At 68.3% G+C, this 110,229-nt stretch carries 103 protein-coding genes, 2 tRNA genes and 1 pseudogene (2 of these 106 only partly in view); 44 read left to right on the forward strand and 62 right to left on the reverse strand.

What is annotated here, in order from left to right; all coding sequences use genetic code 11:
- Both MLJ35_RS12415 and pgsA read right to left on the reverse strand, forming a co-directional pair.
- Nucleotides 1–578, reverse strand: the 5' portion of a protein-coding gene (locus MLJ35_RS12415) for an AI-2E family transporter (RefSeq protein ID WP_243384610.1). Its footprint begins 457 nt before the window's first position; the window shows 578 of its 1,035 coding nt (coding positions 1–578); it begins with the start codon at nt 576–578; its stop codon lies off the left edge, out of view.
- A complete protein-coding gene (gene pgsA, locus MLJ35_RS12420; protein ID WP_243384611.1) occupies nt 575–1,147 on the reverse strand; it encodes a CDP-diacylglycerol--glycerol-3-phosphate 3-phosphatidyltransferase in 573 nt (190 codons plus the stop codon). Before pgsA ends, MLJ35_RS12415 begins: the two co-directional genes overlap by 4 nt.
- An 89-nt stretch (nt 1,148–1,236) precedes the next feature.
- Between pgsA and MLJ35_RS12425 the strand changes: the two genes are divergently transcribed.
- The 3 genes from MLJ35_RS12425 to MLJ35_RS12435 are packed head-to-tail and all read left to right on the forward strand — an operon-like array spanning nt 1,237 to nt 3,804.
- Nucleotides 1,237–1,482 (forward strand): FeoA family protein, encoded by a 246-nt coding sequence (locus MLJ35_RS12425; RefSeq protein ID WP_243295881.1) that lies wholly within the window; start codon nt 1,237–1,239, stop codon nt 1,480–1,482.
- The gene (gene feoB / locus MLJ35_RS12430; protein WP_243384612.1) at nt 1,482–3,653 is read left to right on the forward strand and encodes a ferrous iron transport protein B; all 2,172 of its coding nucleotides are present in this window, start codon (nt 1,482–1,484) and stop codon (nt 3,651–3,653) included. The genes MLJ35_RS12425 and feoB overlap by 1 nt, the downstream gene beginning before the upstream one ends.
- 7 nt (nt 3,654–3,660) lie before the next feature.
- Nucleotides 3,661–3,804 carry a hypothetical protein gene (locus tag MLJ35_RS12435; protein ID WP_243324314.1) on the forward strand — a complete coding sequence of 48 codons (144 nt, stop codon included), beginning with the start codon at nt 3,661–3,663 and terminating at the stop codon, nt 3,802–3,804.
- A 4-nt stretch (nt 3,805–3,808) separates the two neighbouring features.
- Here MLJ35_RS12435 and MLJ35_RS12440 read toward each other — a convergent pair whose 3' ends face one another.
- Nucleotides 3,809–4,681 (reverse strand): radical SAM protein, encoded by an 873-nt coding sequence (locus MLJ35_RS12440; protein WP_243384613.1) that lies wholly within the window; start codon nt 4,679–4,681, stop codon nt 3,809–3,811.
- Entirely contained in the window at nt 4,682–5,416 is a 735-nt protein-coding gene (locus tag MLJ35_RS12445) for a hypothetical protein (protein WP_243384614.1), read from the reverse strand. It lies immediately after the preceding gene.
- A 95-nt stretch (nt 5,417–5,511) separates the two neighbouring features.
- Between MLJ35_RS12445 and MLJ35_RS16165 the strand changes: the two genes are divergently transcribed.
- Nucleotides 5,512–6,840: an NfeD family protein gene (locus tag MLJ35_RS16165; RefSeq protein ID WP_243384615.1), complete on the forward strand. Its 1,329-nt coding sequence runs from the start codon at nt 5,512–5,514 to the stop codon at nt 6,838–6,840.
- On the forward strand, nt 6,837–7,601 hold the full coding sequence (locus MLJ35_RS12455) for a slipin family protein (protein ID WP_243384616.1): 765 nt from the start codon (nt 6,837–6,839) through the stop codon (nt 7,599–7,601). The genes MLJ35_RS16165 and MLJ35_RS12455 overlap by 4 nt, the downstream gene beginning before the upstream one ends.
- Here the strand turns inward: MLJ35_RS12455 and MLJ35_RS12460 are convergent.
- Nucleotides 7,585–9,213 carry a SpoIIE family protein phosphatase gene (locus MLJ35_RS12460; protein ID WP_243384617.1) on the reverse strand — a complete coding sequence of 543 codons (1,629 nt, stop codon included), beginning with the start codon at nt 9,211–9,213 and terminating at the stop codon, nt 7,585–7,587. The genes MLJ35_RS12455 and MLJ35_RS12460 overlap by 17 nt on opposite strands.
- Before the next feature lie 192 nt (nt 9,214–9,405).
- Between MLJ35_RS12460 and MLJ35_RS12465 the strand changes: the two genes are divergently transcribed.
- The 3 genes from MLJ35_RS12465 to MLJ35_RS12475 all read left to right on the forward strand — a co-directional run bounded on the left by MLJ35_RS12465 (nt 9,406) and on the right by MLJ35_RS12475 (nt 15,829).
- Nucleotides 9,406–10,002 (forward strand): DUF2239 family protein, encoded by a 597-nt coding sequence (locus tag MLJ35_RS12465; protein WP_243384618.1) that lies wholly within the window; start codon nt 9,406–9,408, stop codon nt 10,000–10,002.
- A gap of 32 nt (nt 10,003–10,034) precedes the next feature.
- Nucleotides 10,035–10,388 (forward strand): GIY-YIG nuclease family protein, encoded by a 354-nt coding sequence (locus MLJ35_RS12470; RefSeq protein ID WP_243384619.1) that lies wholly within the window; start codon nt 10,035–10,037, stop codon nt 10,386–10,388.
- 566 nt (nt 10,389–10,954) lie between these two features.
- Nucleotides 10,955–15,829, forward strand: a complete 4,875-nt coding sequence (locus MLJ35_RS12475; protein ID WP_243384620.1) for an SUMF1/EgtB/PvdO family nonheme iron enzyme — start codon at nt 10,955–10,957, stop codon at nt 15,827–15,829.
- 864 nt (nt 15,830–16,693) lie between these two features.
- Here MLJ35_RS12475 and MLJ35_RS12480 read toward each other — a convergent pair.
- Nucleotides 16,694–16,770 (reverse strand) — tRNA-Met (locus tag MLJ35_RS12480).
- A gap of 92 nt (nt 16,771–16,862) precedes the next feature.
- Here MLJ35_RS12480 and MLJ35_RS12485 point away from each other — a divergent pair.
- The gene (locus tag MLJ35_RS12485; protein WP_243384621.1) at nt 16,863–18,809 is read left to right on the forward strand and encodes a M1 family metallopeptidase; all 1,947 of its coding nucleotides are present in this window, start codon (nt 16,863–16,865) and stop codon (nt 18,807–18,809) included.
- Nucleotides 18,810–18,826: 17 nt separating this feature from the next.
- Here MLJ35_RS12485 and MLJ35_RS12490 read toward each other — a convergent pair whose 3' ends face one another.
- Nucleotides 18,827–19,786, reverse strand: a complete 960-nt coding sequence (locus tag MLJ35_RS12490) for a hypothetical protein (RefSeq protein WP_243384622.1) — start codon at nt 19,784–19,786, stop codon at nt 18,827–18,829.
- Between the two features lie 50 nt (nt 19,787–19,836).
- Here MLJ35_RS12490 and pyrF point away from each other — a divergent pair, with 50 nt between their 5' ends.
- Genes pyrF through pnuC form a run of 3 tightly spaced genes read left to right on the forward strand, consistent with a single transcriptional unit; the run spans nt 19,837 to nt 21,712 of the window.
- Entirely contained in the window at nt 19,837–20,562 is a 726-nt protein-coding gene (gene pyrF, locus MLJ35_RS12495; protein WP_243324353.1) for an orotidine-5'-phosphate decarboxylase, read from the forward strand.
- On the forward strand, nt 20,562–21,104 hold the full coding sequence (locus tag MLJ35_RS12500) for a hypothetical protein (RefSeq protein ID WP_243384623.1): 543 nt from the start codon (nt 20,562–20,564) through the stop codon (nt 21,102–21,104). Before pyrF ends, MLJ35_RS12500 begins: the two co-directional genes overlap by 1 nt.
- Nucleotides 21,104–21,712, forward strand: coding sequence for a nicotinamide riboside transporter PnuC (gene pnuC, locus MLJ35_RS12505; RefSeq protein ID WP_243384624.1), 609 nt, complete (start codon nt 21,104–21,106; stop codon nt 21,710–21,712). Before MLJ35_RS12500 ends, pnuC begins: the two co-directional genes overlap by 1 nt.
- Here pnuC and MLJ35_RS12510 read toward each other — a convergent pair.
- Nucleotides 21,693–23,348 (reverse strand): B12-binding domain-containing radical SAM protein, encoded by a 1,656-nt coding sequence (locus tag MLJ35_RS12510; RefSeq protein ID WP_243384625.1) that lies wholly within the window; start codon nt 23,346–23,348, stop codon nt 21,693–21,695. The two genes, pnuC and MLJ35_RS12510, sit on opposite strands and share 20 nt — an antisense overlap.
- A gap of 139 nt (nt 23,349–23,487) precedes the next feature.
- Here MLJ35_RS12510 and purL point away from each other — a divergent pair, with 139 nt between their 5' ends.
- A complete protein-coding gene (purL, locus tag MLJ35_RS12515) occupies nt 23,488–25,800 on the forward strand; it encodes a phosphoribosylformylglycinamidine synthase subunit PurL (RefSeq protein ID WP_243384626.1) in 2,313 nt (770 codons plus the stop codon).
- 47 nt (nt 25,801–25,847) lie between these two features.
- Entirely contained in the window at nt 25,848–26,360 is a 513-nt protein-coding gene (locus MLJ35_RS12520; RefSeq protein WP_243384627.1) for a hypothetical protein, read from the forward strand.
- Between the two features lie 25 nt (nt 26,361–26,385).
- On the opposite strand, the gene MLJ35_RS12525 is transcribed toward MLJ35_RS12520, so the two are convergent.
- Together MLJ35_RS12525 and MLJ35_RS12530 are read right to left on the reverse strand one after the other, a co-directional pair.
- Complete coding sequence (locus MLJ35_RS12525; protein WP_243295931.1) at nt 26,386–26,574, reverse strand: hypothetical protein; 189 nt, start codon at nt 26,572–26,574, stop codon at nt 26,386–26,388.
- Between the two features lie 88 nt (nt 26,575–26,662).
- Entirely contained in the window at nt 26,663–26,857 is a 195-nt protein-coding gene (locus MLJ35_RS12530) for a hypothetical protein (protein WP_243324360.1), read from the reverse strand.
- Between the two features lie 126 nt (nt 26,858–26,983).
- Here MLJ35_RS12530 and MLJ35_RS12535 point away from each other — a divergent pair, with 126 nt between their 5' ends.
- Both MLJ35_RS12535 and MLJ35_RS12540 read left to right on the forward strand, forming a co-directional pair.
- Nucleotides 26,984–28,594 (forward strand): amidase, encoded by a 1,611-nt coding sequence (locus MLJ35_RS12535; protein WP_243384628.1) that lies wholly within the window; start codon nt 26,984–26,986, stop codon nt 28,592–28,594.
- A 97-nt stretch (nt 28,595–28,691) separates the two neighbouring features.
- Nucleotides 28,692–29,171 (forward strand): Ada metal-binding domain-containing protein, encoded by a 480-nt coding sequence (locus MLJ35_RS12540; RefSeq protein WP_243384629.1) that lies wholly within the window; start codon nt 28,692–28,694, stop codon nt 29,169–29,171.
- Nucleotides 29,172–29,250: 79 nt separating this feature from the next.
- On the opposite strand, the gene MLJ35_RS12545 is transcribed toward MLJ35_RS12540, so the two are convergent.
- From MLJ35_RS12545 to MLJ35_RS12565, 5 genes are all read right to left on the reverse strand, one after another.
- On the reverse strand, nt 29,251–30,108 hold the full coding sequence (locus MLJ35_RS12545) for an AraC family transcriptional regulator (RefSeq protein WP_243324370.1): 858 nt from the start codon (nt 30,106–30,108) through the stop codon (nt 29,251–29,253).
- A 136-nt stretch (nt 30,109–30,244) separates the two neighbouring features.
- Nucleotides 30,245–30,943, reverse strand: a complete 699-nt coding sequence (gene purQ / locus MLJ35_RS12550; protein WP_243384630.1) for a phosphoribosylformylglycinamidine synthase subunit PurQ — start codon at nt 30,941–30,943, stop codon at nt 30,245–30,247.
- Nucleotides 30,943–31,179, reverse strand: a complete 237-nt coding sequence (purS, locus tag MLJ35_RS12555) for a phosphoribosylformylglycinamidine synthase subunit PurS (protein ID WP_243324373.1) — start codon at nt 31,177–31,179, stop codon at nt 30,943–30,945. Before purS ends, purQ begins: the two co-directional genes overlap by 1 nt.
- A 217-nt stretch (nt 31,180–31,396) precedes the next feature.
- A complete protein-coding gene (locus MLJ35_RS12560; RefSeq protein WP_243384631.1) occupies nt 31,397–31,798 on the reverse strand; it encodes an MGMT family protein in 402 nt (133 codons plus the stop codon).
- Nucleotides 31,799–31,802: 4 nt separating this feature from the next.
- The gene (locus MLJ35_RS12565) at nt 31,803–32,165 is read right to left on the reverse strand and encodes a DUF2203 domain-containing protein (protein ID WP_243324377.1); all 363 of its coding nucleotides are present in this window, start codon (nt 32,163–32,165) and stop codon (nt 31,803–31,805) included.
- Nucleotides 32,166–32,193: 28 nt separating this feature from the next.
- Here MLJ35_RS12565 and MLJ35_RS12570 point away from each other — a divergent pair, with 28 nt between their 5' ends.
- From MLJ35_RS12570 to MLJ35_RS12600, 7 genes are all read left to right on the forward strand, one after another.
- A complete protein-coding gene (locus MLJ35_RS12570; protein WP_243384632.1) occupies nt 32,194–32,880 on the forward strand; it encodes a hypothetical protein in 687 nt (228 codons plus the stop codon).
- Nucleotides 32,877–34,034 (forward strand): lipid-A-disaccharide synthase, encoded by a 1,158-nt coding sequence (lpxB, locus tag MLJ35_RS12575; protein WP_243384633.1) that lies wholly within the window; start codon nt 32,877–32,879, stop codon nt 34,032–34,034. Before MLJ35_RS12570 ends, lpxB begins: the two co-directional genes overlap by 4 nt.
- A 132-nt stretch (nt 34,035–34,166) precedes the next feature.
- Complete coding sequence (locus tag MLJ35_RS12580) at nt 34,167–35,378, forward strand: hypothetical protein (RefSeq protein ID WP_243384634.1); 1,212 nt, start codon at nt 34,167–34,169, stop codon at nt 35,376–35,378.
- A gap of 140 nt (nt 35,379–35,518) precedes the next feature.
- Entirely contained in the window at nt 35,519–36,379 is an 861-nt protein-coding gene (locus MLJ35_RS12585) for a hypothetical protein (RefSeq protein ID WP_243384635.1), read from the forward strand.
- Between the two features lie 53 nt (nt 36,380–36,432).
- A complete protein-coding gene (locus MLJ35_RS12590; RefSeq protein ID WP_243384636.1) occupies nt 36,433–36,918 on the forward strand; it encodes a hypothetical protein in 486 nt (161 codons plus the stop codon).
- Between the two features lie 60 nt (nt 36,919–36,978).
- Nucleotides 36,979–37,584: a TlpA family protein disulfide reductase gene (locus MLJ35_RS12595; RefSeq protein WP_243384637.1), complete on the forward strand. Its 606-nt coding sequence runs from the start codon at nt 36,979–36,981 to the stop codon at nt 37,582–37,584.
- Between the two features lie 91 nt (nt 37,585–37,675).
- Nucleotides 37,676–38,200, forward strand: a complete 525-nt coding sequence (locus MLJ35_RS12600) for a dihydrofolate reductase family protein (RefSeq protein ID WP_243384638.1) — start codon at nt 37,676–37,678, stop codon at nt 38,198–38,200.
- Between the two features lie 24 nt (nt 38,201–38,224).
- Here MLJ35_RS12600 and MLJ35_RS12605 read toward each other — a convergent pair whose 3' ends face one another.
- Nucleotides 38,225–38,668, reverse strand: coding sequence for a cupin domain-containing protein (locus MLJ35_RS12605; RefSeq protein WP_243384639.1), 444 nt, complete (start codon nt 38,666–38,668; stop codon nt 38,225–38,227).
- Between the two features lie 216 nt (nt 38,669–38,884).
- On the opposite strand from MLJ35_RS12605, the gene MLJ35_RS12610 reads away from it, so the two are divergent.
- Nucleotides 38,885–39,400 (forward strand): hypothetical protein, encoded by a 516-nt coding sequence (locus MLJ35_RS12610; protein WP_243384640.1) that lies wholly within the window; start codon nt 38,885–38,887, stop codon nt 39,398–39,400.
- Here MLJ35_RS12610 and MLJ35_RS12615 read toward each other — a convergent pair.
- The 5 genes from MLJ35_RS12615 to MLJ35_RS12635 form a co-directional block, all read right to left on the reverse strand.
- On the reverse strand, nt 39,387–40,604 hold the full coding sequence (locus MLJ35_RS12615) for a hypothetical protein (protein WP_243384641.1): 1,218 nt from the start codon (nt 40,602–40,604) through the stop codon (nt 39,387–39,389). The genes MLJ35_RS12610 and MLJ35_RS12615 overlap by 14 nt on opposite strands.
- Before the next feature lie 68 nt (nt 40,605–40,672).
- Nucleotides 40,673–41,233 carry a hypothetical protein gene (locus MLJ35_RS12620; protein WP_243384642.1) on the reverse strand — a complete coding sequence of 187 codons (561 nt, stop codon included), beginning with the start codon at nt 41,231–41,233 and terminating at the stop codon, nt 40,673–40,675.
- 130 nt (nt 41,234–41,363) lie between these two features.
- A complete protein-coding gene (locus MLJ35_RS12625; RefSeq protein WP_243384643.1) occupies nt 41,364–42,179 on the reverse strand; it encodes an energy transducer TonB in 816 nt (271 codons plus the stop codon).
- Nucleotides 42,176–42,574 carry an ExbD/TolR family protein gene (locus tag MLJ35_RS12630; protein WP_243384644.1) on the reverse strand — a complete coding sequence of 133 codons (399 nt, stop codon included), beginning with the start codon at nt 42,572–42,574 and terminating at the stop codon, nt 42,176–42,178. The genes MLJ35_RS12625 and MLJ35_RS12630 overlap by 4 nt, the downstream gene beginning before the upstream one ends.
- 130 nt (nt 42,575–42,704) lie before the next feature.
- Complete coding sequence (locus MLJ35_RS12635; RefSeq protein WP_243384645.1) at nt 42,705–43,532, reverse strand: TetR/AcrR family transcriptional regulator; 828 nt, start codon at nt 43,530–43,532, stop codon at nt 42,705–42,707.
- A gap of 130 nt (nt 43,533–43,662) precedes the next feature.
- Here MLJ35_RS12635 and MLJ35_RS12640 point away from each other — a divergent pair, with 130 nt between their 5' ends.
- On the forward strand, nt 43,663–44,076 hold the full coding sequence (locus MLJ35_RS12640; RefSeq protein WP_243384646.1) for a response regulator: 414 nt from the start codon (nt 43,663–43,665) through the stop codon (nt 44,074–44,076).
- Between the two features lie 165 nt (nt 44,077–44,241).
- Nucleotides 44,242–47,745: a serine/threonine-protein kinase gene (locus MLJ35_RS16025; RefSeq protein WP_275976535.1), complete on the forward strand. Its 3,504-nt coding sequence runs from the start codon at nt 44,242–44,244 to the stop codon at nt 47,743–47,745.
- Here the strand turns inward: MLJ35_RS16025 and MLJ35_RS12655 are convergent.
- The 5 genes from MLJ35_RS12655 to MLJ35_RS12675 form a co-directional block, all read right to left on the reverse strand.
- Nucleotides 47,735–48,055 carry a hypothetical protein gene (locus MLJ35_RS12655; protein ID WP_243384647.1) on the reverse strand — a complete coding sequence of 107 codons (321 nt, stop codon included), beginning with the start codon at nt 48,053–48,055 and terminating at the stop codon, nt 47,735–47,737. The two genes, MLJ35_RS16025 and MLJ35_RS12655, sit on opposite strands and share 11 nt — an antisense overlap.
- Nucleotides 48,056–48,201: 146 nt before the next feature.
- Nucleotides 48,202–49,056 (reverse strand): MBL fold metallo-hydrolase, encoded by an 855-nt coding sequence (locus tag MLJ35_RS12660; RefSeq protein WP_243384648.1) that lies wholly within the window; start codon nt 49,054–49,056, stop codon nt 48,202–48,204.
- Nucleotides 49,057–49,179: 123 nt separating this feature from the next.
- Nucleotides 49,180–51,147 (reverse strand): alpha-ketoacid dehydrogenase subunit alpha/beta, encoded by a 1,968-nt coding sequence (locus tag MLJ35_RS12665; protein ID WP_420843045.1) that lies wholly within the window; start codon nt 51,145–51,147, stop codon nt 49,180–49,182.
- Between the two features lie 186 nt (nt 51,148–51,333).
- The gene (locus MLJ35_RS12670) at nt 51,334–52,332 is read right to left on the reverse strand and encodes a sensor domain-containing diguanylate cyclase (protein ID WP_243384650.1); all 999 of its coding nucleotides are present in this window, start codon (nt 52,330–52,332) and stop codon (nt 51,334–51,336) included.
- 70 nt (nt 52,333–52,402) lie between these two features.
- Nucleotides 52,403–52,945 carry a NifU family protein gene (locus tag MLJ35_RS12675; protein ID WP_243288689.1) on the reverse strand — a complete coding sequence of 181 codons (543 nt, stop codon included), beginning with the start codon at nt 52,943–52,945 and terminating at the stop codon, nt 52,403–52,405.
- Nucleotides 52,946–53,016: 71 nt separating this feature from the next.
- Between MLJ35_RS12675 and MLJ35_RS12680 the strand changes: the two genes are divergently transcribed.
- The 3 genes from MLJ35_RS12680 to MLJ35_RS12690 are packed head-to-tail and all read left to right on the forward strand — an operon-like array spanning nt 53,017 to nt 55,953.
- Nucleotides 53,017–53,685 carry an adenine nucleotide alpha hydrolase gene (locus MLJ35_RS12680; protein WP_243384651.1) on the forward strand — a complete coding sequence of 223 codons (669 nt, stop codon included), beginning with the start codon at nt 53,017–53,019 and terminating at the stop codon, nt 53,683–53,685.
- The gene (locus MLJ35_RS12685; protein ID WP_243384652.1) at nt 53,682–55,175 is read left to right on the forward strand and encodes an SDR family oxidoreductase; all 1,494 of its coding nucleotides are present in this window, start codon (nt 53,682–53,684) and stop codon (nt 55,173–55,175) included. Before MLJ35_RS12680 ends, MLJ35_RS12685 begins: the two co-directional genes overlap by 4 nt.
- A 1-nt stretch (nt 55,176) precedes the next feature.
- Nucleotides 55,177–55,953, forward strand: coding sequence for an inositol monophosphatase family protein (locus tag MLJ35_RS12690; RefSeq protein WP_243384653.1), 777 nt, complete (start codon nt 55,177–55,179; stop codon nt 55,951–55,953).
- Nucleotides 55,954–56,100: 147 nt separating this feature from the next.
- Here the strand turns inward: MLJ35_RS12690 and MLJ35_RS12695 are convergent, their stop codons facing one another.
- The 12 genes from MLJ35_RS12695 to MLJ35_RS12750 all read right to left on the reverse strand — a co-directional run bounded on the left by MLJ35_RS12695 (nt 56,101) and on the right by MLJ35_RS12750 (nt 70,144).
- A complete protein-coding gene (locus MLJ35_RS12695; RefSeq protein WP_243384654.1) occupies nt 56,101–58,146 on the reverse strand; it encodes an OPT family oligopeptide transporter in 2,046 nt (681 codons plus the stop codon).
- A 9-nt stretch (nt 58,147–58,155) separates the two neighbouring features.
- Nucleotides 58,156–59,934 carry a M1 family metallopeptidase gene (locus MLJ35_RS12700; protein WP_243384655.1) on the reverse strand — a complete coding sequence of 593 codons (1,779 nt, stop codon included), beginning with the start codon at nt 59,932–59,934 and terminating at the stop codon, nt 58,156–58,158.
- 116 nt (nt 59,935–60,050) lie between these two features.
- On the reverse strand, nt 60,051–61,700 hold the full coding sequence (locus MLJ35_RS12705) for a dipeptidase (protein WP_243384656.1): 1,650 nt from the start codon (nt 61,698–61,700) through the stop codon (nt 60,051–60,053).
- Between the two features lie 35 nt (nt 61,701–61,735).
- On the reverse strand, nt 61,736–63,739 hold the full coding sequence (locus MLJ35_RS12710; protein ID WP_243384657.1) for a M13 family metallopeptidase: 2,004 nt from the start codon (nt 63,737–63,739) through the stop codon (nt 61,736–61,738).
- 49 nt (nt 63,740–63,788) lie between these two features.
- Complete coding sequence (locus MLJ35_RS12715; protein WP_243384658.1) at nt 63,789–65,813, reverse strand: M13 family metallopeptidase; 2,025 nt, start codon at nt 65,811–65,813, stop codon at nt 63,789–63,791.
- A gap of 32 nt (nt 65,814–65,845) precedes the next feature.
- The gene (locus tag MLJ35_RS12720; RefSeq protein ID WP_243384659.1) at nt 65,846–66,307 is read right to left on the reverse strand and encodes a DUF4442 domain-containing protein; all 462 of its coding nucleotides are present in this window, start codon (nt 66,305–66,307) and stop codon (nt 65,846–65,848) included.
- A gap of 15 nt (nt 66,308–66,322) precedes the next feature.
- Nucleotides 66,323–67,303, reverse strand: coding sequence for a class II fructose-bisphosphatase (glpX, locus tag MLJ35_RS12725; RefSeq protein WP_243288679.1), 981 nt, complete (start codon nt 67,301–67,303; stop codon nt 66,323–66,325).
- 31 nt (nt 67,304–67,334) lie between these two features.
- Complete coding sequence (gene cutA, locus MLJ35_RS12730; RefSeq protein WP_243288678.1) at nt 67,335–67,661, reverse strand: divalent-cation tolerance protein CutA; 327 nt, start codon at nt 67,659–67,661, stop codon at nt 67,335–67,337.
- A 375-nt stretch (nt 67,662–68,036) separates the two neighbouring features.
- A tRNA-Pro gene (locus MLJ35_RS12735) sits at nt 68,037–68,113 on the reverse strand.
- A 48-nt stretch (nt 68,114–68,161) separates the two neighbouring features.
- Nucleotides 68,162–68,569 (reverse strand): DciA family protein, encoded by a 408-nt coding sequence (locus MLJ35_RS12740; RefSeq protein WP_243384660.1) that lies wholly within the window; start codon nt 68,567–68,569, stop codon nt 68,162–68,164.
- Complete coding sequence (locus tag MLJ35_RS12745; RefSeq protein WP_243384661.1) at nt 68,566–69,684, reverse strand: CaiB/BaiF CoA transferase family protein; 1,119 nt, start codon at nt 69,682–69,684, stop codon at nt 68,566–68,568. The genes MLJ35_RS12740 and MLJ35_RS12745 overlap by 4 nt, the downstream gene beginning before the upstream one ends.
- Nucleotides 69,685–69,736: 52 nt before the next feature.
- Nucleotides 69,737–70,144, reverse strand: coding sequence for a BrxA/BrxB family bacilliredoxin (locus MLJ35_RS12750; RefSeq protein ID WP_275976547.1), 408 nt, complete (start codon nt 70,142–70,144; stop codon nt 69,737–69,739).
- A gap of 93 nt (nt 70,145–70,237) precedes the next feature.
- Between MLJ35_RS12750 and MLJ35_RS12755 the strand changes: the two genes are divergently transcribed.
- Genes MLJ35_RS12755 through MLJ35_RS12765 form a run of 3 tightly spaced genes read left to right on the forward strand, consistent with a single transcriptional unit; the run spans nt 70,238 to nt 73,205 of the window.
- A complete protein-coding gene (locus MLJ35_RS12755) occupies nt 70,238–70,783 on the forward strand; it encodes an NADPH-dependent FMN reductase (protein ID WP_243384663.1) in 546 nt (181 codons plus the stop codon).
- Between the two features lie 37 nt (nt 70,784–70,820).
- Complete coding sequence (sppA, locus tag MLJ35_RS12760) at nt 70,821–72,593, forward strand: signal peptide peptidase SppA (protein ID WP_243384664.1); 1,773 nt, start codon at nt 70,821–70,823, stop codon at nt 72,591–72,593.
- A gap of 3 nt (nt 72,594–72,596) precedes the next feature.
- The gene (locus MLJ35_RS12765; RefSeq protein ID WP_243384665.1) at nt 72,597–73,205 is read left to right on the forward strand and encodes a MarC family protein; all 609 of its coding nucleotides are present in this window, start codon (nt 72,597–72,599) and stop codon (nt 73,203–73,205) included.
- Here MLJ35_RS12765 and MLJ35_RS12770 read toward each other — a convergent pair.
- The 6 genes from MLJ35_RS12770 to ffh form a co-directional block, all read right to left on the reverse strand.
- Nucleotides 73,202–73,687, reverse strand: coding sequence for a PaaI family thioesterase (locus MLJ35_RS12770; RefSeq protein WP_243384666.1), 486 nt, complete (start codon nt 73,685–73,687; stop codon nt 73,202–73,204). The genes MLJ35_RS12765 and MLJ35_RS12770 overlap by 4 nt on opposite strands.
- A 16-nt stretch (nt 73,688–73,703) precedes the next feature.
- Nucleotides 73,704–74,249 carry a ribosome maturation factor RimM gene (locus tag MLJ35_RS12775; protein ID WP_243384667.1) on the reverse strand — a complete coding sequence of 182 codons (546 nt, stop codon included), beginning with the start codon at nt 74,247–74,249 and terminating at the stop codon, nt 73,704–73,706.
- Nucleotides 74,250–74,504 (reverse strand): KH domain-containing protein, encoded by a 255-nt coding sequence (locus MLJ35_RS12780; RefSeq protein WP_243324443.1) that lies wholly within the window; start codon nt 74,502–74,504, stop codon nt 74,250–74,252. It abuts the gene before it with no gap.
- Between the two features lie 164 nt (nt 74,505–74,668).
- On the reverse strand, nt 74,669–74,911 hold the full coding sequence (rpsP, locus tag MLJ35_RS12785) for a 30S ribosomal protein S16 (protein WP_243295982.1): 243 nt from the start codon (nt 74,909–74,911) through the stop codon (nt 74,669–74,671).
- 57 nt (nt 74,912–74,968) lie between these two features.
- Nucleotides 74,969–76,453, reverse strand: a complete 1,485-nt coding sequence (locus tag MLJ35_RS12790; RefSeq protein WP_243384668.1) for a tetratricopeptide repeat protein — start codon at nt 76,451–76,453, stop codon at nt 74,969–74,971.
- Between the two features lie 12 nt (nt 76,454–76,465).
- Nucleotides 76,466–77,824, reverse strand: a complete 1,359-nt coding sequence (gene ffh, locus MLJ35_RS12795) for a signal recognition particle protein (RefSeq protein ID WP_243384669.1) — start codon at nt 77,822–77,824, stop codon at nt 76,466–76,468.
- 103 nt (nt 77,825–77,927) lie between these two features.
- Here ffh and MLJ35_RS12800 point away from each other — a divergent pair, with 103 nt between their 5' ends.
- From MLJ35_RS12800 to MLJ35_RS12815, 4 genes are all read left to right on the forward strand, one after another.
- On the forward strand, nt 77,928–79,922 hold the full coding sequence (locus MLJ35_RS12800; protein WP_243384670.1) for a thioredoxin domain-containing protein: 1,995 nt from the start codon (nt 77,928–77,930) through the stop codon (nt 79,920–79,922).
- A gap of 119 nt (nt 79,923–80,041) precedes the next feature.
- Nucleotides 80,042–81,772 carry an NAD-dependent malic enzyme gene (locus MLJ35_RS12805; RefSeq protein ID WP_243384671.1) on the forward strand — a complete coding sequence of 577 codons (1,731 nt, stop codon included), beginning with the start codon at nt 80,042–80,044 and terminating at the stop codon, nt 81,770–81,772.
- A gap of 507 nt (nt 81,773–82,279) precedes the next feature.
- Entirely contained in the window at nt 82,280–82,651 is a 372-nt protein-coding gene (locus tag MLJ35_RS12810) for a BlaI/MecI/CopY family transcriptional regulator (RefSeq protein ID WP_243324453.1), read from the forward strand.
- Nucleotides 82,651–84,402, forward strand: a complete 1,752-nt coding sequence (locus MLJ35_RS12815) for a transglycosylase SLT domain-containing protein (protein ID WP_243384672.1) — start codon at nt 82,651–82,653, stop codon at nt 84,400–84,402. Before MLJ35_RS12810 ends, MLJ35_RS12815 begins: the two co-directional genes overlap by 1 nt.
- Nucleotides 84,403–84,461: 59 nt before the next feature.
- On the opposite strand, the gene MLJ35_RS12820 is transcribed toward MLJ35_RS12815, so the two are convergent.
- The 5 genes from MLJ35_RS12820 to MLJ35_RS12840 all read right to left on the reverse strand — a co-directional run bounded on the left by MLJ35_RS12820 (nt 84,462) and on the right by MLJ35_RS12840 (nt 89,654).
- Nucleotides 84,462–84,662: a hypothetical protein gene (locus MLJ35_RS12820; RefSeq protein ID WP_243288661.1), complete on the reverse strand. Its 201-nt coding sequence runs from the start codon at nt 84,660–84,662 to the stop codon at nt 84,462–84,464.
- Between the two features lie 166 nt (nt 84,663–84,828).
- Nucleotides 84,829–85,323: a crossover junction endodeoxyribonuclease RuvC gene (ruvC, locus tag MLJ35_RS12825; RefSeq protein ID WP_243384673.1), complete on the reverse strand. Its 495-nt coding sequence runs from the start codon at nt 85,321–85,323 to the stop codon at nt 84,829–84,831.
- A complete protein-coding gene (locus tag MLJ35_RS12830) occupies nt 85,320–87,584 on the reverse strand; it encodes a ribonuclease R family protein (protein ID WP_243384674.1) in 2,265 nt (754 codons plus the stop codon). The genes ruvC and MLJ35_RS12830 overlap by 4 nt, the downstream gene beginning before the upstream one ends.
- A 29-nt stretch (nt 87,585–87,613) precedes the next feature.
- Complete coding sequence (locus MLJ35_RS12835) at nt 87,614–88,501, reverse strand: hypothetical protein (RefSeq protein WP_243324457.1); 888 nt, start codon at nt 88,499–88,501, stop codon at nt 87,614–87,616.
- 331 nt (nt 88,502–88,832) lie between these two features.
- Nucleotides 88,833–89,654 carry a hypothetical protein gene (locus MLJ35_RS12840; protein WP_243384675.1) on the reverse strand — a complete coding sequence of 274 codons (822 nt, stop codon included), beginning with the start codon at nt 89,652–89,654 and terminating at the stop codon, nt 88,833–88,835.
- Between the two features lie 38 nt (nt 89,655–89,692).
- On the opposite strand from MLJ35_RS12840, the gene MLJ35_RS12845 reads away from it, so the two are divergent.
- Nucleotides 89,693–90,697: a glycosyltransferase family 9 protein gene (locus tag MLJ35_RS12845; RefSeq protein ID WP_243384676.1), complete on the forward strand. Its 1,005-nt coding sequence runs from the start codon at nt 89,693–89,695 to the stop codon at nt 90,695–90,697.
- Here MLJ35_RS12845 and MLJ35_RS12850 read toward each other — a convergent pair.
- Nucleotides 90,684–91,040 (reverse strand): cytochrome c3 family protein, encoded by a 357-nt coding sequence (locus tag MLJ35_RS12850; protein ID WP_243384677.1) that lies wholly within the window; start codon nt 91,038–91,040, stop codon nt 90,684–90,686. The genes MLJ35_RS12845 and MLJ35_RS12850 overlap by 14 nt on opposite strands.
- Nucleotides 91,041–91,352: 312 nt before the next feature.
- Here MLJ35_RS12850 and MLJ35_RS12855 point away from each other — a divergent pair, with 312 nt between their 5' ends.
- Nucleotides 91,353–92,351, forward strand: a complete 999-nt coding sequence (locus tag MLJ35_RS12855; RefSeq protein ID WP_243384678.1) for a PstS family phosphate ABC transporter substrate-binding protein — start codon at nt 91,353–91,355, stop codon at nt 92,349–92,351.
- 176 nt (nt 92,352–92,527) lie between these two features.
- Here the strand turns inward: MLJ35_RS12855 and cysS are convergent, their stop codons facing one another.
- Nucleotides 92,528–93,976, reverse strand: coding sequence for a cysteine--tRNA ligase (gene cysS / locus MLJ35_RS12860; protein WP_338028459.1), 1,449 nt, complete (start codon nt 93,974–93,976; stop codon nt 92,528–92,530).
- Between the two features lie 50 nt (nt 93,977–94,026).
- Here cysS and MLJ35_RS12865 point away from each other — a divergent pair, with 50 nt between their 5' ends.
- Nucleotides 94,027–94,671, forward strand: a complete 645-nt coding sequence (locus MLJ35_RS12865) for a GAF domain-containing protein (protein WP_243384729.1) — start codon at nt 94,027–94,029, stop codon at nt 94,669–94,671.
- Here MLJ35_RS12865 and MLJ35_RS12870 read toward each other — a convergent pair.
- Both MLJ35_RS12870 and MLJ35_RS12875 read right to left on the reverse strand, forming a co-directional pair.
- Nucleotides 94,659–95,051 (reverse strand): acyl-CoA thioesterase, encoded by a 393-nt coding sequence (locus tag MLJ35_RS12870; RefSeq protein ID WP_243324467.1) that lies wholly within the window; start codon nt 95,049–95,051, stop codon nt 94,659–94,661. The genes MLJ35_RS12865 and MLJ35_RS12870 overlap by 13 nt on opposite strands.
- Nucleotides 95,052–95,115: 64 nt before the next feature.
- Nucleotides 95,116–95,463, reverse strand: coding sequence for a hypothetical protein (locus MLJ35_RS12875; RefSeq protein ID WP_243384680.1), 348 nt, complete (start codon nt 95,461–95,463; stop codon nt 95,116–95,118).
- 168 nt (nt 95,464–95,631) lie between these two features.
- Here MLJ35_RS12875 and MLJ35_RS12880 point away from each other — a divergent pair, with 168 nt between their 5' ends.
- Nucleotides 95,632–96,039, forward strand: a complete 408-nt coding sequence (locus MLJ35_RS12880; RefSeq protein WP_243384681.1) for a thioredoxin family protein — start codon at nt 95,632–95,634, stop codon at nt 96,037–96,039.
- Nucleotides 96,040–96,139: 100 nt separating this feature from the next.
- Here MLJ35_RS12880 and MLJ35_RS12885 read toward each other — a convergent pair whose 3' ends face one another.
- From MLJ35_RS12885 to MLJ35_RS12925, 9 genes are all read right to left on the reverse strand, one after another.
- The gene (locus MLJ35_RS12885; protein WP_243384682.1) at nt 96,140–97,684 is read right to left on the reverse strand and encodes a vWA domain-containing protein; all 1,545 of its coding nucleotides are present in this window, start codon (nt 97,682–97,684) and stop codon (nt 96,140–96,142) included.
- Between the two features lie 3 nt (nt 97,685–97,687).
- Nucleotides 97,688–100,963 carry an Eco57I restriction-modification methylase domain-containing protein gene (locus MLJ35_RS12890; protein WP_243384683.1) on the reverse strand — a complete coding sequence of 1,092 codons (3,276 nt, stop codon included), beginning with the start codon at nt 100,961–100,963 and terminating at the stop codon, nt 97,688–97,690.
- A gap of 3 nt (nt 100,964–100,966) precedes the next feature.
- The gene (locus MLJ35_RS12895) at nt 100,967–101,923 is read right to left on the reverse strand and encodes a VWA domain-containing protein (RefSeq protein ID WP_243384684.1); all 957 of its coding nucleotides are present in this window, start codon (nt 101,921–101,923) and stop codon (nt 100,967–100,969) included.
- On the reverse strand, nt 101,920–102,696 hold the full coding sequence (locus MLJ35_RS12900; protein ID WP_243324477.1) for a hypothetical protein: 777 nt from the start codon (nt 102,694–102,696) through the stop codon (nt 101,920–101,922). The genes MLJ35_RS12895 and MLJ35_RS12900 overlap by 4 nt, the downstream gene beginning before the upstream one ends.
- Nucleotides 102,697–102,740: 44 nt before the next feature.
- Nucleotides 102,741–103,505 carry a DUF58 domain-containing protein gene (locus MLJ35_RS12905; protein ID WP_243384685.1) on the reverse strand — a complete coding sequence of 255 codons (765 nt, stop codon included), beginning with the start codon at nt 103,503–103,505 and terminating at the stop codon, nt 102,741–102,743.
- A gap of 50 nt (nt 103,506–103,555) precedes the next feature.
- The gene (locus MLJ35_RS12910; protein ID WP_243384686.1) at nt 103,556–104,986 is read right to left on the reverse strand and encodes a DUF4139 domain-containing protein; all 1,431 of its coding nucleotides are present in this window, start codon (nt 104,984–104,986) and stop codon (nt 103,556–103,558) included.
- A 197-nt stretch (nt 104,987–105,183) separates the two neighbouring features.
- Nucleotides 105,184–105,606 carry an SRPBCC family protein gene (locus tag MLJ35_RS12915; protein WP_243324490.1) on the reverse strand — a complete coding sequence of 141 codons (423 nt, stop codon included), beginning with the start codon at nt 105,604–105,606 and terminating at the stop codon, nt 105,184–105,186.
- Between the two features lie 77 nt (nt 105,607–105,683).
- On the reverse strand, nt 105,684–106,355 hold the full coding sequence (locus tag MLJ35_RS12920) for a YggS family pyridoxal phosphate-dependent enzyme (protein WP_243384687.1): 672 nt from the start codon (nt 106,353–106,355) through the stop codon (nt 105,684–105,686).
- Nucleotides 106,352–107,050, reverse strand: a complete 699-nt coding sequence (locus tag MLJ35_RS12925) for a zinc ribbon domain-containing protein (RefSeq protein WP_243384688.1) — start codon at nt 107,048–107,050, stop codon at nt 106,352–106,354. Before MLJ35_RS12925 ends, MLJ35_RS12920 begins: the two co-directional genes overlap by 4 nt.
- 212 nt (nt 107,051–107,262) lie before the next feature.
- Between MLJ35_RS12925 and MLJ35_RS12930 the strand changes: the two genes are divergently transcribed.
- The 4 genes and pseudogenes from MLJ35_RS12930 to MLJ35_RS12945 form a co-directional block, all read left to right on the forward strand.
- The gene (locus MLJ35_RS12930; RefSeq protein ID WP_243296006.1) at nt 107,263–107,550 is read left to right on the forward strand and encodes a co-chaperone GroES; all 288 of its coding nucleotides are present in this window, start codon (nt 107,263–107,265) and stop codon (nt 107,548–107,550) included.
- 92 nt (nt 107,551–107,642) lie between these two features.
- On the forward strand, nt 107,643–109,268 hold the full coding sequence (gene groL, locus MLJ35_RS12935; RefSeq protein WP_243384689.1) for a chaperonin GroEL: 1,626 nt from the start codon (nt 107,643–107,645) through the stop codon (nt 109,266–109,268).
- A 167-nt stretch (nt 109,269–109,435) separates the two neighbouring features.
- A pseudogene (gene groEL / locus MLJ35_RS12940) lies at nt 109,436–109,612 on the forward strand (chaperonin GroEL); the annotation flags it as partial.
- Between the two features lie 569 nt (nt 109,613–110,181).
- Nucleotides 110,182–110,229, forward strand: partial view of a 4Fe-4S dicluster domain-containing protein gene (locus tag MLJ35_RS12945; protein ID WP_243324503.1) — the 5' portion only. Its footprint extends 732 nt past the window's final position; 48 of the gene's 780 nt are visible here — the first part of the coding sequence; it begins with the start codon at nt 110,182–110,184; the stop codon falls past the right edge of the window.

Consider the following 110,229-nt stretch of genomic DNA (forward strand, 5'->3'; position numbering starts at 1 on the left):
CGCTGGTGGATGGCTCCGGCCATGCGGTCCATGCGCTCCCGGTGCCGCGGGGGCGCCAGGCTCCGGAGGTTGGTGACGAGCCGGGGACCCTCCAGCAGCAGGTAGTAGAGGATCAGGGGGACGAGGATGAGGGCCAGCAGGTCGAGGAAACACCCCAGGAGGCCGCCGCCCGTGGCGCGGAGGCCGCGAAGCAGCAGTCCCGGATCCAGGCCCTCCAGGCCGCGCTCCAGGCGGGCCTGCCAAGCCGGGTGGGCCTGGAACCAGGGCAGCAGCCTTGCCTCCAGGGCCTGTTTCCAGCCCGGCAGGGAAGCCGCGAGGCGCTCGCCCTGGTCCGCCAGCCAGGGCACCAGGATCATCAACAGGCCACCGACCACGACCACGAAGCCGCTGAGCACCGCCACCACGCTCCAGGGTCGGCCCAGGCGCCCGGCCAGGCGGTCCACCAGGGGGCCCAGCAGGTAGGCCAGGACCATGGCGAAGAAGAAGGGGGCCAGGGCCCGCCGCAGCAGCCAGAGGGCCAGCAGGGCCGTCGCCGCGGCCAGGGCGAAGCGGAGGGGAATTCGGCCCCGGTCCGTCATCCCGCGGCGGCGGTCCGGGTGGCCCGCACGAAGTAGTGGATGCCCGAGGCCAGCACCAGGGCCGCCACCACCCAGTACATCTCCGGCAGAAAGGGGTCCATCCAGGGCCGGTAGCCCAGGGCATTGAACAGCAGGCCCAGGGAGACGGCGACGAGCTGGGCCGCCGTGCTCACCTTGCCCAGGAGGCTGGGGTGGAACTTGCTGTCGCTGAGACGGTCCACAGAGGCGAAGGCGTAGAAGGAGATCACCAGGTCCCGCGTGATGGCGAGCATCGCCACCCACACGGGGATGGGCGCGGCCATGCCCTGGGTGCGCCAGGCCAGGAGCACGAAGGCCGTGGTCATGAGCAGCTTGTCGGCGGCCGGATCCAGCACGGCGCCCAGGTCCGACCCCTGGTCGAAGGCCCGGGCGATGAGCCCGTCCAGCAGGTCGGTGAGCCCCGCCGCCCCGAAGATGATGAAGGCCTGCCAGTGGTGTCCGTACCAGACTGCGATGGCGAAAAAGGGGATGGCCAGGATCCGCAGCAGGGTCAGTGCATTGGGCAGGGTCAGGGGGCTGGTCGTGGGCATCGGATCCAGTTTAGACGGAGATCACATCCTTTGACTTAGACCTTGTAGCACCCTAATGGGGAGTTAGACTATGGTCTGGAGTTGAGATTATGACTCAGAATCTATCAATCCCGCTGAGCGACCTCCAGCCGGGGGACCAGGGGGAGGTGATCCAGGTCAAGGCGCAGGGTCAGATCCGTCAGCGCCTGCTGGAGATGGGCTTCATCCGGGGCGCGCGCCTGAGGGTGGAGAAGCTGGCCCCCCTGGGCGATCCCATGGAACTCGTGATCAAGGGCTACCACCTGTCGCTGCGACGGGACGAGAGCGCCTGCATCCTCGTGCACCGGGTGGCCTGATGTCCCTCACCATCGCCCTGGCGGGCAATCCCAACTGCGGGAAGACCACGCTGTTCAACGCCCTCACCGGGGCCCGCCACCACGTGGGCAACTGGCCCGGCGTCACGGTGGAGCGGCGCAGCGGCGCCTTCGAACAGGATGGCCTCACGCTGGAGGTGGTGGACCTTCCCGGGACCTACTCCCTGGCGGCCCGCAGCGAGGATGAGCGGGTTGCCGCCCAGTTCCTGGCCTCCCCGGAGGTGGACCTGGTCCTGAACGTGCTGGACGCCTCGAACCTGGAGCGCAACCTCTACCTCAGCACCCAGCTCCTGGAGCTGGGCAAGCCCGTGGCCTTCGTCCTCAACATGGTGGATGACGCCGAAAGCCGGGGAGTCCACATCGACGTGGCGGCCCTGGAGACCCTGCTGGGCGGCCCGGTCATCCCCACCGTGGGCAACCGGGCCCAGGGCATCCCCGAGCTCAAGGCCCTCCTGGCGGTGCTGGCCCGCGGCGAGTCCACCCGCTGCCGCCGCATCACTGTGGACTATGGCCATGATATCGAGGGCGAGCTGGCCAAGCTCGAGACCGAGATCTGCCGCGATGAGAAGCTCGAAGAAGCCATGCCGCCCCGCTGGCTGGCCCTGCAGCTGCTGGAGAACAATGCCGAGGCGAAGCGGCGGGTGGCGGAGAGCCACGCCAGCGAAGCCATCAGCCAGCAGCTCACGAAGAGCTTCGCCTTCCTGGAGCCCCACCTGGGCGCCGATGGCGCGACCCTGATCGCCGAGCGCCGCTACGGCTTCGCCCACGGCCTGGTGAAGGAGGTGGCCACGGCGCCGGACGAGGGCAGGACTCCCACCGCGAGGCTCGACGCGGTGCTCACCCACCGCTGGCTGGGCATTCCCATCTTCGTGGGCATCCTGGCCCTGGTCTACTCGGTGTCCTTCATCCTCGGGAAGATCCCCCAGGATTGGATCGCCGAGGGATTCAAGGCCCTGTCCGACTTCGCCGGGGCCCACCTGCCCGCCGGCGAGCTGACCAGCCTGCTGGTGGATGGCGTGATCCCCGGCGTGAGCGCGGTGATCGTCTTCGTGCCCGTGATCATGATCCTCATGGGCTGCATCGCCTTCCTGGAGGACACGGGCTACATGGCCCGGGCGGCCTTCATCATGGACCGCCTCATGCATGTCATGGGCCTCCACGGGAAGAGCTTCATCCCCCTCATCATGGGCAGCGGCTGCAACGTGCCGGCCATCCAGGCCGCCCGCACCATCGAGAGCCGGCAGGACCGTCTCATCACCATCCTCGTCACGCCCCTGGTGAGCTGCTCCGCGCGCCTCCAGGTCTACATCGTCATCGCCGGGACCTTCTTCACGCCCTTCAAGGCGGCCCTGGCCATCATCGCCATGCACTTCCTGGGCCTGGGCCTGGCCGTCCTCATGGGCCGCATCCTGCGCAGCGCGTTGTTCGCCGGCCCGAGTTCACCCTTCGTGATGGAGCTGCCGCCCTACCGGCTGCCGGTCCTGAAGGCCACGCTCATCCACATGTGGGAGAAGGGCTCGGTCTTCCTCACCCGCGCCGGCACGACCATCTTCGCGGGCGCCACGCTGATCTGGTTCCTCTCGCGCTATCCCGGCATCGCCAACCAGGAGTGGACCGCCCAGTACCAGGAGCAGCGGCAGGCCGTGGCCGCCCTCAAGCTGCCCGGGGCCGAGGAGGAGGACCGCCTCCGGGCCCTCCAGCTGGCCCACGAGAGCCGCATCGTGAACACGAGCCTGGCCGCGCGGCTGGGCCAGAAGGCCTCCCCCCTCCTTCGGCCCATCCTCGATCCGGAGCACAAGCGCGCCGAGGCCTGGAAGGATGTCATCGCCCTCACCGCCGGTTTCGTCGCCAAGGAGATTGTGGTCTCCACCATGGCGGTCATCCACCAGGCCAGCGACGAGCCCAAGGCGGGCGAGCGCCTCAGCCCGCTCCAGGTATCCCTGCGCGACAACTCGGGCCTGAGCCCCCTCACGGCCCTGGCTTTCATGGTGTTCACGCTCATCTACACGCCCTGCCTGGGCACCGTCGCCATGATCCGCCGCGAGGCGGGCAGCTGGGGCTGGGCGGGCTTCACCATCGCCTACGGCCTGGTCCTGGGCTGGGGCCTGGCCTGGGTCACCGTGGTCGCCGGCCGCGCCCTCGGCTTCGCGTGAGGCGCCCATGAACCTCCAGCTCGTCCTCGTCGCCTCCGCCGTCAGCTGGTCGGCCTTCTACTTCCTGCGCGGCGCCTACCGGGACCTGAAGGCGGGAAACGCGTGCTCCCACTGCAGCTCCGGCGGCTGTCCCGCCGCCCGGCGGCACTGATCGGCTAGAGTCCTCGCGCCCATTCGGGCCGGAGCGGAATGTGGCCTTCGAGCGCGGCGTCGACGGCGGCCAGCATGGCCTCCCGGTCCCGGGGCAGGCGGCCGCCGATGGGCAGGTAGTTCGAGGCGTGGTTGGACCGGAAGATGGCGTTGCCGGGGCGGGCCTCCTCCAGGAACCACCGCAGTTCCCTCAGGAGCCCCGGCAGGTCCGGGAGCTCGAAGCGTCCCTGGTCCTCCAGCGCGGCGAGGGGGGTGTGGGGGACCACGGTCAGGGTCAGCGTGGAGAGGAAGCGGGGATCCATGGCCGTCGCCAGGCGGCCCGAGGCGCGGGCGTGCGCCTCGCTGCGTTCGCGTCCACCCGCGCCCAGCAGGAACATCAGGGATTGGTCCATTCCCGCCTCCCGGGCCTTTCGGGCGGCCTCGACGTGCTCCTCCGCCGTGGCCCCCTTGGCGATGCGGCGGAGGGTCTCGTCATCGCCGGACTCCGGGCCGAGGTAGAGGAGGGACAGGCCCAGCTCCCGGAGCCGCGCCAGCTCCCGGGGCGACTTCTCCAGCAGGTTGCGCGCCGTGGCGTAGGTGCTCACCCGCCGCAGGCGGGGGAAGCCCGCGGCGAGGGCCAGGAGGATGGGCTCCCAGTGGTCCATGTCCATGGCCAGAGGATCTCCGTCGGCCACGAAGACATGCCGGACGTCCTCCGCGAAGCGGGCCCCGGCCTCGGAGATGTCGGCCAGTACTTCCTCCAGGGGCCGCTCCCGGTACCGCTTGCCGCGGTACATGGCGCAGTAGGTGCAGGCGTTCCAGGAGCAGCCCAGGGTGGCCTGGAGAATGAACGACTCGGCTTCGCTGGGCGGGCGGAAGAGGGGCTCGTCGTAGCGCACTCAGCAGCCCCTCCGCCGGGCCTCGGACACCAGGTCCAGGGCCAGGTCCACCGGGTCCACGGGAAGGTGGGGCAGGCCGGCCACGAAGCCCGGGCGGCCTGCACGGTCATCCAGGGGGGCCTGCGGGCAGAGGGTCTGGAACCGGGTGGTCAGCAGGGCGAGGTTGGCCAGCGTCGCGGGCCGCATGTCCGGGCCGAGGCAGCGGTAGTCCATGCCGTGTTCATAGACCATCAGGTCCGGCTGGCCATCTCCGCGCTGGACCAGGAGGAAGGGCTCCTTGGCGTGGGTGGTGCGCTCCTCCACCTTCTCGACCTTCTTGGTCAGCAGGAGCCCTCCGCTGAGGACGGCCTTGCCCAGGTCGAAGCGCCTCTCCTTGGTCTTGAGGACCTCGGTGGTGCTCTGGGTCCGGGCCCCCCGCTGCAGGAGGCGAACCGCGTCCAGGGGGCAGGCGTGGATCTGGCCCTTCGCGTCCACGGCCCGGAAGCCTCCCGGCTCCCAGTCCAGGCTCCGCACCACCAGGCGGGTTCCGTCCGTGGGAACGGCGGAGGGTTCGGCCGCCCAGGCGAGGAAGCCCTCCGCCACGAGGGCCGCCGCCAGGCCTTCGCCGTCCGGCGTGGCCCGAGCGAGGATCCGGGGCAGGGTGCCCGCCAGCATCCGCGCCGCGTCCGGCAGGGCGAGGCCTGCCAGGCGCGCCGCCCGGGCCACGGCCTCGGGAGTTCCAGGAATCCGACCCACCGCCACGAACATGGGACGAGTATGAGGCCGGCTGGACCCGGTTGATAAACTGGATGCGTTCCCGCGAGGTCGCTGTGCGAACTGGTCGCGGAAGGGTGAGATCCCCGGCGTGCCTGGCGGCCTGGCTCCGTCGGGTGGCCGCCTCGGCGCTCGTCGCCCTGACCGCGTCGATGCTGTGGGCTCCCGGTGCGCCGGAGCGGCGTGTCTGCGTAGCCCGGATCCAGGGCACCATCGGGCCGGCCACGGCGACCTACGTCGCGCGGGCCATCGGTGAGGCTGCGGGCCAGGAGGCCCAGTGCCTGGTCCTCCAGCTCGACACGCCCGGCGGGCTCCTGGACTCCACAAAGGAGATCATCCAGAGCTTCCTGCGCTCCCCGGTGCCCACCGTCGTCTATGTCTCCCCCCAGGGAGCCTGGGCCGGCAGCGCGGGCTGCTTCATCACCATGGCCGCCGACGTGGCGGTCATGGCGCCCTCCACCAGCATCGGCGCGGCCCATCCCGTGGGGATCGGCGGGGGCGAGAAGCAGGACGAGGTGATGAAGCAGAAGCTGGAGAACTTCGCCGCCAGCTACCTGGAGGCCATCGCCGGCAAGCGGCACCGCAACATGGAATGGGCCCGGGCCTCGGTGCGCGAGAGCGCAGCCATCCCCGCCGACAAGGCCCTGGAGCTGAATGTGGTCGATCTGATCGCCGAGGACCTGCCCGACCTGCTGCGGCGGCTGGATGGCCGGGAGGTCGGGGCCCGGCGGCTGGAGACGGCCGGGGCGACCGTTGTCGAGATCCCCCTGTCGCTGCGGGAGAGGGCCTTCCAGGGCCTCGCGCATCCCCAGGTGATGCTGATCCTGATGCTGGTCGTGGTGTACGGCATCATCGGGGAGCTGACCAGCCCCGGTGCGATCCTGCCCGGCGTGGTGGGCGTGATCGCCCTGCTCCTGCTGCTGTACCTGTCCTCGGTGCTGCCGCTGAACATCACGGGCCTGGCGCTCGTCGCCGTGGCCCTCGTGCTGTTCACGATCGACGCCTTCGCGCCGACCCATGGGGTGCTCACGGGGGGCGGGGTGATCGCGTTCTTCCTCGGGCTGTTCATGCTGTTCGACCGGAGCGAGCCCTTCCTGCGGCTCTCGCTGATGTGGCTGGTGCCAGCCACCGTCGTGACGGCCCTGTTCTTCATCTTCGTGGCTGGCGCGGGCATCCGCGCCCAGCGGCTGCCGGCCAGGGCCGGCGCCCAGGCGATGCTGGGCCGGACCGTCCCGGCCGTGGAACCGATCGACGCCTCCCGAGGGAAGGTGTTTCTCGAAGGCGAGTACTGGGATGCCGTCAGCGCCGTGCCCATCGCGGCGGGGCAAGTCGTGGAGATCGTGGCGCTGAACGGCCTGACTCTGACGGTGAAACCCGTGGGGACTTCCGAGGAGGAGCGGCCATGAACACCTATGTGATGTACCTGGGACCCTGGATCGTCGTGCTCGTGGCGCTGGGACTGATCGTCCTGCCGCAGGCGGCCCGCATCCTGCGCGAGTACGAGCGGGGCGTGATCTTCCGCTGGGGCAAGCTCAAGGGCTCCAAGGGGCCGGGCCTGATCTTCCTCATCCCCTTCATCGACCGCATGGTGCGGATGGACCTGCGCGTGGTGACCATCGACGTGCCCAAGCAGGAGGTGATGACCCGCGACAATGTCCCGGCGACCGTCGATGCGGTGGTCTACTTCCGCGTGGTGGATCCACAGGCGGCCGTGGTCAAGGTGGAGAACTTCCTTAAGGCCTCCTCCCTGATCGCCCAGACCACGCTGCGCAGCGTGCTGGGCCAGTCAGAGCTGGACGAGCTGCTGTCACACCGGGAGATGATCAACCTCAAGCTCCAGGAGATCATCGACCGCCAGACCGAGCCCTGGGGCGTGAAGGTGAGCACCGTGGAGGTGCGCGACGTGGTGCTGCCCGACGGGATGAAGCGCGCCATGGCCAAGCAGGCCGAAGCCGAGCGGGAGCGGCGCGCCAAGGTCGTCAACGCCGAGGGCGAGTTCCAGGCCGCGGAGAAGATGGTGCAGGCCGCCGCCATGATGGCGGAGCAGCCCATCTCGCTCCAGCTGCGCTTCCTCCAGACCATGGTGGAGATCTCCAGCGAGCACAACACCACCAGCTTCATTCCGCTGCCCAGCGAGCTGTTCCGGCCCTTCATCCAGAAGGGCTAGCGGTCCGTCGGAGCAGGAGGATGGTGCGGTCGTCGGTGAAGGGGGCGCCCTTCGCGTGGGCTTCCAGGTCAGCCATGAGGCCGGCGTCGATGGCATCGAGCCCCAGGGCCAGGCTCGTCCGCAGGAAGGCCTGGAGGCGATCCTCGCCGTACTCCTCGCCGCCCGGGGCCGCGACTTCCGTGACGCCGTCGGTGTAGAGCGCCAGAAGATCGCCGGGCTCCAGGCGGAAGGAGCCGGAGCCGTAAGGCTGTCCCGGCAGCATGGCCAGGGGCAGCCCCTGGGATTCCAGGGCCCGGAAGGTCCCGTCGGCACTCACCAGGTAGCCTGGGTTGTGGCCCGCGTTCGTGTAGGTCACCTCGCCGGTGGCGGGCTCGAAGAGGAGCAGGAAGGCCGTCACGAACCGCTTCCCGTCCGTGTGCCGGGCCAGGGACCGGGAGAGATGGAAGGCCAGATCATCCGGCGGGATGTCCCGCTCGCCGAAGGCTTCGAGGAAAGCCGAGAGGCTCGCCATGAGGAGCCCCGGCCCCAGGCCCTTCCCGCTGACGTCGGCCAGGGCGAGGAGCCAGCGGCCATCCTCCCGCAGCCACCATCCGAAGAGGTCGCCGCTCACCTGGCGGCTGGGCAGGTTGTTGCCATGGAGCTCGTAGCCCGGGATCTCCGGGGGCAGGCCGGGAAGGAGGCCTTGCTGGATGTGCCTGGCCAGGTCCAGTTCCTGGTCCAGGGAGCGCCGTCTCTGGGCTTCTTCCTGCATGCGGACCTGCTCCAGCTTCGCCGAAGCCAGATGGGCGAAGGTGCTGGCGAGGCCCAGGTCCTGCTCGGTGAAGGGGGGACGCGGGGCCTTGGCGTCGAGGTAGAGCAGGCCGAGGATGGCGCCTTCGAACTCCAGAGGCGCCACGATGGCCGTGGAGATGCCGCTGAGAAGCAGGGACGGGCTCCCGGTGCCCGCCTCGACATCACGGAACAGCACGGCCTGGCGCCGCGCCAGGGCGGATTCCACCAGATGCGTGGAGAGGCTGATGGGGGCGTGCCCTTCGCTGGCGCGGGAGGCCACGGACTTCAGGTTCCCGTCGGGGCCCGATAGGAGGATCGCCGCCCGCCAGGGATGGAGCTGGTTCCAGAGGTGATCCAGCACATGGTCGAGGAGCGTTCCGGGCGGCACGTCCTTGATGAGCTCCAGGCTGAGGTCCTGGAGGTCCCGGATCACTGCCCCCATGCGGTCCGGTGCGCCCGTGGGCAGCCAGGTTCGCCAGGCCTCGTCGATGGGAAGGACCACGCTCGACTGGGGCGAGGATCCGCTCTCGTCACGGAACCGGACCTCGGGACCGAGGGTTCCGCCTGTCACCCGGATGTGGATGGACCCGAGGTGCACCTCGTCCCCGCCGCGCAGGGGACGGGGGGCATGGACCCGCTCGCCATTGATGAAGGTGCCGTTGCGGCTGTCGAGATCCTCCAGGAAGGGAACGCCCCGATGCATCACGATCCGGGCGTGACGGCGGCTCAGGGCCCCATCGGCGATCACCACCTCGTTCTGGTGCGAGCGGCCGAAATGCCAGGCCCGGCCCTCCTCCCCCTCCAGCGGGAGCGGGTCGAGCCCCGGAACATGCAAGGTCATGGCAGCCATGGCGGCAAGGATTGTGTCCGAGTCATCCGGCGTACGCCACGGTGAGTTTCGAGAAGGTCCACCTTTTTTTGCATCCACCCTCGTGGTGGTCTGGCAAAAACCGGTGCGGATAATTTTATACGGATGATATTGTGGAAATATTTTAATACGGGTAATAATAGACAGCCAGGAAAGGATACCCTCATGCCCGATCGCACCCTGACGCTCTGCACCGCCTTCGACGGCCCGCGCCGCATCGCCTCCGGTCTGCTGGGACAGGTGGCCGTGGCCGTGAAGGCCTGCGTGGATGGCGGCCAAGCGAAGGATGTGGCGCCAAGCGTGCTGGTGTTCGACGATGAAACGGGCCGCGTCATCGACCTCGACCTGCGCGGAACGCCCGAGGATGTGGTCGCCCGCCTCTGCGGCCCGCCGGAACAGCCGGAGAAGCCGCGAGGAAGGGGCCGGCCCAGGCTTGGCGTCGTGCCAAGGGAGGTGACCCTCCTCCCACGGCACTGGGAGTGGCTCGGCGCCCAGCCCGGCGGGGCTTCGGTGGCCCTGCGCAAGCTCGTGGAAGAGGCCCGCCGGGCGGAGACGGCCGGCGAGCGCCGGCGCCTGGCCCAGGAGCGCGCCTACCGCTTCATGGCGGCCATGGCCGGTGACGCCCCCGGGTACGAGGAGGCCCTGCGGGCGCTGTACGCCGAGAACTCGGCGGCCTTCGAGACGCACATCCAGCCCTGGCCGGAGGACATCCGGGAGCATGCGCGGAGGCTCGCGCAGGCGGCATTCGTGTCCGAACCCTGACGGCGCGGACCTGGGACACGGGAGGAAAGGACATGGACGGATCCTTCGATCGGAAAGCGGCGCTTCGGGCCTACAAAGAGCGGAAGCCGCGCCCCGGCATCTATGCGGTGCGCCACCTGGCGTCGGGCCGCGCGTGGGCCGGCGCGAATCCGAACCTCGACACCACCCGGAACGGCCTGTGGCATCAACTGAACCAGGGCCGCCACCTGGACCGCGGGTTGCAGGCGGCCTGGAACCAGCACGGCGAGGCGGCCTTCGAATACGTCATCCTCGAAGTCCTCGAAGAAGAGATGAGCCCCCTGGTCCTCAAGGAGACGCTGAAGGCCAAGAAGGCCGAGTGGACGGCCCTCCTCGCCGAAAGCGAAGGGGCCCCAGGAAACGCCTGACAGCCGGCGGCTGAAGCTCTGAGCTGTCCTTCCGCTCGCTGCGTCCGCAGCACGATGCGAACTGAAGCGCTTCGTGGGGTGGAGGCCCGCCCCACCACACGCCCCCTTTTCGTGACCGGATCCCCAGGGGGCTTCCGGGTCTCCGCCTCAACCCGGCCTGTCATCAGAATCCAACCATCCCATTCCCATCACACCCGAACAGCGCACGGGATTTCTCGCTGGATCCCCACGGAACTTCAGTCAGGAAGTCGTGCGAAGACCCACGGGCGTCTCGGGCACAGCCATTCAGGATCCTGAATATCAACCTCAACGGTCGTTGATGCAGGATCTACGGCTAAGGCTCAATTATTAATTTGAGATCGTTTTGGGTACAGCTGCATGAAAAAAACTTCAGGTGTATGGATTCTTTCCATGATCGATAACTCATTAATTTCATTAACATTCCTTGACGAGGCCTCGGTCAGAATTCACTGTATTCAACAAACCAGGAGCCGGTCATGTTTATGGCAGCGCAGCGGCCACCACGATCCATCAAGGGTGGGTCATCATCCTTCTCCTGGCATTCCGTGGGGCTGTTTCTGGCCCAGGCGGTACTAGCCCTGGCCATGGCCTGCGGAGGTGGTGGCGGAACGCCCCCCCCAAACACGGCCCCCCTGATCACCACCCACCCAGCCAGCCAGACCGTGAACGCCGGCAGTGCAGCCACCTTCACGGCTGCGGCCAGCGGCACGCCTGCCCCCACCTTTACCTGGCAACGCAGCAACGACGGTGGCACCAGCTGGACAGCGATCCCCGGTGCAACCAGCGCGACCTATACCACCGCCGCCACTGTCAAGGCGGACAATGCCGCCCAGTTTCGCGCCGTGGCCACCAACAACGTTAGCCCGGAGGCCACCAGCACCGCGGCCACGCTGACCGTACGGTGGCTCGCCATCACCACCCAACCCGCCAACGCGAGTGTGACGGCCGGTGCCACGGCCACCTTCACCGTGGTGCCGGATGCCAGCCCGGTCGCTACCTATCAGTGGCAATCCAGCACGAACGGAACCACCTGGGCGAACGTGACCGGCGGCACGGGCGCCACGAACGCCAGCTACACCACAGCCGCCACCTCCTTGAGCGACACAGGCACCCAGTATCGTTGCGCCTTGACCAACGCCGCTGGGACACTCAACAGCAGCGGGGCCACGCTCACGGTGATCGCGGCTCCGGTCATCACCAGCTTCGTCGCAGCCAAGAGTCCCGTGACCACCGGGAACGGCACGACATTGACGGCAGTGTTCACGGGTGGAACGGGCACGGTGGACCACGGCATCGGCGCCGTGACCAGCGGTGTTGCCGTGCCCACGGGCAATGTGGCGACCACAACGATTTTCACCCTGACCGTGACCAACGCAACGGGCACCGCCGTCACCCTGCCAGTGACCGTGACCGCGGTGGCCGCACCGACGACTCCCGTGGTCACGGCCCCGGCCAATGTGACCGCCAGCCAGGCGGGCTACACCGCATCGGTCCCGGCTCAGGCGGCCGGCAGCACCTATGCCTGGACCCTCACGAATGGAAGCATCACGGCCGGCGCCACCACGACCAGCATTACGTTCACGGCGGGGGCATCCGGCACCGCCACGCCCTCCTGCATCGTCACCAATGCCGCCGGGACGGCCTCCACGGCCGGAACCGCCACCTGCGCCATCGTGGCCGCACCGACGACTCCCGTGGTCACGGCCCCGGCCAATGTGACTGCCAGCCAGGCGGGCTACACCGCGTCGGTCCCGGCTCAGGCCGGCAGCACCTATGCCTGGACGATCACGAATGGAAGCATCACGGCCGGCGCCACCACGACCAGCATCACGTTCACGGCGGGGGCATCCGGCAACACCACCCTGTCCTGCATCGTCACCAATGCTGCCGGGACGGCCTCCACGGCCGGAACGGCCACGTGCGCCATCGTGGCCGCACCGACGACTCCCGTGGTCACGGCCCCGGCCAATGTGACCGCCAGCCAGACGGGCTACACCGCGTCGGTCCCGGCTCAGGCCGGCAGCACCTATGCCTGGACGATCACGAATGGAAGCATCACGGCCGGCGCCACCACGACCAGCATCACGTTCACGGCGGGGGCATCCGGCACCGCCACGCCCTCCTGCATCGTCACCAATGCTGCCGGGACGGCCTCCACGGCTGGAACCGCCACCTGCGCCATCGTGGCCGCACCGACGACTCCCGTGGTCACGGCCCCGGCCAATGTGACCGCCAGCCAGACGGGCTACACCGCGTCGGTCCCGGCTCAGGCCGGCAGCACCTATGCCTGGACCCTCACGAATGGAAGCATCACGGCCGGCGCCACCACGTCCAGCATCACGTTCACGGCGGGGGCATCCGGCACCGCCACGCCCTCCTGCATCGTCACCAATGCCGCCGGGACGGCCTCCACGGCTGGAACCGCCACGTGCGCCATCGTGGCCGCACCGACGACTCCCGTGGTCACGGCCCCGGCCAATGTGACTGCCAGCCAGGCGGGCTACACCGCGTCGGTCCCGGCTCAGGCGGGTAGTACCTATGCCTGGACCCTCACGAATGGAAGCATCACGGCCGGCGCCACCACGACCAGCATTACGTTCACGGCGGGGGCATCCGGCAGCACCACCCCGTCCTGCATCGTCACCAATGCCGCCGGGACGGCCTCCACGGCCGGAACCGCCACGTGCACCATCGTGGCTGCGCCGACGACTCCCGTGGTCACGGCCCCGGCCAACGTGACCGCCAGCCAGGCGGGTTACACCGCGTCGGTCCCGGCTCAGGCCGGTAGCACCTATGCCTGGACCCTCACGAATGGAAGCATCACGGCCGGCGCCACCACGTCCAGCATCACGTTCACGGCGGGGGCATCCGGCACCGCCACGCCCTCCTGCATCGTCACCAATGCTGCCGGGACGGCCTCCACGGCCGGAACCGCCACGTGCACCATCGTGGCTGCGCCGACGACTCCCGTGGTCACGGCCCCGGCCAACGTGACCGCCAGCCAGGCGGGTTACACCGCGTCGGTCCCGGCTCAGGCCGGTAGCACCTATGCCTGGACCCTCACGAATGGAAGCATCACGGCCGGCGCCACCACGTCCAGCATCACGTTCACGGCGGGGGCATCCGGCACCGCCACGCCCTCCTGCATCGTCACCAATGCTGCCGGGACGGCCTCCACGGCTGGAACCGCCACCTGCGTCATCGTGGCCGCACCGACGACTCCCGTGGTCACGGCCCCGGCCAATGTGACCGCCAGCCAGGCGGGCTACACCGCATCGGTCCTGGCTCAGGCCGGCAGCACCTATGCCTGGACGATCACGAATGGAAGCATCACGGCCGGCGCCACCACGACCAGCATCACATTCACGGCGGGGGCATCCGGCAGCACCACCCCGTCCTGCATCGTCACCAATGCCGCCGGGACGGCCTCCACGGCTGGAACCGCCACGTGCACCATCGTGGCCGCACCGACGACTCCCGTGGTCACGGCCCCGGCCAATGTGACTGCCAGCCAGGCGGGCTACACCGCGTCGGTCCCGGCTCAGGCGGGCAGCACCTATGCCTGGACCCTCACGAATGGAAGCATCACGGCCGGCGCCACCACGACCAGCATTACGTTCACGGCGGGGGCATCCGGCACCGCCATCCTGTCCTGCATCGTCACCAATGCCGCCGGCACGGCCTCCACGGCCGGAACCGCCACGTGCACCATCGTGGCCGCGCCTGCCATCACCAACTTCACCGCAAGTGGCGGCCTCAGCACCATCACCATCACCAACGGATTTAGCACCACCCTGTCGTTCACCTTCAGTGGAGGCACGGGTTCCATCGATCAGGGCGTGGGCTCCGTCACCAGCCTCGGAACAAAGAATGTGAGCCCGACAGTCACCACGACCTATACCCTGACCGTGGACAATGGTGTGAGTACCCCCGCGACAGCCCAGGTGACCGTGAATGTGGTGGACCCGCCGGTGATAACCAGCTTCACGGCCGCGGACTCGCTCATCGCTCCGGGCACGAGCACGACCCTGACCGGAGCTTTCACCGGTGGAACAGGTTCTGTTGACCATGGCGTCGGTGCCGTGACGACCGCGGTTGCCGAGACCACGGGCAACCTGACGACCACCACCACCTTCACCTTGACTGTGACCAACACGGCGACCACTCCCGCAACGGCCACGGCCACGGCCACCGTGACCGTGGGCAACACCCTCACCGTGAACATCACGGGTCTGGGCAGCCTGCCAGGCAATGTGGTTGTCACTGGACCCAACGGCTACACCAGCGCGGTGCTTACCGCTGCCACGCAAACGCTCTCGGGCCTGGCAGACGGCGACTACATCATCACCCCCGCTACGGTCACGGACCCGAGCCAACCTGGCCAGGGGCGAGGCGTCGATGGCACCGGCACGCCTGGGACCTTGGGACCCGCCAACCTTCAGCGCTACCCTGCCGTGCTTTCGCTGACCCAGACCCTCGCCCTCGCGGGCACCAATACCGCGACTGTAGGCGTGGACTACCCCGCCCCGTACCTGACCGTCACGGTGCCTGCGGACCCGATGGTGCCGATCCTCAGCACCTCGATCGACCTGGTCCTGGTCCCGGCGGGAACCTTCACCATGGGCGAAACGGAGTCTGTTGTCGGGTCAGATCCCTCGACGCAGCCTTCACATGGCGTGACCTTGGGCAAGGCGTTCTACATCTCGAAGGCGCCCTGCACCCAGGCCCAGTGGGTGGCCATCATGAACAACAACCCCGCGCATTTCACAACGGGCAATGGATTCCCGGATCCGGAGGAGCTGACTCGGCCTGTGGAAACGGTGGACTTCGACGCCATTACCACCCCCAGTACGGGCTTCCTGGACATGCTGAATTCGGCCGCGGCGTCGGTTCTGACGGGCCCGCTAGCAGGCAGTTCCTTCCGTCTGCCCACGGAAGCTGAGTACGAATACGCCTGCCGGGCCGGGAGTGGATCCACGGTGCTGAACGTCCCCGATCCCTTGAACAATAACTATTATTTCGGTTCCTATGATCCAGGTGGCGGAGACCCGGCCGTCATCCTGCTCGTCCAGCAGTACATGTGGCATTCCGGCAACAGCAACCTGACCACTCAGCCGGTAACCAAGAAACTCCCCAACGCCTGGGGCCTGTACGACATGATCGGCAACGTGTGGGAGCTCTGCCGGGATGATTGGCATGCCGATTATTCCGTCACGGGAGCGGGCATCCCCCCGCTCCCGGTTGATGGCAGTGCCTGGCTGGATGCCACGCCGAACATCCAGCACTCGTACAAGGGCGGTTCCTGGGCTGGCACCGCGAGCGATGGCCAGTCCAAGCGACGTGGGGCCTATCCCATCAATCCAGTTCCCACTCCCGCCAATGAATACGCAGGTTTCCGCCTGGTCCTCCCGCTGCCTTGATGCCTGCCCCTCTGGCCCCGGCGCACTTGCGCCGGGGCCGGCACAGGTCTGAGGCCTTCCTGAATGTCCGATCCCCGTTGGTTCCCGGCCTCAGTCCCTGGCCGGGGCGAGCGGGGATCAGGACTTTCGACTGATGTTGCGGTTCCCACCAAAGGCCGCCCACCCACTCGGGCATGTTGGGCAGCGCACCGCCACGCTCGGCCCATTCCGCCATCTGCATCCACATCTGGGCTCGGCTGTTCTTGAACCTGGGATCAATGACGGGGCCGTGGAAGTGGATGCAGAAGGGGTTGCATCCAGCCGCCCTTATGTTCACCACCAGAAGCGCCTGAATGGAGGTTCCTAGCGCATCGCCGCACCCGAGGCCTTGTGGTCATGCGGTTATAAAACAACCATGGCTCAATGGTGGCGGCGTTCTTGATTGGTAGCTGGGGCAGGATTTGAACCGTTGCCACCAACGAATCGCACCTGTATCCGCTGCGACAGCTCCCGGGCTGCCTTCGCGTGGCGCTTATCGGACGACTGCCACTCGCAGGTCCGAATCCAGCGGCTGTCCGCCTTTCGCGCCGACCCATGCGATCTGGATTTGAACTGGTCCCGCTGCGCGGCCCCGGGTCTTGCTCCGGCAGGACATCTGGTCCTGCCTCCGCAATCCCACTCGCAGGCCCAAATCCTGCCCGTCTCCGCCTTTCGCGCCGACCCATGCGATCTGGATTTGAACTGGTCCCGCTGCGCGGTCCCCGGTCTTGCTCCGGCAGGACATCCAGTCCTGCCTCCGCAATCCCACTCGCAGGCCCAAACCCTGCCCTTCCGTTATAGGCGTACGCAAAGACCGGAGCACTCGGCTCCGGTCATGTGTTCGATTGGTAGCGGGGGCAGGATTTGAACCTGCGACCTTTGGGTTATGAGCCCAACGAGCTACCGGACTGCTCCACCCCGCGGTAGGAAATCAAGTGTAGCAGGGATCTGGGGCGTGGCAAGGACGCAGGCTGGGCGGGAGTTGGTAGACTCGACGGAGGTTCTGGAGGATTCGATGGGACGCCGCATGGTGGCTGCGCTGGTGCTGTTCGCGGCCCTCGGGCTGGGCGCGGCGCCGCGCACGTGGACGCCCGAGAAGTGGTTCGACAAGCCGAAGTCGCCGCGGATCGCCAACTATCGGATCGACGCGGTGCTGGACTTCGAGCACAAGACACTGGAGGCGACGGAGACGCTGTCGTGGCGGAACACCGGCACGGCGCCCACGCAGGAGCTGCCGCTGCACCTGTACCTCAACGCCTTCAAGGGGCCTCAGAGCCTCTTCGTGCAGGAGAGCGGCGGGCGCCTGCGCATGGACCACCAGGACCGGCCCACGGAGCCGTCGTCCTGGGGCTATTGCCGCCTCATCAGCGCCCGGATGGAGGGCCGCGACCTCCCCGGCCACGCGGGCGAGGACGAGACTGTCCATTGGCTGAAGCTGCCGCGCGCCGTCGCGCCCGGGGAGACCATCCAGGTGGAGATCGCCTGGGAGAACCGCTACCCCAAGGTCTTCGCGCGCAGCGGATGGTCGGAGGACTTCCTCATGTCGGGCCAGTGGTTCCCCAAGGTGGGCGTCTACCAGGGCGATCAGTGGAACTGCCACGCCTACCACGCGAACACCGAATTCTTCGCGGATTTCGGCGTCTACGACGTGTCCCTGTCCCTGCCGAACGCGCTGGGCCTGGCCCATACGGGAACCCAGACGAACTTCGTGACGGAGATCGAGCAGGATCCCAAGCGGCCCTTGAACGTGATCTGGCGCCTGCACGCGGAGGATGTCCACGACTTCGCCTGGGCGGTGATGCCCCGGGAGAGCTGGCGGAACCCGGCCATGTTCGAGTATCGCGGCGTGCAGGTGTTCTACTACGCCGCGGACCGCAACCGGGGGAACTTCCAGCGGCAGCGTCGGGCGGTGGAAAACGCTCTCCGCTGGAGTGAGGAGTGGTTCTTCAAGTACCCGTACCCCACGCTGACGGTGATCGATACCCCGAAGGATGCCTCCGGGGCCGACGGCATGGAGTATCCGACCCTCATCACCGCCGGCTCGCTGCCGTTCGATCCCATCCAGCAGCGGTTCGTGCCCGAGGTGGTGTCCGTCCATGAGTACGGGCATCAGTACTTCTACGGCATGCTCGCTAGCAACGAGTTCGAGGAGCCCTGGCTGGACGAAGGCTTCACCAGCTGGTTCACCCGCAAGGCCATGGAGCGAAGCTACCACAGCCTGCTGGGCGGGCGGAGGTTCCAGATCCCCACGGAGTTCCTGGAGTGGTCGGGGTACTGGTCCCTGCCGTCCGCCGACCCCCTCACGCGGGCCGGCTTCAAGACGATCAACCTCCGCAGCTACTTCGTGACGGCCTACGGCAAGCCCACCCTGGTGCTGGACCAGCTGGAGGCCATGCTGGGCAGGCCCGTGATGGAGCAGGTGATGCGGACCTACGCCCAGGAGATGGCCTTCCGGCACCCCACCCGGCACGATTTCCTGCGGATCGCGGAGCGCGTGTCCGGCCGCGACCTCTCGGCCTTCTGGCGGGACTTCGTGGAGGGCACGGAGGTGCTCGACTACGCCATCCGCTGCGTGAAGAGCCGCGAGGTCACCCAGGGCGGCTGGCTGTTCTCGGACAAGGCGCCGGTCTTCGCGGCTCCGCAGCCGGCGGCCCCGGGCCGGGTGGGCTCCATCACCCTGGAGCGGAAGGGCGGGCTGAAGGTGCCGATCACGCTCTGGGTGCGCCTGGAGAACCGCGAGGAACAGCGGCTCGTGTGGGACGGCCAGGACCGGTGGATCACCTACGAGTTCGATTCGCCCGTGGCTGCCGCCGTGCTGGATCCCGACGGCAACTATCCCATGCTGAAGGACCGGCTCCACGCCAGCTACACGCCGAGGCCGATCAAGCGCGGCTTCTACTACTGGTCGCAGATGGCCTGGGGCGCCGTGGCGGGGTGGCTGCAGGGCTGCGGGATCGGCTAGGGCATCCGCCAGCCAGCCTAGGGATTCCGTGGCGCCGCGTCCCCCATGCGGACCGTTCGGATGTTCCCCTGTCCATCCAGGTCGATGAGGATGGGGAACCAGGCCAGGCCCAGGACCTCGAAGGCGGCCCGGCTGGGGACGTAGTACGCGGTCCGGCCCGCGGTCCGGAGCCGTGCGGACAGCGCCTGGGCCTCGGCCGCCAGCCCCTCGGGGATGCTCGCGCTGCGCTCGTCCATGCCCGCTTCCAGGCTGGGGATGACCCAAGCCACATCCGCGGGCAGCTCCGGCCAGGGGCCCTCCCCGGCCGGGTAGATCCAGATGCGGCGGGCGCCCAGCTGGTCCAGCCTCAGGTCCTGGTACTCCTGGCCGGGAAGCGTCCACAGTCGCAGGACGGGGGAAGGTCCGCCCAGCATGCCGAACAGTCGCTGGAACTGGGAAAGAATGGGCTCGGCCGGCTCCTCCGCCCGGGCCTTGAGCGCGGCGAGCCGGGCCTCGTCCTGGTCCGCCAGGGCCCAGCAGAGGGCATGGCGCAGGGCGTAGCCCCGGGTGAGGGCAGGCCCCTTCGACAGCAAGCGATCTTCCCAGACCTGCCGGATCGCCGGCGTGAACCGGCCTTCGCGGACCTGGGCCTTGCCCCACCGCCACAGGGCCAGGGCCGTGCCGGCCTGGCGGAGGGGCAGGGTGGTCAGGTTCTTGGCCAGCCGGGCCTGGGGCGCATGCATCAGGGTCCTCAGGGCCTCCGCCTCCCGGCGGGCGGCTCCAGGCGGAAAGGGGTCGGCAGGCGGCGCCGCCAGCGGGTCGAAGGTGGCCGCGGCCTGGAGCCACCGGTAGGCGGCAGCCCCGGGGCCCCGCGGGGCGGCAGGCAGGGGGCGGCCCCAATCGTAGGCGTCCAGCGCCTGGTCCTGCAGCTGGGCGGCCGTGGGCGGCGCGGGACGGACCTCGGCGGGGGGCGTGGGCGGCGGAGCGGTCAGTGGCACGGGGTCCCCTTGGTGGCAGAATGGTCCTCCGCATCATACGGGAGTCCTCCTTGAACTCAGCCCCCTCACCTCTCACGCCTCGGGACCGCCTCGTGGTGGCCCTGGACCTGCCCACGGCCGGGGAGGCCCTGGCCATGGCGGAGCGGCTGGCGGGCCGCGTGGGCATGCTGAAGGTGGGGCTGGAGCTGTTCTGCGCCGAGGGGCCCGCCTTCGTCCGGGAGCTTCAGAAGCAGGTGCCGGTATTCCTGGATCTCAAGCTCCACGACATCCCCACCACCGTGCGCCGGGCCCTGGAGGCCGTGCTGAAGCTGGATCCACGCCTGGTGAATGTCCACGCCCAGGGGGGCCCGGTCATGCTCGAGGCGGCGGTGGAAGCCGTGCGCGCCCACCGCGCCGCGGGCGGCCGAACAGAGCTGCTGGCCGTGACCGTGCTCACGAGCCTGGACCGGGAGGCCCTGGCGGCCCTGGGACACGCGGGACGACCCGAGGACCTGGCGCTGGCCTATGCGAAGCTGGCGCACCGCGCCGGTTGCGACGGCGTGGTGTGCTCGGCCTGGGAGGCCGCCAGCATCCGCGAGGCCTGTGGCGAAGCCTTCCACCGCCTCACGCCGGGCATCCGTCCCGCCGGCGCCGCCACCCAGGACCAGGCCCGCGTCATGACGCCGGCGCAGGCGCTGAAGCAGGGCGCCACCTGGCTCGTGGTGGGGCGGCCCATCACCCACGCTGCGGATCCCGCCGCGGCGGCGGAAGCCATCGTGGCGGAGATGGAAGCCTGATGAGTGTCGGCTCGCCCCTCGTTTACAGACCCTCCTTCGCCCAGCGGGCCATGGCCGTGCTGCTCTTCGCGGGCTCCTGGCTGGTGGGCGTGCGCGCCCTGGCCCAGATCTTCGAGCGCCTCCCCGTGCTCCGGGCCTCCATGAAGGTGGCGGAGGCCGCCGGCGACCCCACCTGGTCCTTCTGGGTCGCCCTGGTGGCGGCCGTGGGCGCCGTGGTGGCGGGCGGCCTCCTGCTCATGGCCACGCTCCTGGGCCTGCTGCTGGTGGAGGGGTCCCAGGTGCTGGTGGATGAGCTGGGCCTCGCCGTGGAGCACAACGCCCTGCCGGCACCCCTGGCCCGGAAGCTGGGGGCGGGTCGCCTGCTCTGGAAGCGCATCACCTGCCTCGAGCGCTCCGGCCCCTTTTTCGTGGTGAAGGGGGGCGGCGAGCCGGGTCACCCCGGCCCCGGTGATCCCACCCTGCGCTTTCTCATGGTGGACCAGCTCGAGCGGCTGGTGCTGACCATCCTGGAGCGCAGCCCGAACCTGAAGCACGAGGACTGATGCCGGGCGGGATGGAGGTCTTCGGTTTCCTGACGGGCGCGGCCTGCGTGGCGCTGCTGGTGCGGGAGAACATCTGGAACTGGCCCATCGGCATCGCCAACAACCTGGTGTTCATCGCGTTGTTCTACCGTGCGGGCCTCTACGCGGATGTCGGGCTCCAGGTCTTCTACGTCGCCATCTCGATCTACGGCTGGTGGAGCTGGCTGCACGGGGGACGGGACCACGGGGCCCTGACGGTGAGCCGCATCCCCCCGCTTCCGGCCGTCCTGCTGGCCCTGGCGGTGGCCGCCACCACCGCCGCCCTGGCCTGGCTGTTGCGCCACTTCACCAACAGCACCGTGCCCGTGCTGGATTCCCTCATCACCGCCCTCAGCCTCGCGGCCCAGTTCATGATGACCCGCAAGTGGCTCGAGAACTGGATGGTGTGGATCGCAGCCAACTGCCTCTCCGTGGGCCTGCTGATCTACAAGGGGCTCTACGTCACCAGCGGCCTCTACCTGGTCTACCAGGTGCTCTGCGTCCTCGGCTGGGTGGCCTGGCGGCGTGCGCTCCGGGCCGGGATCGCCGTACCGGGGCAGCCCCTGGAGGCTACATCTTCGGCCGGCTGAGGTAGGCCTCCGCGCCTTTCATCTCGGCCGTGGGGCCGTGGGCGGGCTTCTTCGCCCGGGTCCTGTGCCGGTTCAGGCCCCAGAGCGAGGCCAGCTCCGTGGCCTCGGGGTTGCCGGGGGCCAGAGCCAGCACTTCCGCGAGGTCGGCGCGGGCCTGGTCCGCCCGGCCCAGCTTCTCCCGCAGCAGGGCCCGCTTCATGAAGCCCCAGGGATTGGCCGGCTCCTTGGCGATGATCTCGGCGTACTCCGCCTCGGCCTCGGTGAAGTGGCCCTCCTCCTCCGCGGCTTCCCCGCAGAGGAGGTTGGTGACGGCGCAGAAGCCCAGCCAGGCCTTCTGCTCGGCGAACTCCGCTGGGCTGAAGCGCGACTTGGCCCGGGCCCGCTGGGCCTCGCGGTCGATGTGGCGCAGGGCCTTCTCCGTGTGGGCGTCCACCCGGGCGAAGATCTCGGCGTCGCCGCTGGCCCGGTAGAAGTCCTTCCGGATGCGGCCCTCGGCCCGGTACTGGTCGAACATGCGGGTGCCTGGATACAGCGCCAGGGGGCTGATCTGGCAGTCCTGTGGCCGGGTGTCCCGGATGAAGGCGGCGGTCTCCTCCACATCGGCCCAGGTCTCGCCGGGGATGCCCGTGATGAGGTAGATGCCCAGGTTCATGCCCACCTTGCGCACCAGGCCCAGGGCCCGGCGGGCGTGCCGCAGGTTGGTGCCCTTGTCCAGCAGCTGGAGCACGCGCTCGCTGCCGTGCTCCACGCCGAACTGCATGAACTCGCAGCCGGCCCGCTTCATGGCCACCAGGCGGTCCTCGTCCACGAGGTTCACGCGGCTCTGGCAGTTCCAGAGCGGGTGCAGGCCGCTCTCCTGGATGCCCTTCATCAGCGTCAGCACGCGGTCGCGGTTGGCGGTGAAGGTGTCGTCCCGGAAGCTGAAGTAGGTGAGGCCGTGTTTCTCGCGCAGCAGGCGCATCTCGCGCAGCACCGAGGGCGCGCTGCGGAAGCGGATGGACGTGCCCCAGAACTCCGGCGTGTTGCAGAAGTTGCAGGTGGCCGGGCAGCCCCGGCTGGTGCTGAGGTAGGCCAGCTGGCCCACGTCGTTGAGGAAGTCCGCCTCCAGGTGTTCGGCGGGGATGCCAATGGCGTCCAGGTCCTCCAGGGGCGGCTGGGGCAGGGTGCGGCCGTCCCGGAGGATGAGGCCCGGCGTGCGGGCCCAGAGGTCGGACCCGGGGGCGGTCTTGAGGCGCTCCGCGATGCCCAGCAGCACGGCCTCGCCCTCGCCCTGCACGATGGCGTCGAGGGCCGGGCAGTCCTCGAAGACCTCGTCGGCCAGGTGGGTGGGATGGGGGCCGCCCGCCAGGAGGATGGCGCCGGGGCAGGCCTCCCGGGCCCAGGTCAGCAGCTCGTAGGAGCGCTTGCGGTTGAAGGTGAACATGGAGACGCCCACCACCGCAGGGTTCTGGACCCGCAGGTACTCGAGGATCTCTTTGCGCCCCTTGCCGCTGAGGTTCGCCACGCGGCAGGGCAGCTCCCGGGACTTCAGCATGGCCTGGAGGTAGCCCAGCCCGATGGGCAGGAAGGTCATCCACTCGTCCCCGAAGCCGCTGCGGGGGGCGCTGTAGGCGAGCAGGGTGCGGGGAGGGGTCATGGGCTCCAATGGCGCGACTTTCCAGTGTACGGAAAGGGATTCCCGAGGGAAGCGGACATTCCTCGGCTGAGCCTCGGACGGATGTCAAGCCTCGTCCGGAGAGCCCGGAACCGCTAGAATCAAGGCTTCCGGAGCCTCCATGTCCGTTGCCCACGAACCGGCCGTCACCGAATCCCTGGCTCTGGAGCTGGGCCTGTCGAAGGATGAGTGGCAGGTGCTCCTGCGCCTGCTCGACGGCCGCATGCCCACCTACCCCGAGCTGGGCGTGTTCAGCGCCATGTGGAGCGAGCACTGCTCGTACAAATCCAGCCGCGTCCACCTGAAGAACCTGCCCACGGAGGGCCCCCGCGTCATCCAGGGTCCCGGCGAGAACGCAGGCGTGGTGGACATCGGCGACGGCTGGGCCGTGGCCTTCAAGATGGAGAGCCACAACCATCCGAGCTTCATCGAGCCCTACCAGGGCGCCGCCACCGGCGTGGGCGGCATCCTGCGCGATGTTTTCACCATGGGCGCCCGGCCTCTGGCCAACCTGAACAGCCTGCGCTTCGGAGAGCTCGACGCGCCCCGCATGAAGGGTCTGGTGAAGGGCGTGGCCGCGGGCATCGCGGGCTACGGCAACTGCATGGGCATCCCCATGCTGGGCGGCGACTGCGCCTTCGACGGCAGCTACAACGGCAACATCCTCGTGAATGCCTTCACCCTCGGCGTGCTGCGCAGCGACAAGATCTTCAAGGGCTTCGCCTCGGGCGTGGGCAACAAGGTGATGTACATCGGCTCCAAGACGGGCCGCGACGGCATCCACGGCGCAAGCATGGCTTCCGCCGAATTCGGCGAGGGCAGCGAGGAGAAGCGGCCCACGGTGCAGGTGGGCGACCCCTTCACGGAAAAGCTGCTGCTCGAGGCCTGCCTGGAGGTCTTCCAGACCGACTGGGTCATCGGCATCCAGGACATGGGCGCCGCGGGCCTCACCTCCAGCAGCTTCGAGATGGCCAGCCGCGCCGGCACAGGACTGGAGATCCGCCTGGACCAGGTGCCCCAGCGCGAGGAGGGCATGACGCCCTTCGAGCTCATGCTCAGCGAGAGCCAGGAGCGCATGCTGCTGGTGGCCCGACCCGGCTGCGAGCCGAACATCATCCAAGTGCTGCACAAGTGGGGCCTCGACGCCTGCGTGGTGGGCGAGGTGACCGACAGCGGCCGCTTCATCGGCAGCTGGCACGGGGAGCCCGTCATCAACCTGCCCATCCAGCCCCTGGTGGACGCCGCGCCCAAGTACGACCGGCCCCGCCAGCGCCCAGGCTACCTGGACGCCGTGAACGCCGCGCCCCTGCCATCGGACCTCAAGCCCGCCGAGGTGGAGCGCACCCTGCGCCAGGTCCTCGCGGCGCCCACCGTGGCCAGCAAGCGCTGGATCTTCGAGCAGTACGACGGCACCGTGCGCAGCAACACGCTGCTCGGCATGGGCCGGGGCGATGCGGGCCTCATCCGGGTGAAGGACGAGCAGGGGAAGGACACGGGCAAGGCCGTGGCCATGTCCAGCGACTGCAACAGCCGCTTTTGCTACCTGGATCCCTTCTGGGGCGCGGCCCACGCGGTGGCCGAGGCCTGCCGCAACCTGGCTTGCGTGGGCGCCGAGCCCATCGGCCTCACGGACTGCCTCAACTACGGCAACCCCGAAAAGCCCGAGAACATGTGGACCTTCGAGCAGGGCTGCCTGGGCATCCGCCAGGCCTGCCTGGCGCTGGATGTGCCCATCGTCAGCGGCAACGTGAGCCTCTACAACGACACCGAAGGCCAGAGCATCGCCCCCACGCCCATGATCGCGGCGGTGGGCCTCATCGAGGACTGCGCCGGTCCCGTGGATGTGGCCGCCGCCGACGCCACGGCCCTCTCCAAGGTGGGCAACCGCCTCTGCGGGTCCGGCTTCCGCGCCGCCCACGACGGCATCTTCCTGCTGGGCGAGACGCGCGACGACCTGGGCGGCAGCGAGTACCTGAAGCTGCGCACCGGCAAGGTGCAGGGCGCCTGCCCCGAGCTGCGCCTGGACGAGGAGCTGCGGCTCCAGGCCTGCGTGCGCGAGGGCATCCGCCTGGGGCTCATCCGCAGCGCCCACGACACCAGCGAGGGCGGCCTGCTGACAGCGGTTCTGGAGAGCGCCTTCGGCGGGAATGATGGAGAAGGCATGGGCTGCCAGCTGATGCTCTCGAAGGGGGCCCTGCGCCTGGACAGCCTGCTCTTCGGCGAAACGTCCGGCCGCATCGTGGTGAGCGTGAGCCCGGAAGCCGAGTCCAGCCTGGCCACCCTCTGCGCCGCCCACCGCGTGCCCGTCGCCAAGATCGGCGCCACGGGCGGCGCCCGCATCACCCTCGCCGTGGATGGCCAGCCCGTGCTGGACGCGGATGTTGCCGAGCTGAAGGACCTCCATGCCGGGGCCCTGGAGCGCGCCCTGGGTTGACAGGGGGCCGCAGCCCCGGAAACCCTGGGACATTCCCCGGGGGCCCCATGCGTCTGCCCATCCTGCTTTGTTTGGCTTCCACGCTCCTTGCGGCAGGCGTCCCGCAGAAAGCCGCAAAGGCCAAGCCCTCCGCGGCCGGCGTGGAAGCGACCCGCCTGGAAGCGGAAGCCAAGCGGGCCAAAGCTTCAGCGGAGCGCCTGAAGGCCAGCGCGGCCAAGGCGGAAACGCAGGCCAAGACCGCCGCCGCCAAGGCCAAGGATGCAGAAACCCGCGCAGCGGACCTTCAGATCCGCGCCTCGGAGGCCCGGGCCAAGGCGGCGGAGGCCGAGGCCAAGGCTGCCTCAGAGCGGGCGAGCGCGGCGCGCGTGAAGGCCCGGGAGGCCCAGCAGCGGGTGGCCAGCCTCAAGGGGGCCAAGGCGAAGCCAGGCAAGTCCGCCAAACCTGCCGCGCCGGTGGCCAAGCCCGAGGAGGCGCCGGCCACCAAGGCTGAGGTGGCGCCCAAGGCGACTCCCAAGTCAGAGCCCGCGCCCAAGCCCGAGCCGGAAACGGTACCCAAGTAGGGTCCCCTGGGGACCCTGGCCCGACTCAGATCCCCATGGCGGCCGGAGCTTTGAGCTTGGCCGCGATCTTCTGCATCAGCTCCTGATCTGCCTTGAGGGTGGCCTTGAAGGCGGCGTGGTCCGTGTGGTGGATCTCCCGCCGGATCTCGTCGAGGCTGTGGTCCAGCATCCGCATGAGGAGCTCGGTTTCCTTGGCATCCAGGTAGAGTTCCATGGTCCCTCCCGCCGGCTTGGCCGCGTCCCGGTGGGCCGTGGTCGCGGCCAAATATCAGGTCCCGGCGGCTCTGATGCCAGTCCCGGGCCTAGGGCCGGCCGCCCAGGATCCGGGCCGGGAGCAGGAACAGGCCCTTGATGAGCCCGAACACCCCCTCCACCGCGAAGCCCAGGAGCCGGAAGGGCAGGAGCAGCAGCCAGACCAGCGGGTAGAGGATCAGCGCCAGGAGCGCCAGCGGCCAGCAGACCACCAGCAGAATGAGCCAGAGCAGGAATGCGGCCATGGAAGCCTCCCGGGGCCAGCATGGGGCCACCCGGTCCGTCATGACGGCTGGGACCGGTCAACGCTCGTGGCGGACCGGCCGGCCGCGGGAGGATATGATCCACTGACACCCACCCAGAGGAAGCCCATGCCCCGCCGAGATGATTCCCTGTCCCTTGATCGCCGCGCCTTCCTCGGGGCCGGCCTGGCCACGGGCGCGGCCGCCCTGGTCGGCGGCGACCTGAAGGCGGGTCCGGCCCGCAAGGGCCTGGTGCTGGAGGAGGCCACGGTGGATGCCCTCCAGGCGGGGATGGCGGACGGACGCTGGACCTCGGTGGAGCTGGTGAGGCGCTACCAGGCGCGCATCCGCGCCCTGGACCAGGCGGGGCCGAGGCTGAATTCGGTCATCGAGCTGAACCCCGACGCCCTCGCCATCGCGAAGGCGCTGGATGCCGAGCGGAAGGCGGGGAACCTGCGCGGGCCCCTCCACGGCATCCCCGTGCTCATCAAGGACAACATCGACACCGCGGACCGCATGAAGACCACGGCGGGCTCGCTGGCCCTGGCGGACGCCCCAACCCCGAAGGAGGACGCCTTCGTGGCGAAGCGCCTGCGGGACGCGGGGGCGGTGATCCTCGGCAAGACCAACCTCAGCGAGTGGGCCAACTTCCGCTCCACCCGCAGCAGCAGCGGCTGGAGCGGCCGGGGCGGGCAGACCCGGAATCCCTACGCCCTGGACCGGAGCCCCAGCGGCTCCAGCTCGGGCTCCGGGGTCGCCGCCGCCGCGAGCCTCTGCGCCGTGGCCGTGGGCACCGAGACGGACGGGTCCATCGTGAGCCCTTCCAACGCCAATGGGCTGGTGGGCGTGAAGCCCACGGTCGGCCTGGTGAGCCGCAGCGGCATCATCCCCATCTCCAGCACCCAGGACACGGCGGGGCCCATGGCGCGGACCGTGCGGGACGCGGCGCTCCTGCTGAATGCCCTGGTGGGCGCCGATCCGAAGGACGCCGCCACCGGCGATTCCGCCGCCCGCCGGGAGAAGGACTACACCCAGTTCCTCGCCGCCGAGGGCCTCAAGGGGGCCCGGCTCGCGGTGGCGAAGAACTTCCTGGGCGTGCATGCCCACGTGGATGCCGTCATCCAGCCCGCCCTGGAGCTGCTGAAGGCCCAGGGGGCCGTGCTCGTGGAGGTGGAGCTGAAGACCGCCGCCTACGATGAGGCCGAGTACGAGGTGCTGCTGTACGAGTTCAAGGCGGGCCTCAATGCCTACCTGGCGGGCCGGGGCGGCGCCGTGAGGGACCTGGCGGGGCTCATGGCCTTCGACGAGCGCGAGAAGGCGCGGGAGATGCCCTTCTTCGGCCAGGAGATCGTCCTGCAGGCCCAGGCCAAGGGGCCGCTGACGGATCCCGCCTACCGGAAGGCCCTCGAGACCTGCGCCCAGGCCCGGAAGGACATCCTGGGCCTGCTGGAGAAGCACGCGGCGCAGGCCCTGGTGGCGCCCACGGGCGGACCCGCCTGGCTCATCGACCACCTCAACGGCGACAGCTCGGGCTTCAGCTTCTCCAGCCCCGCGGCGGTGGCGGGCTGCCCGCACATCACCGTGCCCGCCGGGTTCGCGGCGGGCCTCCCCCTGGGCCTGTCCTTCGTGGGCGCGCCCTGGCAGGAGGGGACCCTGCTGAAGCTGGCCTACGCCTATGAGCAGGCCTCCAGGGCCCGCCACCCGCCGCGCTTCGCACCGTCCTGCCGCCTGACCCGCTGACTGCCCCGCTGACAGTCCCGATGGCAGTCCTGTTGGCCTGCCCGTTGACAGCGGAGATTCGGAAGACCACGCTGGTCCTCCCATTCAAGGAGCATCCATGAACCGCGCCCTGTTCGCCCTCCTGCTGGCTGCCTCCGTGATGGTCGCCGCCCAGGCTCCCCAGCCCAAGCCCGCCGAGCCCAAGACCGCCGCCGAGAAGAAGGCCGAGAAGAAGGCCAAGAAGGCCGAGAAGAAGGCCAAGAAGGCTGAGGAGAAGAAGAAGGAAACCGAAGCCAAGGCTGCCGCCGCGAAGCCCGCGCCTGCTCCTGCCGCGAAGCCTGCGCCAGCTCCGGCCCCCGCCGCTGCCCCCGCGCCCAAGCCGGCCCCTGCCGCTGCTGCCGCTGCCGCCGCCAAGTCCACCGCCCCCAAGGCCGCCGCGGTCTCCACGGCCATCGTGGCCAACAAGGATTCCAAGATCTACCACCGCGCCGACTGCAAGCTGGCCGGGAAGATGAAGGAGGCGAACAAGGTCACCTTCACCTCCGCCGCCGAGGCCGACAAGGCCGGCTACAAGGCCTGCAAGGTGTGCAAGCCGTAAGGGCAGTCTTCAGTCCTGAGTCCTCAGTTCTCATGAAAAGGGCGCCGGTTGGCGCCCTTTTCATGAGCAGGGCTGCACCCTACTTCTTCGGGAACTGCCGCTCGTAGGCTTCCTGCGCGTACTCGCTGGGGGGGACGCCGAAGCGGCGCTTGAAGGCGCGGGTGAAGGCGCTGGCGTCGTAGAATCCCAGGATCTTCGCCACGTCGCTGGGGCGCTCGCCGTTGGCCAGCAGGGTCACGGCCCGCTGGAGGCGGCGCTCGATGAGGTACTGGTGGGGCGTGGTGCTGGTGGCCTCGCGGAAGAGGCGGATGAAGTGGTCCGGCGTGCAGCGGGCCATGGTGGCCAGCTCGGGCACGCTGTTCTTGGAGCCGATGTGGACTTCCATGTGGTCCAGCACCAGCTGCAGGGTGGAGCGGTTCAGGCGGTAGGGGAAGCGGCCCCGGTCCTCCTTCTCCGTGAGGCGGGACAGCTCCGCACCCAGCAGGATGAGGAAGAGCTCGCGCGTCATCAGCTGAACGCCGTCGGGGTTGGACAGCTCCTGGGTGAAGATGCTGAACAGCTGCTTGAGGCTGAGGCTGCGGAGCACCGCGAAGCTGGATTCCTGCCACTTGCGTGGCGGGTTCTGGAGCGACGACAGCAGCGGCTCAGGGAAGGGGCCCTCCATGAACAGCGCCGTGAAGCCGAAGGGCGCGTTCGCGTGGTGGCGCTTCAGGGTGTGGCCGAAGCCGGGCAGCAGCAGGGCCAGGTCGCCGGAGCGGATGACGCCCTCCTCGCGGTCCTCGCTGGTGCAGACGCGCACCGCGTGCGTGGGCTGGAGCAGCGTCCACGCGTCTCGCGCGGGCAGCAGCTTCGCGGGCACGGGGTCGCGCTTGAGGACCGCCAGGCGGAGAGGACCGCTGGTGAAGGTTTGGAGATTTTTGGCTTCAGGTGTGCTCATGGCTCAGGAAGAAACAGAGGTGCCCATCGGGGCCATTCGGAAGGATGACAGGAAAACTTCCCGTCAAGCGTGAAAATTTCACAAGCCCATCCGGTTTTTTTTCCACGATGAGGGCAAGATCCCATCCCGACCCGGTTCAGACCTTGCTGAAGGCCGCTTCCAGGCTCCTGAACATCCCCATGCCGCCCGTGGGGCCCAGCTTGGGGTCCACCGCCCGCTCGGGGTGGGGCATCATGCCCAGCACATTGCCTTTGAGGTTCACGATGCCGGCAATGCCGTTCATGGCGCCGTTGGGCACGTGGTCCGCGCCGATCTCGCCCTGGGCCGAGCAGTAGCGGAAGGCCACGCCGCCCCGGGCCTCCAGGTCCGTCAGCTCCGCGGGATCCAGGGTGAAGTTGCCCTCGGCATGGGCGATGGGCACCCGGAAGACCTCGCCGGCCTTCATGGCCCGGGTGAAGGGCAGGTCGGCCCGCTCCACCCTCAGGTGGACGTCCGCGTGGATGAAGCGCAGGGACTCGTTGCGCAGCAGGGCGCCGGGCAGCAGCTGGGCCTCGCAGAGGATCTGGAAGCCGTTGCACACGCCCAGCACCAGGCCGCCGTTGTTGGCGTGGCGCTTCACGTCGGCCATGATGGGCGCCAGGGCCGCGATGGCGCCGCAGCGCAGGTAGTCGCCGTAGCTGAAGCCGCCGGGGATGAAGACCAGGTCCGTGTTCTCGGGCAGCCGCGGATCCTGGTGCCAGACGGGGATCGTCTCCCAGCCCAGCACGGTGCCGCAGGCATGGAGGGCGTCGTGGTCGCAGTTGGAGCCCGGGAAGACCGGGACGGCCACGCGCATCACAGCACCTCGATGGAGGCCTTCTCCATCACGGGATTGACCAGCAGCTTGTCGCACATGGCCTGGGCCTTGGCCTTCACCTCGGCGGGGTCGGCGCCCGGGATGTCCATTTCGATGAGCCGGCCGATGCGGACATGCTCCACCTCGAAGGCGAAGCCGTGCAGCCCCTGCTCCACCGCCTTGCCCTGGGGATCCAGGATCCCCGGCTTCAACTGCACCGATACGCGCACCTTCATGGAGCCCTCCGCCCTCCAGTGTACCTGACCGGCCGCCTGAAAGGCCCACCACGAATGGCACGAAGACGCCCTGCGGGCGCGGGAAGTCCACGAATGGGTCCGACGCAGCCGGAAGATCCGCGCCGAAGCCTTGGAGTCGCCTTCGTGTTCTGGTTTCCGCCTTCGTGACCTTCGTGGAGATCCCTTGCGCGTAGTCGGGCGAAGGCCGGGGGCCAGATCAGCGTTTGCCCTTTGTCGTTCTTGTGGCAGGCGTTTGCTTCCGCTCCACCCCATCCCACCGGTGGACCTCCAGGTCCAGGTTGCCCTGGTCGTCCACCTCGATGCCCTCGTCCCGCAGGCGGCCGATCTGCTCCATGGCGCCCCACCAGCGGCCCCGGCTGGGCACATAGCCCCGGCTGTTCACCACGCGGTGCCAGGGCAGGTCCGTGCCCTCCGGCAGGCCCGAGAGCACCATGCCCACCTGGCGGGGGCGCTGGGGGAAGCCCGCCAGCAGGGCCACCTGGCCGTACGAGGCCAGGCTTCCCTTCGGGATGCGCGCCACCACCGCCAGGACGGCCGCGCGAAAATCCCCGGGCGGCGCGTCGGGTTCGATGCGCTTCGTGGGCCTGGGTCGGGGCATGCGCTCAGGCCTGCACGCCGGGCCGCTGGTCCGCGGGGACGCGGGAGCGGAACCCACCTTCGTAGCTGTGCCAGTGGTCGAGACCCTCCTCGGGGTAGGCCCAGCACCAGTAGCCGTCGCCGGCGTCGAAGTCCACCAGCCACAGGCCCTTCACGTCGGCCTCCAGGTCCTGCATGCTCTGCTGCCAGGACTTGACCAGCACCTGCAGGCGCTCGCGCAGCTCCTCCACCCGGCGCCCGTCCCGGGCCTCTTCCGCCTGGGTGAGCTCCTCGGCGAGGCTTGCGGCCAGTGTGTAGACAGGTTCCGTCAATGCCTTCACTTGCGGCATCAGGGCCCGCGCTTCGTCCAGGGTGAAAATGCGGCCCATGGCACCTCCGATGCTCCATGATAAGCCGATGCGGTTCGTGCCCCAGATCCCTTCCCACGTTGATCCCGGTCCCTGGGTCCCCCTGGCGCCCCTGACCCTGCGGTGGGAGGGCGGCCTGCATCCCGACTGGTCCACCCTTGCGCGCCGGGGCCTGGCCATCCACGCCGTCCATCTGTCCGGCGAGTCGCCGGTGGAAGACGGGCTCGCGGTGCTTCACGCCTCGCTCGGCCCGGATTTCCTCATCGTGCCCGCCGTCCGCCCGCAGACCCGCGAGGCGGGCTTCCGCCTGCTGGGCCACCTGGAGACCCTGCTGGAGGCCGCCAGCGGCCGCGGCGCGAAGATCGCCCTGAGCATCGAGGGCGGGGCCGAGGCCGCCGTGCTGGACCTGCTGGCCCAGGCCAAGGCCGACGCCGTGGGCTTCTGCTGGCACCCGGGTACCGTGGACGCGGCGCGCCTGGCGGACCGCCTCTGGTGCGGCGTCTGCGGGCCGACCTCGGACCTGCGCCCGCTCCAGAAGCTGGGCTACCGCTGGGACATGGCCCTGCCCACTGAGGATCCCGCCTCCTTCCGGGCGCAGGCCGCCGCCCTGGCGGCCGCCCACCCCGAGGTGATCTTCCCCGAGGAGATCCTGCCTCCGGGCCTGGACCGCGCGGCCGAGCCGCCGGAGGGTTTCGCCTTCGGTCGGCACTGGGGTCCCACGGGGAACCGTTCATGACGAAGACCCTGCTGGTCATCGCAGGCGAGGATTCCGGCGATCTCCACGGCGCGGAGCTGCTGCGCGAGCTGAAGACCCGCCGGCCCGACCTGCGCCTCGTGGGCGTGGGCGGCCCGCGCATGAGCCCCTTCCTGGACCGCAAGCTGGCGGACGTGAAGGATCTCGCCGTGGTGGGCTTCGTGGAGGTCATCAAGCACCTGCCGCGCCTGAACCGGCTGTTCAAGGCCATCCTGGCGGCCGCGGCGGAGGAGCGGGTGGCCGGCGCCCTGCTCATCGACTACCCGGGCTTCAACCTGCGGCTGGCCAAGGCCCTGCGGAAGCAGCTGCCCGCGGTGACCCTGCACCAGTACGTGTGCCCCCAGGTGTGGGCCTGGAAGAAGGGGCGCATCCCCGAGCTGGGCACCGTGCTGAACACGCTCTACTGCCTCTTCGACTTCGAGCCCGAGCTGTTCCGCGGCTACCCCGTGGACGCGCGCTTCGTGGGCCACCCCCTGGTGGAGGTGGTGAAGCCCGAGTGCGACCGCGCCGCCTTCTTCGCCGAGACCGGCCTCGACCCCGCGCGGCCCCTGGTGGCCCTGCTGCCCGGCAGCCGCAAGGGGGAGATCGAGCGCCTGCTGCCGCCCATGGCGGAGCTGGCCCGGCGCTGGCGCACGGCCCAGTCCGAGGTTCAGTCCGAGGTCCAGTGGGTGCTGCCCGTGGCCCCTACGCTGGACCCCGCCTTCGTGCGCGCGCACCTGGGCCCAACGCAGGATCCGGCCCCCGTGACGCTGGTGCAGGACCGCCCCTACGCCGCCCGCGCCCACGCGGACGCGGCCCTGGTGGCCTCCGGCACCGCCACCCTGGAGACGGCCCTGCTGGGCACCCCCTTCGCCATCGTCTACAAGCTGAACGCCCTCACCTACGAGATGGCCAAGCGCGTCGTGAAGGTCCCCTACTTCGGCCTCGCCAACGTCGTGGCCCGCCGCGAAGTGGCCCCCGAGCTGCTCCAGGCCGAGGTGAACCCCGAGCGCCTGGGCGTGGAGCTGGCGCGGCTGCTGGAGCCCGAGGTGGCTCGGCGCGTGCGCGCCGACCTGGGCGAGGTGCGCGGCCACCTGGGCCAGCCCGGCGCCGCCGGCCGCGTGGCCGAGGACCTGCTGGCGAAGCTCCAGGGCTGAAGGGCGCTGGCAGAACTGCCTGAGAACTGGATCACCGGCTGGGTGATCCCTATTTCCCACACCAGTCAGGGGACGGGTGGGACGTTACCGTTCGCCCCTGGTTTTGCCACCGTTCGGCGGGGAAAGGACCCCGTGATCTACAATGTCGGTATCGTTCCTTCATCCATATTCAAACGACGGGCTCGAGATGGGTGTGGTCGTCGAATTCAAAAGTTAGATTTCGTGAAAGGGCCTGTCATGAATGTTGAACGTCTCCACGCCATTGCCGCGGCTCTCCAATCAGACCTTTCGACGACATCTGCTCTTCCATTACTTCAACAACTTATCTCTTCGCTTTCCAACCAAATAAATCAGCCAAACCAGCCGCAATTCCAACAACAGACGAGCCAATATTTAGAGCAACTCACCAATGCGCTCAAGAGTGCGAAAGTAAATCAATTCAGCCCAACCTGGATTCAAGTCTTGCAGGAGATTAGCGCTTGGGACGTTGTTGGACTGAATCTAGCACGAGAAATATCAAACATTTTCAATCGCAATCAAATTACACCTTCTATGGCACAACAAGAACTACAAGAGCTATTCAATCGATTGCAGTCAGTGTCAAGCGGCATTGATCAATTTCTTGCTGGTGTAAAGATACTTAAAATTGGATCAGAAATCTTAGAGCCTGGAGATTGCGAACTCGGGGTGCTCATACCACGCTCATTTGTTGATAATCGTCTTGATCACTTCGCAGAAGAATTGGAAGAGCTAAATAGGATCTTCGGTGTATTTTCTGAACTTTCCACTGGCAGTCGACCAGGCTTTGAAATTAAAACAATTTCATCCACGGATCTTACTGTATATCTCGAGGCTACCGCTCTAGTGGGGGCCTGCGTCGCGACTGCAATAGAAAGAATAATTGCCCTCTACAAGTCCCTGCTTGAAATACGGAAACTTCAAGGTGAGCTAGCGAAGCAGGGCCTGGAAAAGGAAAATCTGAAAGGTATAGAAAAGCATGCAAATGGGATGATGGCCAATGGTATCGAAGCACTTATAAAAGAACTGCTTGCTGAATATATGCCGACTGGTGATCAGGGAAGAGTGAATGAACTTTCCATAGAGCTTAAACTTGCACTAAGCAAACTGGCTGATCGCATTGATCGAGGGTTTAACGTCGAGGTTCGGATGGAAAAGCCTAAGAAACAACCGGATTCAACTGGTAATGATCAGGATGAACAGGCGTTGTTGGCCGCGAGTTACTCCAAAATCGCCGCGGCATCCAAACAGCTTCAATTTCTTAAGCTTGAGGGCGAACCTTTACTCAAGCTATCTGCGAAAACGGGAAAGACAACCAAAGAGTGATCCGCGGAAATCTAATCTTGCACTCAACTCGGACCCCGCCTGAATTGTCTCTCGCTCTCTCAACTGCTCGCTCCCTCGTCTCCTCGCCTCGGCTCACGGGGCCGGCTCGCTTCATTCGTCAGGCCATCTGGAGATAGGACATGCTCAAACAGCCCCTCCGAATCCTGTTGGCCTGCGCCTCCACGTTTGGTATTTGCCAGGGATTACCGAGTCAATTAAAGCTGGGTGGGTTCCAGTTGGGCCAGGTTGCCAGGGTGACCGAAACTGCCTTGGGGAAACCCTATGAGGAGCGGACCACCTCGGATGGCTGGCTGATCAAAGCCTTCTGGACCTCCGAAAAACACGATCACCTGCTGATTTTCGAGTTCGCGGCGCCCAAGAAGGATCGCATCACCGCGATCCAGATCTTCGGGAAGCCGACGCCGGGGGACGGAGGCCTCGCCGGTCTCACGCTCGGCTCGACTGAAAGCGAGGTGTTCAAGTCGCTCGGGCCACCCAGATCGAAATCGAAGTACATGGATGACGGCATCGAATATACGCGCCTCGACTACGCCGATCGAAATTACAGCTTAGAGCTCAATCATGATGGCTTGGTGGTCAGCATCAGGATTCTGGGATTCGATGGCTTCTCGAAAGAGGTTCCGCCTCTACCCACCGCTGAAGGCTTGAAGAAGATCATGGCAAAGCAGGATCCGGCGGCTCTGGAAGCCATGCTTACGCCAGATTTCGAATTTTATAGGGGCGACAATATCATTTCTTATAATGGTCCCTCCGAACATGAAATTCGCTCCAATTCCAAGATCAAAGAGGCCATCTACGGCCCGCTGGGTCTCAATGAGGCACTGTCAAGAAAAGACGCCCAGGAAGACCCCCAGATCAGGCTCTCCGAGAGCGGTGTCTTCCATGTCATCAAATTCCCGAAGAGTGCTGTTCTTAATGAGATCGTCTTCGCTCTGTTTGCAGGTAGTTGGCGAATCTATGAAGTCAGCTTCAAGTCGTAGCACCCAAGCCTGACCATCCACTCGAATTGCACCGCGCCCGCAAAGGATCTTCCATGGATGACCTGTCCAATCCGTACGCCCCGCCGGAAGCCCTGCTCGCAGAGCCAGGCGCCGAGGTCGCCTCCGAGCGACGGCCGATCTACACCCCGTTCCAGGTGCGCCTGGCCTCCTTCGTCGGTGGCCCGTTCGCGGCGGTGTTCACCCTCCATCAGAACTTCAAGGCGTTGCAGGACACCCAGGGCCAGCGCCTGACGCTGTGGCTCGGGATCGCCTTCAACGTGGCGCTGCTGGCCTTGCTGCCCTTCCTGCCCGAGCGCTTCCCGCGGCAGTTGATTCCGCTGCTCTATTCCATCGCGGCCGGCGGCATCGCCAGCGCCAAGCAGCTTTCCAAGGCGCAGATTGAGGCCTCGGAGCGGTACCAGCGCCGCTCCGGATGGAATGTCACCGGCGTCGTTCTCGTCTCACTCATCGCCTTCTGTCTCGTGGTTTTCCCCCTGTACATCCTCCTCGACCATTGGGGCCTCTTCCCGCCCGGTTGACCGGCCGCCTGGCCGCATCTGCCACTCCCTGGCACCCGACCCATCCCGAAAGGCATCTCCATGGCTTCCACACGACTTCTGCTGGCCGCGGGGCTTTCGACGTTGGCGCTCCTGGGCCAGACTCCGGCCGCTTCCAGCCCCATCGGGACCTCCGCCGCCACCGTCCAGGCTTCGCAGGGGTTGCGCCCCGCCGAGGCGTTCAAGGCCCGGATCGGCCAGCCGGTGGGTGAGGTCCAGTTCACGGACCTGGATGGGAAGGCGTGGTCCCTGGCGGCCCTGCGGGGGAAGGTGGTCTACCTCAATGTCTGGTTCACGGGGTGCCCGCCCTGCGTGAAGGAGATCCCCGACCTCAACGCCCTTCACGCCCGGCTCGGATCCCATCCGGACCTGGTCATGCTGGCCCTGGCCTACGACGACGAGTCGAAGGTTCGGGCGTTCCTGAAAACCCGGCCCTTCCAGTTCCCCGTGGCCTGCATCCCGTTCGCGGCGCTCAAGCAGCTGGCCATGTCGGGCTCCAGCGTGGCGTTCCCGACGCACCTGATCCTCGACCGCCAGGGGAACCTCGCCGTGGCCAGCACCGGCGGGAGCGAGCAGGTCAGCCGGGACCTGGCGTACTCCCTCGGCCAGGTGCTTGGCGCGCCGGCAAGCCCCTCGACCGGGCGCTGAGGTCCCGATCCGGGCGCTGGGAGGCGCCTGGCCGCAGGCAAATCCGGTCACTTTTACCCACTCAGCGCCACCCAAAGAGGTGGAGGGCCTGATGACGGTATCCGTCTTTGTGGGGACGAGCGTGGACGGGTTCATCGCCCGCCTGAACCACGACCTGGACTGGCTGCCGGAGGGGGGCGGGGAGGCGCACGGCTATGAGGAATTTCTCGCGGGGGTCGATGCCCTGGTCATCGGCCGCAAGACCTTCAAGAAGGTGCTGACCTTCGACCCCTGGCCCTATGGCTCCAAGCGGGTGGTGGTGCTGAGCAGCCAGCCGCTCCGGCTGCCGAGTGCCATCGGCAGTGCGGTCGAACAGATGGCGGGCTCGCCGGCGGAGATCGTGGCCCGGCTGGCGGCCAGCGGGGCCACGAACCTCTACGTGGACGGCGGCATCACCATCCAGCGGTTCCTGCGGGCGGGGCTGGTGGACCGCCTCATCATCACCCGGGTTCCCGTGCTGATCGGCGAGGGCATCCCGCTCTTCAGCACCCTTCCGCACGACATCCACCTGCGCCACGTCGCCACCCGGTCCTTCCCCAGCGGCCTGGTCCAGAGCGAGTACCAGGTGCTCCGCTGACCGGGTGGCGCGCCTCAGCTCGGCTTAGTGGCCCGCCGGCTTGTTGTCGTACTTGCCGGGCTGCTCGACGTAGACCACGGCCCCGTCGGGCTGGCTGTTCGAGTGGGGAAGGTTCGCCGGGATGAAGACGTAGGAGCCCGGGCCGTAGGGCTGCTCGTGGTCGGGGTCGCTCCCGTAGCGGAAGGTGCCCGACACCACCACGAGCCTCAGGGCGTTGGAATGAGCGTGGACGGGGCTCTTGCTGGCCACGGGGAACTTGACGAAGCCATGCCAGGCCCCCTTGGCATGGAGGCCCTCCACATCGGCCACCATCACGCCGACGCCCTTGGCCGCCAGGTCCTCCCACGGGAGCTTGTCGGCGGCCAGGGTGACCTCCCCGCTGCGCTTCTTGCCGTCGCGGGCGAGGGAAAGGGTGCCGGCAACCAAGGCCGCGGAAAGCACGACCAGCCCGGAAGGTGAGATCTTCATTGCTTCCTCCTGGTAGAAAGCCCGCATGGGCTGTCAGACGATAATCCTCCGCCTTGGTTGTCGCAACAGGCGAATTTCCGATGGCAGGGGCGGATTCCCCACCGGGAGGGGGGATGAAAAAGACCCTTCCAGAGGCGATGCTCTGGGCGCTTGTGATGGGCCTAAACCCATCCCGGACTTGGAGCATCCTAAAGGTGGATGCGCACGGAGGTGCCCATGCTTCCCAGTCTGTTGATGCTTCCCATGGCGGTCCTCCAGGCCCCGGCGCCCCTGCCGGTGGTGGAGGCCAAGGACCTTCCCAAGGCCCCCCGGGGCCCCATGACTCCCCATCGCCCGGATCCCGGCGGCGAGGCCAGCATCCTGGGCGAGACCCGGCACGGGGCCCGGAAGGGGCCGTCCATCCCGGCTCTCCAGCTGCCCGCGGGCAGCGTCCGGGTGATGGACAAGGTCCCCGACATGAGCGGGCGGCGGGCCTTCGCCATCGAGGTGCCCGCGGGCGGCAAGGTGAAGGCCCAGGTCGTGGAGGGCCGGAAGGCCTGGTTCCGGGTGCTGGCCGTGAACGCCTGGGGGCGCGACGAGCCGGGGCTGCTCCAGAACCGGATCCCCACCGGCGAGCCCCAGGCCACGTACGAGAACCCCAGCAAGGAGACGCGCACCATCTACTTCATCGTGGACACCCTCGACGCCAACATGGTCGGCGAGCCCTACACGCTGGAGGTCACCCGGAACTAGGGCCGGCCTTCGGCGGATCCCCGGGCAGGTGCTGGAATCGGAGGGGGAGGGCGTCACGGAAGGCCTTCCGCAGGCTTTCGGGGGCGCTGCGCCAGGCCTTCAGGGCGGCGGCGCGGGTGGGGTAGGCGCCGTAGCAGGCCTGCCACCAGCGGAAACCGTCCGGCCGCACGTAGGGCAGCACCAGCACGTCCGGGGTCTTGGGGCCCGCGGCCCTGGCCACCACCTTCAGGCCCTCGGCGCGGCCGGAGACCACCAGGCGCAGGGTCCAGGCGCCCGGCGGCGCGGCGGCCCGCTGGGTGGCGCCCCGGTGCAGGGCCTCCGGGAGGTCCATGTGCTCCAGCGGCTTCACGGCCTCTTCCGGATCGGCCAGGTCCTTCTCCGTGAGCACGCGGCGCGGGGCTTCGACCTGCACCTCGAGGCTGCGGGAGGAGCCGCCCATGAGGTTGCTGACGCTGAGGGTGTAGACCGTGGTCTTATCGGGGACCACGGCGATGCTGGACTGGCCGTCCAGCTCGAGGCCCCCGGGCTCGAGGCGCACCTTGGCGTCGCCCTGGCAGATCCACTTGAGGTCCACCTGTTCGCCGGGCTTCACCACGGTGCGGCTGGCCTCGAAGCTGCATACGCTGGCGATGGGCGTCTGGGCCGCCGCCGTGGGCCGGTGGCCCAGCACCGCCACCTCCAGTGTGCGGCTCTGGCCACCGGCGGCGTTGTTGGCCGTGATGGTGTAGCGGGTGCTCTCCAGAGGCGTGACGGTCACCTCGCTCTTGCCGTCCAGCTCGAGCCCGCCGGGCTCCAGGCGCACCTTGGCGCTGCCCGCGCATTCCCACTTCAGCACCACGGGCTCGCCGGGCAGCACGGCCTTGGTGCTGGCGTCGAAGGCGCAGATGCGGGCGGCCTCGCCCAGGGGCATCCCGGGCGTCACGCGCACTTCCGCGTGGCCGAGCTCGGCGCTGCCAGACCCGGCGCCGGGCCCGGCCTCGAAGAGGCTGTACCTCGTCGTATAGGAAGGCCGCACCGTCACCTGGGACCGCCCTGGCAGGATCATGCCGCCGGGTTCCAGGCGCACCTGGGTCGACTGGGGGCAGGTCCAGGTCAGCAGCACGGATTCGCCCGGGCGGATTTCGCGCGGCTCGGCGGTCACGGTGCAGGGTGGCTGGGCCTGAAGAAACCCGAGGGCCGCTGTCATCCAGAGGGCTGAGCGCATCAGGGGAGTTTAGTGCACCCGTCCCCCTGGTGCCCTGGCGTTTTGTCAGACGTCACCGGTTCGGGTCCCTACATCCGCAGGCTGGTTTCCGCGGCCACGCCCGGGTCCTCCAGCAGGGTCTCGAGCAGGAGCAGGTACCACCCGATGGCGGACAGCAGGGCGGGGTCGGCCAGGCGCCGGTGGGGCTGGGAGATGTCCACCAGGGCGAGGGGGGTGTCCTCAGGGGCCGACCGGCTGGTGCCGTCCGGGTTCAGGGTGAGCTGGACCAGCGGCAGGCCGTCCGCGTCCAGGAAGGCCGCGCCGGGGTGGATGCCTTCGATGCGGACCCAGTCGAAGGTTTCGTCACCCTGGAAGACCAGCTTCCCGTTTCCCACCAGGTGGGGATGGAACATGGCCAGGTCTGTCTTGGAGCCCGCCTGGCGGAGGGTGACGGAACTGGCCGGGAAGCGGCTGTGCTTGAGGGTCCAGGATCCGCCGGAGGTTTCCACCCTGGCCAGGGTGAGATCCTCCGGAAGGAAGGCGAGGGTGGCGGCGGTCCCCTCCTTGGTCTCCAGGCTGAAGGTGGGGCCGGCGGCGCCGGTCTTCTTCCAGGCAAGCGAGGTGGAGGCGAGGTTGATGAGCGCTGGCATAAATCCCCCTTTCTGGGGCGCTGATGCGCACACCCCAAAGGTAGGCCCGGAACGGCCCCCTGGAGGGGCGGAGAGGGGGTGTCCGACCGACCCGCTTCAGGCGGGCCCGGTGGCTGGTCGGGGTTCCTGCTCAGTTCCCCAGGTACGTGAACCAGAACCGCACGCCCAGATACGAGCCGTCGTAGCCGTCCGGCAGGCGCTGGAGGGGCGCGGCGCGGAGGACGGCCATGCGGGCGCTTTCGTCCATGGCGGCGTTGCCGCTTGGGATCTCCACGCGCACGCGGTCGAGGCTGCCGTCCCGGGCGATGCGGAAGTAGATCTGCACGCGGCCCTGGGTGCTGGACACGCGGTTCCAGTTCGAGGTGATGCGCGCCTGGACCTGCTGCAGGTACCACACGAACGGGAAGTTGCCGTCCACCCCGCCCACCAGGCCCACACCGCCCTGGACGCCGGAGGTGGGGTTCAGGCCCGGAATGCCGGAGCCGGCGCCGAAGGCCGCGCCGTTGCCGGAGCCCACGGCCCCCGCCACGGGGTTGGGCGAGGCGGTCTTGCCCTTGGCGGCGGTGGTGCCCGTGCCGGTACTGGCGGTGTCCTTGCTGTCGCCCTTGGCGGCGGATTTGGTGGTCTTGGTGGCGAAGGGATCCGGGGCCGTGGCCGAGGGCGTGGTGTCCCGCACAGGGGCCACCTGCTCCACGCGCCGCAGGCGCTCGCCGGTCTTGCCCACCTCCATGGCGTCGGAACCGCCGGACTGGCCGCCCATGGCCGCGGGCAGGTTCACCCAGGTGACCTTGACCTCCTCGGCCTTCTCGCCGCCACCGCCCCGGGGCCAGAAGAAGGCCACGCCGATGGTCAGGTGCAGGGCCAGGCTCAGGGCCAGGCCAGGCCCCCAGCGGAGCTCGCCCAGGTGGGCGCGGCTGCGGAGGTAGGCCTGGAGGTCCTGGCTCATTTCGTTCCGGCGGCGGGCGCGGCGATGGGGGCGGCGGCGGTGACGAAGCCCACCTGGGTGAAGCCCGCCTCGCGGATGGCGTCCACCACCTGGATGACGCGGCCATAGGGCACGTTGTGGTCGGCCCGAACCAGCACGGGACGCTTGCCGCCGGACTGGGCCTTGGCCTTGAGCTGGTTGGCCAGCACGGGCAGGGCCATGAAGGCCTGGTCGAACTGGAGGCGGCCGTCGAAGGTGATGGAGACCGTCAGGGCCTCACTCTCCAGGTTCCGGCCCGTGCGGCTCTCCGGCAGCTTCACGTCCACGCCCGTCATCATCATGGGGGCCGCGATCATGAAGATGATCAACAGCACCAGCATGACGTCGATCAGGGGGGTCATGTTGATGTCGGCCATGGCGCCGCGCCTGCTGCCTGGGGTGAATGACACGGGGACCTCGCACGTCTGCGTACCAGTCTACCGCCTGCCAGGTCTGCTGTCGGCGCGGCTGGATCCCATGGCGCTTGGCGCCTGATCGGGCAGGGGCCTATCCGGACCGCTGGCGCTTGAAGATCCGGGCCAGGATGGCCTCCCGCCTGGCGGGGCCGACCGGGGCCCCGGTGATGGCCACGGGGGCGGGAGCCTCGGCGACGAACGGGTGGTCCCCGCTCACCGGGGTCTCGCGCCTCAGCCCGGACTGGAGGATGGGCCGGAGGAGCTTCCGCGCCATGGATTCGAGATCCCCGAGGGGGCACGCGGGGTGGGTCAGGGCCACATCGGCGACGCCACGCACCACGTGCAGGCTCAGCTGCACGACCGGTCCCAGGGCCTGCCCGGAGAAGCGGCTTCCGTAGCGCAGGAGAATCTCCTGCCGCAGGGCCTCCTCCAGGCCCTCCGCATGGGTGGCCAGGGAACCCAGGCGATGGGCTTTCAGGTAGGCGTTCACCGTCGCATGGAGCTGCAGGTTCTCCTTCAGGTTCCCCACCGTGGCCCGTGCGAGGGCGGCGCTGAGCGCCCTGGTGATGCCCTCGGCATCCGCCAGAGATTCCCACGCCACGGTCTGGACGTGGCTGCGGAACGCCCGCTCGTCCGCGCGCCGGAGCCGGTCGAAGAGGGCGATGGCCACGTCATCCCGCCCTGCGGGGAAGTAGTTGTACAGGGTCTGGTTGCCCACACCGGACAGGGCGAGGATGTCCCGCAGGGTGATGGCGTCGGCGGGGAACTGGCGGAACAGGCCCGCCGCCGCCTCGAGGATGGCCGCGTACGATGCCTGGCCCGCGTGCTTGGGTTCGAGGCCCCGCAACAATCGCATCCGCTCGTCCATGACGAGACCCCCCCTCTCCAGCGCCCCCACCATACGGTTGGCGAGGCCCATGGTTTCTAGAACGGCTGTTGGGGTCGTCAACGTAAATGCCGATAATCACAAGACTAACGGCCAGGGTGACCCTGGAATCGAGGCATTCGGGCCCTAACGATAGACTGGACAACAGATCGATGAGACCCCCATGCCTGCAGTCGGGAAACCCGAGCCTGACCCGGAGACGGCTTTGCCTGCCGCGTGCGTAGCCGCGCGCACCGTGGTCCTCCTTGTGGATGACGACGCCTCCATCCAGGATTCCGTGGGCGCCCTCCTGGGTTTCCTGGGCTTCGAGCCCATCATCGCCGCCACGGGCGAAGCGGCGCTGGACCTCCTGGAGGGAGGACTCCAGCCCGCCGTGACGATCCTGGACATGGACATGCCCGGCCTGGGGGGCGCCGGCACGCTGGCGCGCCTCCGCGCCCTCCGTCCGGACCTTCCGGTGGTGATCTCGACCGGCCGCGTCAACCTCGCCGTCCTGGAGCTGGTGCGGCGCTACCCCGGGGTGAGCCTGATGCCGAAGCCCTTCAGCCTGGCCGACCTCAAGGGCCACCTCGCCTGAGGGCGGGGCGGGTGGGAGGAGACGGTCGCATCCATAGGTGCGGATGTCTGTCGCATGGTCTTAAATTGACAAATTGACTCTTGAATTAGAGTGGGTCTAACGTGCCATGATTCGATTCTGAATATCGGTCTCTGCCGCCAACTTCACGCCCTGGGAGCTGTGCAGATGGATGAAGACCCGAAGGCGCGCCAGCTGGATCCCCTGGGGTCCCGGGCGGAGACCCTGGACAGCCGCGAGCCCGAATCCGGGCCCGGGCCCGGGCCCGTACCCGGGAGCGGCCTGACCCTGGATGCGCCCCTTCCCGCGGCCGGATCCGGACCGCCGCCCTTCCCGGTGCCGGGCTGGGACCGCTACGAGTGCCTGGGCTTCCTGGGGCAGGGCGGCATGGGCAAGGTGTTCCGCTGCCGCGACAGGCGCCTGGGCCGCATGGTGGCCATCAAGTTCGTGCGCCTGGACGATGACCGGCACCTCGCGCGCTTCATGCTGGAGGCCCGCGCCCAGGCCCGGGTGGACCACGACCACGTGTGCAAGGTCTTCGAAGTGGGCGAGGTGGAGGGCCGGGTCTTCATCGCCATGCAGTGCATCGGCGGGCGGCCCTTCGACCTGGCGGCCGCCGAGCTGTCGCTGGAGCAGCGGGCCATGGTGGTGCGGGACGCGGCCCTGGGCGTTCAGGAGGCCCACCGCGTGGGGATCATCCACCGGGACCTCAAGCCCTCCAACATCATGGTGGAGCGCACGGAGGACGGCGCCCTGCGCACCTTCGTCATGGACTTCGGGCTGGCCCGGGACTGGGACCAGAACGTCACCGAGACGGGCGCAGTGCTGGGCACGCCGTCCTACATGTCCCCCGAGCAGGCCCGCGGGGAGGTCTCGCGGCTGGACCGGCGCACGGATGTCTACAGTCTGGGCGCCACGCTCTACCAGGCGGTGACGGGGCGGCCGCCGGTCACCGGGGCCAACGCGCTGGAGATCCTGGGGGCCATCGCTGCCCATGAGGTGCCGTCCATGCGCGGGCCGGGCCTGGATATCCCGCGGGACCTGGAGGCCATCACCCTCAAGTGCCTGGAGAAGGAGCGCGGCCATCGCTACGAGTCGGCCCGCGCCCTGGCTGAGGACCTCGACCGCTTCCTCGCCGGGGACCCGGTGCTGGCCCGCCCCACGGGACTCTGGTATCGCGTCCAGCGCAAGCTCCGCAAGCACCGGCAGCTGGCGGCCGTGGGCGCTGTGGCCGCGCTGGCCGTGCTGGTGGCCCTGGGCGTCGCGGTGAAGACGCGGCGCGACGCCGGCCGCCGGGAGCGTCTCGCCCAGCAGTTCACCGAGGCCACCGCCCGCATCGACGCCACGGCCCGCTACTCCGCGCTGTCGCCGCCCCACGACATCCGACCGGACCTGCAGGCGGTGCGGGACCAGATGACCCGGCTCCAGGCCGACATGGCCCAGGCCGGCGCCATCGCCAACGGGCCGGGCCACTACGCCCTGGGCCTGGGCCACTGGACGCTGGATGACGTGGAAAAGGCCCGGGAGCACCTGCAGATGGCCTGGGACGCGGGCTACCGCGCGCCCCGCGCGGCCTACGCCTTGAGCCTCGTCCTCGGCCGGCAGTACCGGGACCAATTGCTGGAGGCGGAGCGCATCGCCTCGAAAGATCAGCGGGAGGCTCGCCTCCGCGAGGTGGAACGGACCTTCCGGGATCCCGCCCTCGCCTTCCTCCGCCAGGCCAAGGGCGCGGACGTGCCCTCCCCCGCCTACCTGGAGGCGCTGCTGGCCTTCTACGAGGGGCGGCTGGACGAGGCCCTGGCGCGGCTCGCGGCCCTGGGGACGGAGCTGCCCTGGTTCTACGAGGCCCCGCTGCTGCGCGGCTCCCTGCTGCAGGCCCGGGCTTGGCAGACGTGGAACCGGGGCGACCGCGAGGGCGCGCACCGGGACTTCGAGGAAGGCCGCCAGGCCCTGCGAGCCGCCACCGTCACGGGGCGGAGCGTGCCTGCGGTGTACGCGGCGGAGGCGGACCTGGAGAACAATGCGTTCTTCATGGAGAAGTACGGGCAGGGGGATGTCCAAGGGCCCTTCGACCGCGGCATGGCGGCCCTGGGCACGGCCCTCCGCCTCCAGCCGGACCATGTGCCGTCCCTGATCCTCATGTCGGCGCTGGAACGGAACCTCGCGGACACGCAGGTCCTCCAGGGCCAGGATGCCCAGGCCCTCGCCGGCTCGGCCCTGGCCGCCGCCGAGAAGGCCGTGGCGACCGGCCCCGCCCGGGCAGATGCGCGGATCGCCCTGGGCCAGACCTGCTACGTGCTGGGCAACGCCCGGTTCCAGCGAGGCCTCGATCCCACGGAGGCCCTTGCCCGGGGGCTCTCGGCCTTCGGGGCCCTCTCGACCGAGAAGCGCGACTACACGGTCTGGAACCACCTGGGCCTGCTGAACCAGAAGCTGGCCCAGTACGAGGACGGTCGCGGCCAGGACGCCTCGGTCCACCTGGACGCGGCCATCGAGGGCTTCCGCACCGCGGCCCGGATGGAACCCCACCTCCTCCCGGCGTGGATCAACCTGGGGGTGTGCCTCGAGCAGCGGGCCACCAGGCCCGGCGCCTCCCGGGCCGAGGCGGACCTGAGGGAGGCGGAGGAGGTGCTGGAGCGGGCCCGAACCCTGAATCCCAACCACTTCGTGCCCTACTTCGTGCTCGGCCAGGTCCACCTGGACCAGGCCCTGCGCAGCCGGGCCGAAGGCGGGGATCCCCGCCCGATCCTCCTGCGCGCCCGGGAACGCTCCCGCCAGGGACTGGCCATCAATGCCGCCATCCCCAACCTCCACAACAGCGAGGGGATGGCCCTGGCCTATCTGGCGCAGGAAGCCTGGGACCGCGGCGAGGACCCGGCTCCCCTGATCCGGGAGGCCAAGGCCTGCTACCGGCGGGCCATCCAGGCGGCTCCAGGCCAGTCGTACGGCTACCAGAACCTCGCCGATGTGCTGATCACCGAAGGCCGCTGGTCTCTCGATCCCCGGCCCCTGACCGAAGCCGAAGCCGCCCTGCGGAAGGGCCTGAACGTCGCACCGGGCAACCAGGAGCTCCTGACCGAGGCGGGGTGCTGCGCCGCGGTCCGGATCGAGCAGGCGGTGTCCACCGGGCAGGATCCCGCGGCCCAGGTGCGGGCGGGGGAGACCGCCCTGGCGCGGGCCCTGGCCATGGATCCGAAAGCTTCCAATTCCTGGCGGTACCTGGGCGAGCTCCGGGCGGCCCAGACCCGGTGGAGGGTGGCCCGGTCCGTGGCCTCGGCGGCGGATTTCGCCGCGGCCCGGGAGGCCTTCGACCGGGCCCTGGCCATTGATTCCAGGTCCCAGGAAACCCGGCTCGCCCTCGGGACGCTCCTGCGGGACCAGGCGGCCTGGGCGCGGGGACGGGGTGAGGACCCCTCCGCCTTCCTGGCGGAGGGCAAGGTGCAGGCCGAGACTCTGCTCAGGGCCCGGCCCCGCTGGGCCTCGGCCCTGGCCCTCGGGGCCACCCTGCGGCTGCTCGAGCTGGAAGGCGGGGCGCCGGCCGCCGGCGGAGCCCGCTCGGTCCTGCAGGATCTGGCCGCCGCCGAGGGCGAGAACCGGCATCTGGCGCCGTCCCTCGCCCCCTGGGTCGCCCGGCTCCGGCGGGCGGGAGCCTCGGCCGCCCTCAGCCGGTGACGGTGATGGTGCCGGCGTTGGGGACGGCCCTGAGGCCGGAGGGGGTATCCACCGAGTAGTTGCCCAGGTTGGCGTTGGCCTGGATGGCGTAGGCGTTGGGCCCGCTGGCGTCCGCATCCACCGTGCAGGTGGTCGTCCCGAAGAGGGTCGAAGCGTCCACCGTGGAGCCGGGCGCGGCCGTGATGGTCACCGAGGTGGGGGCGTTCGGTCCGCTCTGCACGAAGTGGACGCTGTCCACGGCGCGCTGCCCCGAGACGAGCGAGGGGTTGCAGCCGCCGTTGCCGTTGATGTTTATCTGCTTGGTGGCCATGACGCCTCCAAAGAGAAAAATGGGTGGGAGGGATGCCAAGGGCCCAGGGTGGACCCTGGCTGATCGGGTGTGGCGATCCAGCCTAGTCCCATCCTGGAATAAATCGAATCAATTTGTTTGGACAGCCGGTTTGTGCCCCTCTGGGACTACACCTGGACCGGAGCCACCACGTACTTCCCCTTGGCGTCCCGGCTGACGGTGCCGGCAGGGAACTCGGGATCGTGCTCGAAGACGCACACCGTATCCGTGCCGGTCACCTCGTCCAGCAGCTTCTGGCGCTCGTTCACGCAGGTCACCACGTCCAGGTCGTAGCCCATGCACCAGGCCGGCTGGATGTGGCGGGCCGTGGGAATGAGGTCCGCCAGGTAGACCAGGCGCTTCCCGCCGCCTTCGACGATGACGTTCTGCAGGCCCTCGATGTGGCCGGGGGCGGGGCGCACGGAGATGCCGGGCAGCAGCTCGGCGATGCCGTCCACGGTCTCCAGCAGGCCCGCGGCTTCCAGGGGCTCCCAGTTCTGGGGCAGGTAGCTGGCCTTCACGCGCAGGTGCGGGTGCTTCGCGTCGGCCAGATCCTTCGCCTGCACCACGTAGCGGGCATGGGGGAAGCTGGGGACGGGCTTGCCATCCGCGCCGAGGCGAGTGCTGCCGCCCGCGTGGTCGAAGTGCAGGTGGGTGAGGATGCAGAGGGTGATGTCCTCCGGCTTCACGCCGTGCTTCGCCAGGTTCGCGTCCAGCACGCCCCGGCCCTGGAACTTGAAGCGGGCCATGAAGTCGTCGCTTTCCTTGTCGCCGTTGCCGTTGTCCACGAGGACGACGTGCTTCTTCCCGCCCGCCTCGCCGCGGATCAGCAGGCAGTTGGTGGCCATGAGGATCTGGTTCTCCTCGTCGGCGGGGTAGAGCTTGTTCCAGACCACCTTCGGCACCGTGCCGAACATGGCGCCGCCATCCAGCCGGAAGGTGCCGCCGCTGACGATCTGGACATCCCAGGGACCGAACTGCATGGAGACTCCTTCAGGCAACAGTTGGAGCCGCGAATGGCGCGAAAGGGAGAAAGGGCAAAGGCCCATGCCTTGGATGCTTTTCGCGTGCCCGCCGGGCTTCGCGTTTTTCGCGGTCGCTTCTTCCTAGAATGCCAGGACCTTGCGCGCGGCGGCCAGCACCTTGTCGGCGTTGGGGAGGACGGCGCGCTCGAGGATGCGGTTGAAGCCCACGGGCGTGAACTCGGAGCCCACGCGCTCCACGGGCGCGTCCAGCCAGACGAAGCACTCGGAGGCGCAGATGGCCGCCAGCTCGCCGCCGAAGCCGCCGAAGACCTTGTCCTCGTGGGCGATGAGCACGCGGTGCGTCTTCTTCACGGATTTCAGGATGGCGGGCGTGTCCAGGGGGCTGAGGCTGCGGAGGTCGATGACCTCGGCGGACTTGCCTTCCTTTTCCAGCTTGGCCGCGGCTTCCAGGGCGAAGTGGACCGGCGTGCCGTAGGCGAGGATGGTGAGGTCCGTGCCTTCGCGGCGGACACGGGCCTTGCCGAAGGGCACGGCGAAGTCTGGCGGCACCACGGCCTGGGCCATCTTCGCGTTGTAGAGGAACTTCGGCTCGAGGTAGAGGGTGGTGCCGCGGCTGCGCAGGGCGGTGCGCAGCAGGCCCGCGGCGTCGTCGGCGAAGGCGGGCACCACCACGCGGATGCCGGGCAGGGTGGTGAGCCAGCCTTCGACGTTCTGCGAGTGATAGAGGCCGCCGCCGATGTAGCCGCCGGAGGCCAGGCGGATGGTGACGTTGGGGGCGAACTGGCCGTTGCTGCGCCAGTAGTCATGGCTGCACTCGACGATCTGCTCGGCGGCGGGCCAGATGTAGTCGGCGAACTCGGCGCCTTCCACCACGACGCGGATCTTGTCGTCCAGGCGGGAGAAGCCGTTGGCGGTGCCGACGATGAAGTCCTCGGCGATGGGGGCGTTGAAGACCCGCTTCTCGCCGAACTCCTGCTGCATCCCTTTCGACACGTTGAAGATGCCGCCCTTCTCCTTGTTGGCCATGTCCTGGCCCCAGATGAAGGTGTCGGGGTTGTGGCGGAATTCCTCCTTCAGGGTCTGGTTGAGGGCGGTGATCACGCTGACGGGGCTGCCTTCGGCGTGGTGCGTGCCGTCCGGGTACTGTGCGGAGATCCAGCCTTCGGGGATGACGAAGTCGTAGATGGTGGCGGGATCGGGGTTCGGCGCGGCCATGGCCTTGTCGTGGGCTGCCAGGTAGCGGGCCTGGTTTTCGGTCTCGATGGCCTTCAGCTCCTCCTCCGCGAGGCCGTGCGCCAGGCAGTAGGCGCGGAAGCGGGGCAGGGGATCCTTGGCCTTGGCCTCGGCCCGCTCCGCGTCGTCGCGGTAGAGCTCGTGGCGGTCCGAGTTCGAGTGGCTGCCGATGCGCACGCACATGGCGTAGACCATGGCAGGGCCCTGGCCGGTGCGGATGTAGGCGATGGCCTCCGCCATGGCGCGCATGGAATCCAGGAGGTCCAGCCCGTCGCACTTGATGATCTTCAGGTTGGAGTAGCCGCTGAAGTTGTCGCAGAGATGGTCGTTGGCGCTCTGGTCGTGCTTGGGCACGGAGATGCCGTAGCCGTTGTCCTGGACCACGAAGACCACAGGCAGCTGCTCGCGGTCGGCGCCGTTGATGCTCTCGGAGCAGTAGCCTTCGGACAGGGAGGACTCGCCCTGGCTGCAGAACACCACGCTGTCGCGGCCGTAGTACTTCACCGCGCGGGCGAGTCCCACGGCGTGCTGGGTGTGGTTGCCCGTGAGGCTGGACACGTTCTGGATGCCGATGGACGGCTTCGCGAAGTGGTTGCTCATGTGGCGGCCGCCGCTGGCGGGGTCGGTGGCCTTGGAGATGCCGTTGAGGATGATCTCCTCGGGCGTGAGGCCCGCGGCGAGGCAGGTCATCATGTCGCGGTAGTAGGGGAACAGGAAATCCTGGCCGGCGCGGAAAGCCAGTCCGGCGGCCAGCTGGATGCCGTCGTGGCCGGCGCACGGGGCGTGGTACGACCAGCCGATGGCCTGCTTCAGGTAGTTCGGCGCCTTGTCGTCCAGGATGCGTCCGAGGTGCATCAGTTCGTACCATCGGGCGAGGTCCTCGCGGCTGGGGGCGCCCTGGCCCTCCAGCGCGTTGAGGGCCGCTTTCACCAAGGTCGGAGTTTCCAACATCCACCTCCACGGGGCCGGGTTCCACCGGCTGTGCCAGAGCTTTTCATCTTCCCATGGACCTGCCTGACGGGCCAGCGTGCGTGTCGCCGTTCACCCTCGGCGATGGCTCCAGATCAGGCTCGTGCCTTCGCGATTGGCTTCAGTGAAGGCTTTGCCGACGCGCGTCAAAGCCGACTTCAAGGTCATGTCGTCATCGCCGGGGAACCACAGCGTGGCCCCGGTGGGATGCTCGCCCACGATCCCGCGAAGCCGCGCGAGCAGGACCTCCGTACCTTCCTCGCTGGTATGGGGCATGATCAGCAGGTACTGGTCCGCCGACAGCTCGATGAGCAGATCCTCGCCCCGCAGATGGGAGGCGGCGGCGGCCAGGCGGCCGCGGGTGCCCGTCACCAGAGGCTGGGACCAGAGGGCGAGGGCGATGGGTTCCTTGCGGCGGCGGGCCATGAACAGCGAGGCGCGGAGCCAGATGTCGAGGTAGCGGCGGTTGGGCAGGCCGGAGCGGGCGCTGTTCAGCGCGCTGTCCTCCACGATGGCGCCGCTGAGCTCCAGCGCGTCCAGGGCTCCCCGGAGCTCCTGCTTCATGCTCTCGGATTCGAGGGTGCGCGCCATGAGGTGCCCCATGGCTCGGATCAGCTCGGTCTCGCCGCGGTCGAAGGCCCTGGGGGCATGGCACTGGACACACAGGGTGCCCACCACGTTGTCGCCTTCCTTCAGGGCCACGCCGGAGTAGGCGCGGATGCCAAGCTCCAGGTAGCCGGGGCTCTTGCGCCAGCGCGGTTCCAGCGAGGCGTCCCGGATGGTGAGCGGGCGGTCCGGGTGGGCCATCACCCACGGACAGTAGCCCTTCTCGGGGGCCTCGAAGATGCCGTTCATGCCGGCGCCATCCGCCACGGCCCACCAGAACACTTCGTAACCCAGCCCCGTGATCCGGGTGAGCAGGGCACGATCCACGTTGAGGCGGTCCACCAGCAGGGCGAGGCCATGCTCGAAGAGCCGGGCCGGATCCTCCCGGCTGGCGTTGAGCAGGTCCGCCAGCGCGGCAAGATGGTTTCCCTTGGCGCTGCGACGCTTGACAGCCTTTCCAGGCACGCGTGTCTCCAGAAGGTACCTTTAGGATGCCGGAGTTTTCCCATGGCGCAAGAGCCGAGATGGGGTGCTTCTACCAGCTCACCACGCGGAGGCTGGGGCTGATCTCCTCTTGGAGCAGCCCCTCGATGTAGCGCAGGGTGCCGCTGGTGGAGGAGGGGCAGGATCCGCAGGCGCCGTGGTAGCTGATCTGGAGGGTCTGGCCGTCGAAGGAGATGACCTCCAGGCCGCCGCCGTCGCCCGCCAGGCCGGGGCGGATGCGGGAGTCCAGCAGCTGGTTGATGCGCTCCAGCGTCGCGTCCGCGTCGCCGCCCGGCGTCAGCGCCACATCGCCGGTGTCGTTCTCGGGCAGCTTCAGGTCCTCGATGGATTCGCAGATGGGGTCGATGAGGTCGGTCCACTCGGCCGAAGGATCCTTGTTCACGGTGACGAAGCGGTCCATGTAGAACACGGAGGTCACCTTGCCCAGGGCGAAGAGCGCCGAGCCCAGCGGATCACCCACCGCCGCCCCGAAATCCTTGAAGGACCGGGACCCGGCCTTGAGAATGGCCGGATGCACCAGGAACTTCAGCGCATCGGGATTGGGCGTGGGTTCGATGTTGATGACCTTGGGCATGGAAGGCTCCCAAGAAAGTTTACCAAATTCGTCAGGATTTACGAGGGCCCATACTTGGACCCGGAGATCCCATGACACGGACGAAGGTCCTCCTGAGCTGGTCCAGCGGCAAGGACGCCGCCTGGGCCCTGCACGCCCTCCGCCAGGCCGGGGACGTGGACGTGGTGGGCCTCCTCACCACCACCAACGAGGCCTTCGGACGGGTGGCCATGCACGCGGTGCGGGAATCCCTGCTCGAGGCCCAGGCCGAGGCCGCGGGCCTGCCGCTCTGGAAGGTGCCGCTGCCCTGGCCCTGCCCCAACGAGGCCTACGAGGCCCGGATGGCCCAGGCCTGCGCCAGCGCGGTGGCCGAAGGCATCGGTGCCATGGCTTTCGGGGACCTCTTCCTGGAGGATGTGCGGGACTACCGCATCCAGAAGCTGGCCGGGACGGGCCTGGCGCCCTTGTTCCCCATCTGGAATCCGGATACGGCGGGGCTTTCCCGGACCATGGTGGCCGCGGGCCTGAAGGCCACCCTGACCTGCGTGGACCCCCGGGCACTGGACGCGGCCTTCGCGGGGCGGGCCTTCGACGCCGGCCTGCTGGCGGACCTGCCGGCCGGCGTGGATCCCTGCGGCGAGCGGGGCGAGTTCCACACCTTCGCCTGGGACGGCCCCATGTTCCGGCATCCCATTCCCATTCATCGGGGCGGCGTGGTGGAGCGCGATGGCTTCGTCTTCGCGGACCTGGTGCCCGCATGACCTCGTCACAGCCCACGGGCGCGAGCCTGATGGATCCCGGCCGGCCGCTGATTCTCGTCACCGGCGCCACGGGCTACATCGGCGGGCGACTGGTGCCCCGCCTCCTCGCCGCCGGCCACCACGTGCGCTGCATGGCCCGCAACCCCGACCGGGTGGCGGGCCGGCCCTGGCCGGGGGTGCAGACGGTGAAGGGGGACGTGAGCGATCCGGCCTCCCTGGCGGTGGCCCTGGAGGGCGTGTCGCAAGCCTACTACCTGGTCCATGCCATGAGCGAGGACCGGCCGGACTTCCGCGACCGGGACCTGGGGCACGCCCTGGTCTTCGCGGCGGCCTGCGCCAAGGCGGGCGTGCAGCGGATCATCTACCTGGGCGGGCTGGGGGATCCCAAGGGCCACCGGAGCGATCACCTCGCCAGCCGGCAGGAGGTCGGGGCGGCCCTCGGTTCCACGGGCGTGCCGGTGCTCGAGTTCCGGGCCGCGGTCATCGTGGGCAGCGGCAGCGCCAGCTTCGAGATGATCCGCCACCTGACGGAGCGCCTTCCCGTCATGATCACGCCGCGTTGGGTGAACACCCGCTGCCAGCCCATCGGCGTGCGCAATGTGCTGGGCTACCTCACCGAGGCCCTGGAGCACCCGGACGTGTCGGGCATCTTCGAGATCGGCGGCCGCGATGTCCTCGACTACCGGCGGATGATGCTGGGCTACGCCGAGGCCCGGGGCCTGCGCCGCTTCATCATCCCCATGCGCGTGCCGCTGCCGATCCTGTCCGCCCTGTGGGTGGACCTGGTCACGCCCATCCCGCTGGTCCTGGCCAAGCCCCTCATCGAAGGCATGACCACCGAGGTGGTGGTGCGCGATCCCCGAGCTCTGGAAGTCTTCCGGGTGCGCCCCATGGCCTACAAGGAGGCCTTGGCGCTGGCTCTGCAGCGCCTGGACGAGGATGCGGTGGAGACCACCTGGGCCACCAGCCTCTCCCGCGAGCAGGAGGAGGAGGTCCTGGGCTCCCACGAAGGCATGTTCCTGGAGCGCCACCACCGGCACGTCAAGGCTCGGCCCCACGTGGTGTTCGAGACCTTCTGCGCGCTGGGCGGCGAGAACGGCTGGCCCGCCGGCAACTGGCTGTGGCAGATCCGCGGCTTCCTGGACCGGCTGTTCCGCGGCATGGGCATGCGCCGGGGGCGACGGCATCCGCGGCAGCTCCGCGTGGGCGATCCCGTGGACTTCTGGCGCGTCGAGGCCGTCGAGGAGGACCGCCTTTTGCGCCTGCGGTCCGAGATGAAGCTGGACGGCCACGCCTGGCTCCAGTTCACCGTGCGGCCCGAGGGGGCGGGCTCGCGCCTGGAGCAGACCGCCTTCTTCGAGCCCCATGGCGTGCTCGGCCTGATCTACTGGTACGCGATGCTGCCCTTCCACCTCTTCGTGTTCCCTGGCATGGTCCGGGCATTGAAGAAGCGGGCCGAGACCGCTGCGACAGGAACTGAGAGGTCATGACATGTACGACGCGCAACGGGAGGCCTGCCTGGCCGCGGCCCAGGCCGGAGGGAAGGTGCTGCTCGGCTACTTTCGGAAGCTGGATCCGGCCACCATCACCGAGAAGACCAAGAATGACGTGGTGAGCGAAGCCGACCGCGCCGCCGAGGCCGCCATCCATGCCGAGCTGGACTTCCGCTTCCCGCAGTACGGGTTCCTGGGCGAGGAGGGCGGAAGCCACGGCAGCGCAGACATCCGCTGGATCGTGGACCCGCTCGACGGCACGCTGAACTTCGTCCAGGGCTTCCCCCACTGGTGCGTCTCCGTGGCCCTCTGGGATGCGGAGGGCCCGGTGGTGGGCTGCGTGCTGGATCCCCTGCGGGATGACTGCTTCCTGGCCGTGCGAGGCCTCGGTGCCACCTGGAACGGCAGGCCCATGCGCGTCTCGCAGCAGGCGGGCCTGGACGGTGCCTTCATCGCCACGGGATTCGCCTTCCAGCTGGGCGAGCGCTGGCCCGCCTTCAACGCCGCCCTGGGCCGCGTCTTCCCCCGCGCCAAGGGCATCCGCAGGGCCGGCAGCGCCGCCCTCGACCTGGCGCATGTCGCCTGCGGCATCTTCGACGGCTACTTCGAGCTGGGCCTCAAGCCCTGGGACCTCGCCGCCGGCGTGCTGCTGGTGCAGGAGGCCGGCGGCGCGATCACCGATTGGGAAGGGGGCCAGAGGTGGTTCGAGAGCGGGAACCTGGTGGTGGGCACCCGGGGCGTAGCGCAGGATCTGCTGGAGACTCTGGAGGGCTGAGCGACTTCGCGGGAAGGCGTGATGTAAGCGGAAGGCGGCCGAGGAACAGAGAAAAGCGGAGGAAAAGCAACCCAGAAACCTTTTCTCCGCTTTCCTCAGCTTCTCTGTTCTCCTCCGCTTATCGGATTCTTTTCGACTGACGAACGGCTACGCCTCGCCCTTGGCCCGCCGGCTGTAGACGACGACGTAGAGGCACAGGGCCACCAGGGCCGCGAGGCCAAGCCACTCGCCCAGGGCTCCTTCGGCCTGGTGGACGCTGAGGAGCGGGAAGCCCTCGGTCCACTTGAGCTTCACGAAGCTGGCCACCACGCCCATGATGGCGCCGCCGGCCATGAGGCCGCTGGCGATGAGGACGCCCCGGTTCTCCCGGGCCTTGGCATCGGCCTCGCTGGTACCAGGCTTGGGCCGATTCACCAGGTGCGCCAGGATGCCGCCCAGGAAGAGGGGTGTGTTCAGCTCGATGGGCAGGTACATGCCCAGCGCGAAGCCCAGGGCGGGCAGCTCCACCATGCGCAGCACGAGGGAGAGCATGATGCCCAGGCCGAAGGCGTACCAGCGCAGGGGCATGGACACGGTGCCGAAGATGCCTTCGAGGATGGCCTTCATGGCGCTGGCCTGGGGCGCGGGGATGGAGGTGCCCAAGGCCATGGTGCCATCCAGGTTCACCTGCTTGGCCATGAGCCACATGGCGATGCCCGTGAAGAGCGCGGCCACGAAGGTGCCCACGAACTTCCAGCCGATCTGCCGGGCGGGTGTGGCTCCGATCCAGTGGCCGATCTTGAGGTCGGTGCTGAAGGCGCCGGAGGCCGCCAGGGCCGTGCAGACGATGCCGCCCACCATCATGGTGAGGAACATGCCGTAGCCGCCCGTGAAGTTCAGCTTCAGCATCAGCACGCCCGTGATGACCAGGGTGAGCATGGTCATGCCGCTGATGGGGTTGGTGCCGATGGTGGCGATGGCGCGGGCGGCGACGGGCGCGAAGAAGAAGGAGATCACCATCACCACGAGGGTGGCGATGAGGGCCGGCACCAGGGCCTGCTTGATGCCCAGGCCGAAGCTCAGGAAGGCCAGGGTGCCCACCATGCTGGTGACGAGACCCACGGCGATCATGGAGCCCGCCAGGCTGCGCTCGGTCCGGATGGCGGCCTTGGGGGACTCGGCCGCGGCGTCGCGGTTCATGAGCGCCTTCATGTTGCTGATGATGCTGCGGATCATGTTGGGCATGGAGGCCAGCACGCCCATGACGCCCGCCCCCGCGATGGCGCCCACGCCGATGATGCGGACGTAGGCGAAGAAGACCTGCTCCGGCGTCATGTCGGCGATGAGCTTGGCGCCCGGGGGCACGATCACCGGCACGTGCTGGCCGATGGCGTGGAAGAGGGGCACCAGCACGAACATGCTGAAGAACGATCCGGCCGCGATGACCGCGGAATAGCGCAGGCCGATGATGTAGCCGATGCCCAGCGTGGCCGCGCTGTTCAGGAAGTTGAAGCTCATGAACTTCTCGCGCAGGGCCTTGCCCACGTAGACGTGCTCAAGGCGGATGTATTCGCCCATGCCGCGGAAGATCGAGGTGATGCCGTCGTACAGGGCGCCGATGCCGGCGGCCACGGCCAGCTCCTTGGCCTGGTTGCCCGCCTTCTCTCCGGTGACGAGGATCTCAGCGGTGGCGGTGGCTTCGGGCCAGGGGAAGATGCCGTGGTTCTCCACCATGAAGTGGTGGCGCAGGGGTACCAGGAACAGGATGCCGATGCAACCGCCCAGGAAGCTCACCAGCACCACCTGCCACAGGGTGGGCGTGGGCACGCCGCTGCCGGGGGTCTGGGCCAGGATGTAGAGGGCGGGGATCGTGAAGGCGGCGCCGCTCACCACGTGGCTGCTGTTGGCGCCGATGCTCTGGACGATGACGTTCTCGAGGATTGTGTTCTTGCGCGGGAAGAAGCGCGAGAGGCCCACGGCCAGGATGGCGATGGGGATGGCGGCCTCGATGCCCTGGCCCAGCTTCAGGGCGAGGTAGGCCGCCGCCATGCTGAAGATGGCGCAGAAGACGAGGCCCATGGTGATGGCGCGGGGCGTCGTCTCCGGCACGCCGTCCTGGGGGACGAGGGGCACGTAGCTCTCGCCGTCGGACAGCGGCCGCCGCGCATTTGCGGGCAGACCTTTGATCTCCTGGGGTTCGGATCCGTGGGACATCGATCGCTCCTAGGCGGGATAGGCTTCGAGGACGGACTGGACCACGCGGCGCGACAGGCCGTGGTAACCGGGGCTTGCGACGGCGAAGATCTCCCGGGCCAGGGCACGGGTGCGGGCGTGCTGTCCCAGGGCGCCGTAGAGGGGGCGGAGGTACTTCATGCGGCCCACGCGCGTCAGCACCTCGCGGATGCGAGGGAAGGCCGCCTCGTAGTCCGCCGCCGCGGCCAGGGTGAGCCACTCCACGAGGATCTCGTGGTTGCCGCGGTTCATCAGCTTGAAGTGCGCGTCCAGCCAGGCACAGTCGGAATGAGTGAGCTGGCGGGGCAGCTTCTGGAGGTAGACCAGCAGCTCCGCGGGCGTCCAGGCCGCGATCTGGGCCTCTGTGGGCCGCTGACCCCCGGCCCAGCCCTCGGCCAGGGCCGTGAGGCCGTCCAGCTGGGCGCTGTGGAACTGCGGGGCCGTGGCCGGCATCCCGGGCTCGTCGAGGTAGGCCTTGGCGTCCACGGCCGCCAGGGCGCTGGGCAGCTGCTCCTCGACGAAGGCGCAGAACTGCTCGGTGGTGATGGAGGTGAAGCGGAAGGCGTCCATGTAGTCGCGGAGGAAGCGGCCGAAGCGGTCCTCGCCCACATGCGCCTCCAGGGCGGCCACGAGGCGGGCGCCCTTCTCGTAGGGGATGCTCGAGAAGGCGTCGTCGGGATCGATGCCCTCCAGGTGCATGCGCAGCACCGTGAGGTGGGGCTCCTTCTTGAAGCGCTCCAGGCTGTCCTCCAGGGCTTTCTGGCCCGTGGCCCAGCCCAGGGCCGCGGCGTCGTCGCCGTGGAGGGTGCGCAGGATCTTGCGCTCGGCCCAGACGGTGAAGCCCTCGTTCAGCCAGAAGTGCTCCATGCTGGCGTTGGTGACGAGGTTGCCGGTCCAGCTGTGGGCCAGCTCATGGGCCACCACGTCCACCAGGCTGCGGTCCCCCGCCAGCAGGGTGGGCGTGAGGAAGGTCATGCGCGGGTTCTCCATGCCGCCGTAGGGGAAGGAGGGTGGCAGCACGAGCATGTCGTAGCGGTCCCAGGGGTAGGGCCCGAACAGGCCCTCCGCCTTGACGATCATCTCCTCCACGCCCGCGAACTCCCAGGCGGCGGAGGCCACGGTTTCGGGCTCGGCCCACACGCGGCTGCGGGGGCTCAGGTCCCGGGCTTCCAGGCGGCCCACGGCCAGGGCCAGCAGGTAGCTGGGGATGGGCTGGGGCATGGTGAAGCGGAAGGTGTGGCGGCCATCGCCGGTGGCCTCGTCGCCGTCCGGGCCCGCGGACATCACCGCGGTGAGGCCCTCGGGCACGGTGACCTCGGCCTGGTAGGACACCCGGGCGATGGGCGTGTCCTGGCAGGGCACCATGGTGCGGGCGTGGATCTGCTGGCACTGGCTGAAGAGGTAGGGGGCGACCTTGCCCTCGGTCTGCTCCGGATCCAGCCACTGGAGGGCCATGGCGTCCGGGGCCGTCCGATAGCGGACCGTCAATTCGCGGGTGCCGTCGGGCGCGGTCACCCGAAGGCGGCTGCCCAGGATGGGATCGGCCTCGCCGAGCTCCCAGGGGATGGGGCCCTGGCCCGGGACCTGCGCGCCGAGGATCTCCAGTCCCTTGGTGTCCAGGTCCAGGACGCCTGACACCGCCTCCCCGAATTCCAGGGCCACCTCGCCGTCGATGCGTTTCGCGGCGAAGTCCACGCCGAGCTTCAGGCGCAGCCGCCGGGCCCGGGGCTGGACGGAATCGTAGTACGAATGCGGATCAGGGCGGTGCATGAAAACCTCGGGGAACCCGCCATCATCCCACAGGGCCCTGAACGGCAGACATCACAACTAGGAAGGCCCCGCGAGCGGGGCCTCCTATCCAAAAACCGAAGGTTTTCAGCCGGGGATCACTCCTCGTCTGGAGCCAATCCCTCCACCTTCCGCATCTTGATGACGTCGCCGTGGTCCTTGACGATGCAGCGCAGCCAATCCTCGGGGGCCTTGGGGTGGGTGACTTCGCCCTTCCCGTTGCGGACGTTGCCGTCCAGGTACTTCCAGATGAGGGATTCGCCCAGCTTCTTCCACCGGCCCATGAGCTCCTCGGACTGGTTGGCGGCGCGCTGGGTGAGGTAGGCCTGGGCCTGGGCGGGATCCTGTTTGTAGAGTTCCAGGGCCTTGCGGTCCACCTCGGCCTGGTCGGCCAGGTAGCGGCCTTCGAGCTCCTGCTGCACCTTCTGGACATCGACGATCATGTCGCTCCAGCGGGTGTAGGTGTAGTTGCTGACGAAGTTGAAGGTCCAGAACGCGCTGTCCCAGCTGAAGGAATCGAAGTTGCCCGTGCCGATGGCGAAGGCCTTGGGCGGGGCGGTGATGCCGCAGGAGATGGGCTGGTAGACCGTGGTGTAGGTGTCGTCCACGCCGAACCACAGCACACCGCCCACGGGACCGGGCATCCAGCCGCGGGCCTGGCTCACGAAGGAGAAGCCGGTCTGCTGGGTGCTGATGGCGCGCTCGTGGAGGTACTCCTGGCCGTCCACCTTCCAGGTCATGGGCCGCCAGCGGTAGGGCAGCTTGTAGGGCCCGGCGCCCACATCCTTGGTCATGTCGAACTCGGTGCCCTCGAAGTGGTCGCGCATGAGCTGCATGACGTCATGCACGCCCAGCTTCTGGTCGGGCTTGATGAAGAGCGGCATGGGCTTGGCGCCCTTCACGGCCTTCACGTAGTCGATGGAGAGGTTCTGGCTGGGCGCGGCGCGGCGGAACAGGCTCCACACGCGGGCCTCGCAGGCGCGCAGGGCCCCGAAGGTGAGGGGCGCGTAGGTGTCGGCGAAGCTGAAGTCCTTGTCCGCCCCCTTGAAGTAGCCCTTTTCACGGGCGAAGGGGATGAGGTCCTTGCTGTAGATGGCGGTGCTGGGATCGTTCAGGGGGAACTGGCGGATGCGGGACTGGTTGGCGTGGGCGCTGATGGTGCCGTCCGGAAGGTGGTAGGCCACCCACAGGGCGCCCGTCTGGCCCTTGCCCTTGCCGATCATCTCGAGGATCCAGACTTCGTTGGGATCCGCGATGGAGAAGCTCTCGCCCTCGGAGGCGTAGCCGTACTTCTCGGTCAGGCTGGTCATCACCTGGATGGCCTCGCGGGCGGTCTTCGCGCGCTCCAGCCCAATGTAGATGAGGCTGCCGTAGTCGATGATGCCGCTGGGGACCTGCAGTTCCTTGCGCCCGCCGAAGGTGGTCTCCGCGATGGTGACCTGGTGCTCGTTCATGTTGCCGACGCGGGTGTAGGTCACGGGGGCTTCGGGGATGCTGCCCAGCACCTTGCCTGTATCGAAGGTGAAGCCGCTGTCCCACTCCCGGATCACACGCACCTCGCCGGGACTGTGCTTTCCGCCGGGCTTGAAGTAGAGCTCGCCGTAGAGCGTGTGGCTGTCGGCGGCATAGGTGATCATCGTCGACCCATCCTTGGTCGCGCCCTTGGTCACGAGCAAGTTGGTGCAGGCGTCCAGGGCCGCGCCGGCGGTCAGGAGGGTGGCGAGGAGGACGAGGGGGCGGATACGCATGGAGATCCTTTTGAAATCGGGGCGAAAGGGCGATGCTACCAGATGGCCGGGCGGTCCTTCTCGGGCCGCTTCATGGGGTCGCCATCCTGGCAGCCGAAGGCCTCGTAGAACTCCGGCAGGTTGGAGAGCGGGCCGTTCACGCGGAACTTCGCCGGGCTGTGGGGATCGGTGACGGCTCGGAGGCGGGTGGCTTCCTCGCGGGTGAGGGTGCGCCAGGTCTCGGCGTAGCCCAGGAAGAACCGCTGTCCGGGGGTGAAACCCTCAATCTTTCCAACCGGGAGCTTGCCCTTCTGGCTCAATTTCCATGCGTCCCACGCGAGCTTGAGCCCGCCCAGGTCGGCGATGTTCTCGCCCAGCGTGAGCTTCCCGTTGAGGTGGAGGCCGGGCAGGGGCTCGAAGGCGTCGAATTGCTTCACCACCAGCTCGGCGCGCTCGTTGTAGGCCTTTTCGTCTGCGGGGGTCCACCAGCTCTTGAGGTTGCCGTCGGCGTCGAACTGACGGCCCTCGTCGTCGAAGCCGTGGGTCATCTCGTGGCCAATGGTGGCGCCGATGTTCCCGTAGTTCACGGCGTCATCGGCTGTCGCGTCGAAGTAAGGGGGCTGGAGGATGCCAGCGGGGAACACGATCTCGTTCATGGTGGGGCTGTAGTAGGCGTTGTTGGTCTGGGGCGTCATGCTCCACTCGCTGCGGTCGATGGGACCGCCGAGCTTCGCCAGGCGCCGCTGGAACTCGAAGCGGCGGGCCTCCAGGAGGTTGAGCACGTACGGCTGCCGCTTGACCTCGAGCTGAGTGTAGTCGCGCCAGACATCCGGATAGCCGATCTTCACCCGCATGGCCGCCAGCTTCTGGCGGGCCTTGGCCTTGGTGGGGCCGCTCATCCAGGCAAGGCCATCGATGCGGACCTTCAGCGCCGTCCGGAGGTTCTCCACCATCTCCAGCACCTTGGCCTTGCTGCTGGCGGGGAAGGCGCGCTGGACATAGAGCTTGCCGAGGGCTTCGCCCAGGCCGCGGTCGGCGGCGAACATCACGCGCTTCCAGCGGGGATGCTGGGCGGTGGTGCCCTGCAGCTTCGTGCCGTAGAAGGCGAAGGATTCCTGCTCGAACGCTCTGGGGAGGCCCGGGGCGGCATCGTTGAGAAGCGTCCAGCGCAGGTACGTGCGCCACTGGTCGGCGGGAACCTCCTGGATCATGCGGCCCAGCTCGGCCATGAAGGCGGGCTGGCGCACCACGAAGCGGTCCGGGGCGGGGACTGCCAGGCCCTTCAGGTAGAGCTCCGTGGGGAAACCGGGCGCGGCGGCCTTGAGCTGGGCGGGCGTCATGGCGTGGTAGACGGCGTTGGGATCCCGCTGTTCCACCCGGGTCATGCTGGCCTTGGCGAAGCGCGTCTCCAGGTCGAGGATGCGGTCGGCATCCCCGGCCTGGAAACCGGCCATGGTCATCATCTTCGCGACATGGGCGCGGTAGGCGGCGAGGAGCTCCTTCGACTTGGGATCATCCTTCAGGTAGTAGTCCCGGTCCGGAAGACCGAGGCCGCCCTGGGCCAGCACCATGGAATAGCGGCTGCTCTCCTTGTCATCCTGCTCGACACCGACATAGAAGCCGGCGAAGGCGCCCAGCCGGTGGAGGTCCGCCAGCACGGCCACCAGGGAGGCCGAGTCCTTCACGCCGTCGATGCGCGCGAACAGCGGCGCGAGGGGCTTGAGCCCCGCAGCCTCGATGCCCGCCTCGTCCATGCCGCTGGCGTAGAAGTCCCCGACCTTCCGGGTCTCGGAACCCGGGGCGGCCTTGGCGGCCGCCGCGGATTCCATGATCTCCCGCAGGATCTGGTGGGTCCGGGTGTCGATCTCCTGGTCCACGCCGTAGCGTTCGTATTCGGCGGGGATGGCGGTGCGCTTGGCCCAGCCGCCCACGGCGTACTGGAAGAAGTCCTGGCAGGGCTTCACGGTGGGATCGATGTTCGCCGGGTTGAAGCCCTTGTAGGCCACCTGGGCGGAGAGCGGCGCCATCAGCGCCAGGACGAGCAGGCAACGGTTCTTCATGTGCTTTCCTCATGCGCTCCCGGAAGGCTCTGCCGTCCGGGAGTACGAATTACCAGATGGCCGGCCGCACCTTGACGTCCCGCTTCATGGGCTGGCCGTCGGTGCAGGAGAAGGCGTCGTAGAACTCCGGCAGGTTGGACAGGGGGCCGATGACGCGCTCACGGCCGGGGCTGTGGGGATCGGTCTTGAGGCGCACCGAGAGGGCCGCCTCGCGGATGTGGTTGCGCCACACGGCCGCGGCGCCCAGGAAGAAGCGCTGGGGGCCCGTGAAGCCGTCGATGGGCGCCGGAGCGGGCTTGCCCTTGAGGCTGTTCTGGTAGGCCGCGAAGGCGATCTTCAGGCCGCCGATGTCGGCGATGTTCTCGCCCAGGGTGAGCTTGCCGTTGACGTGCTCGCCCTTGATGGGCTCGTAGGCGTCGTACTGCTTCACCACGAGGTCGGTGCGGGACTGGTAGGCCTTCTTGTCCGCCTCAGTCCACCAGTTCTTGAGGTTGCCTTCCGCGTCGAACTGGCTGCCGCTGTCGTCGAAGCCATGGGTCATCTCGTGGCCGATGACGTAGCCCAGGGCGCCGTAGTTCACGGCGTCATCGGCCTTGGCGTCGAAGAAGGGCGGCTGGAGGATGCCCGCGGGGAACACGATCTCGTTCATGGTGGGGCTGTAGTAGGCGTTCACGGTGGGGGGCGTCATGCCCCACTCGGTGCGGTCGATGGGCTTGCCGAGCTTGGCCAGGTTCTCGTGGACCCGGAAGGCGGCGGCGCGGCGCACGTTGCCGAAGAAGTCATCGCGCTTCACGTCGAAGGCATAGGTCTTCCACTTGTCGGGATAGCCGATCTTCACGCCGAAGGCGTTGAGCTTCGTGAGGGCCTGCTGCTTGGTTTCCGGGCTCATCCAGTCCAGGTTCGCGATGCGCTCGCGCAGGGCGACGCGGAGGTTCTCCACCAGCTCCAGGACCTTCTTCTTGGATTCGGGGGGGAACGCCACCTTCACGTAGAGCTGGCCCAGGGCCTCGCCCAGGGTGCCGTCCGTCATGGCCTCGATGCGCTTGGCGCGGGGCTCCCGCTCAGGCGTGCCGTTCAGGACCTTGCCGTGGAAGGCGAAGGCCTCTTCGCCGAAGGCCTTGGGCAGCAGGCTGGCGGTGGCGCTGAGGGCGTGCCAGCGCAGGTAGGTGCGCCACTGGGGCGCGGGCACGTCCGAGGCCAGCTTGCCGAAGGCCTGGAAGAAGGAGGGCTGGCTGAGGTTCAGGTCAGCCAGCTTGACGCCGCGGGCCGCGAAGTAGGCCTTCCAGTCGAAGCCGGGAGCTTCAGTCGCCAGCTGGTCAAGGGTCCGCTTGTTGTACGTCTTCTGGGGGTTCCGCAGCTCCACGCGGGTCCACTGGGCCTGGGCCAGGCGGGTCTCCAGATCCAGCACCACCTTGGCGCGGACCTTGGCGAGGTCCGGCGCGTCGCCCGCCAGCTCCAGCATCCTGGCGATGTGGGCCTCGTACTTGGCGCGGATGTCCCGGCTGCGGGCGTCGTCCTTCAGGTAGTAGTCGCGGTCGGGCAGGCCCGTGCCGCCCTGGCCCAGGTAGCCCAAGTAATGGGTGGACGCCTTGGCGTCCTGGCGCACGTAGAAGCCGAAGCCGCCGGGCAGGCCCTGGTTGTGCAGCTTCGCCAAGAGGGTCGGGAGGTGCTTGGTGTCCTTGAGGCCCTCGATGGTGGCGAAGATGGGCTTCATGGGCGCCAGGCCGCGCGTCTCGATGGCGCCCTCGTTCATGCCGGAAGCGTAGAAATCGCCCACCTTCTGCTGGACACTGCCCTTGGCCCAGGTGGTCTTCGCGCTGGTCTCGTCCAGGATCTTCTGGAGGATGGCCCGGTTTCGCTCGCTCAGCTCCTCCATGGCGCCGTAGCGGGACTTGTCCGCCGGCAGGCTGTGGGACTTGAGCCAGCCGCCGTTGGCGAACCGGTAGAAGTCGTCGCAGGGCTTCACGTTGGTGTCCAGGTTGGCGGGATCGACGCCGGGCTTGGGCTGGGCCACCAGGGAGAGGGCCGCAAGGCCCAGGCAGAGGCCGAGGGAGGCGCGCAGAGAGGAAGCCATGAATAACCTCGTAAGTTGAGGGTAAAAGCCTATCAGGAAGAACTTCGAAGTGATATATGCACCACTTTCTGCAGTTCGGCATGGATGGCACCGTCGGTGTCCCGCCATTCCACGGGGTAGGTACGGTCCACCTTGGGCTGCTCCTGGAGGAGGCGGCGGATCTCCGCCAGCTCCTCCTCGTCGATCCGGAAGGTGGCGGACAGGAGGCTCCGGCCCGGCTTGCGGAAGCGAATGGAGGCGGCCTTGTCCCACACCACGTAGTCCGGCCCGAGCCGGTGGATCAGCATGAGCATGTAGATGGGATCCGCCCCGGCGTAGAGGCTGCCGCCGAAGATGGTGCCCACGTAGTTCCGGGTCCGCCAGGAGAGGGGCAGGCGCACGCGGACCTGGGACCAGTCCGAGGCGATGAAGGTCACCCGGGCCCCTGTGCCCCGGTAGCAGGGCCAGAGGTTGAATACCCAGCGGAAGAGGCGGGTGCGGAGGGATTCGCGCAAGAGATTCCGGGAAGGCTAGAAGCGGACCGTGACCTTCTCGCCTTCCTTCATGTGCACGGTGTCGATGAAGTGCACCTTCCGGTCCTGGTAAGTGAGCACCAGGCTCTGGGTGCGGACGCCATGGCCGAAGTGGAGCACGCCCTTCAGGAGGTTCCCGTGGGTGACGCCGCAGGCGGCGAACACGATCTGCTTGCCCGGGCAGAGGTCGTCCGTGAAGTAGATGCGGTCGAAGTCCACGCCCATGGCCTCGGCCTTCTCGCGACTGGCGGTGTTGGTGTCCACCTTGAGGCGGCCCTGGATCTCGCCGTTGAGGCACTTGAGGGCGGCGGCGGAGAGCACGCCTTCGGGCGCCCCACCGGTGCCCATGACCGCGTGGATGCCCGTGCCGCTGACGGCGGCGCTGATGGCGGCGCTGAGGTCGCCGTCGCCGATGAGCTGGATGCGGGCCCCGGCCTTGCGGATGTCGGCGATGAGCTGGGCGTGGCGCTCCCGGTCCAGGACTGTGACGGTGATCTCCTCCACCTTGCGGTCCAGGGACTTGGCGATGATCTCCAGGTTCTCCTGCACGGGGGCGTTGAGGCTCACCTTGCCCTTGGCGGCGGGGCCCACGACCAGCTTCTCCATGTAGAGGTCCGGGGCGTGCAGCAGGCCGCCCTTTTCCGTGGCCGCCAGCACGGCGATGGCGTTGGGGGCGCCGGTGGCGCAGAGGTTCGTGCCTTCCAGGGGATCCACGGCGATGTCCACCGCCGGGTGGTCCCCGTCCATGTCCGCCCCCATCCCCACCTTCTCGCCGATGAAGAGCATGGGGGCCTCGTCCCGCTCGCCCTCGCCGATGACGATGGTGCCGTCCATGCGGACGGTCTCCATGGCGTGGCGCATGGCCTCCACTGCGAGCTGGTCGCTGTACTTCCGCCGGCCGTGGCCGACGGAGGAAGCGCAGGCGATGGCGGCCTGTTCGACCACGCGCAGGAATTCGAGGGACAGGGTCTGTTCCATGGGGGGCTCCGGATGGGCGGGTCGGATGGGCTCAGGCGAGCCGGTTCACGCTCTGATGGATCCAGTCGAGGAAGCCCTCGGACCCGGCTTCCACGGGAAACATCAGGATCTCCGGGACTTCGTAGGTGTGGAGGTCCGAAATCACTTCAGACACCTGGGGGAAGAATTCCCGGGTGGTCTTGATGATGAGCATCACCTCTTCGTCGAGGTGGGTTTCGCCCTTGAAGTAGTAGTAGCTCTTGATGCTGGGGACGATGTTGACGCAGGCGGCATAGGCCTGATCCACCAGGGCCGCGGCGATGGTCAGAGCTGTCTCCTCGCTGCCGCAGGTGGTCATGATGGTGCAGGCGTCGCTCATCGGGTGGACTCCCCGCCCGGCGGGCGGAACCCGCCATTGTATCGTGCCGGCAGGGGCGCCGTTGATCACGAAGCTCGGAGGTGGATCGCGACGGCACCTGCGTGGTCTGACCACGGTGGTGCGGAGGTTGGGAGCGATATCCGTTGGGGGACCGTCGGTTGGGGAGGCTGCGGAATGGCTCACGGGGAGGTGGGCCGCTTACCCTTCTGACGATTCGGCTCACCCGGACTTCGGATTCGAACCGCGTCTGGCTGCGCCAGCCGCCGGTCTTGTTCCGGCGCCACATCTAGTGGCGCCTCCACAATCCCACTCGGAGGTTCGAATCATTGTCTTTTTCCGACCAATGAGAAGGGGGCCTGCAGGCCCCCTTCTCATTGGTCGGGGCGAGAGGATTCGAACCTCCGACCTCTCGGTCCCGAACCGAGCGCTCTACCAGGCTGAGCCACGCCCCGACGAAGGTTTGACTCTACTGGAAACGGGCGGGGCCGTCCAGCCCGGGACTACTCGGATTCCAGGCCGAGGCGGATGCGCTCCCGGCGGCGAGCTTCCAGGAGACGCAGGGCACGGCGGAGGGGATCGGGATCTTCCGGCGGGGCGGGGGCTTCCGCAGGCGGGTCGCAGGGGGTGATCTGGAGGCCGGTCAGGCTGAGGTTCAGGGCCCGCTGGATGCGGTCGCGGATCTGGGGCCACACGGCGGTGGCGGCGTCGCGCAGGGGGCCGATCCGGGCCAGTTCCCAGCAGCCCATCACGAGCACATTGTGCTCCACGCGAAGCGGGCGGGTGCGTTCCGCCAGGACGGGGCCCACCACGAAGACCCAGGCGGCGCGCAGGCGCGCCAGGGCCTTCTGATCGGGCTGGCGGGCGCCCAGGGGCACGAGGCGGGGGACGCGGCGGCGGTTGGCGTTCATGGCTTCCAGCGCGGCGGGGGCAGGGGGGCGCAGGCCCGCTCGCCGTTGAGGAGCACGGGCGAGGCCAGGGTGGGGATCATGGCGTTGGTCTCGGTTTCGAACAGGGGCTGGAGCAAGTTGTGGAGCTCGCCGCCCTGGCGGAACAGCACCTCGTCCACAGTCCGGATGCGGCTGGCCGGGATGGCGTTGGGTTCGCAGAAGGCCAGCACCCGGTCCACGGTGCTGGCCAGCGTGCGGGCCTCGATGAGGGCCACCAGCGCCTCCCGGTCCTTCACACGGCCCCGGTTCTGCCGCCACTCGGGCCGTGCGTCCAGGTCCAGGCCCAGCCACATGGCCAGCACCTCGAACTGGCGGTCGCTGCCCACGGCAATGGCCACGTCGCCATCGGAGCACCGGAAGGTCTGGTAGGGCACGATCTGGGGGTGGGCGTTGCCCCAGCGCTGCGGGGTCTTGCCGGTCATGAGGGCACCGGCCCCGACGTTCACCAGGCCTGCCAGGGCCGCCTCCATGAGGGGCACCTCGATGTGGAGGGCCTCGCCGGTGCGCTCGCGGTGGAGGAGGGCCGCCTGGATGCCGTTGGCGCAGTAGAGGCCCGCCAGCACGTCCACCAGGGCCACGCCCACCTTCATGGGGCGGCCCTCCGGCTCGCCGGTGATGGCCATCCACCCGCTCTCGGCCTGGATGATGAAGTCGTACCCGGCCCGGCGGGAGGCCGTGACATCCGAGGCGAACCCGCGGACGGAGGCCAGGATGAGCTTGGGGAACCGGGCGTGGAGCCGCTTCCAGCCCAGCCCCAGGCGATCCGCGGAATCGGCGCGGAAGTTCTCCACCAGCACGTCCGCGTCCTTCAGCAGGTCGAAGAGATCGGCCTTGCCCTCCTCCGCGTGGAGGTCGATGGTCCGGCTGCGCTTGCCGCGGTTGCCGCAGCGGAAGTAGGCGCTCTCGCCGGATTCACCCTGCTCGAAGGGCGGTCCCCAGCCTCGCGAAGGATCCCCGTCCGGGGGCTCCAGCTTCTGGACCTCGGCCCCGAAATCCGCCAGCAGCTGGGTCGAGAAGGGGCCTGCGAGCACGCAGGACAGATCCACGATCCTGATGTGGGACAAGGGCTTGGGCATCGGGTTCTCCGCTACCCAGCCTACTTCATGTGCTTCGTGCGCCCGCGAGGGATCAGCTGGCGGCCACAGTGCGGCGGTAGGCCGCGACCAGCGAGGCCGCGATGTCCCCGGGCTCGTGGCCTAGAAAATCCTGACGCTGCATGAGGTGGACCAGCTGCCCATCCTTGAAGATGGCGGCCTGGGGGCTGGTGGGCATGGCGCCCTCGAAGTACTCGCGGGCCTGGGCCGTGGCTTCCTTCTCCATGCCCGCGAAGACCGTGACCAGGTGATCGAAGCGCAGGCCCTGGGTGCGGAGAGCCTCGGTCACGCCCGGCCGCGCCCCGGCCGCCGCGCAGCCGCAGACGCTGTTCACCAGCAGGAGGGTCGTGCCGGGCTGCTGCAGGGCCTCGTCCACCTGCGCCGGCGTCAGAAGCTGGCGGAAGCCCGCCTGCACCAGTTCCTCGCGCATCGGGGCGACCATGTATTCCGGGTAGTTCGACACCACAGCCTCCAGGGGTTCTAAAAGTTTACCTATCGAGTCAAGATTGATCCAGATCACATTTCCGGAGGTCCCATGCGACTGGTCCTGCTGGGTGGAAGCCTGCGCCCTGCATCCCTGAACACCCGGTTTCTGAGGCACCTGGCGGCTGACCTGGAAACCCGCGGCCACGAGGTGTCCAGCTTCGCCGGGTCTGCGCTCCGCTTCCCGCTCTACGAAGAAGGGGAAGCGCCGACGGAGGATCTCCAGGAGCTGCACAGGAGGCTCGGGAAGGTCCAGGGCCTGGTGATCGTGTCGCCGGAGTACAACTCGGGCATCCCGGGCCACCTGAAGAATGCCGTGGACTGGCTCAGCACCATGGCCCCCAGTCCCTGGCAGGGCTTGCCGGTACTGCTGTGCGCCGCGAGTCCGGGCGCCTTCGGCGGGGCCCGCGGCCTGGTGGCGTGGCGGGCGACCCTCGCGAACATGGGTGCGCTGGCCTTTCCGGGCGCGATCACGGTTCCGCATGCGGACCAGCAGCTCGACGAGCGCGGCGCCCCGACCGATCCCCGCACCGCCGCCTCCGTCTCGAAGACGCTGGCGGGGTTCCTGGCCCTGGCGGCCCGGCTTCACCCCGAGTGAGTTCGTGCGATCCTGAAGCGTCCTCACCGGAGCCGCCATGAAGGATTTCTTCAAGACTTTCTTCGCCGCCCTGCTGGCCCTGATGGTGGCCGGCGCGCTGGCCTTCGTCATGTTCCTCGGAGTCCTGGCGGCCATCGGCTCATCCGGGAAGCCCGTGGTGCCCAGCAAGGCCGTGCTGGTGTTCGACCTGGACACCACCCTGTCCGACGCGGATCGCGAGCCCGAGCCCAGCGAGGCGCTCAGTGAAGCCCTGGGCGGCGGGGGAGGACGTGCCCAGTCGCTGCCTGCGGCCATCGAGGCCCTGGACCGGGCCGCCGCCGACAGCCGCATCACGGCGCTGTTCCTCACGGGCAACCTCCAGGGGGCGGGACCCGCCCAGCTCCGTGAGCTGCGGGAGGCGATCCAGCGCTTCAAGGCGAAGAAGCCCGTGCTGGCCTACAACCAGGGCTGGAGCAAGCGGGACTACTACCTGGCCGCCGGCGCCAGCACGGTGTTCATCAACCCCTTCGGCGAGATGGAAGTGAACGGCCTGGCCAGCGAGCCCATGTTCTTCGGCGAGGCCTTCAAGAAGTACGGCGTGGAGGTGCAGGTCACCCGTGTGGGCAAGTACAAGAGCGCGGTGGAGCCCTTCATCACCGACCGCATGAGCGAACCCAACCGCGAGCAGGTGAAGAAGCTGCTGGATGACATCTGGAGCGAGTGGAAGACCACGGTGGCCAAGGATCGCAAGAAGACCGCCGACGACCTCCAGCTCATCGCCGACGAGAAGGGGCTCGTGGAGGCCGACGAAGCCAAGAAGCTGGGCCTGGTGGACCGTGTCGCCCCCTACGACGAGGTGCTGGACGAGCTGAAGAAGCTGGCCGGGAAGCAGCCCAAGGACAAGGACTTCCCCCAGATCGCCTTGGCCACCTATGCGGGCATCCCCGGGGAGGCGAAGACCGGCAAGGCTCGCATCGCCGTGGTCGTGGCCGAAGGCGAGATCGTGGATGGCGAAGGCAAGGCCAACCAGGTGGGCGGCGAGCGCCTGAGCCGTGAACTGCGCAAGCTGCGCCTGGACGACCGCATCAAGGCGGTGGTCCTCCGCGTGAACAGCCCCGGCGGCAGCGCGGCGGCGTCCGAGCTCATCCAACGGGAGGTCATCCTCACCAAGAAGGTGAAGCCTCTGGTGGTCTCCATGGGCCACCTGGCGGCCTCCGGCGGCTACTGGATCAGCACCTACGGCGATCGCATCTTCGCCGAGCCCAGCACCATCACGGGCTCCATCGGCGTCTTCGGCCTGCTGCCCAACGTGAAGAAGCTGGCCAACGACCACGGCATCACCTGGGACAGCGTGCAGACGGCCAAGCTGGCCAACCCCATGACCCTGGCCCGGCCCAAGAACGACCTGGAGCTGGCCCGCATCCAGGGCCTGGTGGACCGCATCTACGAGCAGTTCGTGGCCAAGGTGGCCGACAGCCGCAAGATGAAGAAGGAGGCGGTCCACGAGATCGCCCAGGGCCGCGTCTGGTCCGGCCAGGAGGCCGTGAAGCTGGGCCTGGTGGACGAGGTCGGCGGCCTGGATGCGGCGGTGAAGTACGCGGCCGGCCGGATCAAGGCGGGTGACGACTACCAGGTCGTGGGGCCCGAGCGGGAACCGGACACCCTCCGGGAGATCCTGAAGAACCTGGGCGGCAAGCCCCGGAAGCTCGCCAAGCCCGGCCCGGTGGACGGCTTGGTGGATTCATTCCGCCACCAGCTGGACCTCCTGACCTCGCTGAACGATCCGCAGGGCGTCTACGCCAGGCTGCCCTTCGAACTCGAGCTGAAATAGCTCGTGGACTCCTCCTCTTTCGTCTCGGCCATCGTCCTGCTGGTGCTGGTGACCGATCCCCTGGGCAACATCCCGGTCTTCATTGGGCTGCTGCGCCAGGTGGATCCGGCCCGGCGCCAGCGGATCATCATCCGCGAGGTGCTGTTCGCCTTCGCCATCCTGCTCTTCTTCGCGCTCTTCGGGCAGAAGGTGCTGCGGCTCATGCACCTGACGGACACCTCGCTGGGCATCGCGGGTGGCGTGATCCTATTCCTCATCGCCTTGAAGATGGTGTTCCCCCACGCGGAGGCCCCGGCGGATCTCCCGGTCCACGGAGAGCCCTTCCTCGTCCCCCTGGCCATCCCTTTCATCGCCGGCCCCTCGGCCATCGCCACGGTGCTGCTGCTGGTGAGCCGCGAACCCCACCGGCTCTGGGAATGGCTGGGCGCCCTGTCCGTGGCCATGGCCATCTCGGCGGTGGTGCTCGGCTTTGCGGAGAGGATCGCCGCGTTCCTGGGCGAGAAGGTCACCCAGGCCTTCGAGCGGCTCATGGGCCTGGTGCTGACGGCCATGGCCATCGAGATGCTGCTGGCGGGCATCCAGAAGTTCGTGCTGCAGCTTCGGGATGTCTAGGCTTTCCGTTTCAGGCTCAGTTCCAGCGTGAACTCCGCCACGGGCTCGAAGGTGCCGTCCGGCAGCTTCACCGCGGCCTGGATGTGCATGGGTTCGGTGATGCGCTCCTCGGAGGCCAGGGCGCGGCGCACCTGGTCGCGGATGGCCGCGCCTTCGTCGCAGATGAAATAGACGTCGGATTCGGGACGCTTGAGGAAGGTGGCCTGGAAGGCCTTGAAGACCAGGGACACCTCCTGGCCGGACCGCTTGATCTGGTCCATGGCCAGCAGGCCCCCGGCGCAGTCCGCCCCGATGGCGAGGGCGCCGAAATACATGGAGCCCAGGTGGTTCTTCGTCCAGCGCCGGAGCGGGATCCGCACCACGCAGCGGACATCCGTCAGCTCGACGACGCTGGGGCGCACGGAGGCCAGGAGGGGGATCTTCAGCCAGCCGAACAGGCGCATGCCGAAGGTCTGTTTGAGGCGTTCGAATCGGGGGGACATCCTCCGATTCTCGGGTTCAGACCTGGTTCACGTCCAGCAGACCCTCGGGAGGATCCAGGTCCAGGTGCCGGTTCGCGAAGTCGAGCGTCCACCAGGCTTTGATGTAGGGGATGTCGCGCTGGCCCGTGCGGCCGGGCCGCAGGTCCCGCATGACCACCATGTCGTAGCCCGCGGGCCCGGGGTCCAGGCGGAGCACCTCGCCCACTTTGTGCCCGCCGATGAAGACGTCGCAGCCGATCCACTGGTGCCGGAAGCTTTCGCCCTCCTCCAGCACCGCCGCCGATTCGGGCATCCACAGGGCCCAGCCCTTCAGCGCCTCGGCCGCCGTGCGGTCAGGCACCTCGGCGAAGGCGAGGCAGGGCCTGTCCTGGTGCCACCGGAAGCCGCGCAGCTTCACGGGTCGGGCCGGGGCGGCCGTCTCGCCATGCTCAAGGTCCATCTGAGGTGGAGCCAGCACCAGCCCAGCCATGCCATCCAGCCGCTCGGGCTCGTCCATGACGGCATGGAAGAGGAACTCGCCCTTGAGCCCCTGGACCTTGGCGAGGTGGCCCGCAAGAAGCATCTAGGCCTCCCGTTCGTCCTCGTCGTCCAGCTCGAGGTTCACCACCAGGTCCGCCTTCTCCCCGGCGACCTTGCAGAGGGTGCGCAGCGCCGAGATCATGCGCCCGTGCTTGCCGATGATGCGCCCGCGGTCCCTGGGATCCGCGAAGACCAGCACATCACGCTTCTTGCCCTCGCCGCTGACTTCGACCCGGAGGGCCTCCGGATGGTCCAGCAGGGGGGTCAGCACATCGCGCAGGAAGGCTTCGGGATTCATGGGCGCTCCACGAACAAAGAAAGCCGGACCCTGGCCCGGCTTTCGGCGAACGGAAACCGGCTACGCCGCCTTAATCAAAGATGGATCGTGAACAGAGCGACGGGAGCGGCATAAGGAGCCCTAACGAAACAACCAGAAAGACGCTGGTTATTTCGCAAGGCCTCCTAAAGAATCTGGTTCTTCTTGAACAGATCGAGGACGGTCTTGGAAGGCTGGGCGCCCTTCTGGAGCCAGGACTTGGCCTTCTCGGCGTCGATGCGGACCTCTTCGCCGGCGCCGGCGATGGGGTTCACGAAGCCCAGCACCTCCACGGCGCGGCCGGTGGGGATGCGGTCATTCTCGGAGACGACGATGTGGTAGAACGGGCGCTTCTTGGCACCATTGCGAGCAAGTCGGATCGAAAGCATGGGCACTCCCTGAGCAGGAGAGTGTATCGCGGAATTCACCCGTTCCCAAGCGCTAATTCAGGGCTCGAAGCTCGAGGGCGGGAAGCTGCCTTCCATGACGGCCTGGCGCTCCCGGACGTTCCGGCGGAGGGTCGGCCAGCGGGGGTGGGTCCGCATCTTCTCGAGGAATGGCGAGGATTCATACCAACGGGCGCAGCTGAATCCCTGGACGAAGGCCCGCGTGGCGCAATCCACGGCCCGATCCGAATCGCCGAGGAGCGAATAGGCCTCCGCATGCTTGAAGGTCAGTTCCCCGTCGGGAATGCGGAGCTTCCCGCGGACATCGTCGATCCGCCGGAGCTCGGCCAGGCCGTCCGCGGTCCGCCCCTCCAGCAAGGCGCGGTAGACCCGGGCGAGGTCCTGGAAGGGGCTGAAGCCCCCCGCCGTCTCGGCGTCCTTCATGCGCTCGAGGGCCGTCTTGCGGTCGCTTTTCAGCAGGGCCAGGTAGCCCATGTAGAACAGGACGCCTGAGTCCTCGCGCAGGCTCCGCGCCTGCTGCACGTCCTGCTCGAAGCCGGACCAGTCGCCGATGTAGAGGTTGGTGGTCTCGACGGTCCAGGAGGAGGCGGGGGACAGGGGGGCGAGGAGCTCCTGCCGTCGGATCATGGCCGACCGGGCCCCGGCCAGCAGGCCCGAGGTGCGGCCGGCGTAGGTGAGGCCGAGGAAGAGGTCGGGAACCTCCGGGCGCAGGCGCATGGCCTCGTCGAGGACGCGCAGGGCCACATCCTGGTTTCCCGTGTCCGTGAGCATCAGGGACCAGAGGAACGTGGCCCTGGGGTGGCCCGGCACCAGCTCGACGGCGCGCTGGAACGCCCGGTGGGTGCGGGAATTGAGGCCGATGCCGGCCTCGGCGGGATCCACCCAAAGGCTGCGGTAGAGGTGATCCCCCAGCGTGGTCCAGGCGGTGGCGCACATGGGCTCGGCCTCGGCCAGGGCCTGGGTGGCGGGCAGCTGGTTCGTGGCTTCCCGGTCGTCCCGGATGGCCATGGCCCGCAGAAGCTGCCAGAACCGCCCGGGGTCCCGGGGGTAGAGCTCGGCCCGGAAGCGGTGGCGCCGATCCAGCGGCCACCGCGCCACCCAGGTCTCCATGGCCTGGGCCGGATCCATGGGGGGCTGGGCGTCCCGACGCCAGGGGCGGCCTGCCAGCAGCTCCGCGGGGGTGGTCCACTGGGTGGTCAGGGCCAGCCGCTGGCCGTCCCGGCGTCCGTGGAACCGGAACAGGGCGAGATCGGACGGGAATTTCCGCAAATCCGCCGGGGCGGGGAGGGTCGCGGCGTGGGTGACCGTGATCCCCGCCAGCACTTCAAAGTGATCCGAGATCAAGGTTTCGAGACCCAGGTTCACCTCGGTCCGCTGCGAAGGTTCGGCGCTGATGATGAGCACCCGCCGCGCCGTCGCGGAGTGGGCGTTGGACCGCCACAACCAAGCCCCGGTCAGGCCGACCGCCAGGACCACCCCGAAGGCCGTCCAGGTTCTGGCGGATGTCAGGGGACGGGGAAGCACCAAGGGTCCTCGCTAGAAAGGCAGGTTGGGGCCGCCACCCATTTTCGCCATGCGCTGCATGCGGGCCATGAACTTGGGATCGTTCATCTGGCCCATCATCTTCTTCGTTTCCACGTACTGCTTGATGAGCTGGTTGATCTCGCTCACGGGGCGGCCGCAACCGGCTGCGATGCGGCGCTTGCGCTTGCCGTCCAGCAGGTTGTGGTTGGCGCGCTCGGCGGGCGTCATGGAGTTGATGATGGCCTCCAGGTGCTTGATGCGCTTGTCCGTGGCCACCTGGGCGAGCTGGTCCTTCATCTGCCCCAGGCCCGGCAGCATGCCCAGGATCTTGTTCATGGAGCCCAGCTTCTGCACCTGCTGGAACTGCTTGCGCATGTCCTCCAGGGTGAACTGGTTCTTGGCCAGGCGCTTGGCCATGACCTCGGCTTCCTTCTCGTCGATCTTGTCCTTGGCGTGCTCGATGAGGCTGAGGACATCGCCCATGCCCAGGATGCGCTGGGCCATTCGGTCCGGGTGGAAGCGCTGGAAGTCCTCCAGCTTCTCCCCCTCGCCCACGAACTTCAGGGGCTGGCCCGTGGCCTGCTTGATGCTGAAGGCCGCGCCGCCGCGGGTGTCACCGTCGGTCTTGGTGAGCACCACGCCCGTGATGCCCAGCTTCTCGTGGAAGGCCGTGGCGCTGCGGACCGCGTCCTGGCCCGTCATGGCGTCGGCCACGAAGAGGATCTCGTCCGGAGAGACCGAGCCCTTGATGCGGACCAGCTCCTCCATGAGGGCTTCATCGAGGTGCAGGCGGCCGGCGGTGTCGAGGATGACCGTGTCCCAGCCCTTGAGCTTCGCCTCGGCCAGGGCCGCGGCGCAGATGGCCACCGGATCCTTCTCGTCCGTGCGGAAGGAGGGCACGCCGGCGTCCTTGGCCACCACGTGCAGCTGCTCGATGGCGGCGGGGCGGTAGACGTCCGCGGGCACCAGCAGGGGCGAGCGGCCCAGCTTCTTGAGGAACACCGCCAGCTTGCCGCAGGTGGTGGTCTTACCGGCGCCCTGCAGGCCCACCATCATCACCACCGTCGGCGGCTTCGAGGCGAAGGCGATGGGGTGCTCGGAGGCCTGGCCACCCATGATCTCCACCAGCTCGCGGTGGACGATGTCGATGAAGGCCTGGGCGGGATTCAACCCCTGCATCACCTCGGCGCCGAGGGCCTTCTCTTTCACCCGCTGGAGAAAGGTTCGGGCCACGCTCACGTGGACGTCCGCCTCCAGGAGAGCCATGCGCACTTCGCGCAGCACGGCTTCGAGGTTGGCTTCCGTCAGCTTCGACTGGCCCCGGAGGGCCTTCATGGCCTGGCTGAGTTTCTGGGTGAGGCTGTCGAACATGGGGCTCCGGGACGGCACGAAAATTCCATTCTACCGGTGTGGGCGGGCATTTCCCTGTCGCGAAAGGCATCCTCGGGCATAATCCGGTCCGGGGGAGCCGGATATGTCCAATCATCTCGCTGGAAGCCTCAGCCCCTACCTGCTCCAGCACGCCCACAACCCCGTGGACTGGTTCCCTTGGGGGGAGGAGGCCCTGGCCAAGGCCCGGACTGAAGAGAAGCCCATCTTCCTCAGCATCGGCTACAGCGCCTGCCACTGGTGCCACGTCATGGAGCGGGAGAGCTTCGAGAATCAGGCTGTGGCCGAGGTGCTGAACGCCCACTTCGTGAGCATCAAGGTGGACCGGGAGGAGCGGCCGGACCTGGACGACCTCTACATGGACGCCGTGCAGGCGATGACCGGCCGGGGCGGCTGGCCCATGAGCGTGTGGCTCACGCCGGACCTGGAGCCCTTCTACGGGGGCACCTACTTCCCGCCGGAACCCCGGGGCGGCATGCCGGGATTCGTCCCCCTGCTGCGGCGCATCGCCGAGGTGTGGCGGGAAGACCGGGCAGGCGTGGTGGGGCAGGCCGGCCGCCTGGCGACGGAGCTGCGGCGGCAGGCGGCGGTGGAGGCGGGCGCCGCGCTTCCGGATGAGGCGGCGCTCGACGAGGCCCTGGCCCAGCTGCGGACCGCGTTCGATCCCCGGTGGGGAGGCTTCGGCCCGGCGCCCAAGTTCCCCCAGTCCATGGCCGTCGAACTGATCCTGGCCCGGGGCACGTCGGAGGATCGGGCCATGGCTCTGCGCACCCTGGACGCCATGTGGGAAGGCGGCATGTACGACCACCTGGGCGGCGGCTTCGCCCGCTACAGCGTGGACGGTCAGTGGCTGGTGCCCCACTTCGAGAAGATGCTCTACGACAACGCCCAGCTGGTCTGCGCCTACCTGGCGGCCTTCCAGGCCACGGGAGAGGCCCGCTACGGCCAGGTGGCGCGGGAGACGCTGGACTACATGCTCCGGGAGCTCTGCGATCCCGCTGGGGGCTTCCACTCCAGCGAAGACGCGGACAGCGAGGGCGAGGAGGGGAAGTTCTACGTCTTCACGCCCGCCGAAGTCCGCGAAGCCCTGGGCGAGGTGGATGGCCCGCGCTTCTGCGCGGCCTTCGGCGTCACCGATGGCGGGAATTTCGAGCACGGGAAGAGCGTGGTTCACCGCTTTTCCTGTCCTCGGGACGCTTCCCTTCCAGACGAAGAAGATCGAAGGCTGCGAGCGCGCCTGCGGCAATGGCGCGACCGCCGTGTGCGCCCGGGCAAGGACGACAAGGTGCTGGCGTCCTGGAACGGCCTCGCGCTCTCCGCCTTGGCCCGGGGCTTCCAGGTGCTGGGCGAAGCCCGCTACCTCGAAGCCGCCCGGGACTGCGCCAGCTTCCTGCGCCGGGAACTCTGGCGGGACGGACACCTGCTGCGCGTCTGGCGGCAGGGGCAGGCCCACACGCCGGGGTTCCTGGAGGACAGCGCCGCCGTGGTGGAAGGACTTGTGGACCTCTACGAAGCGGGGTTCGATCCCGCCTGGCTGCGCTGGGCGGAATCGCTGGCCGAGGGGCTGCTGGCACGGTTCCAGGATCAGGCCGACGGCGGCTTCTTCAGCACGGAGGCGGATCAGGCAGACCTCCTCTTCCGCCTGAAACCAGGCTTCGACAACGCCATCCCCGGCGGCAACACGCTGGCGGCGCGGGCCCTGCTCCGGCTGTCGCGGCACCTGCAGCGGGAGGACTTCCGGCAGGCCGCCGAAGGCGCCCTCCGCTGCTTCGCGCCCTGGATGCGGCGGGCGCCCCGGGCCTTCCTGGGGATGCTCGGCGTGTTCGACCTGGCCTTGCGTGAGCCGGTGGAGGTGGCCATCTCCGGCAACCCGCGCAGCTCCGCGGTGCAGGCCATGCTGGCGGAGGTCCACCACCGCCACCTGCCCGGGCGGGTCCTGTCTGTTTCGGAGGATCAGCTCCTCCCCCTGCACGAAGAACGCGCGGCCTCCAAGGAGGGCCCCTTCGCCTTCGTCTGCCGCGGCCGCACTTGCGCCCGGCCCGTGACATCGCCGGTGGAATTGGCCTCGCTTCTCCGCTGACCGGCCTTCCGGATGTGACCCGTTGCCCTGGGGTAGATTGGCTACACTGGGGTGGTCATTCGCGTGAGCATCCACGGAATGCCGGCGCGTTCGCGCGACCATGTGACATAGGGGCTGCCATGAAGACCTTCACGCTGAAGATCGACCCGCTGACGGGCGAGGAATACTACGAGGTCTATGTCCGGGGCCGGCAGCTGCTGAACAATCCGCATCTGAACAAGGCTTCGGCGTTCACCAAGGAGGAGCGCCTGGGGTTGGGCCTGGACGGCATGCTGCGGCCCGGCATCTCCACCCTGGAATCCCAGCTGGACCGGACCTACGAGGCGTTCCTGCGCAAGTCTGACGACCTGGAGAAGTACATCTACCTGTCGGGCCTCCTGGACCGGAACGAGGTTCTCTTCTACCGCCTCCTGGTGGACCACCTGGATGAGATGGTGCCCATCGTCTACACGCCCACCGTGGGCCAGGCGTGCCTCCAGCTGAGCCACATCCAGCGGCGCTACCGGGGCATCTACATCACGCCCGAGAACATCGGAAACATCGACCAGATCTTCCACGGGCTCTCCCAGCCGCAGGTGAACCTCATCGTGGTGACGGATGGGGAGCGCATCCTGGGCCTGGGAGACCTGGGCTCGGACGGCATGGGCATTCCCGTGGGCAAGGTGAGCCTCTATGTGGCCGCTGGCGGCGTCCACCCGGGGGTCTGCCTGCCCGTCACGCTGGACGTGGGCACCAACAACCCCCGGCTGCTGGAAGATCCCCTCTACCTGGGCATCCGCAAACCCCGGCTCCGGGGCGCAGAGTACGAAGAACTGGTCGAGAAGTTCGTTCTCGGCGTGAAGCGCAACTTCCCCGGCGCCCTGCTCCAGTGGGAGGACTTCGCCAAGCACACGGCCTTCAAGAACCTCGATCGCTACCGCGAGCGCATCCTCTCCTTCAACGACGACATCCAGGGCACGGGCTCGACGGCCCTGGCGGCGCTGATGACCGCCATGCGCATCAAGAAGAGCCGCTTCCAGGATGAGCGCTACGTCATCGTGGGCATGGGCCAGGCCGGCACCGGCATCGCCATGAACATCCGCGCCGCGCTGAAGGCGGAAGGCCTCTCCGACGCGGAAGCCCGCAAGCGCATCTTCGCCGTGGACATGCAGGGCCTGCTCATTGAAGGCGATCCCCTGCTGGAAGAGCCCCAGATGCCGCTGGCGCAGTGCCGCTCCTCGGTGGAGGGCTGGAAGCTGGATGATCCTTCCCGCATCGGCCTCCAGGATGTGGTGCGCAACGCGCATCCCACGGTGCTCATCGGCGTCACCGCCCAGCCGAACCTCTTCGACGACGCCATCTTGGCGGAGACCGCGAAACATTCCGAGCGGCCCATCGTGCTGGCGCTCTCGAACCCCACCCACAAGTGCGAGTGCTCGCCCGAGGCGGTCTGGAAGGCCACGGACGGCAAGGGCCTGGTGGCCACCGGCAGCCCCTTCGCGCCAGTGGAATGGAAGGGCCGCACGCTCCAGGCCTCCCAGTGCAACAACATGTACATCTTCCCGGGCGTGGGCCTCGGCGCCCTGGTCTGCAAGGCCACCCGGATCACCGACAGCATGTTCCTGGCTGCCAGCAAGGCCATCAGCACCTTCGTGACGCCGGAGCAGGAAGCCACCGGCCTGCTGCTGCCGGAGATGAAGGACATCCGCCAGGTCTCCGCCGCCGTGGCCAAGGCCGTGGGCATCGAGGCCAGGAATGCCGGCCTCGGCCGTCTGCTCGACGACGACCAGCTGGAGTCCATCGTCACCAAGGCCCAGTGGGAGCCGCACTACACCACCTACCGGCCCGGCGCGCCGGGCCTGATCGACTGATGGCTGCCAGGACAGTTTTTCCCCTTGAGAGGGGTGGAGGCCGGCCTAGCCTGTGAGTCGGGAAGAGTTTCTCTTTCCTCCCACGGGGCGACCGTTCACGCCAGCCCCTTCCGGCCCGCGATCCTAGTGGCCGAGACATATTGGGCACCCTTCGGGGTGCCCTTTCGCTGTCCGGGGGTCCCCCCCGCAACGCATGCGTTGCAGGGATCTATGGGCTCGCTGCGCGCATACCCCCGGGCCCCCGCGGCAAATCCCGGCGTAGCCGGGCTTTGCCTTGCCCCATCGTCCGGGGGTTCCCCCCGCAACGCATGCGTTGCAGGGATCTATGGGCTCGCTGCGCGCATACCCCCGGGCCCCCGCGGCAAATCCCGGCGCAACCGGGCTTTGCCTTATTCGAATGTCCGCAGGCCCCTGCGCGCAAGCTCGTCGGGGTTTCATCTCCGGGGGTCCCTTGACAATCGGGCGAATCTACACAAAATTGTCTACACCATCTTGTGTAGGATTCCCATGAAGCGACCGAACAAGCCGACCGACGTGGAGCTCAAGTTCCTGCGGGTCCTCTGGGACCTGGGGCCGTCCACCGTGAAGGAGGTGCATGCCCGCCTGAACCTCACGGAGGAATACGCCTACACCGGCGTCCTGCGGATGCTCCAGGTGATGCTGGACAAGGGCCTGGTGACCCGGGACGAGCGCCAGCGCAGCCATGTCTATGCCCCAGCCCACAGCCGGGCGGCCATGGAGGGGGGGCTGGTGTCTGATCTGAGCGAGCGCCTCTTCGGAGGTTCCGCCGCCGCGCTGGTGCTCGCGGCCCTCCGCTCCGGCCCTGTCAGTCCCGAGGAAAAGGCCCGCATCCGCGAGCTGCTGGGGAGGGAGGAGTGATGGCTGCCATCGTTCAGATCCTGGGATGGGCTCTCGTCCACGCCCTCTGGCAGGACGGTCTGCTGGCGGCCCTGGCGGCCTTGGGTGGCCTCCTTCTCCGGGGCCGGGCACGGCACGCCATGAATGGCCTGATCCTGGCCCTCTGCCTGGGGCTGCCTGCGGCCACGGCCTGGCATTTCCACCGTCCGGCCCTGCTGGGGGCGGGCCCGGTCCAGGTTGCCGAGGCCGCGCAGGGTGGCCCGGCGGCCTTCCTGCCCCGGGCGGACAGGGCCTCCAGGCCCCTGCTGGCGCGGCTGGAGGCCGCGCTCCAGCCCCGTCTGCCCGCCCTGGTGGTTCTCTGGGCGGCGGGAGCGAGCCTCATGACCCTGCGCCTGGGCGGCGGGTATGCCCTCAGCCTGAGCTGGAAGCGGAGGGGCGTACCGGCCCCCCGGGACTGGCAGGACTCGCTCGATGACCTGGCCCGGCGCCTGGGAATCCTGCGCAAGGTGCGCCTTCTCCTGGTGGAGCATGGCCAAACGCCCCAATCGCCTGTGGCCCTCGGGCTCTGGAAGCCGGTGGTGCTCCTTCCGGCAACCCTGCTCACAGGCCTTCCGCCCGGCTTCCTGGAGGCGCTCCTGGCCCATGAATTGGCCCACGTGCGCCGCCTGGACTACCTGGCCAACCTCCTCCAGGGCATCGCAGAGACCCTCCTCTTCTTCCATCCCGCCGTCTGGTGGCTTTCGGCCAGGATCCGGGCCGAACGCGAGGAGCTCTCCGATGACCTGGCGGCCGAGATGCTTGGCGATCCGCGGCGCCTGGCCTTGGCCCTCAACGCGCTGGACGACCTCCAGCGACCCCTTCCCCACCTGTTGTTCCCGGCCCTCGCGGCCCGAGGAGGACATCTGCTCACCCGAATCGAACGTCTGCTCTCCCCGAAACCTGTCAGGGGTCCCCTCGGAGGCGCCCTGACCTTCCTGCTGCTCCCCGGCCTGGCCCTCGCCTTGCGGGCCGCGGCTCCGGCGTTCCCACCCATCGGGGCTCCGGCCACCGTCATCGCCCAGTTGGACGCCTTGGCCGCTCGGGAGGGGCTGGACCCCCAGCTGCTCCGCAGCATGGCCTGGGTGGAGAGTGGCTTCAACGCCAAGGCCAAGAGCACCATGGGTGCCACGGGGATGCTCCAGGTCATGCCCGAAACCGCCCGGAAATTCGGTGCGACGGACCTGGAGGATCCCGCCCAGGTGATGGCCGCAGGCGCGAAGTACTTGCGCTTCCTGCTGGACCGGTACCAGGGGGACGTCCAGAAGGCGGTGGCGGCCTACAACTGCGGGGAGAAGGCCCTGGACGAGGGGCGCATCACCGAGGAGGCCACCCGCTACCGGAGCCTGGTGATGGATGTGCTGGCCGCGAAGGCCGTGCAGCCGGAGGCCCCGCTGGCCGAGGGCGAAGTGCAGGGTGTGATCCGGCGGGGAGGCGGAGGCCAGATCACGCTCCAAATCCGTGCGAGCAGCCGCGGCAGCCTGAAACTGGACCTGCTGCCCTCGGAAGGCGCCAAGGCGTTGGGCACCATCCAGATCGGGGAGAAGCGCCAGGACGGGACCTACGCCGTGGGGCCCTGGGAGGAGGTCAGGCCCAGGATCCTGGTGGACGCTTCGAAGGCCGGGGCGAGCCTGGTGATCCGTGGCGAGGAGCCCGGCACGGGCTGGCGCGGAGAGACCCGAGTGCTGCTGGACGCCCCCTGGAAGACCTTCACCTTCCAGATGAAGAAGCCATGAGGCTTTCCCGTACGCAGAACGGCCCGGCATCGCCGGGCCGTTCTGCGCAGGATCGGGCTTTAGGCGGCGAAGGTCCGATGGCTGCGGTGCATGACCTCGGCCTCGAGCTCGGCCTCGAGGGCCTGCACCTGGCGAAGGACGGCGAGGCCGCGCGGGGAGGCGCTCATCTTGGACTCGAGCTGGTTGAAGACCTCGTGCAGCCGCTCGGCGGTGGTCCAGAAGGCGGGGTTGTGCTGTCGAACGCTGGCATCCATGTGCATGGCCACTCCACTGCTTGCTGGACATCATCATCGTCTTTGATGATTCCCAATGCTAGTGATAGACATCACAAGAAATGTCACGAGTTACGGACATTTTTGTCATGGTCGCCATGACAATTCCGGAAGCCCTTGAAAAACATGACATTCAGGTTGTCAACGGGGCGGATCAGACCCGCCGGGTGGCCAGCAGATGGCCGATGGCCACGGCGGCGGCGTCGGCCGCATCGGCCGCCAGGGGCTCCCTCAGGTTCAGCAGGGTCATGACCATCTTCCCCACCTGGCTCTTGTCCGCCCAGCCGTAGCCGCTGACGGCCTTCTTCACCTGCATGGGGTTGTAGTCGCCCACGGGCAGGCCGTGGAGGGCCGCCGTGAGCAGGATGCCGCCCCGGATCTGGCCCAGCTTCAGGGCCGTGGCGGCGTTCTTCTCCACGAAGGGGGACTCCACGGCCATGAAGCCCGGCTCGTGGGCCGCGATGGCCTCCGCCAGGCGCTCATGGATGCGCAGGGCCCGCTGGTCGAAGTCGGCGCCCCGGGGGCTGCGGATGACACCCGCCTCCACCAGGGTCAGGCGAGAGCCGAAGCGCTCCACCACCGCCCAGCCGCAGGCCAGGGAGCCCGGGTCCACGCCCAGGCACCGCACGGGCGAGGGCGCGACGATCAACGGCCCTTCCGCTTGCCGCCGCCCCGGACCGACCCCTTGGGCGGTTTGGGTTTGGCCTCTCGGGCCTTCTTCGGCGGCCGGCCCTTCGGCGGCGCCTCATGACGCGCCTTGGGCTCCCGGGTCCGGCCCCCGCCCCCCCGCCTCGGCTTCTCGAAGTCCCCTTCCCGCAGCGTCGCGGGCGCGGCGAGCGTCGGCACGAACGTGAACGCCTTCCCGTGGGCGTCCTGGGCCTTGGCTTCGGTCATCCAGGCGCTGATGCGGCGCAGGTCCTCGTCCACGGCGGTGACCTCGACCTCCACGGCGTCGCCGATGGTGAGCACGACGGACCCGCGGAGCCCCGTGGCCTTGGTGCGGTGCTCGTCGATCCAGAAACCGCCGCCCAGGGCCGCCAGGGGAACGCCCACCTCCACGAAGGGAGCGTCGAGGGTGATGAACACCACCTTGGCGGAGAAGCCCTGGATGCGGCCCCGGAAACGTTGGCCCACGCGGGACTTCATCAGCAGGCAGGCCTTCCACTTGTCGTTCTCGCGCTCGGCCTCGGTGGCCTTCTGCTCGGCGTCGCTGGCGCCCTTGGCCAGCACGGCCAGGTGGCTCTGGAGAGCCTCGGGGAGGCGCTCGCCGCGCAGGACCTTGCGCAGCAGGCGGTGGACGACGAGGTCGGGGTAGCGGCGGATGGGGCTGGTGAAGTGCAGGTAGTCCTGCAGGGCCAGGCCCGAGTGGCCGATGTTCTCGGCGCTGTACTCGGCCCGCTTGAGGCTGCGCAGCAGCAGGGTGTTGATCATCACCTCCAGGGGGCCGCCCCGGATCTTGTCCAGCATGGCGTTGAGGTGCTCCGGGGTGGGGGTCTCCTTGGGCTTCAGCAGCCCGAAGGTGCGCGCCACCTCCGCGAAGATCTCCAGCTTCAGCGGGTCGGGCTCGTCGTGGATGCGGTAGATGGTGGGGACCTTCCTGCGCGTGAAGAACTGGGCCACGGCTTCGTTGGCCAGCAGCATGAACTCCTCGATCATGCGGTGGGCGTCGTGGCGCGGATAGCGGCGCGCGTCCACGGGGCGGCCTTCGGCGTCGAAAATGAACTCGGCCTCCTCGGTGTCCAGGTTCATGGCGCCGCGGCCCAGGCGGGCCACGGTGAGGCGCCGCGACAACACCAGCGATTCGTCCAGCAGGGCGCAGAGGTCCTCGCCCAGCTCGGCCCGTTTCCGCGTCGAGAGGTCGATGCAGGCCTCCTTCACCTCGTCGTAGGTGAGGCGCTTCGCGCTGCGGATGACGCTTTCGGAGAGGCGCGTCTCCACCACTTCCAGGTCGGGCGAGATCGTCATCCAGGCCGTCATGGTCAGGCGGTCCACGCCTTCTCGCAGGCTGCACAGGTCGCCACTGAGGCGGTCCGGGATCATGGGGATGGCCTCGTCCGGGAAATACACCGAGGTGCCCCGCAGGCGGGCCTCCTCATCGAGGGGGCCATTCTCGGCGACGTAGTGGCTCACGTCGGCGATGTGCACACCCAGCAGCCAGCCGCCGCCTTCGGACTTGGGCAGCACCTCCAGGCTGATGGCGTCGTCGAAGTCCTTGGCGGTGGGCGGGTCCACGGTGCACGTGAGCATCTGCCGCAGATCCTCCCGCCCCTGGAGCCATTCCGCAGGGATGGCCGTGGGGAAGGGCGCCAGCTCCTTCATCGTGGCCTCAGGGAAGGCCGTGCGCAGGTTGAAGAGCGCAGCGGTCAGCTTGTTCTCGATCTTCAGATCGGTCTTCTTCCCCAGCCGGGCCACCACGGTGCCGTGCAGCTGCTTGGCCTCGGGATCGGCGTCCAGCTTCACGCTCACCAGCTCACCATCCTCGGCCAGGTCCGTGGGCGGGACGGAGATGATCTGGGAGAGGCGGGGTTCCAGGGGCACCACCCGCCAGCCCCAGGGCTGCTTCTGGAGCGTGCCCGGCAGGGGGACCTCGCCCCGGCCCTTGACCTCCAACACACGGGCCTTGAGGCGGCCGTCCCAGCCCTCGCCGCAGACTTCGGCCAGGACCCTGTCGCCGTGGATGGCGCCGTGGGCATCCCGCCAGTCCACGAGGAGGTCCATGCCGGGGCCCTTGGGCATCCCGGCCAGCCGCAGGAAGCCGCCGGCACCTTCGGGATGGCCCAGGAAGGTGGCCTCGAAGGTTTCGTACGGACGAAGCCCCGCGGCAGGCCGCGGGGCTTTCGGGGATTCCCGCCGATCGGGTGTGCGAGCCGGGGGACGGACGGGGATGCGGGAGGCGGAACGGCGGGCCATGTCCTCAGGGTACAAGGCCCAGGAGGGGTTCAGCCCTTCTTTCCCTTCCTGGCGGGCTTGGCGGGCTTCACGGGAGTGGCCGGGGCCTTCCCGAACAGGACGTCGAGCTGGTGCTGGACCTTCTTGCTCTCGGGATCCAAGACGGCCAGGCGGTACAGGAAGCGCGCCTTGCCGGCCTTGTCGCCCTGGGCCTCGAGGTAGGCCGGGCTGGAAACCACGGCTTCGACCCACTTGAGCTTGTCGCCCTTGCCGGCCTTGTACTCCTCCACCTGGTTGGCCTCGCCCTTGAGCTTGTCCTCCATGACCTTCACCAGGGGGTCATAGGCCTCGGTCTCGCGCTTGGTGACGTCGAGGTAGGTCTGGAAGAACTTCACCCATTTGGCGTCGTCCGCCTGCTCCTTCTCCACCCCCAAGGCGAGGTCCAGCTCCTGGCGCTCGCCGGGGTCGAGCACGCTCTTCCCCTTCAGCTCCTTGATGCGGGCGTCGTTCTCCTCGAGCACCTGCTTGGCCCGGGCGCCGGCCTGGGTGTAGTAGGTGACGGTCTGGGTGAAGGGATCCTTGATGGCCTCATAGCTCTCGGTGGCTAGGGTCTTGGCGGTCTTCGCGTATTCCAGGGCCTTCTCCCACTGGCCGGCCGCATCCGCGGTCTCCACGGCCATCCGGTAGGCCTGGCAGAGGTCCATGTAGGTCACGGCGCTCTGGACCATGGTCTGGTTGTCCTTCTTGTCGAAGGCGGGCTTGGCGGCGGGAAGCAGGCTCTCGGCCCGCTTCATGGCCTCGGGGTACTGGAGATCCGCCACCAGCTTGTCCACGACCGGGCGTTCAGCCTTCAGCCGGTCCCCGAGGGACGCGGCTGGCGCCTGGGCGATCAGGGCGGCAGGGAAGAGCAGGGCAGGAAGAAGGGCGAATGTACGCATCAGTCATAACCCAAAGTTGAGGGGGCGTCCCCCGGGGGAAAACGTCCATTGTGGTTCCATGGTCCAGCTTTGACTAGTCCGCCTTTTATGTCGGCTTATCCCAAGGCTTCGGCCACCCGGCGAGCGGTGAGCATCGGAGACCGCAGGCGGTGTCACCTGCTGGTATCAGGCAGGCCCCGGATGTCGGCCTTGATCCTCACCATGTCCTCGCGCTCGATCTTCCGTGCGGGGACACCGCCCCGCGAACCCCGGCGGGTGGCGCAGCAGGCTGCGGGGCAGCCTGCGAAGCCGGGACCCGGCGAGCGGTGAGCATCAGAGACCGCAGGCGGTGTCACCTGCTGATTTCAGACTGGCCCCGGATCTCGGCCTTGATCCTCGCCATATCCTCACGCTCGATCTTCCGTGCGGGGACACCGCCCCAGGTCTCCCCCGCCCCCACCCGACTTCCCGGCAACACCACGCTCTCGGGCAGGATGGTGGCGTCGTCGCCGATGACCACGTCGCCCATGACGCAGCAGGCCAGGCCGAGGGTGGCTCGGTGTCCGACGGTCACGGGGGCGATGACCAGGTTCCCGGCGCCGCCGTAGTGGGCGCAGAGACGCACGCTGCCGCCCAGCGCGGCGTCATCGCCAATGGTGATGAGCTGGGGGTCGCTGATGTATTCCGTGTTGATGAAGGCATGGCGCCCAATCTTCATGCCCATGGCCTTGAGGAACCACACCCCGAAGGGCGTGAGGGTCACGAAGGGCAGGAAGGTGTAGCGCACCAGGTAGAAGAGCCCGTTGTGGAGGAACCAGGGTACGGCGTGCAGGGTGTAGTAGCCGCCCTTGAAGGGCTTCACCCGGGTGGGCAGCAGCCAGTTGTAGAGGGGGACCACCACCAGCAGGGTCAGGCCGAAGATGAAGAAGCAGATGGCCAGGGCAATCCCCTGGGTCACCCAGGGCAGGACGCCGGGGAGCCGCTGCAATCCCGGATGGACCTGGGCCCAGGTCCACAGGGCCGGCGCCAGGGCGAGGCCCAGCGCCGTGGAGACGAGGGCGTACATCAGCAGGACCGCCACCAGGTAGGCGCTCCTGCCGAAGCGGCGGAGCAGGCGATCCAACCCGTTCAAGGCCGGGGGATTCTTGGACTGGTCCATGGCGAAGGGCTTCATGCCACCAGCGTAACGAAAGCCGCAGGTAGCATGGGGGCATGGATCTGGTCCTGCTCCGCCTCTCCGCCCTCGGCGACATCCTCCGGGTGATGCCGGCCTGGGCCAACCTCCGGGAAGCTTTCCCGGAGGCGCGCTTCCGGGCCGTCGTGGAGGACCGCCATGCGTTCCTGCTGGAACCGCTCCCCTGGCTGGAACCGGTGATCGTCTGCCGGAAGCGCCTTTCGAATCCCCTGTCGGCCCTGCCGGAACTGCGTCGCGTGGCGGGCCTGGTGCGGGATGCCGAGGCCAGCCTGGATTTCCACGGCATCCTCAAGGCGGCCCTCATCCCGAAGCTGGCGGCCATCCCTGAACGCTGGGGCGATGGCGTCACCAAGGAGTTCGCGGGGTCGCTCCAGACCCATCCGGTCCCCTTCCACCGCCAGACCCGGTACGACCAGGCCCTGGGGTTGGCCGAGGCCTTCGGGCGGGACCGGGGCGTCCCAGGTCTGGGCCGCTTCAGACCTGTGCTCCAAGCCGGGAACCTGCCGGATCCTGGCGAGGTCTGGCCCGTCCGGACGAAACCTCGCGCCGTGCTGGTGCCCGGCGCCTCCCGCCGCGGCGCCATCAAGCGCTGGCCCCTGCGCCACTGGATCACCCTCGCCGGGATGCTGAAGGACCGGTGGGACCTGAGGTGGTCCCTGGGGCCCGAGGAGGAGGATCTCCGCGGCTGGCTGCCCGGCGAAACCGGGGTTCCGGCCCTGCCGCGCCTGGGGTTCTGGCAGCTGGCGGCGGCCCTGCGGCAGGCGGATCGGGTGGTGGCGCCGGACACGGGCCTCCTGCATCTGGCGGTCGTCCTGGGCGTGCCGGCCTTGGGCCTCTACGGCTCCAGCGACCCCGTGGTGGCTGGCCTGCCCGTGGGGGCAGGACGCGTGCTCCGCACGGGCATCAGCTGCTCCCCGTGCCGGGAACGTGCCTGCCGGCGGCGCCAGTGCCTGGAGGAGCTGGCTCCGGAGGCGGTGCGCGCCGCCCTCCTGGAATCGCCGGGAACCCTCAGCGGATATTGAATTTGAACTTGCCCTCGTGGCATTCCAGGCACTTCACCTTCGGGGTCTGGTGCTGCCGGTGGCATTCGGTGCAGGGGATCTCGCCCAGATGGGAATCGTGGGGGTTGGGCTTCACGTCCTTGGTCATGGCCTTCATGGCGGGGTAGTCGCCGTGGCAGGTCATGCAGGAATCGGAAGCCACGGCCTTCTTGGTGGGCTTTTCCTCGTGGTGGCAGTCGAAGCAGTGGACGCCGGCCTTCGCATGGTGCTCCGGCAGCTTGTGGGCGGCTGGATCCTGGGCCCACATCGGCGCCGCCATGAGCAGGCCGCAGAGCAGGCTGGCTAGACAACGGGCAAGTGCCATGGCGATCCCTCGGGCCGGCGGGGCGGGGCCGCCAGATTCACGAGCAGTCTACCGGAGCCCGGATCCCGATCCAGGGGACAGGATCCAGGGGAGTTCTGGAGATGCAGACCTGGAGGGCGTTTTTGCCTCTGGCGTGATCCGGATCACGTTTCCATGCGGGGACCGGGGGGATTGGGGTTCGGGTGTACGATGGCGACCTAAAGGGCATTTATGGCGGCATCTTTCCAGGTCATTGGCAGTTAACCGGGGAACACTCAGGGGACCGGCGGGGGGGTATCCCGGTCGGAATGCCTGATTCAACAAGGGGTTCATATGAGAGGGAACCACACCTACCTCGCCGCGGGCATGGCCATGGCACTGGGGATGTCCTGTTTCACCGGGCTCCAGGCCCAGACAGCCCAGATCCGGGCGAAGGTGCCCGCTTCGATCCCCCGCTACCAGGCCCAGGCCGCAGTGAAGGGCCCCATCGATCTGCCAGGGGCGGACGAGCTCATGGATCTCGGCGACGAGTGGTCCGCCGGTTTCCGGAAGTTCCATCCCGAAGCCAACCTGATCTACCGGTCAAAGCTCACGAAGGAGGCGGTCAAGGAGTTCCAGGATGGCGCCGCCCTGCTCATTCTCGCCGACCGCGAGTTCACGCCCGAGGAAACCAAGACCTTCCAGACGAAGTTCGGCTACATGCCCATGCGCATCCCCGTCTGCCTGGACGCGAACATCGTCTTCGTCAACAAGGCCAATCCGATCACCTCCATCACCATGGAGCAGCTGGACGCCATCTACTCCAAGACCCGCCTCGGCGGCAGCAAGGCGCCGGCCCTCACCTGGGGCGACCTTGGCGTCAAGGGCGAGTTGGCCAAGATGCCCATCGTGGCCTATGCGCGGGCCGAAGGAACGAACACGCGCACCTCGTTCGCCGCCCAGGCCATGCTCAAGGGCGAGTACCGGCCCGGCATCCAGGAACGCGGCGATTCCTCGGCGCTGGCTGAGGCGGTCATGACCGATCGGGCGGGCATCGCCTTCGGCACCATGTCCTCCTGGTACTTCGCCAACAAGGTGCTGCCGGTGACGCCCTACCACATTGAAGACGCCCGCTTCCCGAACCAGGAGGCAGTCACCACCAGCAAGTACCCCATGCCCCGGCTCTTCTACGCCTACCTGAACCGGACCCCCGGCCAGCCTCTTCCGGCTCCGGTGAACGAGGTCATCCACTTCCTCCTGACCCAGGAAGGCCAGAACGCCGTCGCTGATTCCGGCCTCCTTCCCGGTCCCCCGGAGTTCATCCAGATCGCGTTGAAGCGACTCAGCCGCTGAGAGTGCCCCGCACCACGGCCCTCGTGCCCGGGCATGAGGGCCGTGGTACACCGTGAAGGGGTGCAAGCAGAAGCCCGGCTTGGCCGGGCTTCTGCGCGGGGGTCCGGGGGTGTGCGCGCAGCGCGACCTTAGATCCTCGCAACGCATGCGTTGCGAGGGGGACCCCCGGGAAAGCATTATCCCTTCCGCCAGCCGACCGTTCCGTCCTTGCGGTCCTCCAGGACGATGCCCATGGCCTTGAGCTGGTCGCGGACGCGGTCGGCCTCGGGCCAATTCTTCGCGGCCTTGGCGGCGCGGCGGGCTTCGATGAGAGCTTCCACGTCGGCATCCAGGCTGGCCTCTTCGTGGGGCCAGGCGGCGAAGATGGCATCGGCCTCGTCCAGGAAGGCCAGCACGGCGTCGCGTTCCTCGCGGGTGAGGGCCACGTGGTCATCCTGGGCGTTGAGGTCGCTGATGAGGGTGAAGATGGCTGCGAGGGCCTCGGGTGTGTTCAGGTCGTCGGCCATGGCGGCCCAGAAGGCCTCGCGGGCCTGGTCCAGGCGGGTCATGGGGTCGATGGCCTCCGCCCAGGGGCCGCCGCCGGCCTGACCCTCGCCCTCCATGCGCTTGCGGAAGGCCCGGATGCGCTTGAGGGAGTTCTCGGCGGCCCGCAGGCCCTCGAAGCTGAAGTTCAGCACCTTGCGATAGTGGTTGCTCTGGATGGCGTAGCGCAGGGCGATGGGGTCCACGCCCTTCGCAATGAGGTCGCGCAGGGTGAAGAAGTTCCCCAGGCTCTTGGACATCTTCTGGCCTTCCACCAGCAGGAACTCGCCGTGGACCCAGTGCTCCACCCAGCGGTGGCCGAGCTTGCCCTCGCTCTGGGCGATCTCGTTCTCGTGGTGGGGGAAGATCAGGTCCACGCCGCCGCTGTGGATGTCCACCCGCTCGCCCAGCAGCTCCATGCCCATGGCCGAGCACTCGATGTGCCAGCCGGGACGGCCATGGCCCCAGGGGCTGTCCCACCAGGGCTCGCCGGGCTTGGCGGCCTTCCACAGGACGAAATCGGTGACAGAGTCTCGTTCGTATTCGTCGGCGTCCACGGAGGCGCCCGCCTGCATGCCCTCCCGGTCCAGGTGGGCCAGGCAGCCGTACTGGGGCAGGCCGGCAATGCGGTAATAGACGCTGCCTTCGCGGGCGTAGGCCAGGCCCCTGGCTTCGAGATCCTGCACCAGTCGGATCATCTGGGGGATGTAGGCCGTGGCCCGGGGCAGGAAGTCCGCCTTCCGGATGTGGAGGGTGTCCAGGTCTTCCAGGAAGATGGCCGTGAAGCGCTCGGTGAGGGCCGTCATGGCCCCGTGGCGGGTCTCGTTGGAGGCGTCCGCGGGCAGGCCGCCCTGCGAATCCCGGATGATCTTGTCCTCCACATCCGTGATGTTCATGCAGTGACGGACGTCGTGGCCAGCGGCCTGGAAGGTCCGCTTGAGCAGGTCCTGGAAGAGGAATGTTCGCAAATTTCCAATGTGTGCGTAGTTGTAGACCGTGGGACCGCAGGTGTACAACGAGAGTGACCCGGGCACCACAGGCACCACAGGTTCGATCTTTCGGGTCAGGGTGTTGAAAAGGGAGATCGGCCGCCGCATCTTCATGGCACTAGGTAACCATCTTTATCGCTTCTTCTGAAGGCTTCGTGTGCCCCATGGGTTTCTTCGGTGGAAAGACCAGGGACCTCGCGTCGGTGGGACGGGAGGAGCGGCTGCGTCAGCTTGAGGAGGAGAACCGGGCGCTCCGGAACCGCATGGCGGAGACCCAGGAGCTGGTGCGGCACCTGGACGAGGACCGGGACCTTCTTCTGGGCGCCGCGAAACGCCTCCGCCCCGGCCTCTCCCCCTGTGAACTCGGCGAGGCCCTCATGGAGGTCTCCTTCAAGCCCCTGGGCCTGGCCTGCTTCTACGTGGCCCTGGCGGACTGGGCCAACGACCAGCTGCAGTTCGTGATCTACCACGAGGGCGGGCGTCTCCGGCAGCACCCGTCCCGGCGGCTTTCGGATCGGGCGGGCCTGTCCGAGCGCGTGCTCTCCGACAACCGGGCCATCTACATCCGGACCATGGAGGAGGGACAGGCGGCCGGAAGCCTCCTGACCGCGGCGGAGCAGGCCACAGGCCTCATCCCCCATTCGTGGTACGGCATCCCGCTGGGAACGGGTGGGCGGCCCGTGGGTCTGGTGAGCTTCCAGAGCTTCCAGACCGATGCCTTCAGCGAGAGCCGGCGGGGGGTCATGGATGCCCTGGCGGCCCTGCTGTCCAATTGCCTCTGCCTGCAGGTCGAGCTTCAGGGGCGCTGAATCAACTCCAGGAGATCATCCGGCAGCACGCGGGCCCGGTTGTCCGAGCCGGCCACCAAGTGGGTGCTCTCGCCCTCGGCCAACAAGGTGCCGTCGCGTTCGATGCGGTAGCCGAACACGACGCGGCGGCGGCCGGTCTCCCGGAGGAAGGTCCGGACCTGCACCAGTTCGTCATAGCGGGCCGGTGAACGGAAGCGGACGCGGATCTCGTTGACCACCAGGCGCACACCCCGGGCCTCCCAGTCCGCATAGCTCTGGCCCAGCTCCCGCAGGAAGTCGCTGCGGCCCAGCTCCATCCACACCGGATAGGTCGCGTGATGCACGATGCCCATGGCGTCGGTCTCGGCGTAGCGCACTCGAAGTTCGGTCAGTGATTCCATGGCTCCAGCGTACACAAAGAGGCCCCGCGTGGCGGGGCCTTGAGATGCACGGAGGGGCTCCCGGCTACTCGATGGTGACGCGGATGTGATCGCCCTTGTCCGTGGTGACTTCCAGGAGCAGGTCGCCCGGCTTGGCGTCGGACAGCAGCTTCTGGAGCTGCTCGGGCTTCATGCCCTTCTTCGTCTCACCGTTGATCTTGATCTCGCCCTGTCCGGCCATGTCGAGGATGCCGCTCGCCAGGCTGATGGGCATGCGCACGTGCACCTCGGTGGGGCCGTCCATGTCCTTGTGCCTGGCATGGTGCTGGAAGGACTTGGAGATGATGTCCACCTTGAGGAACCGCGCGGTCTGCGCGGCCAGAGGAAGACTGAGGCTGGCCGCCAGGGCCAGCGGGATCATGACGGCACGCATGGGCGGCCTCCTTGGAAGGAATGGGGGTCCGGCACTCGCCGGTTCGCATGGGATTACGGGGCTCCGGGTGGGCGGATTAGCCGGATATCCTGGGAGATGGAACGGAAGCCCGGTTGGCTCCATCCAACATTCTGTGCGGTGCATCCGCCCTCTCTCTGGAGTTCCAGCATGAAAGCCCTCGCCGCCCTCCTGCTCATCGCCGCGCCCCTGGTGGCCCAGGGACCCGTGAAGTGGGAGCACGACTACCAGACCGCCCTCAAGCGCGCCAAGGCCGAGAAGAAGGTCATCTTCATGGACCTCTGGACCGAGTGGTGCCCGCCCTGCCAGTACCTTCAGAAAAATGTCTTCCCCAGCGCCGAGGGCCAGGCCGCCCTCGCCAAGGTGGTGCCCTTCTCCGCCCTGGTGGAGAAGCGGGACCGCACCCCCCTGCCCGAGGGGAAGCAGCTGGCCGACAAGTTCCGCCTCGAAGCCTTCCCGACCATGGTGATCCTCGACGCCAACGGCAAGGAGGTCCGCCGCCAGGTGGGCGCCTTCCGCACCGGCGCTGAGTTTGCGGCCTGGCTGGGGGCGAAGTAAGGGAAGCTGTCAGCTGTCAGCTCTCAGCTATCAGTGGACGGCGGCCTCTCGGGGCCGCCGTTGCTTTGACTGACAGCTGACAGCCGATAGCTGATAGCCCTTACAGATCCTTCACCCCTCCCGGGGTCTTCGGGGGCTTGGGCAGGCGCTGCTTGATGCCCTCCAGCTCGTCCTGCTGGGCACCCATGCTGGGGCGGGGTGGCGGAGGGGGCGGGGGCGTCTTCGGATTGGGGGGTGGTGGCGTGGTGTCCTTCACCAGGGTCTGCAGATCGTGGATGGCGTCCGGCTGGCCCGGATGTTCCAGCAGCAGGCGTTCCAGCAGGGCCCGGGCTTCAGCGGGGCGCCCGGCCTCGAGGTGTGCCCGGGCGGCCAGGAGCAGGGCGGGCGTCCGCCAGGGCGGCAGGGGCCGCGGGGCCCCCTGACCCACCAGGGGGGACAGGACCTTCAGGGCCTCTTCGGGAAGGCCGGTCCTCAGGTCGATCTGGGCGGCCAGGAGCACATGGGATGGCTTGGCGTCCCCCGGACGCCACTGGCGGGCGCCGGGCAGATCCCCGTTCTCCAGGGCCCGCTGGGCGAACCAGGCCTTCACGCTCGGGGGTGCCCAGGCCTTCCCGGACTGGGCGCGAAGGGGCGCGGCCAGGGCCAGCAGGAAGAGGAGAGCGGGCCGCCACCGGGCCATGGGCTTGCCGGCGAAGGCCAGCCAGAGAGCCAGTCCCGCCAGGGCCAGCCAGGCACCCACCTCGGGGTGGGCCGGCTGAAGGGAACGCCGGGCCGGCAGGGGCAATTTGCCGGCGGCCAGGGCCTGGAGGCCCCCGGTGGCGGATTCGCCGTTCATGAACACCTGGCCCCCGGTGGCCTGGGCCAGGCGGGCCAGGAACTCGGGATGGGCGGTGCTCGTGGCGGGTTCGGCCGCAGAGGGCTGGGCTGATGGTTGGGTGGGGGGTTGGGCGGGGGGCTGGCCTTCGCGTGCGGGCCTGGCGGGCACGGCGTGGGGTTGGCCGTCGCCCAGGGCCAGCACGCAGACCGGGAGCTTCGCCTTCTTCAGGGCCTCCACAGCACGGGCCAGGGCGATCTCGGGAACCTCCCAGGTCTCTTCGCCGTCGCTGAGCAGGAGGATGACGGCGGGCGCATCGCGGTCCGCCTGGGCAGCCACCTGGGGCAGGCCGCGGCCCAGGCTCGTGCCGGGGGAGCCCACCTCGCCGGGCACCACGGCGCGCAGCGCCTCACGGAGCAGGGTGCGGTCTTCGCCGGGGGGCTGGAGAGGGATGTCGTCGCCGGTGAGCAGGTCCAGGCTCCAGCGCAGGCCGGCCTGGGGCTGGGACCAGATGCGGTCGAGGGCGGCCACGGCGGCGTCCCAGCGCGAGCGGCCCCCCGCATCAGTCACGGTCATGGATCGGCTGGCGTCCAGCACCACATGCACAGTCAGCCTCGGGAACTCCGGCAAACCCCAGCGGGGCTCTGCCAGGCCGAGCCCCAGGCCCGCCAGCATCAGCGCCATGCCCAGCCCCTGCCAGAGCGGGCGCTGGCCCACCACCTGCACGCCCAGGCCCGGCCGCAGGTGGGCGCGCAGGGCGAGGACCAGCGCCACGACTGCCGCCGCGCCGAATGGCGCCAGAAGCCAGGGGTGGGTGAAGGGGAGGCTCATGGCTCAGGCCTCCCAGGCCGCGTCCACGGCGGCATCCAGTTCGGTTTCGAGGGCGGCGATCTTGCCGCGCAGCTCCAGGATGGGCTCACGGGCCTCGCGCCAGGAACGTTTCAGGAAGTCGCGGTCGCCCAGGGTGGGTTCCTTCAGTTTCTTGTTCCGCCGCTTCAGGGCTTCCGCCAGCGCCGTGGTTTCGTCCAGCTCCCAGAACGCTTCCAGCTTCTCGCCCACGGTGGCGAGCTGCCAGGGGGCGTCCTGGCGGAGGAAGCGGAGGAAGGCGCGGCGGTGGGATTCGATGGAATCTGACTGAGAGATCAGAGAAGACACAATCGTTGTGGCAGGTGATTCCGCCGGTAATTCTGGAATCAGAAGCTCTTCAACGTACTGACGTTTAAATCTAATAGTCGCGCCCTGTACCGAGGCCGCGATGGTTCTGATTTGCTGAAACGAGCCTTGAGAATTTAACGCCGCCAAAACCCATGGATCGAATTTCGGAATCATGAAACATGTGTTGTCGATCAGGAATGCAGGCTTCAAGTTGGCAAATCTTGGGTGTTGAGCCATATCTGGGAAGCCGATTCCACCACCGAGAAAGAGCGATTCATACGCTTCCTGCGCCTGCTGCAACTCGAACCAAGCCTGGTTGGTGGCGCGGTGATCCAGGCCCACGGCCTTGCCGTTCTTCTGGAGGCTGCGGAAGGGCTTCAGGTGCTGGGCCACGGCCGGGAAGCGATCCTGGAACTCGGCTTCGGTGTAGCGGTTCTTGGGTGTGTAGATGAGGAAGCGGGGCTCATCCTGGCGCAGGGCCCAGCGACGCACCTCGTCGCCGATGACCAGGGGCTTGAGGATGGCCGCAGCGTCAGGATTGGCCGCCACGAGGGCGTCCCGCTGGGCCTGGGACAGCCAGAAGGCGTCATTGAAGCCGGTCACGATACCCCGGCAGATTGACGCGTTTCCTAGATACTCGCGTAGGGTGATGCCTTTGGTCTTGCGGGTGGCGAAGGCGGCGCCACGGGCCTCATCCACCAGCAGCCAAGCCTCGTCTCCCAATTGGGTGACGGGCACGGCATGACCGTGGGCGACATCAAGAACCTCCAACTCGGCGTCTGTGTGAGGCAAATTGGGGATCTTTGTAAATCGTAGGGGGGCCGCAGTTCCACCTGCACGCTTGGTCGCAAGCATGGTCATTGGATAAGTGGTCGCATCCGGGAAAACTGATAGCTCTCCGAAATCCTGTAGAGCCTGAAGTTGGAACCGTGACTTAAGGAAGGCGCGGGAGGGCTGGCCGTACTGGGCCTTCAGCCACTTGTTGCTGACGATGATGCCGTAGCGTCCGCCTTCCCGCAGCAGCTGGGCGCTGAGCTGGAAGAAGTAGCAGTAGAGGTCGGCCCGCTCCTGGTGGACCTCCGGGAAGGCGGCGCGCAGGTGGGGTTTCTGGTCCTTGAACAGCTCCATGCGCACGTAGGGCGGGTTGCCGATGACGGCGTCGAAGGCTTCCACGCCGGGGAAGAGCTGCCGCCAATCCGCCGTGAGGCTGTTGGCCACGCGGATCTGCTCGCCGAGGTTGGCCAGCTTGCGGCCGGGCGTGGCGCTTTCCAGCCAGAGGGAGAGCTGCGCCAGCAGGGCGGCCTCGGCATGCAGGTCCACCCCGTAGAAGCAGCGCTCCAGCGGGGCCAGGTTCCGGAGTGCCGCCAGGGCCCGGCTGCGGGGGGTGTCGTGGATGATCTTGAAGCCCGGCATATCCTCGTGGGCCGTGTCCTCGGGCACGTCCGGCAGGGAGGAGGCCGCTTCCAGGGCCTGGCGGTAGGTGGGTTCCAGCAGTTCGCGCAGCACCCGCAGGCCCATGGCCAGGAAGGCGCCACTGCCGCAGGCGGGATCCACGATGCGCAGGTCGGCGACGGCATTCCAGGCGGTGTGGAAGGCCTGGAGCGCCCACAGAGCAGCCTCGTCGCCACTGCCGGGGCGCGGCCCCAGCGTCTGGGCCGTGGCCTGGAGGGACGCCGCGATGCGCTGTTCCACCAGGGGCTTCAGGGTGTGGCGGCAGATGTAGCGGGTGACCCAGTCGGGGGTGTAGTAGATGCCGTCGCTGTGGCGGGTTTCCTGGCGGTCCCCGCGGGCCGCGTCGAGATCGCCCAGGCTGGATTCGAAGCAATGGCCCAGCACGCTGACGGGCAGCTCGGTCACGAAGTCCCGGTCGGCCAGGTGGAACAAGTGCCGGGCCAGCTCCTCCGTGAGGGCGAAGGCGGGGCCATCCACCACATCGTCCTTCTTGAAGAGCCCGCCGTTGAATCCCTGGATCTCGAGCACCGCGTGGGTGCCGCGGAACTCGCGCCGGAAGCCCTTGTCCAGGTGCTTGAAGAGCATCTGGAGGTTGCGGTACAGGGGTTTTTCCTCAAGATGCCCGGTGTGTTCCTGAAGATCCGAGATCAGGCCGTCCGGCAGCAGGTGGCGGCTTTGCGCGAACCCGGCGAAGAGGGTGCGGTTCAGCAGCTTCTGGGCGGCCAGCAGGGCCTTGGCGGGGGCCTGGGGGTCGTTCTGGTCGTTCAGCAGGCGCTGGTAGTGGCCCTGGGCCGCATCGCGAACGGCGCGGAACTCCTGATAGAAGGCCCGGGTGATGCGTTCCTGCTCCAGCGGCGCCGCCTGGATCTGTTCGAGCAGGCGGGGGCGGCGGCCCGGCTGGGCCGGGATGAGGTTGGCGGGATCGAGGAAGAAGGCCAACTCCCGCAGGACCCGTTTACGGTCCTCGTGCTGGAGCCGGTGGAACTCGAACACCCAGGCCTTGAGCTGGCGGGCTTCCCGGGCGTACAGGCGGAGCTCGCGGAAATTCGAGACGAGGATGAACTCGGCGTGGGCGTGCTTGTCGGCGTAGGAGAAGCCCTGCTGGACGGGGCTCATGGCGTAGGGGCCCTTGGGGGCCTTGTCCAGATCCGTGTCGCTGTCTTTCAGCTCGCAGACCGCATAGGTGGCGTTTTCCCCATCGCTGCCGCCGAACCGGCCGAAGGAAGCATCGGGCCGGTCGCCATCGGCCTCGGTCTTGTGCTCCTCCCGCATGGTGTAGGGCTGGTCCGCCGACACGGATCCGTTGGGAAGGTAGCCCAGGCCCTGATGGAAAAGGAGGCTCAGGAACTGGCTGCGATTCGCCTGTTCTTTGAGGACGCCCCCCTGGTAGTTGGCGAGGCGATCCGCCCATTCCAGGGCGGCACTCCGCAACGCCTCGGGGACTTCCACCTGGGTGAGCAGCTGGTCCAGGCGGGAGGGCGCGATGAGTGGATTCAGGGCCATGGTCTAGTTCCCTTCAATCCAGGCGGGCCGGGGCTTACCGCGCTTGAAGGCGAGGTCCGCGGCCAGGGGCAGCGCCAGCAGGGCCGCCGCCAGGAGGAACCAGCGCGCCAAGGGCTCGCCTTCCGTGGGCTGGTCCACGGGCAGGAGCGTCTTCTCAAGCTGGTCGACAGAGGCGAGGCTGCGGGCCAGGCCGCCCGGATCCTCGGCGCTGAAGGACTCGCCGCCGGTGAGGTGGGCCACCTGCTTCAGGGTGGCGTGGTCGACCTCCACGCGGAGGCGGGCGAAGCCGCCGCCTTCCAGGGGCACCAGGCTCTCGCCGTCGTTGCCGATGGCCACGGCGTGGATGCGGATGCCGTTGCGTTGCGCCTCTTCCGCGGCCTCCACGGGGGTCACCCGGCCGCGGTTCTGCACCCCGTCCGTGATGAGGAGGATCACGCGGCTGCGGGCGGGGCTGTCCTCCAGGCGCCGCACGGCGGTCATGAGAGCGGAGCCGATGGCCGTGCCGTCGTCACGGCTGTCGAGGTCGAGGCGGGCCAGCATCCGCAGCAGCCTCGTGTGGTCCGCCGTGAGGGGGCTGAGGGTCACCGGGTGGGCGCTGAAGAGGATGAGGGCGAAGCGGTCATCCGGCCGACGCTGGACGAACTGGGCGAGGGTGCGGCGGGCCGCATGCCAGCGATCCTCGTCGGGCCGGTCGAGGATCTTCATGCTGCTGCTGCCGTCCAGCACCACGGCGAAGTCCACCACGGGGGCCTCGCCCCGCACGGGCCGGCGCCACTCGGGACCGGCGGCGGCCAGGCCCAGGGCCAGGGCCAGCACCGGCGGCAGCCAGTGGGAGCTGAGGCGCGCCAACGCGCTGGAGGGTCGCGACGAGGGGATGCCCCACCGGTAGACCACCCGCCAGGCCCAGACCAGCAGGGGCACGGCCACCAGCAGAAGGAGGGGCTGGCGCAGGGCGATCACGCGTCCCCCTTCTGGTCGCCGCGGGCGTCCAGGGCGGCCACCAGCGGCTCCGGGGCCGGGAAGGGCGGCTCGGTCCGGCCGAAGCGGGCCGCATCCAGGCTCCGGGTCCACTGGTCCCAGGGGCCCAGGTTGCGGGCCTGGAACTCCGCGGGACCCCAGGCGCGGGCGGCATCCCCGAACCGGGCGGCCAGCAGGTCGCGGCCCAGGGCGTGGGCGGCGTCGAGGGCAGTGCGATCCCGCCGGGCCGGGGGCCAGTGCCGGCGGAAGACCTGGGTCGCGTGGTGCAGGTGGCGCTTGGCTGAGCCCTTCCGCCAGCGGCGGATGATCCAGAAGGCCAGCGCGAGGGGGGGCAGCAGCAGGAGGCTGGCCCAGGCCCAGGGGAAGGGGATGGCGGGCAGGAGATCCTCGTTCCCACCGCCGAAGCCCACCCAGGGTCCGCCGTAAGGGATGGTTCGGGGCACCTCAAGCCGCAGCTCCGGAGCCCGCTGGCCATTGCCCAGGTCCAGGGCGGGGATCACCGCCTGCCCCGGCTCCAGGGCCTGCACCTGGAAGCGCCAGCCCCGCCCATCGGGCAGGGGTTCCATGGAACGCAGGCGCAGGGGCCCCAGGCGGTCCTCCACCGTGGGCCGCGGCGGCGCCGGCGCGGCGGGATCCTCCTCCCGCAGCTCCAGCACCTGGAGTTCGCCCAGCTTCAGCGGGCCCGACGCCTTCCAGGTGGGCGAGGCGGAAGCCGTCAGGCTCGCCGCCATCAGGATGGCGCTCGGAATTCGCAAGCGAATTCCGAGCAGGGACGAGCAATCAGAGGAACCACCCATGCCTACGCCCCCCCCGCCCGAAGCCAGGCATTCAGCTTCACGATGGGGTCCTCCAGGAGGTCCCAGCGCTGCCGCTCGATGGCGGGGGAGAAGCCCGGGTCGGGCCAGGTCGGGGCCTTGGGCCCCTCAGGTGTCTCCGGCTGGAACCAGACCAGCCGGTGCCGCGTGGCCAGGGGCTTCAGGAGGGGCGCCAGGCCCTGCAAACCCGCGCCGTTGCTGAAGAGCCAAAGGCGGTGCCCCTTGCCATGCTCGCCCCAGTGGCCCAGGGCCTCGCGCCAGGCGGCCTCCGTGGGAATGGAGGGGCCGCGCTCGGCCAGGGTCTCCAGGATGCGCAGGCCGTGGATGCGACCCCGCTTGGGCGCGATGCGCAGGGCCGGGGTGCGGCCGTCGCCGGGGACGATCAGGCCCAAGCGGTCGCCGGTGGCCTGGAGGGTGGCGAAGGCGGCGCCGCATAACTCCATGGCCCAGCGCAACGGCGAGACCGGATCGCCCAGGAACATGGAGGGCGAGGGGTCCACCACCAGCCACAGCACCAAGTCGCGGCTGCTCTCGAAGCGCTTCATGATCGGTTCGCCCGTGCGAGCGGTCAGGGGCCAGTTGATGAAACGGGGATCATCGCCCGGCACGTAGGGCCGGTTCTCCACGAAGGTGAGCCCCGCGCCCTTGAGCTTCGATGGATGCAGGCCCTCGGTGCCGCCGCCCAGCCGCCCGCGGAGGCGCAGGGGCAGGCGTCGCAGACGGGCGAGGAAGCGGGCGGGGAGGGGCATGGCAGTTCAGTATGGCGCAGGTCCGCACTGCCCACATGCCCCTCTTCGCCCTACCACCTCACTCGCACGCGGTAGGTCAGCGTGGCTTTGCCTTCGGCCGGGACGGCCACCTGGAACTTTCCGGTGCCGGCGGCGGCCTTGGTGCAGGGGTGGCTGCTCTGGAGCACCTCCCAGTCGCCGGGCATGGGCTCCAGCACGGTGACCGTGACGGGCTCCTTCTTGGCATTCTTCAGCTCGATCTCGAAGGCGGACTCGTGCACGAAGCCGTACTTTCCCTGCTTGCCGAGGCTCTTGTAGTCGGTCTGCTTGCGTCGCGCGGTGATGTCGAAGGCCTCGCCCAGTTTCAGGCGGACCAGCTCGTTCTTGGGCGTGTGGTCGATGCTGTCCTCACCCACGAACTGGGCCCGGCCCTCGCCGTCCCGCTTGTAGACGCGGATGATGCCCTTGGGCAGCGGCATGCCCAGGCGGCTGGCCTCCTTGTTGTCGAACTCGACGAACACGCCCACCTTCTGCTTGTCGCCCAGGTCCCCGTAGCTGCCGGAGTAGTAGTAGGTCTGGCCCTGGAGCAGGTAGTCCTTCCGCACCGGCACCGCGCTGGCGCTGAGGAGCGCCACCTGCTTGGTCTGGTTCACCGCCAGGGTGGTGGGGCGGTCCAGGGTGTAGAGGTGGTACTCGAAGAGGCTCTCCTCGGCCATGCGCGGGGGGGGCGGAGCGGCTTTCGCGGCCATCTCGGCCATGGCGTATACGCGTTCCGCACGGGGCTGGACCCGGTTCACATCCCCCGCCACCAGCTGGAGCGTGGCGTTGGGGTAGGCGGCGCCGCTCTGGTTGGTGAGGGTCACCCAGCCGCTGAGGTCGAGGGTCTTCTCATCGGCGGCCAGGTTGGCCACGTAGTCCGCCCGCCAGGAGAGGCCGCCCGTGAGGTAGCTCAGCTCCAGCTTATGCTCGCGGTCGGCGCCGCTGTTCAGGCTGATGACCAAGGTGGGCCGGGCCCGCAGGTTGCCGGGCACCTTCGGGAAGATGAGGCGGCCCGGGATGCTCGTCTCGATGCGGTCGGCGAACTGGAGGACGGTGCCGTTGTTCGTGGCCAGCACCGTGGCCTCCTCGCGCACCTCCTTCGCGCCCGCGCCGGATTCGTTGGGCACGCTGCGCACCACCGTCACCTTCTCGCCCACGTACTTCTCCAGCAGCTTCTGGGGCGTGAGCAGGTCGAAGTCGAAGTTCTGCTCCGCCACCCAGAAGTCCTTGGGGTGCGTCAGGTTCCGGAGCAAGGCCGTCTCCGGCCGGATCTGGGCCGACACCTCCTGGAAGGCCAGCCGGGACTCGCCCTTGGGCAGCCGCACTTCCCGCGTGTCCTTCACCAGGGCCAGGTTGTCGTTGTAGATCGTGACTGCCAGGGCCTTCTGGTCCTTCAGCGTGGTGACGGACTCCTGGGCGACCAGGAGCGAAGGCAGGGCGGCGAGCAGCAGGGCGGGGCGCATGGAACCTCCGGGATGTGGGCGGTGTGCCCGATACAAGGTCATGCCGGGAATTGAGACATCCTTTCATGAAAAGAATGAAGTACGCGGAGGAGAGCTGAGGGGCGGAGGAAAGCGGAGAAAAACATCGCAGTAAGGTTTTCCTCCTCCGCTCTCCTCAGCTCCTCCGCTTCCCTCCGCTTATTCCATTCCTTGATCTTTCAGATCTGCCCGGCCCCAGCCAGTTCCTGGATGCGCGCCAGGCCGCTGTCGAGCTGGCCCTGGAGCAGCTTCTCGGCGCCCATCATGGCCATCATCATGGGAATGTCGGCCTCGTCCACCAGGCGCAGGGTGCAGCCGCCGTCGGCGGGGGCGATCTCGAAGCGCAGCTCGTGGTCGAACATCTTCTTCGCGCCGGGCACCAGCACCACCCGCTGGCCGGGGACGCGCTCCTTCACCACCAGCTCCTGGGGCATCTTCATGCCCATGACCTCGATGACGTAGCTGTGCCGGTCCAGTTCACCCTGGAAGTTCATGGCGGCCGGCTCCAGGAAGGCCCGGTGCTTCGAGAGGTCCGAGAGGAAGGCGTACAGCACGTCGGCGGAGACGGGCAGCGAGGCCGTGGCGGTCTTGATCGTGGTCATGGAAGCTCCAGGGCTGAAAGAGCCATCGAACCACGAAGCCGATGGGACTGCGAGGCCCTACCCCCGGACAGGATGGCTCAGCGGGCGTACACCCGCTCGCCGAAGAAGGCGGTGCCGATGCGGATCTGGTCCGATCCCGCGGCGATGGCGGCCTCCAGGTCGGCGCTCATGCCCATGCTGAGGCGCAGCGGGCGTCCCAGGTCCTGCTGCAGCCGCTCGCGCAGGCCGGCCAGCTGGGCGAAGGCGGCTTCGTCCTCGGGTGGGGGGATGGCCATGAGGCCCCGCAGGGGCAGGCGGGGGTCGTCGCCCAGGGCCTGGATCAAGGCGGGCAGGTCCGCCTCGGCGCAGCCGCCCAGCTTGGTGGCCTCGTTCCAGAGGTCCACCTGGATCCAGACCGGGCGCACCACCTGGAGTTCCTCCGCGAGGTGGCGCAGGCGCTCCGCCAGCTCGGGGCGGTCCAGGCTCTGGATCTCGGCAAAGTGCTGGAGGGCGGGCTTGGCCTTGTTGCGCTGGAGGGGGCCGAGGAGCACGAAGGCCAGGTTGGGCAGGGCCGCGGCCTTGTCGGCGCCTTCCTGCACATAGTTCTCGCCGAAGCGCGTGAACCCGAGGGCGGCGGCCTCCTGGATCAGCGCAAGGGGCTGCTTCTTCGAAACCGGCAGGAGCTCGATGCCTCCGGGGTTCCGGTTCCCAGCCTCGCAGGCGCGGGTGATGCGGTCCCGCAGGGCCCCGACGCGGTCCGCCAGGCTCACGGCAGGAAGAGGATCCGCTGGCAGGACTCGCAGGCCACGGGACCCTTGGCCTCCTTCAGCTGGAAGAGGAAGGGGCCGCGCAGCTTGACGTGGCATCCGGTGCAGGCGCCGTTCTCCACGGGCACGACCACCCGCCCCTGGCGGGCGCCGGCGAGCCGATGGAAGCGGGTGACCTCGGTGGTCGAGAGCTTCGCTTCCAGTTGCGCCTGCTTGGTCTGGAGCTGCTTGCGCCCCTCGACCTGGTTGGCATGCTCGTCCAGGAAAACCGAATGGAGTTCGTCGAACTTCACCTTGAGGGTGGCCCGTTCGGCTTCCAGGGTCTCCAGGGCTTGTTCCAGGGCCTTCGCTTCAGTCTCCAGGGCCTTCAGGGGCCTGGCGATGGAGGACTTCAGCCGCTCCTTCTCGTCCAGCTCGCGGATGGCCGCCGCGTACTGCACCTTCTGGCTGGTGGTCTTCACGGCGGCGCGGGCCCGCTCCTCTTCCTTTTGGGCCTGGGCCAGTTCCTTGGTCTTCACCTGGATGTGGACCCGGGCAGACTCCAGGGCCTTGGTCTTTTCTGCCGTCTGCTTCTCGATGGCTTTGAGCCGGGTGTCCAGGACCGCCAGATCCGGAGGCAGGGCCGACAGGTCGCGCTCAATGGTCCGAAGGTAGTCCAGGGTGGCTTGCAGGTCGCGCAGGATGGCGAGGTGTTCCATGAAATTGAGGCTACACCCTGCGGGGGCTCCTGGTTCGCATTTGGGTATCTGACATTTGACGGAAGAAAATATGAATTACACATACTAAGATTTATGGCCATTCAGGAAGATCCTGCTTGACCGGGTCGGGGGCCGATGACAGACTTGGCACTCGCTGTGGCCGAGTGCTAACAGTCCCATTCGTTTCTTTCTTTTCTTTCCAAGGAGGTCTCATGGCCATCAAGCCCCTCTCCGACCGCGTCGTGCTGAAGCGCGTCGATCCCGCCGAAGTCGTCAAGGGCGGCATCATCATCCCGGATACCGCCAAGGAGAAGCCCATGGAGGCCGAGGTCGTGGCCGTGGGCGAAGGCAAGATCAACGAGAACGGCACTCGCAACCCCATGTCCGTGAAGGCCGGCCAGAAGGTGCTGATCGGCAAGTACAGTGGCACGGAAGTGAAGATCGACGGCGTCGACCACGTGATCGTGCGTGAGGACGAGATCCTGGCGATCGTGGGCTAACGGGGCTTTCGGCTGTCAGCCATCAGCGGATGGCCGGTAGCTGACAGCCTGATTCCGATCCGATTCCAACCTTTTCCAATCTGGAGACACACATGGCCAAGTCCATCATCTATGCCGAAGATGCCCGCCAGGCGATCCTGCGCGGCGTGAACAAGCTCGCCGACGCGGTGCAGGTCACCCTCGGCCCCAAGGGCCGCAACGTCCTCATCGAGAAGAAGTTCGGCTCCCCCCTCATGACCAAGGACGGCGTCACCGTCGCCAAGGAAGTGGAGCTGAAGGACAAGCACGAGAACATGGGCGCCCAGCTGGTGCGCGAGGTCGCCTCCAAGACCTCTGACATCGCCGGTGACGGCACCACCACCGCCACGGTGCTGGCCCGCGCCATCTACCGCGAGGGCATCAAGGCCGTCGTGAGCGGCGCCAACACCATGGAGATCAAGAAGGGCATCGACCTGGCCGTCGACACCGTCGTGAAGGCCATCGACGAGATCAAGAAGCCCGTCGAAGGCAATGCCATCGCCCAGGTGGGAACCATCTCCGCCAACGGCGACGAGGAGATCGGCAAGATCATCGCGGAAGCCATGGCCAAGGTCGGCAAGGACGGCGTCATTACCGTCGAGGAGGCCAAGGGCCGCGACACCGAGCTGAACGTGGTCGAGGGCATGCAGTTCGACCGCGGCTACCTCAGCCCCTACTTCGTGACCAATCCCGACCAGATGAAGGTGGAGCTCGAGAACCCCTACATCCTGGCCTACGAGAAGAAGATCTCGAACATGCGCGACCTCCTGCCCCTGCTGGAGCAGGTCGTCAACAGCCGCCGCCCCCTGCTGCTCATCGCCGAGGACGTGGACGGCGAGGCGCTGGCCACCCTCGTGGTGAACAAGATCCGCGGCACCCTGAACGTGGCCGCCGTGAAGGCCCCCGGCTTCGGCGACCGCCGCAAGGCCATGCTCGAGGACATCGCCATCCTGACCGGCGGCAAGGCCATCAGCGAGGACCTGGGCCTGAAGCTCGAGAACCTCACGCTGGCTGATCTCGGCAGCGCCAAGAAGATCGTCATCGACAAGGAGAACACCACCATCGTCGAGGGCGCCGGCGCCACCGAAGCCATCCAGGGCCGCGTGAAGCAGATCCGCGCCCAGGTCGAGGTCTCCACCAGCGACTACGACAAGGAGAAGCTGCAGGAGCGCCTGGCCAAGCTCGTCGGCGGCGTCGCCGTCATCAAGGTGGGCGCGGCCTCCGAGACCGAGATGAAGGAGAAGAAGGCCCGCGTGGAAGACGCCATGCACGCCACCAAGGCCGCCGTCGAGGACGGCATCGTGGCCGGCGGCGGCGTCGCGCTGCTCCGCAGCCTGCCCAAGCTCGCCGAGCTGAAGGCCGCCGGCGACCAGGCCACGGGCGTCGAAATCGTCCGGAAGTCCCTGGAGGAGCCCCTCCGCCAGATCGCCAACAATGCCGGCGTCGAAGGCTCCGTGGTGGTCAACACCGTGCGCGAGGCCAAGGGCAACCACGGCTACAACGCCGCCACCAACGAGTACGGCGACATGGTGAAGTTCGGCGTCGTCGATCCCGCCAAGGTGACCAAGTCCGCCCTGCGCAATGCCGCGTCCGTGGCCGCCATGATGCTGACCACCGAAGCCATCATCACCGAGCTTCCCGAGCCCAAGGCGCCGGCTCCGGCCGGCCCCGGCATGGGCGGGATGGAAGACATGTATTGATCAGCCGCTTCTGCGGTAAGTGGAAAGGCCCCGCGATTGCGGGGCCTTTTTTTGGTGTGCACTGGAGAGGGGTGTTTGGGGGAATGCTCTGACGGTCGTGATTCGCTCCCTGTGGGGCCCCGCTTCGCAGGCTCCACTGGAGCCAGCTTCGCGACCCACATGGTCGCGACATGGTGAAGTTCGGCGTCGTCGATCCCGCCAAGGTGACCAAGTCCGCCCTGCGCAACGCCGCGTCCGTGGCCGCCATGATGCTGACCACCGAAGCCATCATCACCGAGCTTCCCGAGCCCAAGGCGCCGGCTCCGGCCGGCCCCGGCATGGGCGGGATGGAAGACATGTATTGATCAGCCGCTTCTGCGGTAAGTGGAAAGGCCCCGCGATTGCGGGGCCTTTTTTTGGTGTGCACTGGAGAGGGGTGTTTGGGGGAATGCTCTGACGGTCGTGATTCGCTCCCTGTGGGGCCCCGCTTCGCAGGCTCCACTGGAGCCTGCTTCGCGACCCACATGGTCGCGACATGGAAGACCTGTATTGATCAGAAGCAGCTGTCAGCCATCAGCTTTCAGCTGTCAGAGAAACGCCCCGCGCATGCGGGGCGTTTCTCGTCTCAGGCCGAGATAAAGGGGACTTTGACGTCCCAAGAACAGGTTGCGATGTGACAAAACCCCACCCGCAGGGGGACTGAGGAGGGAGGGGGAAACCTCTCCCGATGGGGTGGGCTGGCGGCAAGATCCGGACAGCCTAACCCGCGCCGTTCCTGGGAACTGCTTCGCGCAAGCGAGGCTTTTTTCTTATATCAGACAACATCGTCATTTTTAATTGCTACCAAGGGGTTGACTATGGATTCTGCCGAATGGATGCTTCTTCCGAATCCCCGGGAATGTCTCCCGGGCACCTTGAAAAAGCAGGAGAACCCATGGGCATGGGCCTTCTCTTTGACGCCACGCGCTGCATCGGATGCGGC

Origin of the sequence: Geothrix alkalitolerans, assembly GCF_022808885.1 — a bacterium.
Classification (GTDB): Bacteria; Acidobacteriota; Holophagae; order Holophagales; family Holophagaceae; genus Geothrix; species Geothrix alkalitolerans.

Excerpts from the sequence above, each read along its gene's own strand:
- pgsA (WP_243384611.1), bottom strand. The coding sequence starts at position 1,147 with ATGCCCACGACCAGCCCCCTGACCCTGCCCAATGCACTGACCCTGCTG.
- MLJ35_RS12425 (WP_243295881.1), top strand. The coding sequence starts at position 1,237 with ATGACTCAGAATCTATCAATCCCGCTGAGCGACCTCCAGCCGGGGGAC.
- feoB (WP_243384612.1), top strand. The coding sequence starts at position 1,482 with ATGTCCCTCACCATCGCCCTGGCGGGCAATCCCAACTGCGGGAAGACC.
- MLJ35_RS12435 (WP_243324314.1), top strand. The coding sequence starts at position 3,661 with ATGAACCTCCAGCTCGTCCTCGTCGCCTCCGCCGTCAGCTGGTCGGCC.
- MLJ35_RS12455 (WP_243384616.1), top strand. The coding sequence starts at position 6,837 with ATGAACACCTATGTGATGTACCTGGGACCCTGGATCGTCGTGCTCGTG.
- MLJ35_RS12460 (WP_243384617.1), bottom strand. The coding sequence starts at position 9,213 with ATGACCTTGCATGTTCCGGGGCTCGACCCGCTCCCGCTGGAGGGGGAG.
- MLJ35_RS12465 (WP_243384618.1), top strand. The coding sequence starts at position 9,406 with ATGCCCGATCGCACCCTGACGCTCTGCACCGCCTTCGACGGCCCGCGC.
- MLJ35_RS12470 (WP_243384619.1), top strand. The coding sequence starts at position 10,035 with ATGGACGGATCCTTCGATCGGAAAGCGGCGCTTCGGGCCTACAAAGAG.
- MLJ35_RS12485 (WP_243384621.1), top strand. The coding sequence starts at position 16,863 with ATGGGACGCCGCATGGTGGCTGCGCTGGTGCTGTTCGCGGCCCTCGGG.
- MLJ35_RS12500 (WP_243384623.1), top strand. The coding sequence starts at position 20,562 with ATGAGTGTCGGCTCGCCCCTCGTTTACAGACCCTCCTTCGCCCAGCGG.
- pnuC (WP_243384624.1), top strand. The coding sequence starts at position 21,104 with ATGCCGGGCGGGATGGAGGTCTTCGGTTTCCTGACGGGCGCGGCCTGC.
- MLJ35_RS12510 (WP_243384625.1), bottom strand. The coding sequence starts at position 23,348 with ATGACCCCTCCCCGCACCCTGCTCGCCTACAGCGCCCCCCGCAGCGGC.
- purL (WP_243384626.1), top strand. The coding sequence starts at position 23,488 with ATGTCCGTTGCCCACGAACCGGCCGTCACCGAATCCCTGGCTCTGGAG.
- MLJ35_RS12520 (WP_243384627.1), top strand. The coding sequence starts at position 25,848 with ATGCGTCTGCCCATCCTGCTTTGTTTGGCTTCCACGCTCCTTGCGGCA.
- MLJ35_RS12525 (WP_243295931.1), bottom strand. The coding sequence starts at position 26,574 with ATGGAACTCTACCTGGATGCCAAGGAAACCGAGCTCCTCATGCGGATG.
- MLJ35_RS12530 (WP_243324360.1), bottom strand. The coding sequence starts at position 26,857 with ATGGCCGCATTCCTGCTCTGGCTCATTCTGCTGGTGGTCTGCTGGCCG.
- MLJ35_RS12535 (WP_243384628.1), top strand. The coding sequence starts at position 26,984 with ATGCCCCGCCGAGATGATTCCCTGTCCCTTGATCGCCGCGCCTTCCTC.
- MLJ35_RS12540 (WP_243384629.1), top strand. The coding sequence starts at position 28,692 with ATGAACCGCGCCCTGTTCGCCCTCCTGCTGGCTGCCTCCGTGATGGTC.
- MLJ35_RS12545 (WP_243324370.1), bottom strand. The coding sequence starts at position 30,108 with ATGAGCACACCTGAAGCCAAAAATCTCCAAACCTTCACCAGCGGTCCT.
- purQ (WP_243384630.1), bottom strand. The coding sequence starts at position 30,943 with ATGCGCGTGGCCGTCCCGGTCTTCCCGGGCTCCAACTGCGACCACGAC.
- purS (WP_243324373.1), bottom strand. The coding sequence starts at position 31,179 with ATGAAGGTGCGCGTATCGGTGCAGTTGAAGCCGGGGATCCTGGATCCC.
- MLJ35_RS12560 (WP_243384631.1), bottom strand. The coding sequence starts at position 31,798 with ATGCCCCGACCCAGGCCCACGAAGCGCATCGAACCCGACGCGCCGCCC.
- MLJ35_RS12565 (WP_243324377.1), bottom strand. The coding sequence starts at position 32,165 with ATGGGCCGCATTTTCACCCTGGACGAAGCGCGGGCCCTGATGCCGCAA.
- MLJ35_RS12570 (WP_243384632.1), top strand. The coding sequence starts at position 32,194 with ATGCGGTTCGTGCCCCAGATCCCTTCCCACGTTGATCCCGGTCCCTGG.
- lpxB (WP_243384633.1), top strand. The coding sequence starts at position 32,877 with ATGACGAAGACCCTGCTGGTCATCGCAGGCGAGGATTCCGGCGATCTC.
- MLJ35_RS12585 (WP_243384635.1), top strand. The coding sequence starts at position 35,519 with ATGCTCAAACAGCCCCTCCGAATCCTGTTGGCCTGCGCCTCCACGTTT.
- MLJ35_RS12590 (WP_243384636.1), top strand. The coding sequence starts at position 36,433 with ATGGATGACCTGTCCAATCCGTACGCCCCGCCGGAAGCCCTGCTCGCA.
- MLJ35_RS12595 (WP_243384637.1), top strand. The coding sequence starts at position 36,979 with ATGGCTTCCACACGACTTCTGCTGGCCGCGGGGCTTTCGACGTTGGCG.
- MLJ35_RS12600 (WP_243384638.1), top strand. The coding sequence starts at position 37,676 with ATGACGGTATCCGTCTTTGTGGGGACGAGCGTGGACGGGTTCATCGCC.
- MLJ35_RS12605 (WP_243384639.1), bottom strand. The coding sequence starts at position 38,668 with ATGAAGATCTCACCTTCCGGGCTGGTCGTGCTTTCCGCGGCCTTGGTT.
- MLJ35_RS12610 (WP_243384640.1), top strand. The coding sequence starts at position 38,885 with ATGCTTCCCAGTCTGTTGATGCTTCCCATGGCGGTCCTCCAGGCCCCG.
- MLJ35_RS12615 (WP_243384641.1), bottom strand. The coding sequence starts at position 40,604 with ATGCGCTCAGCCCTCTGGATGACAGCGGCCCTCGGGTTTCTTCAGGCC.
- MLJ35_RS12620 (WP_243384642.1), bottom strand. The coding sequence starts at position 41,233 with ATGCCAGCGCTCATCAACCTCGCCTCCACCTCGCTTGCCTGGAAGAAG.
- MLJ35_RS12625 (WP_243384643.1), bottom strand. The coding sequence starts at position 42,179 with ATGAGCCAGGACCTCCAGGCCTACCTCCGCAGCCGCGCCCACCTGGGC.
- MLJ35_RS12630 (WP_243384644.1), bottom strand. The coding sequence starts at position 42,574 with ATGGCCGACATCAACATGACCCCCCTGATCGACGTCATGCTGGTGCTG.
- MLJ35_RS12635 (WP_243384645.1), bottom strand. The coding sequence starts at position 43,532 with ATGGGCCTCGCCAACCGTATGGTGGGGGCGCTGGAGAGGGGGGGTCTC.
- MLJ35_RS12640 (WP_243384646.1), top strand. The coding sequence starts at position 43,663 with ATGCCTGCAGTCGGGAAACCCGAGCCTGACCCGGAGACGGCTTTGCCT.
- MLJ35_RS16025 (WP_275976535.1), top strand. The coding sequence starts at position 44,242 with ATGGATGAAGACCCGAAGGCGCGCCAGCTGGATCCCCTGGGGTCCCGG.
- MLJ35_RS12655 (WP_243384647.1), bottom strand. The coding sequence starts at position 48,055 with ATGGCCACCAAGCAGATAAACATCAACGGCAACGGCGGCTGCAACCCC.
- MLJ35_RS12660 (WP_243384648.1), bottom strand. The coding sequence starts at position 49,056 with ATGCAGTTCGGTCCCTGGGATGTCCAGATCGTCAGCGGCGGCACCTTC.
- MLJ35_RS12665 (WP_420843045.1), bottom strand. The coding sequence starts at position 51,147 with ATGCACCTCGGACGCATCCTGGACGACAAGGCGCCGAACTACCTGAAG.
- MLJ35_RS12675 (WP_243288689.1), bottom strand. The coding sequence starts at position 52,945 with ATGCCCAAGGTCATCAACATCGAACCCACGCCCAATCCCGATGCGCTG.
- MLJ35_RS12680 (WP_243384651.1), top strand. The coding sequence starts at position 53,017 with ATGACACGGACGAAGGTCCTCCTGAGCTGGTCCAGCGGCAAGGACGCC.
- MLJ35_RS12685 (WP_243384652.1), top strand. The coding sequence starts at position 53,682 with ATGACCTCGTCACAGCCCACGGGCGCGAGCCTGATGGATCCCGGCCGG.
- MLJ35_RS12690 (WP_243384653.1), top strand. The coding sequence starts at position 55,177 with ATGTACGACGCGCAACGGGAGGCCTGCCTGGCCGCGGCCCAGGCCGGA.
- MLJ35_RS12695 (WP_243384654.1), bottom strand. The coding sequence starts at position 58,146 with ATGTCCCACGGATCCGAACCCCAGGAGATCAAAGGTCTGCCCGCAAAT.
- MLJ35_RS12700 (WP_243384655.1), bottom strand. The coding sequence starts at position 59,934 with ATGCACCGCCCTGATCCGCATTCGTACTACGATTCCGTCCAGCCCCGG.
- MLJ35_RS12705 (WP_243384656.1), bottom strand. The coding sequence starts at position 61,700 with ATGCGTATCCGCCCCCTCGTCCTCCTCGCCACCCTCCTGACCGCCGGC.
- MLJ35_RS12710 (WP_243384657.1), bottom strand. The coding sequence starts at position 63,739 with ATGAAGAACCGTTGCCTGCTCGTCCTGGCGCTGATGGCGCCGCTCTCC.
- MLJ35_RS12715 (WP_243384658.1), bottom strand. The coding sequence starts at position 65,813 with ATGGCTTCCTCTCTGCGCGCCTCCCTCGGCCTCTGCCTGGGCCTTGCG.
- glpX (WP_243288679.1), bottom strand. The coding sequence starts at position 67,303 with ATGGAACAGACCCTGTCCCTCGAATTCCTGCGCGTGGTCGAACAGGCC.
- cutA (WP_243288678.1), bottom strand. The coding sequence starts at position 67,661 with ATGAGCGACGCCTGCACCATCATGACCACCTGCGGCAGCGAGGAGACA.
- MLJ35_RS12740 (WP_243384660.1), bottom strand. The coding sequence starts at position 68,569 with ATGAACGCCAACCGCCGCCGCGTCCCCCGCCTCGTGCCCCTGGGCGCC.
- MLJ35_RS12745 (WP_243384661.1), bottom strand. The coding sequence starts at position 69,684 with ATGCCCAAGCCCTTGTCCCACATCAGGATCGTGGATCTGTCCTGCGTG.
- MLJ35_RS12750 (WP_275976547.1), bottom strand. The coding sequence starts at position 70,144 with ATGGTCGCCCCGATGCGCGAGGAACTGGTGCAGGCGGGCTTCCGCCAG.
- MLJ35_RS12755 (WP_243384663.1), top strand. The coding sequence starts at position 70,238 with ATGCGACTGGTCCTGCTGGGTGGAAGCCTGCGCCCTGCATCCCTGAAC.
- sppA (WP_243384664.1), top strand. The coding sequence starts at position 70,821 with ATGAAGGATTTCTTCAAGACTTTCTTCGCCGCCCTGCTGGCCCTGATG.
- MLJ35_RS12770 (WP_243384666.1), bottom strand. The coding sequence starts at position 73,687 with ATGTCCCCCCGATTCGAACGCCTCAAACAGACCTTCGGCATGCGCCTG.
- MLJ35_RS12775 (WP_243384667.1), bottom strand. The coding sequence starts at position 74,249 with ATGCTTCTTGCGGGCCACCTCGCCAAGGTCCAGGGGCTCAAGGGCGAG.
- MLJ35_RS12780 (WP_243324443.1), bottom strand. The coding sequence starts at position 74,504 with ATGAATCCCGAAGCCTTCCTGCGCGATGTGCTGACCCCCCTGCTGGAC.
- rpsP (WP_243295982.1), bottom strand. The coding sequence starts at position 74,911 with ATGCTTTCGATCCGACTTGCTCGCAATGGTGCCAAGAAGCGCCCGTTC.
- ffh (WP_243384669.1), bottom strand. The coding sequence starts at position 77,824 with ATGTTCGACAGCCTCACCCAGAAACTCAGCCAGGCCATGAAGGCCCTC.
- MLJ35_RS12800 (WP_243384670.1), top strand. The coding sequence starts at position 77,928 with ATGTCCAATCATCTCGCTGGAAGCCTCAGCCCCTACCTGCTCCAGCAC.
- MLJ35_RS12805 (WP_243384671.1), top strand. The coding sequence starts at position 80,042 with ATGAAGACCTTCACGCTGAAGATCGACCCGCTGACGGGCGAGGAATAC.
- MLJ35_RS12810 (WP_243324453.1), top strand. The coding sequence starts at position 82,280 with ATGAAGCGACCGAACAAGCCGACCGACGTGGAGCTCAAGTTCCTGCGG.
- MLJ35_RS12815 (WP_243384672.1), top strand. The coding sequence starts at position 82,651 with ATGGCTGCCATCGTTCAGATCCTGGGATGGGCTCTCGTCCACGCCCTC.
- MLJ35_RS12820 (WP_243288661.1), bottom strand. The coding sequence starts at position 84,662 with ATGCACATGGATGCCAGCGTTCGACAGCACAACCCCGCCTTCTGGACC.
- MLJ35_RS12830 (WP_243384674.1), bottom strand. The coding sequence starts at position 87,584 with ATGGCCCGCCGTTCCGCCTCCCGCATCCCCGTCCGTCCCCCGGCTCGC.
- MLJ35_RS12835 (WP_243324457.1), bottom strand. The coding sequence starts at position 88,501 with ATGCGTACATTCGCCCTTCTTCCTGCCCTGCTCTTCCCTGCCGCCCTG.
- MLJ35_RS12840 (WP_243384675.1), bottom strand. The coding sequence starts at position 89,654 with ATGAAGCCCTTCGCCATGGACCAGTCCAAGAATCCCCCGGCCTTGAAC.
- MLJ35_RS12845 (WP_243384676.1), top strand. The coding sequence starts at position 89,693 with ATGGATCTGGTCCTGCTCCGCCTCTCCGCCCTCGGCGACATCCTCCGG.
- MLJ35_RS12850 (WP_243384677.1), bottom strand. The coding sequence starts at position 91,040 with ATGGCACTTGCCCGTTGTCTAGCCAGCCTGCTCTGCGGCCTGCTCATG.
- MLJ35_RS12855 (WP_243384678.1), top strand. The coding sequence starts at position 91,353 with ATGAGAGGGAACCACACCTACCTCGCCGCGGGCATGGCCATGGCACTG.
- cysS (WP_338028459.1), bottom strand. The coding sequence starts at position 93,976 with ATGAAGATGCGGCGGCCGATCTCCCTTTTCAACACCCTGACCCGAAAG.
- MLJ35_RS12865 (WP_243384729.1), top strand. The coding sequence starts at position 94,027 with ATGGGTTTCTTCGGTGGAAAGACCAGGGACCTCGCGTCGGTGGGACGG.
- MLJ35_RS12870 (WP_243324467.1), bottom strand. The coding sequence starts at position 95,051 with ATGGAATCACTGACCGAACTTCGAGTGCGCTACGCCGAGACCGACGCC.
- MLJ35_RS12875 (WP_243384680.1), bottom strand. The coding sequence starts at position 95,463 with ATGCGTGCCGTCATGATCCCGCTGGCCCTGGCGGCCAGCCTCAGTCTT.
- MLJ35_RS12880 (WP_243384681.1), top strand. The coding sequence starts at position 95,632 with ATGAAAGCCCTCGCCGCCCTCCTGCTCATCGCCGCGCCCCTGGTGGCC.
- MLJ35_RS12885 (WP_243384682.1), bottom strand. The coding sequence starts at position 97,684 with ATGAGCCTCCCCTTCACCCACCCCTGGCTTCTGGCGCCATTCGGCGCG.
- MLJ35_RS12890 (WP_243384683.1), bottom strand. The coding sequence starts at position 100,963 with ATGGCCCTGAATCCACTCATCGCGCCCTCCCGCCTGGACCAGCTGCTC.
- MLJ35_RS12905 (WP_243384685.1), bottom strand. The coding sequence starts at position 103,505 with ATGCCCCTCCCCGCCCGCTTCCTCGCCCGTCTGCGACGCCTGCCCCTG.
- MLJ35_RS12910 (WP_243384686.1), bottom strand. The coding sequence starts at position 104,986 with ATGCGCCCCGCCCTGCTGCTCGCCGCCCTGCCTTCGCTCCTGGTCGCC.
- MLJ35_RS12915 (WP_243324490.1), bottom strand. The coding sequence starts at position 105,606 with ATGACCACGATCAAGACCGCCACGGCCTCGCTGCCCGTCTCCGCCGAC.
- MLJ35_RS12925 (WP_243384688.1), bottom strand. The coding sequence starts at position 107,050 with ATGGAACACCTCGCCATCCTGCGCGACCTGCAAGCCACCCTGGACTAC.
- MLJ35_RS12930 (WP_243296006.1), top strand. The coding sequence starts at position 107,263 with ATGGCCATCAAGCCCCTCTCCGACCGCGTCGTGCTGAAGCGCGTCGAT.
- groL (WP_243384689.1), top strand. The coding sequence starts at position 107,643 with ATGGCCAAGTCCATCATCTATGCCGAAGATGCCCGCCAGGCGATCCTG.